97 protein-coding genes and 1 tRNA gene (2 of these 98 cut by a window edge) are annotated in these 115,343 nt (G+C 68.2%); 53 read left to right on the forward strand and 45 right to left on the reverse strand.

What is annotated here, in order from left to right; all coding sequences use genetic code 11:
- The 4 genes from AC1DRO_RS07645 to AC1DRO_RS07660 form a co-directional block, all read left to right on the forward strand.
- On the forward strand, positions 1-92 hold the end of the coding sequence (locus AC1DRO_RS07645; RefSeq protein ID WP_476950397.1) for an aldose 1-epimerase family protein. The gene continues 886 nt to the left of window position 1, outside the view; only the last 92 of its 978 coding nucleotides appear in the window; its start codon lies off the left edge, out of view; the stop codon is at positions 90-92.
- Between the two features lie 196 nt (positions 93-288).
- Positions 289-1,602 (forward strand): AI-2E family transporter, encoded by a 1,314-nt coding sequence (locus tag AC1DRO_RS07650; RefSeq protein ID WP_476950398.1) that lies wholly within the window; start codon positions 289-291, stop codon positions 1,600-1,602.
- 21 nt (positions 1,603-1,623) lie between these two features.
- The gene (ilvA, locus tag AC1DRO_RS07655) at positions 1,624-2,862 is read left to right on the forward strand and encodes a threonine ammonia-lyase (RefSeq protein ID WP_028277367.1); all 1,239 of its coding nucleotides are present in this window, start codon (positions 1,624-1,626) and stop codon (positions 2,860-2,862) included.
- A gap of 5 nt (positions 2,863-2,867) precedes the next feature.
- Positions 2,868-3,494, forward strand: coding sequence for a rhomboid family intramembrane serine protease (locus tag AC1DRO_RS07660; protein ID WP_028277368.1), 627 nt, complete (start codon positions 2,868-2,870; stop codon positions 3,492-3,494).
- 132 nt (positions 3,495-3,626) lie between these two features.
- On the opposite strand, the gene greA is transcribed toward AC1DRO_RS07660, so the two are convergent.
- Both greA and AC1DRO_RS07670 read right to left on the reverse strand, forming a co-directional pair.
- A complete protein-coding gene (gene greA / locus AC1DRO_RS07665) occupies positions 3,627-4,121 on the reverse strand; it encodes a transcription elongation factor GreA (protein ID WP_028277369.1) in 495 nt (164 codons plus the stop codon).
- Between the two features lie 229 nt (positions 4,122-4,350).
- Positions 4,351-4,803: a DUF4307 domain-containing protein gene (locus AC1DRO_RS07670; RefSeq protein ID WP_476950399.1), complete on the reverse strand. Its 453-nt coding sequence runs from the start codon at positions 4,801-4,803 to the stop codon at positions 4,351-4,353.
- Between the two features lie 117 nt (positions 4,804-4,920).
- On the opposite strand from AC1DRO_RS07670, the gene mca reads away from it, so the two are divergent.
- The 4 genes from mca (at position 4,921) to AC1DRO_RS07690 (ending at position 9,228) form a co-directional block, all read left to right on the forward strand.
- On the forward strand, positions 4,921-5,826 hold the full coding sequence (gene mca / locus AC1DRO_RS07675; RefSeq protein WP_459384182.1) for a mycothiol conjugate amidase Mca: 906 nt from the start codon (positions 4,921-4,923) through the stop codon (positions 5,824-5,826).
- Positions 5,827-5,931: 105 nt separating this feature from the next.
- Positions 5,932-6,249: a hypothetical protein gene (locus tag AC1DRO_RS07680; protein ID WP_476950400.1), complete on the forward strand. Its 318-nt coding sequence runs from the start codon at positions 5,932-5,934 to the stop codon at positions 6,247-6,249.
- Positions 6,227-8,566, forward strand: a complete 2,340-nt coding sequence (locus AC1DRO_RS07685) for a thioredoxin domain-containing protein (RefSeq protein WP_476950401.1) — start codon at positions 6,227-6,229, stop codon at positions 8,564-8,566. The genes AC1DRO_RS07680 and AC1DRO_RS07685 overlap by 23 nt, the downstream gene beginning before the upstream one ends.
- Entirely contained in the window at positions 8,563-9,228 is a 666-nt protein-coding gene (locus tag AC1DRO_RS07690; RefSeq protein WP_476950402.1) for an HAD family hydrolase, read from the forward strand. Before AC1DRO_RS07685 ends, AC1DRO_RS07690 begins: the two co-directional genes overlap by 4 nt.
- 126 nt (positions 9,229-9,354) lie before the next feature.
- Here AC1DRO_RS07690 and trhA read toward each other — a convergent pair whose 3' ends face one another.
- Entirely contained in the window at positions 9,355-10,071 is a 717-nt protein-coding gene (trhA, locus tag AC1DRO_RS07695) for a PAQR family membrane homeostasis protein TrhA (protein WP_230009209.1), read from the reverse strand.
- Positions 10,072-10,225: 154 nt separating this feature from the next.
- Between trhA and AC1DRO_RS07700 the strand changes: the two genes are divergently transcribed.
- Both AC1DRO_RS07700 and AC1DRO_RS07705 read left to right on the forward strand, forming a co-directional pair.
- Positions 10,226-10,987 carry an isoprenyl transferase gene (locus AC1DRO_RS07700; protein WP_043436292.1) on the forward strand — a complete coding sequence of 254 codons (762 nt, stop codon included), beginning with the start codon at positions 10,226-10,228 and terminating at the stop codon, positions 10,985-10,987.
- 233 nt (positions 10,988-11,220) lie between these two features.
- Positions 11,221-12,660, forward strand: coding sequence for a PhoH family protein (locus AC1DRO_RS07705; protein ID WP_028277376.1), 1,440 nt, complete (start codon positions 11,221-11,223; stop codon positions 12,658-12,660).
- Positions 12,661-13,197: 537 nt separating this feature from the next.
- Here the strand turns inward: AC1DRO_RS07705 and AC1DRO_RS07710 are convergent.
- Together AC1DRO_RS07710 and AC1DRO_RS07715 are read right to left on the reverse strand one after the other, a co-directional pair.
- A complete protein-coding gene (locus AC1DRO_RS07710) occupies positions 13,198-13,848 on the reverse strand; it encodes a GNAT family N-acetyltransferase (RefSeq protein WP_476950403.1) in 651 nt (216 codons plus the stop codon).
- A 48-nt stretch (positions 13,849-13,896) separates the two neighbouring features.
- Positions 13,897-14,724 carry a hypothetical protein gene (locus AC1DRO_RS07715; RefSeq protein ID WP_476950404.1) on the reverse strand — a complete coding sequence of 276 codons (828 nt, stop codon included), beginning with the start codon at positions 14,722-14,724 and terminating at the stop codon, positions 13,897-13,899.
- Positions 14,725-14,782: 58 nt separating this feature from the next.
- Between AC1DRO_RS07715 and AC1DRO_RS07720 the strand changes: the two genes are divergently transcribed.
- Positions 14,783-15,340, forward strand: a complete 558-nt coding sequence (locus AC1DRO_RS07720; protein ID WP_028277379.1) for a prepilin peptidase — start codon at positions 14,783-14,785, stop codon at positions 15,338-15,340.
- Between the two features lie 143 nt (positions 15,341-15,483).
- Here AC1DRO_RS07720 and AC1DRO_RS07725 read toward each other — a convergent pair whose 3' ends face one another.
- Positions 15,484-17,199 carry an MDR family MFS transporter gene (locus tag AC1DRO_RS07725; protein ID WP_476950405.1) on the reverse strand — a complete coding sequence of 572 codons (1,716 nt, stop codon included), beginning with the start codon at positions 17,197-17,199 and terminating at the stop codon, positions 15,484-15,486.
- Complete coding sequence (locus tag AC1DRO_RS07730; protein WP_476950406.1) at positions 17,196-17,912, reverse strand: TetR/AcrR family transcriptional regulator; 717 nt, start codon at positions 17,910-17,912, stop codon at positions 17,196-17,198. The genes AC1DRO_RS07725 and AC1DRO_RS07730 overlap by 4 nt, the downstream gene beginning before the upstream one ends.
- Positions 17,913-18,183: 271 nt before the next feature.
- On the opposite strand from AC1DRO_RS07730, the gene AC1DRO_RS07735 reads away from it, so the two are divergent.
- Positions 18,184-18,594 (forward strand): hypothetical protein, encoded by a 411-nt coding sequence (locus AC1DRO_RS07735; RefSeq protein ID WP_476950407.1) that lies wholly within the window; start codon positions 18,184-18,186, stop codon positions 18,592-18,594.
- On the opposite strand, the gene AC1DRO_RS07740 is transcribed toward AC1DRO_RS07735, so the two are convergent.
- From AC1DRO_RS07740 to AC1DRO_RS07750, 3 genes are all read right to left on the reverse strand, one after another.
- Positions 18,560-19,996, reverse strand: a complete 1,437-nt coding sequence (locus AC1DRO_RS07740) for a class II fumarate hydratase (RefSeq protein ID WP_476950408.1) — start codon at positions 19,994-19,996, stop codon at positions 18,560-18,562. The two genes, AC1DRO_RS07735 and AC1DRO_RS07740, sit on opposite strands and share 35 nt — an antisense overlap.
- A gap of 71 nt (positions 19,997-20,067) precedes the next feature.
- Positions 20,068-20,682 (reverse strand): carbonic anhydrase, encoded by a 615-nt coding sequence (locus AC1DRO_RS07745; protein WP_028277382.1) that lies wholly within the window; start codon positions 20,680-20,682, stop codon positions 20,068-20,070.
- A 9-nt stretch (positions 20,683-20,691) separates the two neighbouring features.
- Positions 20,692-21,426 (reverse strand): DUF4245 domain-containing protein, encoded by a 735-nt coding sequence (locus tag AC1DRO_RS07750; protein WP_476950409.1) that lies wholly within the window; start codon positions 21,424-21,426, stop codon positions 20,692-20,694.
- 195 nt (positions 21,427-21,621) lie between these two features.
- Between AC1DRO_RS07750 and glpX the strand changes: the two genes are divergently transcribed.
- Positions 21,622-22,644 carry a class II fructose-bisphosphatase gene (gene glpX, locus AC1DRO_RS07755; protein WP_028277383.1) on the forward strand — a complete coding sequence of 341 codons (1,023 nt, stop codon included), beginning with the start codon at positions 21,622-21,624 and terminating at the stop codon, positions 22,642-22,644.
- Between the two features lie 150 nt (positions 22,645-22,794).
- Positions 22,795-23,766, forward strand: coding sequence for a UDP-glucose 4-epimerase GalE (galE, locus tag AC1DRO_RS07760; RefSeq protein WP_476950410.1), 972 nt, complete (start codon positions 22,795-22,797; stop codon positions 23,764-23,766).
- 85 nt (positions 23,767-23,851) lie between these two features.
- Here the strand turns inward: galE and AC1DRO_RS07765 are convergent, their stop codons facing one another.
- From AC1DRO_RS07765 to AC1DRO_RS07785, 5 genes are all read right to left on the reverse strand, one after another.
- Positions 23,852-24,823 (reverse strand): lipid II:glycine glycyltransferase FemX, encoded by a 972-nt coding sequence (locus AC1DRO_RS07765; protein ID WP_476950411.1) that lies wholly within the window; start codon positions 24,821-24,823, stop codon positions 23,852-23,854.
- 4 nt (positions 24,824-24,827) lie between these two features.
- The gene (gene manA / locus AC1DRO_RS07770) at positions 24,828-26,117 is read right to left on the reverse strand and encodes a mannose-6-phosphate isomerase, class I (protein WP_476950412.1); all 1,290 of its coding nucleotides are present in this window, start codon (positions 26,115-26,117) and stop codon (positions 24,828-24,830) included.
- Positions 26,118-26,198: 81 nt separating this feature from the next.
- Positions 26,199-27,839, reverse strand: coding sequence for an LCP family protein (locus AC1DRO_RS07775; RefSeq protein WP_476950413.1), 1,641 nt, complete (start codon positions 27,837-27,839; stop codon positions 26,199-26,201).
- Positions 27,840-27,861: 22 nt separating this feature from the next.
- Positions 27,862-28,386, reverse strand: coding sequence for a 5-(carboxyamino)imidazole ribonucleotide mutase (gene purE / locus AC1DRO_RS07780; RefSeq protein ID WP_476950478.1), 525 nt, complete (start codon positions 28,384-28,386; stop codon positions 27,862-27,864).
- Between the two features lie 83 nt (positions 28,387-28,469).
- On the reverse strand, positions 28,470-29,618 hold the full coding sequence (locus tag AC1DRO_RS07785) for a 5-(carboxyamino)imidazole ribonucleotide synthase (protein ID WP_476950479.1): 1,149 nt from the start codon (positions 29,616-29,618) through the stop codon (positions 28,470-28,472).
- Between the two features lie 268 nt (positions 29,619-29,886).
- Between AC1DRO_RS07785 and AC1DRO_RS07790 the strand changes: the two genes are divergently transcribed.
- Positions 29,887-30,453, forward strand: a complete 567-nt coding sequence (locus AC1DRO_RS07790; protein WP_459384196.1) for a GtrA family protein — start codon at positions 29,887-29,889, stop codon at positions 30,451-30,453.
- A gap of 33 nt (positions 30,454-30,486) precedes the next feature.
- On the opposite strand, the gene AC1DRO_RS07795 is transcribed toward AC1DRO_RS07790, so the two are convergent.
- Positions 30,487-31,191, reverse strand: coding sequence for a TIGR03089 family protein (locus tag AC1DRO_RS07795; RefSeq protein WP_476950414.1), 705 nt, complete (start codon positions 31,189-31,191; stop codon positions 30,487-30,489).
- Between the two features lie 370 nt (positions 31,192-31,561).
- Between AC1DRO_RS07795 and AC1DRO_RS07800 the strand changes: the two genes are divergently transcribed.
- From AC1DRO_RS07800 to AC1DRO_RS07810, 3 genes are read left to right on the forward strand one after another with little or no spacing between them, the layout of a single operon-like run.
- Entirely contained in the window at positions 31,562-32,104 is a 543-nt protein-coding gene (locus tag AC1DRO_RS07800) for a WhiB family transcriptional regulator (protein ID WP_052355088.1), read from the forward strand.
- Positions 32,105-32,133: 29 nt separating this feature from the next.
- Positions 32,134-35,520: a glycosyltransferase family 2 protein gene (locus AC1DRO_RS07805; protein WP_476950415.1), complete on the forward strand. Its 3,387-nt coding sequence runs from the start codon at positions 32,134-32,136 to the stop codon at positions 35,518-35,520.
- The gene (locus tag AC1DRO_RS07810) at positions 35,513-37,174 is read left to right on the forward strand and encodes a DUF5719 family protein (protein ID WP_476950416.1); all 1,662 of its coding nucleotides are present in this window, start codon (positions 35,513-35,515) and stop codon (positions 37,172-37,174) included. The genes AC1DRO_RS07805 and AC1DRO_RS07810 overlap by 8 nt, the downstream gene beginning before the upstream one ends.
- A gap of 29 nt (positions 37,175-37,203) precedes the next feature.
- On the opposite strand, the gene AC1DRO_RS07815 is transcribed toward AC1DRO_RS07810, so the two are convergent.
- Entirely contained in the window at positions 37,204-37,755 is a 552-nt protein-coding gene (locus AC1DRO_RS07815) for a metallopeptidase family protein (protein ID WP_028277395.1), read from the reverse strand.
- Between the two features lie 210 nt (positions 37,756-37,965).
- On the opposite strand from AC1DRO_RS07815, the gene AC1DRO_RS07820 reads away from it, so the two are divergent.
- From AC1DRO_RS07820 to AC1DRO_RS07840, 5 genes are all read left to right on the forward strand, one after another.
- Positions 37,966-38,355, forward strand: a complete 390-nt coding sequence (locus AC1DRO_RS07820; protein WP_476950417.1) for a DUF3499 domain-containing protein — start codon at positions 37,966-37,968, stop codon at positions 38,353-38,355.
- Positions 38,356-38,448: 93 nt separating this feature from the next.
- A complete protein-coding gene (locus AC1DRO_RS07825; RefSeq protein ID WP_476950418.1) occupies positions 38,449-38,682 on the forward strand; it encodes a hypothetical protein in 234 nt (77 codons plus the stop codon).
- A 156-nt stretch (positions 38,683-38,838) separates the two neighbouring features.
- Positions 38,839-40,326, forward strand: a complete 1,488-nt coding sequence (ahcY, locus tag AC1DRO_RS07830) for an adenosylhomocysteinase (RefSeq protein ID WP_459384199.1) — start codon at positions 38,839-38,841, stop codon at positions 40,324-40,326.
- A 158-nt stretch (positions 40,327-40,484) separates the two neighbouring features.
- Positions 40,485-41,711: a L,D-transpeptidase gene (locus AC1DRO_RS07835; RefSeq protein WP_476950419.1), complete on the forward strand. Its 1,227-nt coding sequence runs from the start codon at positions 40,485-40,487 to the stop codon at positions 41,709-41,711.
- Between the two features lie 112 nt (positions 41,712-41,823).
- On the forward strand, positions 41,824-43,014 hold the full coding sequence (locus AC1DRO_RS07840; RefSeq protein ID WP_476950420.1) for a TIGR01906 family membrane protein: 1,191 nt from the start codon (positions 41,824-41,826) through the stop codon (positions 43,012-43,014).
- A gap of 21 nt (positions 43,015-43,035) precedes the next feature.
- On the opposite strand, the gene AC1DRO_RS07845 is transcribed toward AC1DRO_RS07840, so the two are convergent.
- A complete protein-coding gene (locus tag AC1DRO_RS07845) occupies positions 43,036-44,865 on the reverse strand; it encodes an AMP-dependent synthetase/ligase (protein ID WP_476950421.1) in 1,830 nt (609 codons plus the stop codon).
- A 61-nt stretch (positions 44,866-44,926) separates the two neighbouring features.
- Positions 44,927-46,684, reverse strand: a complete 1,758-nt coding sequence (locus tag AC1DRO_RS07850) for a dolichyl-phosphate-mannose--protein mannosyltransferase (protein ID WP_476950422.1) — start codon at positions 46,682-46,684, stop codon at positions 44,927-44,929.
- A gap of 57 nt (positions 46,685-46,741) precedes the next feature.
- Between AC1DRO_RS07850 and rsmI the strand changes: the two genes are divergently transcribed.
- Together rsmI and AC1DRO_RS07860 are read left to right on the forward strand one after the other, a co-directional pair.
- Positions 46,742-47,698, forward strand: coding sequence for a 16S rRNA (cytidine(1402)-2'-O)-methyltransferase (gene rsmI / locus AC1DRO_RS07855; protein WP_476950423.1), 957 nt, complete (start codon positions 46,742-46,744; stop codon positions 47,696-47,698).
- A gap of 288 nt (positions 47,699-47,986) precedes the next feature.
- Positions 47,987-49,486, forward strand: a complete 1,500-nt coding sequence (locus tag AC1DRO_RS07860; protein ID WP_243179863.1) for an NAD-dependent succinate-semialdehyde dehydrogenase — start codon at positions 47,987-47,989, stop codon at positions 49,484-49,486.
- Positions 49,487-49,495: 9 nt separating this feature from the next.
- On the opposite strand, the gene AC1DRO_RS07865 is transcribed toward AC1DRO_RS07860, so the two are convergent.
- Genes AC1DRO_RS07865 through AC1DRO_RS07875 form a run of 3 tightly spaced genes read right to left on the reverse strand, consistent with a single transcriptional unit; the run spans position 49,496 to position 54,731 of the window.
- A complete protein-coding gene (locus AC1DRO_RS07865; protein WP_476950424.1) occupies positions 49,496-52,021 on the reverse strand; it encodes a transglutaminase TgpA family protein in 2,526 nt (841 codons plus the stop codon).
- Positions 52,018-53,559: a DUF58 domain-containing protein gene (locus AC1DRO_RS07870; protein ID WP_476950425.1), complete on the reverse strand. Its 1,542-nt coding sequence runs from the start codon at positions 53,557-53,559 to the stop codon at positions 52,018-52,020. The genes AC1DRO_RS07865 and AC1DRO_RS07870 overlap by 4 nt, the downstream gene beginning before the upstream one ends.
- 14 nt (positions 53,560-53,573) lie before the next feature.
- Positions 53,574-54,731, reverse strand: coding sequence for an AAA family ATPase (locus AC1DRO_RS07875; protein WP_476950426.1), 1,158 nt, complete (start codon positions 54,729-54,731; stop codon positions 53,574-53,576).
- Between the two features lie 178 nt (positions 54,732-54,909).
- Here AC1DRO_RS07875 and AC1DRO_RS07880 point away from each other — a divergent pair, with 178 nt between their 5' ends.
- From AC1DRO_RS07880 to sufU, 16 genes are all read left to right on the forward strand, one after another.
- Complete coding sequence (locus AC1DRO_RS07880) at positions 54,910-55,797, forward strand: TatD family hydrolase (RefSeq protein WP_476950427.1); 888 nt, start codon at positions 54,910-54,912, stop codon at positions 55,795-55,797.
- Between the two features lie 304 nt (positions 55,798-56,101).
- On the forward strand, positions 56,102-57,247 hold the full coding sequence (locus tag AC1DRO_RS07885) for a ubiquitin-like domain-containing protein (protein ID WP_476950428.1): 1,146 nt from the start codon (positions 56,102-56,104) through the stop codon (positions 57,245-57,247).
- A gap of 203 nt (positions 57,248-57,450) precedes the next feature.
- Positions 57,451-58,290 carry a 16S rRNA (adenine(1518)-N(6)/adenine(1519)-N(6))-dimethyltransferase RsmA gene (gene rsmA / locus AC1DRO_RS07890; protein WP_476950480.1) on the forward strand — a complete coding sequence of 280 codons (840 nt, stop codon included), beginning with the start codon at positions 57,451-57,453 and terminating at the stop codon, positions 58,288-58,290.
- A gap of 81 nt (positions 58,291-58,371) precedes the next feature.
- Positions 58,372-59,334: a 4-(cytidine 5'-diphospho)-2-C-methyl-D-erythritol kinase gene (locus tag AC1DRO_RS07895; RefSeq protein WP_028276492.1), complete on the forward strand. Its 963-nt coding sequence runs from the start codon at positions 58,372-58,374 to the stop codon at positions 59,332-59,334.
- A 72-nt stretch (positions 59,335-59,406) separates the two neighbouring features.
- Positions 59,407-61,236, forward strand: a complete 1,830-nt coding sequence (locus tag AC1DRO_RS07900; RefSeq protein WP_476950429.1) for an ABC-F family ATP-binding cassette domain-containing protein — start codon at positions 59,407-59,409, stop codon at positions 61,234-61,236.
- A gap of 864 nt (positions 61,237-62,100) precedes the next feature.
- Positions 62,101-62,172: transfer RNA gene (locus AC1DRO_RS07905), tRNA-Gln, on the forward strand.
- A gap of 43 nt (positions 62,173-62,215) precedes the next feature.
- On the forward strand, positions 62,216-63,742 hold the full coding sequence (gene glmU, locus AC1DRO_RS07910) for a bifunctional UDP-N-acetylglucosamine diphosphorylase/glucosamine-1-phosphate N-acetyltransferase GlmU (RefSeq protein ID WP_476950430.1): 1,527 nt from the start codon (positions 62,216-62,218) through the stop codon (positions 63,740-63,742).
- Positions 63,743-63,747: 5 nt separating this feature from the next.
- Positions 63,748-64,728, forward strand: a complete 981-nt coding sequence (locus tag AC1DRO_RS07915; protein WP_018774662.1) for a ribose-phosphate diphosphokinase — start codon at positions 63,748-63,750, stop codon at positions 64,726-64,728.
- A gap of 264 nt (positions 64,729-64,992) precedes the next feature.
- Positions 64,993-65,592: a 50S ribosomal protein L25/general stress protein Ctc gene (locus AC1DRO_RS07920; protein WP_476950431.1), complete on the forward strand. Its 600-nt coding sequence runs from the start codon at positions 64,993-64,995 to the stop codon at positions 65,590-65,592.
- A gap of 156 nt (positions 65,593-65,748) precedes the next feature.
- A complete protein-coding gene (pth, locus tag AC1DRO_RS07925) occupies positions 65,749-66,336 on the forward strand; it encodes an aminoacyl-tRNA hydrolase (protein WP_028276488.1) in 588 nt (195 codons plus the stop codon).
- A gap of 238 nt (positions 66,337-66,574) precedes the next feature.
- Positions 66,575-69,319 carry a helix-turn-helix transcriptional regulator gene (locus AC1DRO_RS07930; RefSeq protein ID WP_476950432.1) on the forward strand — a complete coding sequence of 915 codons (2,745 nt, stop codon included), beginning with the start codon at positions 66,575-66,577 and terminating at the stop codon, positions 69,317-69,319.
- The gene (locus AC1DRO_RS07935; RefSeq protein WP_476950433.1) at positions 69,297-72,080 is read left to right on the forward strand and encodes a LuxR C-terminal-related transcriptional regulator; all 2,784 of its coding nucleotides are present in this window, start codon (positions 69,297-69,299) and stop codon (positions 72,078-72,080) included. The genes AC1DRO_RS07930 and AC1DRO_RS07935 overlap by 23 nt, the downstream gene beginning before the upstream one ends.
- A gap of 283 nt (positions 72,081-72,363) precedes the next feature.
- A complete protein-coding gene (locus AC1DRO_RS07940) occupies positions 72,364-75,105 on the forward strand; it encodes a LuxR C-terminal-related transcriptional regulator (RefSeq protein WP_476950434.1) in 2,742 nt (913 codons plus the stop codon).
- A 71-nt stretch (positions 75,106-75,176) separates the two neighbouring features.
- Positions 75,177-77,900 carry a helix-turn-helix transcriptional regulator gene (locus AC1DRO_RS07945; RefSeq protein WP_476950435.1) on the forward strand — a complete coding sequence of 908 codons (2,724 nt, stop codon included), beginning with the start codon at positions 75,177-75,179 and terminating at the stop codon, positions 77,898-77,900.
- Positions 77,901-79,026: 1,126 nt separating this feature from the next.
- The gene (locus AC1DRO_RS07950; RefSeq protein ID WP_476950436.1) at positions 79,027-80,334 is read left to right on the forward strand and encodes an aminotransferase class V-fold PLP-dependent enzyme; all 1,308 of its coding nucleotides are present in this window, start codon (positions 79,027-79,029) and stop codon (positions 80,332-80,334) included.
- An 11-nt stretch (positions 80,335-80,345) separates the two neighbouring features.
- Complete coding sequence (sufU, locus tag AC1DRO_RS07955; RefSeq protein WP_476950437.1) at positions 80,346-80,801, forward strand: Fe-S cluster assembly sulfur transfer protein SufU; 456 nt, start codon at positions 80,346-80,348, stop codon at positions 80,799-80,801.
- A 10-nt stretch (positions 80,802-80,811) separates the two neighbouring features.
- On the opposite strand, the gene AC1DRO_RS07960 is transcribed toward sufU, so the two are convergent.
- From AC1DRO_RS07960 to AC1DRO_RS07980, 5 genes are all read right to left on the reverse strand, one after another.
- On the reverse strand, positions 80,812-82,125 hold the full coding sequence (locus tag AC1DRO_RS07960) for a UDP-glucose dehydrogenase family protein (protein WP_476950438.1): 1,314 nt from the start codon (positions 82,123-82,125) through the stop codon (positions 80,812-80,814).
- A 28-nt stretch (positions 82,126-82,153) separates the two neighbouring features.
- Positions 82,154-82,597 (reverse strand): VanZ family protein, encoded by a 444-nt coding sequence (locus AC1DRO_RS07965; protein ID WP_476950439.1) that lies wholly within the window; start codon positions 82,595-82,597, stop codon positions 82,154-82,156.
- A gap of 96 nt (positions 82,598-82,693) precedes the next feature.
- Positions 82,694-82,915, reverse strand: a complete 222-nt coding sequence (locus AC1DRO_RS07970) for an SCO4848 family membrane protein (protein ID WP_476950440.1) — start codon at positions 82,913-82,915, stop codon at positions 82,694-82,696.
- A 4-nt stretch (positions 82,916-82,919) separates the two neighbouring features.
- Complete coding sequence (locus AC1DRO_RS07975) at positions 82,920-83,417, reverse strand: DUF2505 domain-containing protein (protein ID WP_476950441.1); 498 nt, start codon at positions 83,415-83,417, stop codon at positions 82,920-82,922.
- 47 nt (positions 83,418-83,464) lie between these two features.
- Positions 83,465-85,030: an SDR family oxidoreductase gene (locus AC1DRO_RS07980; RefSeq protein ID WP_476950442.1), complete on the reverse strand. Its 1,566-nt coding sequence runs from the start codon at positions 85,028-85,030 to the stop codon at positions 83,465-83,467.
- Positions 85,031-85,277: 247 nt separating this feature from the next.
- On the opposite strand from AC1DRO_RS07980, the gene mfd reads away from it, so the two are divergent.
- Positions 85,278-88,949, forward strand: coding sequence for a transcription-repair coupling factor (gene mfd / locus AC1DRO_RS07985; RefSeq protein WP_476950443.1), 3,672 nt, complete (start codon positions 85,278-85,280; stop codon positions 88,947-88,949).
- A 4-nt stretch (positions 88,950-88,953) separates the two neighbouring features.
- Complete coding sequence (locus tag AC1DRO_RS07990) at positions 88,954-89,784, forward strand: metal-dependent hydrolase (RefSeq protein WP_018774647.1); 831 nt, start codon at positions 88,954-88,956, stop codon at positions 89,782-89,784.
- 71 nt (positions 89,785-89,855) lie between these two features.
- Here the strand turns inward: AC1DRO_RS07990 and AC1DRO_RS07995 are convergent, their stop codons facing one another.
- The 6 genes from AC1DRO_RS07995 to nirB form a co-directional block, all read right to left on the reverse strand.
- Entirely contained in the window at positions 89,856-90,074 is a 219-nt protein-coding gene (locus tag AC1DRO_RS07995) for a hypothetical protein (RefSeq protein WP_028278362.1), read from the reverse strand.
- A 52-nt stretch (positions 90,075-90,126) separates the two neighbouring features.
- Positions 90,127-90,825: a deoxyribose-phosphate aldolase gene (deoC, locus tag AC1DRO_RS08000; protein ID WP_028278361.1), complete on the reverse strand. Its 699-nt coding sequence runs from the start codon at positions 90,823-90,825 to the stop codon at positions 90,127-90,129.
- 160 nt (positions 90,826-90,985) lie between these two features.
- Positions 90,986-91,885 (reverse strand): FAD-dependent oxidoreductase, encoded by a 900-nt coding sequence (locus AC1DRO_RS08005; protein WP_476950444.1) that lies wholly within the window; start codon positions 91,883-91,885, stop codon positions 90,986-90,988.
- 184 nt (positions 91,886-92,069) lie between these two features.
- Positions 92,070-93,224 carry a uroporphyrinogen-III synthase gene (locus tag AC1DRO_RS08010; protein ID WP_476950481.1) on the reverse strand — a complete coding sequence of 385 codons (1,155 nt, stop codon included), beginning with the start codon at positions 93,222-93,224 and terminating at the stop codon, positions 92,070-92,072.
- A 92-nt stretch (positions 93,225-93,316) separates the two neighbouring features.
- A complete protein-coding gene (gene cobA, locus AC1DRO_RS08015) occupies positions 93,317-94,351 on the reverse strand; it encodes a uroporphyrinogen-III C-methyltransferase (RefSeq protein ID WP_476950445.1) in 1,035 nt (344 codons plus the stop codon).
- Positions 94,352-94,353: 2 nt separating this feature from the next.
- Positions 94,354-97,035 carry a nitrite reductase large subunit NirB gene (gene nirB, locus AC1DRO_RS08020; RefSeq protein WP_476950446.1) on the reverse strand — a complete coding sequence of 894 codons (2,682 nt, stop codon included), beginning with the start codon at positions 97,033-97,035 and terminating at the stop codon, positions 94,354-94,356.
- A 256-nt stretch (positions 97,036-97,291) separates the two neighbouring features.
- Here nirB and nirD point away from each other — a divergent pair, with 256 nt between their 5' ends.
- Positions 97,292-97,672, forward strand: a complete 381-nt coding sequence (gene nirD / locus AC1DRO_RS08025) for a nitrite reductase small subunit NirD (RefSeq protein ID WP_476945623.1) — start codon at positions 97,292-97,294, stop codon at positions 97,670-97,672.
- Here nirD and AC1DRO_RS08030 read toward each other — a convergent pair.
- Complete coding sequence (locus AC1DRO_RS08030; RefSeq protein WP_476950447.1) at positions 97,669-99,408, reverse strand: phospho-sugar mutase; 1,740 nt, start codon at positions 99,406-99,408, stop codon at positions 97,669-97,671. The two genes, nirD and AC1DRO_RS08030, sit on opposite strands and share 4 nt — an antisense overlap.
- Positions 99,409-99,535: 127 nt before the next feature.
- On the opposite strand from AC1DRO_RS08030, the gene AC1DRO_RS08035 reads away from it, so the two are divergent.
- Entirely contained in the window at positions 99,536-100,015 is a 480-nt protein-coding gene (locus tag AC1DRO_RS08035; protein ID WP_028278356.1) for an RrF2 family transcriptional regulator, read from the forward strand.
- A gap of 51 nt (positions 100,016-100,066) precedes the next feature.
- On the opposite strand, the gene AC1DRO_RS08040 is transcribed toward AC1DRO_RS08035, so the two are convergent.
- Positions 100,067-100,885 carry a purine-nucleoside phosphorylase gene (locus tag AC1DRO_RS08040; protein WP_476950448.1) on the reverse strand — a complete coding sequence of 273 codons (819 nt, stop codon included), beginning with the start codon at positions 100,883-100,885 and terminating at the stop codon, positions 100,067-100,069.
- Between the two features lie 108 nt (positions 100,886-100,993).
- Between AC1DRO_RS08040 and AC1DRO_RS08045 the strand changes: the two genes are divergently transcribed.
- Together AC1DRO_RS08045 and AC1DRO_RS08050 are read left to right on the forward strand one after the other, a co-directional pair.
- Positions 100,994-102,409 carry an NAD(P)H-quinone dehydrogenase gene (locus AC1DRO_RS08045; RefSeq protein ID WP_476950449.1) on the forward strand — a complete coding sequence of 472 codons (1,416 nt, stop codon included), beginning with the start codon at positions 100,994-100,996 and terminating at the stop codon, positions 102,407-102,409.
- Positions 102,410-102,443: 34 nt separating this feature from the next.
- Positions 102,444-103,136 (forward strand): hypothetical protein, encoded by a 693-nt coding sequence (locus AC1DRO_RS08050; protein ID WP_476950450.1) that lies wholly within the window; start codon positions 102,444-102,446, stop codon positions 103,134-103,136.
- 29 nt (positions 103,137-103,165) lie between these two features.
- Here AC1DRO_RS08050 and AC1DRO_RS08055 read toward each other — a convergent pair whose 3' ends face one another.
- Positions 103,166-104,623 (reverse strand): benzaldehyde dehydrogenase, encoded by a 1,458-nt coding sequence (locus AC1DRO_RS08055; protein ID WP_476950451.1) that lies wholly within the window; start codon positions 104,621-104,623, stop codon positions 103,166-103,168.
- 188 nt (positions 104,624-104,811) lie between these two features.
- Here AC1DRO_RS08055 and AC1DRO_RS08060 point away from each other — a divergent pair, with 188 nt between their 5' ends.
- A complete protein-coding gene (locus AC1DRO_RS08060; protein ID WP_476950452.1) occupies positions 104,812-105,357 on the forward strand; it encodes a flavodoxin domain-containing protein in 546 nt (181 codons plus the stop codon).
- A 16-nt stretch (positions 105,358-105,373) separates the two neighbouring features.
- Here the strand turns inward: AC1DRO_RS08060 and AC1DRO_RS08065 are convergent, their stop codons facing one another.
- From AC1DRO_RS08065 to AC1DRO_RS08075, 3 genes are all read right to left on the reverse strand, one after another.
- Positions 105,374-106,066, reverse strand: a complete 693-nt coding sequence (locus AC1DRO_RS08065) for a hypothetical protein (RefSeq protein WP_476950453.1) — start codon at positions 106,064-106,066, stop codon at positions 105,374-105,376.
- A gap of 76 nt (positions 106,067-106,142) precedes the next feature.
- Positions 106,143-106,781 (reverse strand): hypothetical protein, encoded by a 639-nt coding sequence (locus AC1DRO_RS08070; protein WP_476950454.1) that lies wholly within the window; start codon positions 106,779-106,781, stop codon positions 106,143-106,145.
- Positions 106,782-106,911: 130 nt separating this feature from the next.
- A complete protein-coding gene (locus tag AC1DRO_RS08075) occupies positions 106,912-107,457 on the reverse strand; it encodes an endonuclease VII domain-containing protein (protein WP_476950455.1) in 546 nt (181 codons plus the stop codon).
- Positions 107,458-108,330: 873 nt separating this feature from the next.
- On the opposite strand from AC1DRO_RS08075, the gene AC1DRO_RS08080 reads away from it, so the two are divergent.
- The 3 genes from AC1DRO_RS08080 (at position 108,331) to AC1DRO_RS08090 (ending at position 110,202) form a co-directional block, all read left to right on the forward strand.
- On the forward strand, positions 108,331-109,092 hold the full coding sequence (locus AC1DRO_RS08080; RefSeq protein ID WP_476950456.1) for a hypothetical protein: 762 nt from the start codon (positions 108,331-108,333) through the stop codon (positions 109,090-109,092).
- A gap of 143 nt (positions 109,093-109,235) precedes the next feature.
- A complete protein-coding gene (locus AC1DRO_RS08085; RefSeq protein ID WP_476950457.1) occupies positions 109,236-109,592 on the forward strand; it encodes a helix-turn-helix domain-containing protein in 357 nt (118 codons plus the stop codon).
- A gap of 202 nt (positions 109,593-109,794) precedes the next feature.
- Positions 109,795-110,202 (forward strand): helix-turn-helix domain-containing protein, encoded by a 408-nt coding sequence (locus tag AC1DRO_RS08090; protein ID WP_476950458.1) that lies wholly within the window; start codon positions 109,795-109,797, stop codon positions 110,200-110,202.
- A 193-nt stretch (positions 110,203-110,395) separates the two neighbouring features.
- Here AC1DRO_RS08090 and AC1DRO_RS08095 read toward each other — a convergent pair whose 3' ends face one another.
- Together AC1DRO_RS08095 and AC1DRO_RS08100 are read right to left on the reverse strand one after the other, a co-directional pair.
- Positions 110,396-110,737: a hypothetical protein gene (locus AC1DRO_RS08095; RefSeq protein WP_476950459.1), complete on the reverse strand. Its 342-nt coding sequence runs from the start codon at positions 110,735-110,737 to the stop codon at positions 110,396-110,398.
- Between the two features lie 211 nt (positions 110,738-110,948).
- Positions 110,949-111,176 carry a hypothetical protein gene (locus tag AC1DRO_RS08100; RefSeq protein ID WP_476950460.1) on the reverse strand — a complete coding sequence of 76 codons (228 nt, stop codon included), beginning with the start codon at positions 111,174-111,176 and terminating at the stop codon, positions 110,949-110,951.
- 236 nt (positions 111,177-111,412) lie between these two features.
- On the opposite strand from AC1DRO_RS08100, the gene AC1DRO_RS08105 reads away from it, so the two are divergent.
- Positions 111,413-111,667 (forward strand): hypothetical protein, encoded by a 255-nt coding sequence (locus AC1DRO_RS08105; RefSeq protein ID WP_476950461.1) that lies wholly within the window; start codon positions 111,413-111,415, stop codon positions 111,665-111,667.
- On the opposite strand, the gene AC1DRO_RS08110 is transcribed toward AC1DRO_RS08105, so the two are convergent.
- The 3 genes from AC1DRO_RS08110 to AC1DRO_RS08120 form a co-directional block, all read right to left on the reverse strand.
- Positions 111,664-111,822, reverse strand: a complete 159-nt coding sequence (locus AC1DRO_RS08110) for a hypothetical protein (protein ID WP_476950462.1) — start codon at positions 111,820-111,822, stop codon at positions 111,664-111,666. The genes AC1DRO_RS08105 and AC1DRO_RS08110 overlap by 4 nt on opposite strands.
- 47 nt (positions 111,823-111,869) lie before the next feature.
- Entirely contained in the window at positions 111,870-112,127 is a 258-nt protein-coding gene (locus AC1DRO_RS08115; RefSeq protein WP_476950463.1) for a recombinase family protein, read from the reverse strand.
- Positions 112,128-112,323: 196 nt separating this feature from the next.
- Positions 112,324-112,809, reverse strand: coding sequence for a hypothetical protein (locus AC1DRO_RS08120; protein WP_476950464.1), 486 nt, complete (start codon positions 112,807-112,809; stop codon positions 112,324-112,326).
- Between the two features lie 896 nt (positions 112,810-113,705).
- Between AC1DRO_RS08120 and AC1DRO_RS08125 the strand changes: the two genes are divergently transcribed.
- A complete protein-coding gene (locus AC1DRO_RS08125; protein ID WP_476950465.1) occupies positions 113,706-114,128 on the forward strand; it encodes a YybH family protein in 423 nt (140 codons plus the stop codon).
- Between the two features lie 215 nt (positions 114,129-114,343).
- Here AC1DRO_RS08125 and AC1DRO_RS08130 read toward each other — a convergent pair whose 3' ends face one another.
- Positions 114,344-115,343, reverse strand: the 3' portion of a protein-coding gene (locus AC1DRO_RS08130; protein WP_476950466.1) for an FAD-dependent oxidoreductase. It continues 560 nt past the right edge of the window; 1,000 of the gene's 1,560 nt are visible here — the last part of the coding sequence; its start codon lies off the right edge, out of view — the gene reads right to left on this strand; the stop codon is at positions 114,344-114,346.

The raw sequence follows: 115,343 nt of genomic DNA on the forward strand, positions 1-115,343 counted from the left end.
ACAGCGGCGAGGGCCTGCGCTGGCTCGCGCCGGGGGAGCAGTTCTCCATGACCTGGGGCATCTCCGCCTCGCTGGCGGCCGCTGCCGGCTGACGCTATGGGCTGACCCCGCAGGCCGACCCGGCGGGCTGACCCCGGGAACGGCCTCCGGGCCGGCGCCTCGGCCGTCGCCCGGGGCCGTCGCCCCGTGCCGGCGCCTCGGCCGTCGCCCGGGGCCGTCGCCCCGTGCCGTTTGCTGGCTGCTGGTTTCTGGTTTCCTATTGGGCGTCGCCTACGGAATCATGGGGCTATGACGCCAGCTGAGGACGCCGCACCTGCCACAAGCCCCTCCTATTCCGCGGCCGGGACCGGCGCACGTGCCGGGGCCCGGGTACGGACCGACCGGGAGATCGACCAGGACATTCCCTACGGCGTGCGGATCGCCGCCGCCTGGGCGTGGCGCGGCGGGCTGATCCTGCTCGTGATCGGGCTGCTGGTCTGGCTGCTCAGCCACGTCAGCTTCCTCATCATCCCCGTGATGGTGGCCGCCCTCCTCTCGGGGCTCCTCAGCCCCGCAGTGCGCTGGATGGCCAACCGGCGCGTGCCCAAGGGGCTCGCCGTCGCCATCACGGTGCTCGGCTTCATCGGCCTCATCGTCGGTGCCCTGACCCTGGTCGGGCGCCAGCTCATGCAGGGCTTCGGCGAACTGTGGTCCCAGGCGCTCACGGGCGTGCAGCAGGTACAGACCTGGCTGTCGGAAGGCCCGCTGCACCTAACGGCCGCCCAGATCGACAAGTACATCGAGGACGCCACCGCTGCCCTGCAGAACAACAGCAGCAGCATCCTCAGCGGCGCTCTGACGTTCGGGAGCACCGCCGGGCACTTCGCCGCCGGCCTGGTCCTGGCGCTGTTCATCCTGATCTTCTTCCTGCTCGAAGGCGACAGGATCTGGGCCTTCCTCGTCAGGCTCATGCCCCGGAAGGCGCGCCGGGCCACGGACGGCGCGGGCCGGCGCGGCTGGACATCCATGGTCAGCTACGCACGCATCCAAATGTTCGTCGCCTTCGTGGACGCCGTGGGAATCGGCGTCGGCGCCGCCATCATCGGCGTGCCGCTCGCGCTGCCGCTGGGCGTGCTGGTCTTCCTCGGCTCGTTCATCCCGGTGGTCGGCGCGCTGTTCACCGGCGCGATCGCCGTGCTGCTGGCGCTGGTCGCCAACGGGCCCGTCAACGCCCTCATCATGCTGGCGATCGTGCTCGGCGTCCAGCAGCTCGAAAGCCACATCCTGCAGCCCCTCGTCATGGGCAAGGCCGTCTCCCTCCACCCCGTCGCCGTGATCCTGTCCGTCGCGGCCGGCTCCTACCTCGCCGGGATCCCCGGCGCCTTGTTCTCCGTTCCGATCCTTGCCGTAGCAAACTCGTCGATTCGCTACATTGCGGGCAGAACGTGGGAACATGATGAAGTGTTGGCAACCGCGGGAGCCGGGGGCGGTTCTGCCCCCGAACCCGGCGCAGACACCACCTTCACAGACGTCCACCTGCCGGGCGCAAACCCCGGCGGCGAGGGCGCCGCACCCAACAGCGGTGCTCCGGGCAGCGATGCCGGACGGGGCACCGACGCCTGATCCAAAGAAGGAGAACAGTTCGTGAATACCCTTGAGAGCCTGCCCGTCACGCTGGACGATGTCCTGGAGGCGCAGAAGCTGCTCGACGGGATTATTACGCGGACGCCCGTGGAATCATCGCGGGCCCTCGGCAGCACGGTCGGCGGCGAGGTCTTCCTCAAGTGCGAAAACCTGCAGCGCGCCGGCTCCTTCAAGGTCCGCGGCGCCTACGTGCGGATGGCCAAGCTCTCCGACGCCGAAAAGAAGCGCGGCGTCGTGGCGGCCTCTGCCGGAAACCACGCCCAGGGCGTGGCTGTCGCAGCCAAGAGCCTGGGCATCAAGGCCCGGATCTACATGCCGCTCGGCGTCGCATTGCCCAAGCTCGCCGCCACCCGCAGCCACGGCGCCGAGGTGGTGCTGCACGGCCACAACGTGGACGAGGCGCTGGCGGAAGCCAAGCGCTATGCCGATGAAAGCGGTGCCGTCTTTGTCCACCCCTTCGATGACGTAGACGTCGTCGCCGGCCAGGGGACGGTCGGGCTGGAGATCCTTGAACAGGTCCCCGACGTCGACACCATCCTGATGGGTGTCGGTGGCGGCGGACTCCTCGCGGGCGTTGCCGTCGCGGTGAAGGCGCGCGCCAAAGAACTCGGCCGCGAGATCCGCATCATCGGCGTCCAGGCTGAAAACGCCGCCGCCTATCCACCCTCGCTCGCAGCCGACGCCCTCGTCCCGCTCAAAAAGGTCTCCACCATGGCCGACGGCATCGCCGTCGGCCGGCCGGGCCAGCTGCCGTTCAGCATCATCCGCGAGCTCGTCGACGACGTCGTCACCGTCAGCGAGGACGCCCTGGCCCGGGCGCTGATCTTCCTGCTGGAGCGCGCCAAGATGGTGGTGGAACCTGCCGGGGCCGTCGGCGTCGCGGCGCTCATGGAAGGCAAGATCGAAAATCCTGGAACCGTTGCGGTGGTCCTCTCCGGCGGCAACATCGACCCCATGCTGATGCTCAAGGTCATCCAGCGCGGCCTCTCCGCCGCCGGCCGGTACATGACCGTGCGGATGATGCTGGACGACCGTCCGGGCTCGCTGGCCACGATCGCCCGCATCATCGCCGAGAACGACGCCAACGTCACGGGCCTGGACCACACCCGGGTGGGCGGCTCCATCAGCATGGGCGACGTCTCCATCACCGTCAACCTGGAAACCAAGGGCCACGAGCACTGCAGCCAGGTCCTGGCGGCGCTGCGCGCCGAGGGTTTCCAGCCGATCGTGGTGCACTAGGGGCCATGGTGATGGACTCGTTTGGGGGCGGGGAGCCGCGGGAGGGGGAGAGCACCGCGGTGCGGGCCCGCCGGGGACTGCTGGTGGTCGGCTCCTTCGTGGTGCTGCTCTACCTGATCGAGATCCTCAACACCGCACTGTTCCACTCCCTGAACCGCACTTTCGGGCTGCGGCCGCGCAGCCTGGACGGGATCCTGGACATCCTGACCTTTCCGCTGCTGCACTCCAGCCTGGCCCACCTGATGTCCAACACGCTCCCGTTGATCATCTTCGGCTTCCTCGTGTTCCTCTCCGGGCACCGGGTGTTCATCACCGCACTGGCCGCCAGCTGGCTGGCATCCGGGCTCGTGGTGTGGCTCATCGGCGGCGCCAGCGTCACCGTGGGCGCCTCCGGGCTGGTGTTCGGGCTCTTCGCGTTCCTCCTGGTCCGCGGCTTCATCAACCGGAACTGGTGGCAGATCGCCCTGTCCGTGGTGTTGTTCATGGCCTACGGCGGCATCCTGTTCGGAATCCTGCCCACCGTGGCCAGTTTCGTCTCGTGGCAGGCCCACCTGGGTGGGGCTATCGGCGGCATCACAGCCGCGCTGCTGCTGAGCACCAGGCGACCCGGGGCGCTGCCCGCGGGACGCTGACTACCCGGGTAGAGGACACCTCCGGGGAGTCCGGCCAAACCGGCCGGCCCCAGCAGCCCCCGCCAACGGGCGGAAAACACGACGCCGGCCTCCCCGCGAGGGGAGACCGGCGTCGCTGTTATGTCGCTGGTGTCAGCCGGCGTACGGCTTGGCGGAAATGATCTCCACCGTGATGTCCTTGCCGTTCGGGGCGGTGTAGCTGAGCTTGTCGCCCTCCTTGTGGCCGACGATGGCCGCGCCGAGGGGGGACTTCTCGCTGAAGACATCCAGGTCCGAGTCGCCGGCAATTTCGCGGGAGCCGAGCAGGAAGCTCTCCTCGTCGCCGGCAATCCTGGCCACGACGATCATGCCGGGCTCCACGATGCCGTCGTCGGCCGGGGCCTCCCCGACGTGGGCGTCCCGGAGGAGCGCCGTGAGCTGGCGGATGCGGGCCTCGATCTTGCCCTGCTCCTCCTTGGCAGCGTGGTAGCCGCCGTTCTCCTTGAGGTCGCCCTCCTGGCGCGCCGCTTCGATCTTCTGGACGATTTCTGCCCGGCCGGGGCCGGAAAGGTTGTCCAGCTCTGCCTTCAGGCGGTCAAAAGCTTCCTGGGTAAGCCAAGCCGCAGTTGCGCTGTTGGTGGTAGACACGGACTTCTCCTTTGGGTGGTCATACAAGCAAAGACCCCGCCACGGTGGCCACTTTTATGACGCAGTAACCAGCTCAGCGGGGGAAAGGTATTGATCCATTGTAGTCAATCCTGTGGATAAACCAAAGAGGACTGCGGCGTGGATCACACGGTGTTACAGGCGGTGTCCCAGGCGGCCTCGGACGGCTTCACTGTGCGCGGCCCGGCACTTGCCGCGGCCTGTGGTCCCGTTATTGTCCGGCGTCGGGAATCCAGCAGCTGTCCACGACGGCGGAGACCGCCTGGGATTCCGTGCGCAGCTGGGCGCGGTGGGCTGTGGTGCGTCCGCCGTCCGTGCCGGCATCGGCCGCGTTCGGTCCGATGTCCACAACCTTCCAGCCCACAATCGCGAACTTCGAGTCCATGGCCTTCACAGCGCATTTCGCCTCCGCTGCCGGGTCCTTCGTGACCTGGAAGTCGATTTCCGTGACCGTGGCGTCGGGGATGCTGTAGCCGACATCCTTGTAGCTGACGCCGCCGATGGCCGCCGACGTCGAGACCCAGGCCAGAAAGGCAATGCCCACGGCGAGGGCGGCGATCAGGATGTTGCGTTTGACCTTGCGGGAAAGCGCGCGCTTTTGGCCGCCGTAACGATTGGATAGGCTGTTAGGTGCCGGCGCGGCAGGCTGGTCCTCGGAAGTCACCAGTCCAGTTTAGTGTGGATCGGACCGGGATATTTCCGGCTGGCCGCACAGACCAAGCCGCACACCAACAGACGCACCCCAACAGGGCAGCACAGCAGAAAGAGGAGCCGTCCCACGATGACAGCATCCCCCAGCCCGTCAGCACCGCTTCGTCTGCTGGCGGTCCATGCTCATCCCGACGACGAATCCAGCAAGGGTGCCGCCACGATGGCGATGTATGCCGCCGCCGGCGTGGAAGTCCTGGTGGCCACGTGCACCGACGGCTCCCGCGGCGACATCCAGAACCCCGCGATGGAGGGGCAACCGCACCCCAAACGCGACATGGCCGGGGCACGCCGGCTGGAGATGGACGCCGCCGCGAACGTCCTCGGCATCCGGCAGCGCTGGCTCGGCTTCGTCGATTCCGGGCTGCCGGAGGGCGACCCCCTGCCGGCCCTGCCGCCCGGGTGCTTCGCCCTGCAGCCGCTGGAGCGGGCGGCCGCGCCGCTGGTCCGGCTGGTCCGGGACTTCAAGCCCCACGTGATCCTCAGCTATGACGAGAACGGCGGCTACCCGCACCCGGACCACATCATGGCGCACCGGGTGGCCGTCGAGGCCTTCGCGGCGGCCGGCGATCCTGCCCGGTATCCGGACGCCGGGGAACCCTGGGAGCCCAGCAAGCTCTACTACGACCGCGCCTTCAGCCCGGACCGTTTCCGTGCCCTCCACTCCGCGCTGGAGGAGGCCGGCCTGCAGTCCCCGTATGCCGAGCGGCTCGCTGCGTGGCTGGAAGCGGACGCCGAGGGGCATACCCCGCCGCCGCCGACACACGCCACCACAACCCAGGTCGAGTGCGGCGATTTCTTCGAAGCCCGCGACGACGCACTCCGCTCACACCGGACCCAGGTGGACCCGGAAGGATTCTTCTTCGCGGTCTCCTCGGCCATGCAGCGCAAGGTCTGGCCGTGGGAGGACTACTCCCTGATCGAATCCCGGATCCCCGTGGATCTGCCGGAAACGGACCTCTTCGCCGGGCTAAGATAGAGACGAAAGGGCTCTTCTATCCAGTGTAGAAAAGATGCTGTAGACAAAGCACTGTAGAAAAGTCACCGCAGTAAAGACACCCAGTTCCACAGAAGGTTCCCCACCGTGCATTCCTTGCTCATCGCCCTCGCAACAGCCCCGGCGCCGACCCCTACGCCGTCGCTGCGCCCGGGCCTGTCCGAGGACCAGGTCACCCCGGGTCTGCTGGGCTTCCTGCTGACAGCCTTCATCGTGGTGTTGACCGCGCTGCTGATCGTGGACATGGTGCGGCGCATCCGCCGGGTCCGCTACCGTGCCCWGGTGGAGGCCGAACGTGAGGCCGCCGGGGACGCCGGGTTCCCTGCCGACGGCACCGCCTTCCCCGCCGACGGCGCGGTTAACCGGCCGGAAGTCAACGGCGATGCGGGACCCGGAACCCGCTGACCGCGGATTCCCCGACCCGCCGTCCGGGGCCTCGAATGCCCTGGCGGCGGAACCCTCTGCGTACCTGCGCCAGCACGCCGGCAACCCCGTGCACTGGCAGCCGTTCGGTGACGCGGCCTTCGCCGCAGCTGCCGCCCGGGACGTGCCGGTGTTCCTCTCAATCGGCTACGCGGCCTGCCACTGGTGCCACGTCATGGCCCATGAATCCTTTGAGGACCGGGACACCGCCGACTACCTGAACGCCCACTTTGTCTCCATCAAAGTGGACCGCGAAGAGCGCCCTGACGTCGATGCCGTCTACATGACAGCGACGCAGGCGATCAGCGGCGAGGGCGGCTGGCCGATGTCCGTCTTCCTCCTGCCCGATGGCAGGGCCTTCCATGCCGGCACGTACTACCCGCCCCGGCCCATGCCGGGCCGGCCGTCCTTCCGGCAGGTCCTTGAAGCCGTGAACGAGGCCTGGACGGAACGCCGCGGCGCCGTCGAGGCCAACGCCGACACCCTGGCGCGCGGCATCGCGGCGTCCCAGCCGTCAGCCGCCCTGCATCTGGACGGGCCGCCCGGGGCCCTGGACGCGGCGCTCCTTGCCGAAGCCGTCACCGCCCTCTCCGGCGCCGAGGACCGGGCCCACGGCGGCTTCGGCGGCGCGCCGAAGTTCCCGCCCGCGGCCGTGCTCGAATTCCTGGTCCGTCACGCCGCAGCGCCCTCGGACAGCATGCCGCCGGCAGCCGCGCCGGACACCGCGGGCCAGGAGACCGCGGACCTGGACACAGGGGGCCAGGACTCCGCGGGCCTGGACACAGGGGGCCAGGACTCCGCGGGCCTGGAGACCGCGACGGCGGCCCGGGACATGGCCGGGCGGTGCCTGGCGGCAATGTCCCGCTCGGCGTTGTTCGACCAGCTCGACGGCGGCTTCGCCCGCTATTCGGTGACGGCGGACTGGTCCGTTCCGCACTTCGAGAAAATGCTCTACGACAACGCCCAGTTGCTGCGCGTCTATGTCCACTGGGTCCGGCTGGGCGGCACGCCGGAGTACCCGGCGGCCGAGGCCGCCGGGATTGCCGGACTTACCGCCGACTGGCTCCTGGCCCGCCTCGGGCTTGCACCTGCGACGGGCCCGGCGGCAGGACCGGCTCCAGCCCCTGCGGCAGGCCCTGCGGCGGGACCGGACACCGGGGTCGTGGCCCTGGCGTCGTCGCTGGACGCCGACACGGTCGTCGACGGCGTGCACGCCGAAGGGGCCAGCTACCTGTGGACTCCCGGCGGCCTTGAGTCGCTCCTGGGCCCGTCCGACGGCGCCGCCGTGGCGGCCCTCATGAACGTCCGAATGCCCGGAAGTGTGAGCGCCGACGGTTCGCCGCTGCATCCGGGCCGGGAGATGTCCGGTGGGGAGGCCGCGCTGTGGCAGCGGGTGCGCCCGCTGCTGGCGCAGGCACGCAGGAACCGGCCCCAGCCCGGCCGGGATGACAAAGTGGTGGCGGGCTGGAACGGACTGGCCGTCGCCGCCCTCGCCGACGCTGGCGCCGTCCTGGCACGCCAGGAGCTTGTGGCCGCGGCGGAGCGGATCGCGGACTATCTTGAGCGCGTGCACTGGCGGCCCGCGGCGGATGGCCCCGGCAGGCTCATGCGCGTCTCCCACGACGGAGTGGCGCGGGGAATCGGCGGTTTACTGGAGGACTACGCCTTGTGCGCCGAGGGGCTGTTCGCGCTCTATGCGGTTACCGGGCACACCCGCTGGTACGGGCTGGCCGAGGCCATTCTGGACGCCGCCTGCAGGCGGTTCGCGGCCGACGGCGGCCTGAGGGACGCTGCGGGGGAGTCCGCGCAGGTCACGGCCGCCCAGGGCGGCCGCGACGGCCTGGAACCGTTCGACGGCGCCACCCCCAGCGGCGCAGCCGCGCTGGCCGGTGCCCTGGTGACCCACTCGGCCCTCTCCGGCTCGTCCGAACACCGCATCATGGCGGCCAGCATCCTGGCCCTGCTGCTTCCTCCGCTTGCGGGCCAGGCACCCCGCGCCGCCGGCTGGCTGCTCGCGACCGCCCAGGCCGCCCTCGCCGGTCCCATCGAGGCCGCCGTCGCCGGACCGGACAGCCCGGAACGGGCCGTGCTGCACCGGGAGCTGCTGCTCTCGGCCAGCCCCGGGCTGGTGGTCGCGGTCCAGGACGACGGCGCCGCCCGGCCAGTACCCCTGCTGCAGGGCCGCGGCGCGGGCCCGGACGGCGCCCCACAGGTGTTCCTGTGCCGCGGCATGGTCTGCGGCCTCCCCGCGACTTCCGTCGAAGAAATGCGCGGGCAGCTGGCTAGGATGTCCTCATGACTGGTCAGGACGGCTTTGAGCTGGTGGTGTTCGATTGTGACGGTGTGCTGGTGGATTCCGAGGTGATCGCCATCCGGGTGGACCAGCGCGTGCTGGCAGACCTGGGCTGGGAGCTGGAACTCGATGACATCGTGGAACGGTTCGTCGGAAAATCCGAGGCGCACTTTGTGGCCGCCGTCGAACAACAGCTCGGGATCCGGCTGGCCGACGGCTGGGACCGCGACTACGGTCGCTGGTACCAGGAGGCGTTTGAACGTGATCTCGAGGCCGTTGACGGCGTCGAGGACGCCCTGGACCGGCTGTCCCTGCCGCACTGCGTCGCCTCCAGCGGCAGCCACGAAAAGATGCGCCGGACCTTGGGCAAGACCGGGCTGCTGCGCCGTTTTCAGGGCCGCATCTACAGCGCCACGGAGGTGGCCAACGGCAAACCCGCGCCGGACCTGTTCCTCCACGCCGCGGCGGCCCAGGGCGCCGCTCCCGGGCGGTGCGCCGTCGTCGAGGACAGCGCCTACGGCGTCCAGGCCGCCCGGGCGGCGGGAATGCACGTCTTCGCGTATGCCGGCGGTGTCACCCCGGCTTCCCGATTGGCCGGTCCCGGAACCACCGTCTTTTCCGACATGCGGCTGCTGCCCGAGCTCATTGCGGCAGGGCATCCCGGCTGAGCAGGGGGCCAACCCCTGACGCCGGAATTCCCCACCATTGAAGCCGGCGCCCGGCGTGTCGGGCCGGACTGCCGGCGAGTCCCGGCGTCGCAGTTTCAAAGGTGGGGAGAATCAGCGCAGCCGGCGTCAGCCCAGGACCGCGATGGCAATAGCGATGTAGTGCGCGGCGAAGGCAAAGACCGTCAGCGCATGGAACAGTTCATGGAAGCCGAAGTGTTCGTAGCTGAAGTTCGGCTTCTTCAGCGCATAGAACACGGCTCCCGTGATGTACAGGACCCCGCCGACGCAGATCAGCACCGCCGAAGCAGCGTTGGCGGCGAAAAAGTCCGGCAGATAAAACAGCGAGCCGCAGCCGAGGGCGATATAGATCGGCACGTAGAGCCACCGCGGGGCATTGGTCCACAGCAGGCGGAACAGCACGCCGAGGATGGCCCCGGACCAGATCACCCAGAGCAGCACTTCGGCTTGCTGCCGGTCCAGCAGGGCCCAGGCGAGCGGCGTGTAGCTTCCGGCGATCACCAGCATGATGTTCGTGTGGTCCAGCCGCTTCAGGACGATCTTCACTCGCGGTGACCAGTTCCCCCGGTGATAGACGGCACTGACGCCGAACAGCAGGACCCCGGTAACGGCATATACGGCGCAGGCCACCTTCAGGTCCGGCGGCGCCAGGATCACCAGCACCAGCCCGGCGGCCAGTGCCAGCGGGGCGGTGACGGTGTGGATCCAGCCCCGCCATTTGGGCTTGATCATCAGCAGTTCAGCCAGGCGCACCGCGGCGTCGTCCACCGGGGTTGCCCGCTTCGCCGGAGGCTCCGGCCGAGGCTCCGGACTGTTGCTTTCCATGCCGTAATAATAACCTACGCCGTAGTAAGTTACTGGTGAGTAACAAGCCGTCCGGGGCTGTCCTGTGACGAAGCTGCACCCGGCACGGCCCTCCGGCAGGTAGCCTAGGATGTGCACTGAACAAGTACCTCAAGGAAGCCAGGTGAATCTCCGGATGGAAATGCCCGGATTCCTCTACGGCTTTTACGAACGCAAGCTCCAACGCTCCCTCGATCCTGAACGGATCCCGCGCCACGTCGGCGTCATGGTCGACGGCAACCGGCGCTGGGCCCGCCAGTTCAACGCCCCCACGAGCCAAGGCCATCAGGCCGGTGCGGACAAGATCCACGAATTCCTCGGCTGGTGCCAGGAGCTGGGCATCAAGGTGGTCACCTTGTACATGCTCTCCACGGACAACATGAACCGCTCCGGCGAGGAACTCGACCTCCTGATGGGCATCATCGCCAACACCCTGGACCGGCTGGACGAGGACGCCAATATCTCGGTTCACGCCATGGGCGCCCCCGAACTGCTGCCGGACTACCTCGCCGAGCGGCTGAACAACCTGACGGCGCGCACGCCCGCGCAGGAGAGGCTGCACGTCAATGTCGCCGTCGGCTACGGCGGACGGCGGGAGATTGTCGACGCCGTCCGGGAACTGCTGCACGACGCCGTCGCCCGGGGAGCGGACATCGGACAACTGGCCGATGAACTCACCGTGGATGACATCTCGCGCTTCCTCTACACCAGGGGCCAGCCGGATCCGGACTTGGTGATCCGGACCTCCGGGGAGCAGCGGCTGTCCGGATTCCTCATGTGGCAGAGCGCGTACAGTGAGTTCTACTTCTGCGAGGCCTTGTGGCCGGCGTTCCGTAAGGTGGATTTCCTGCGCGCCCTGCGCGACTACGCCGGCAGGCAGCGCCGCTTCGGCGCCTGAGCGGTTCACGCGGAATTCACAAGACGGCAACAAGAATCGCCGAAAAATTATCGGACAAACCGGCCCCCGGAGACGTACGTTAATCCCATCGGCAGGCAATTCGCCGGCCGATCGGGGAGGCCAGTACATGGAGCGGATTTTCGCACCGGGTGTATGGGAGGCCGCGTCCGGCCTCCAGGCCGAGCCGCCTCACCAATAACAATTCCGGGCATTGCCCCGGGGCTGGAGTCGATGTGGCTATTTCTGAGCAACTGCCCGACGTCATTTCCGATCAGGGACAGAAAGCTACCTCTCGCGCCAAGCGAGCCACCTCAAAGACCGGTGCAGCGGATTCCGCGGCGGCCGGTCTTGCTGTTTCCGGGGAAGGAACAGGGAGCCGGGGCACGGCCCGCAGTTTCGTGATCGATACCTCCGTCCTGCTCTCCGATCCGCGGGCCCTCCTGCGCTTCGCCGAGCACGAGGTCATCCTGCCGATCGTTGTCATCACCGAGCTCGAAGGAAAGCGCCACGACCCGGAGCTGGGTTACTTTGCGCGCAAGGCCCTCCGGCTGCTCGATGACCTGCGGCTCGAGCACGGCGGCCTGGACCGTCCCATCCCGCTGGGCCCCGACGGCGGCACGCTCATGGTGGAGCTGAACCATATCTCCGCCGAGGTGCTGCCCGCCGGGTTCCGCGGGGTGGACAACGACAGCCGCATCCTCGCGGTGGCCAAGAACATGGCCAACGAGGGCCGCGACGTGACGGTGGTGTCCAAGGACCTGCCGATGCGCGTCAAGGCCTCGGCCATGGGGCTGCTGGCCGACGAGTACCGCAATGAGCTCGTCAAGGACTCCGGCTGGACCGGCGTTGCCGAGCTCGACGCGGGCGAGGACGAGGTTGCCACCTTGTACGGGCACGAGCCGGTATTCATCCCGGCCGCGGCCGAGATGCCGACCAACACCGGGCTGGTCCTGCTGTCCAGCCGCGGCTCGGCCCTCGGACGGGTAGGGGCGGACAAACAGGTCCGGCTCGTGAAGGGCGACCGCGACGTCTTCGGACTCCACGGCCGCTCGGCCGAGCAGCGGTTGGCAATCGACCTCCTGATGGACCCGTCGGTCGGCATCGTGTCCCTCGGCGGCCGGGCCGGCACGGGCAAGTCCGCACTGGCCCTGTGCGCCGGGCTCGAAGCCGTCCTGGAGCGCCGGGAGCACCGCAAGGTGATCGTCTTCCGGCCCCTGTACGCGGTGGGCGGCCAGGAACTCGGCTACCTGCCCGGGTCCGAAGCGGAAAAGATGAACCCGTGGGCGCAGGCGGTCTTTGACACCCTGGGCGCGCTGGTCAGCCAGGAAGTGGTGGAGGAAGTGATGGACCGGGGCATGCTTGAGGTCATGCCGCTGACGCACATCCGCGGACGCTCCCTGCACGACGCATTCGTGATCGTCGACGAGGCGCAGTCCCTGGAGAAGAATGTGCTGCTGACTGTGATGAGCCGGATCGGCCAGAACTCCAAGATCGTCCTGACGCACGACGTCGCCCAGCGGGACAACCTGCGGGTCGGACGGCACGACGGCGTGGCGGCCGTCGTCGAGACCCTGAAGGGACACCCGCTGTTCGGCCACATCACCCTCACCCGCTCGGAGCGCTCGCCGATCGCAGCCCTCGTGACGGAGCTGCTGGAGGGGGCGGAGATCTAGCCTCCCCAGGTTGGGGGCCGTGGTCCGGTTCGCCGGACCACGGCCCTTCGACGTTGTCAGGAAACCGTGGCCCAGTTCGCCGTGTCGTGGCGCTTCGCTGTTGTCGGGTTTGCCGTGGTTGGGTTGGCCGGACCGCCGCCTTTCGCCGTCGCTTAGCGCAGAGGTCCCTTCCCAAGGCTCGCAAGCTCGCCTCGGGGCCCTCGGGACGCTGCTTACGACGCATAGGGACCCCTGCGGTCGCTGAGCGACCTCCGGGGATCCGATGCGCCGCGATGCGCTCCTTTGCGAAAGACCGCGTCCCGGCACGTTTGTCGCTCACCTTGCGGAGGAGCGCGTCCCGGCTGGTGAGCGTCCCAGCTTCGCGGGGCTGCGGTGTCCCGCTGAGGAGCGCATCGCCGACCAAAGCGCAGCGAAGGTCGCCCAGCGACCGCAGCGCAGCGACGGGAGGTGTCTAAGCGACGGCGGGACGCCGCGGGCCGGCGAACCCAACCACGGCAACCCACCGACGGCGGGGGGCCGCTGCCCCGCTTGGGGCTGCTACTGGTGGATGCCCAGGTACTTCGCGAAGGCTTCGTGGCCTTCGACGCCGAGATCCCAGTCGGGGCGTTTGAAGGTGGCGGGGGTGAGGCGGACGTTTTGGACCTCCTGGGCCTTGCCGCCCCAGGCGGCGCGGGTGACGCCGTTGAGCTCGTAGCCGAGGGAGCGTGAGACGCCCAGGGACTGCTGGTTCCAGGCGGCGGCCTCGGATTCCGCCACTTCGGCGCCGAGCCAGTCGAAGGCATAGAGGGCGACGGCCGCCCGCATCTCCTTGCCGAATCCCTGGCCGTGCACGCTTTGCCGCAGCCAGGAGCCCGTGGTGACCGTCTTCAGCGCGGCGAAGTCTTTGGCCTCGACGTCCTGGCATCCGATGAACTCGCCGTCGTGCCAGATGCCCAGCAGCAGCGTCCACTCCTGCGGTGTCATGTTCCCGCGGCACCGCCAGTACCACTGCGCCATGTTCGGGCCGAGCTCCTCAGCGGGGGATTCGGCCCAGGGCCTGCTGAAGGGGCTGCGGCCCGGCTCGTGCACGCCGCTCAGGGCGGCTGAGACCGCGGCCGGAATGTCCGCGTCGCGGATGGGGTGCAGCTGAAGGCGCGGCGTGGTCAGGCTCAGGCCGAAAGGGGGCCAGTAGTCGGCGGGTTCAGTCATCGCAGGAAGCTTAGCGGGGCCGGCGGGCGGATGCGAGTCACAGCCGGGCTACTCCGCGGGTACGTCCCAGCTGATGTGGCGCCGGACGTCCGTGAGGTTCATCGATTCGGCCAGGAACAGGTCATCGAGCATGTATTCGTCGACGCCCAGGATGCGGAGCCAGTGCCCGTAACCGTCCTGCTCTGAGCCGGCCCCGGGCGCGTCCAGCCAGCGGCTCGCAACGCAGACGCCCGTGCCGGCGTCAATCCTCAGCAGCGTGCGTCCCGGACGGCACAGCGGGGCTCCAGGATCGGCGGGCCGGTAGGAGAGGTTCGGGCTGACCGTCGATTCCAGGGCCGGCCGGCCCTCGTGGTCTACCTCCGTGATGGGGCCAAGCTCGACGGCGTTGGAGTTGGGGAACTCCAACGGGACGGGGGCGTTCCCCGCAAGCTCCACCGGGTCCAGGACGGCGGCGAACCTGCCGTTGCCGAACGACGGCTCGCCATAAGCTGCCTCCGGGCGGCGGCGCACCAGCCCGTCGTCGTCGTACACCGGCGTAACCAAGTGCGGGGGCAGGAGCCAGGTCTTCCTCGTGGAGCTGATATAGAAACCGCCGCGGGAATCATTGATGCCGGTGGTGCTGCCGATGACCAGGCCGTCGGCGGTCTCCAGCCGCAAGGCACCGGGCCGGCGCAGCCACCCCCTGACGAGGTCGCCGGGGGAGGGGGCGGCCGGGGACCCCGCGGAACCCGTGAGCGGCCGGTCCAGGTACTCGAACCTCAGCGACTGCCACTTCCAGGGCGATGACCGGCACAGGTTCCGGAAGGCCGCGGCCTTCTCCGCCGGGCCGCGGGGCGCGTCCGGCCCGCGCCGGTTTGTGCTGTCCCATGCGGCCATATCCACAGTTTACGCGCGGGGACCGCCGGGCCGGACGAATATCAAGTAGCATCCGAGGGTGATCGAACGACTCGGCATCCTGGGCGCCGCCAACCCGCTGGCTTTCTGGCTTGCCCTGGCTGCGTGTGCGTATTTCTTCGTGATGGCCGTTCGGCTCACGGTCATTGACGTCCGGCACCACCTGCTCCCGGACAGGATCGTCTTTCCCTCCTATGGGATCGCCGGAGTCCTTCTGCTGGGCGCGGCGGCCAGCCAGTTGCTTCCCGGCGGGCAGGACGTGGCGGGCACGGCCGACGCCGGGGCATTCGGCATTCCGGGGCTCCGTGTCCTGGCCGGCGGGGCAGCCCTCTGGCTCTTCTACTTTCTCCTGCACGCGGTATATCCGCCGGGAATGGGATTCGGCGACGTGAAACTCGCGGGCGTCCTGGGAATGTACCTGGGATTCCTGGGCTGGGGGCACGTCATGGCGGGGACCTTTGCGGCGTTCGTCCTCGGCGGACTGTGGAGTCTCGGATTGCTCGCCGCACGGCGCGGGACGCTGCAGTCGGCCATTCCCTTCGGGCCCTTTATGCTGGCCGGCACGGCCGCCGCCATGCTGCTGCCGACGGCCGGATAGGCTGACGGCACGGCCATCCCGGCCTGCCGGCGCTGACCGGCACGGCACGCGGCAGGGGCGCCGCACCCCCAAAGGTTGCGGCGCCCCTGCTGCCATTCACCGGCTGCTGCCGGGCCGTTTCCGGACCGTCAGTTTCCGGACCGTCAGCCGCGCAGGCGGGTGAGCTCGTCGTCGTGGCTGGACCCACCGGCGTTGCTGTGGGCTGAAAGCCCTTCCGGCCCCGTGGACTCCGCGGCGTTGGCGGCGTGGCGGGTTGCCGCCCGTTCCGCCTCGAGCCGCTCGGCTTCCTCGCCGCCTACTGCTTCGCCGCGGGCCACCATGCCGGCGGTGTCCGACAGGGGGATCTGCTTGAGGGTCAGGGCCAGGATCAGGGCGATGACCAGGAACGGCAGCAGGTACCAGAAGACGGGGGCGAGCGAGTCCGCGTAGGCGTTGACAATCGCGTCCTTGAGCTGTGCCGGGAGCTGGCTGAGGACCTGGGGGTCCATCGTCCGGGTGGACTGCGACGCCTGCTCAGCTGAGGCCCCGGCGCCGGTAAAGGCATTGGTTAGGGACTCGGAGAGCCGGGTGGTGAAGATGGAGCCGAACACCGCGACGCCCAGGGACGCGCCCACCTCGCGGAAGTAGTTGTTGGTGCTCGTGGCCGTGCCGATCTGGTCCGCCGGCACCGAGTTCTGGACCACCAGGACAATCACCTGCATGATCGAGCCCAGGCCGGCACCGAAGACGAACAGCTGCACGCAGATGACCCAGATGGGCGTGGCGGCCGTGAGCGTGGTCAACCACAGCATTGCCGCGATGGTCAGGATGGCCCCGAGGATCGGGAACATCTTGTACTTGCCGGTCTTGGAAATGCGGATGCCGGAGAAGATGGCCATGCCCATGAGTCCCACCATCATGGGCAGCATCAGCAGGCCGGATTCGGCGGCGGAGGTCCCGGAGGACATCTGCAGGAAGGTCGGGACGAAGGCGATCGCCGCGAACATGCCCAGCCCGAGGGTGAAGCCGATGGCGGTGGAGTTCACGAAGATGCGGTTCTTGAACAGGCTCAACGGAATAATGGGGTCCTCGGCCCGGCGTTCCACCAGGATGAAGGCCGTCGCGGCGAGCACCAGCCCGGCTCCGAACGCCCACGTCAGCGGCGAATCCCAGCCTTCGTCCTTCTTGCCGCCGAAGTCGGTGAAGAAGATCAGGCACGTGGTGGCCGTGGAGAGCAGCAGCACGCCCAGGACGTCGATCCGCTTCTCGGCCTTCTTGTTCGGCAGCGTCAGGGTGAACCAGGCGATGGTGAACGCGGCGATGCCGATCGGGATGTTGATGTAGAAGGCCCATTCCCAGGTCAGGTGGTCCACGAAGAAACCGCCCAGCAGCGGTCCGGCGACGGCGGAGAGGCCGAAGATTGCGCCCAGCGGGCCCATGTACTTGCCGCGCTCCTTGGCCGGAACGATGTCGGCGATGATGGCCTGGGACAGGATCATCAGGCCGCCGCCGCCGAGGCCCTGGATGGCGCGGAAGACCACGAAGCCCCAGAAGTCCGTGGCGAGGGCGCACCCGACGGAGGCGAGGGTGAAGAGCCCGATGGCGATGAGGAACAGGTTCCGGCGGCCCAGGATGTCGCCGAACTTTCCATAGATGGGCATGACGATGGTGGTGGCGAGCAGGTAGGACGTGGTGATCCAGGCCTGGTGTTCCACGCCGCCGAGCTTGCCGACGATCGTGGGCATGGCGGTGGAGACGATGGTCTGGTCAAGGCTGGAGAGCAGCATGCCCGCGATGAGGGCGGAGAAGATGATCCAGATGCGTTTCTGGGTCAGCAGCAGCGGCTCGGCTGCTGGCTTGGTGCTGACGGCGGCGCTCATTGCGCTCCTTCGGAAGGGTTGGGCTGGACTGTATTTGACTCGACTCCGTCGAAGTGGACTGTGTCGAACTGGGACATGGTGAACGGCAGGGAGAAGAGCATGCGGGCTGCTGCGATGTTTTCCAGCAGCAAGTCCTTGTAGGGGCGGGCGTTGCCCTCGGAGAAGTAGTCGGCGCTGGTTTTCCTGGCGACGTTTCCGAGGAGGACCACGGCCATGCGGACTACGGGATGATCGGCAGGTACGCCTTCCCTGGCCGCGAGCAGCCGGGCGAAGTCGGCCTCGCGTTCCTCGGTGGCGCCGATGATCTTCAGCATCAGCTGGGGCTCCTTCTTGATCACCCCGATCAGCTGGCGGGTCTCTTCCTCGGAGCCGCTCATCCGCTCCGACAGATCAAGGGACAGGCGCACGAGGTCGGCGAGGAGTGAGGCCGAGATTTCCCCGGCGGGCGAACCTGCGCCGCCCGCCATGAACCGGGCCACCACCTCTTCCGGAAAGTCGTCGTCGACGTGGCCCAGGATCGCATCTTCCTTGGCAGGGAAGTAGTTGAAGAAGGTCCGGCGGGAGATGCCCGCGCGCTCGCAGACTTCCTCCACGGTGTAGCCGCTGAGGCCGCGTTCGGCGGTCAGGGAACGCGCGACGGCGGTGATCGCCGCCCGTGTTGCGGCCCGCTTGCGCTCGCGGAGGCCACCCGAAGTAATTGCACTGTTTCCCATATAGTGTATTTTTGCACTTAGTCATAAATAGTGCAAAGAGGCTGTGGGCTGTGTGGGCTGTTTGGCCTGTTGCCGGCAATAATGTCGCTGCCCGGCCGTAGCCTGCTCCTGTCCAGCCATACCGCTGGCAACAGGTGGCCCGCGAGGAGGCAGAAGCGCCGTCGGGGCCGGAAATGGGGAAGCATGACAGATTCAGCCCTGACGCACGTGTACGTCCTCCTGGACCGTTCCGGGTCGATGAGTGCCATCGCCGATGACACTGTGGGCGGGTTTGCGGCGTTCATCCGCGAACAGCGGGCAAGTGGCGGGCCGGTGCCGGCTGTCGCTGGCGCAGTTCGATGACACCTACGAGCGCGTCTACGCCTCGGTGGACATCCAGGACGTGCCGACCCTGGACCTGCAGCCGCGGGGCAGCACCGCCCTGCACGACGCCATGGTCCGGCTGATCGGCGAAGCGGGTGCGGAACTGGCGGCCCTTCCGGAGGATGAGCGCCCCGGCACCGTGCTGGTGGCCGTGCTGACGGACGGCCACGCCCAGGGTCTAAGTTCTGACCTGCGGTGCAGACATGCCGACGGCCGGCACCCTTCCAGGAAGGATGCCGGCCGTCGGCAGTTGTACTCTTCGGGGGCGGCGCCGCCCGGAGCAGTTAGGCCTTGTGCGGCGGGCGCGTCATGGACATGACGTCCAGGGCGGTGTCCAGCTGCTCTTCGGTCAGTTCGCCGCGCTCGAGGAAGCCCATGGAGACGACGGTCTCACGGATGGTCAGGCCCTCGGCCACGGCCTTTTTGGCGATCTTGGCGGCGTTCTCGTAGCCGATGAACTTGTTCAGCGGGGTCACAATCGACGGCGAGGCCTCGGCGAGGAAGCGGGCGCGCTCGACGTTGGCGGTGATGCCGTCGATCATCTTGTCGGCCATGACGCGGCTGGTGTTGGCCAGCAGGCGCACGGATTCAAGGAGGTTGGCGGCCATGACCGGGATGCCGACGTTGAGTTCGAAGGCGCCGTTGGTGCCGGACCACGCGATGGCGGTGTCATTGCCGATCACCTGGGCGCAGACCATGATGGAGGCTTCGCAGATGACGGGGTTGACCTTGCCCGGCATGATCGACGAGCCCGGCTGCAGGTCCGGGATGGCGATTTCGCCGAGGCCGGTGTTGGGGCCGGAACCCATCCAGCGCAGGTCGTTGTTGATCTTCATGAAGGAAATCGCGATGTTGCGCAGCTGGCTGGACGCTTCGATGAGGCCGTCCCGGTTGGCCTGGGCCTCGAAGTGGTCGCGGGCCTCGGTCAGGGGCAGTCCGGTGTCGGCCGCCAGCAGTTCGATCACGCGCTCCGGGAATCCCGCCGGGGTGTTGATGCCGGTGCCCACGGCGGTGCCGCCAAGCGGGACCTCGGCGACGCGGGGGAGCGAGGCGTTGATGCGCTCGATGCCGTAGCGGACCTGCGCGGCGTAGCCGCCGAACTCCTGGCCCAAAGTGACAGGGGTGGCGTCCATGAGGTGCGTGCGGCCGGACTTCACAACGTCCTTGAATTCGGTTGCCTTGCGCTCCAGCGACTCCGCCAGGTAACCGAGGGCCGGGATCAGGTCATTGATCAGCGCGGAGGTCGCGGCAACGTGGACGGACGTGGGAAAGACGTCGTTGGAGGACTGCGAGGCGTTGACGTGGTCGTTCGGGTGGACAACCTTCTCGCTGCCTGCGGACTTCAGGGCCCGCGAGGCGAGCTCGGCGAGGACCTCGTTGGTGTTCATGTTCGAGGACGTCCCGGACCCGGTCTGGAAGACGTCAATCGGGAAGTCGCCGTCGTACTTGCCGGCCGCAACCTCGTCGGCTGCGTCAGCGATCGCCTGGGCCAGCTCGCCGTCGAGCACCCCCAGTTCGGCGTTCGCCTGCGCGGCAGCTTTCTTCACCCGTGCCAGGGCTTCGATGTGGGCGCGCTCCAGCGTCTTGCCGGAGATCGGGAAGTTCTCGACTGCCCGCTGCGTCTGTGCGCGGTACAGGGCGTTCACGGGAACGCGGACTTCGCCCATCGTGTCGTGTTCAATGCGGAACTCTTCGGTGTTCAACTCATCTGTGGAAGTCATGGGGCTAGCTTATTGGGAGTAGGAGTCCCACCGAAAACCATGAGCAGGCTGCGACCGCCGGGCGCCGGGGTTTACAGCCTGCCGATGCTGGAAACGAGATCGGCCCGGCCGTCAGCCAAGCTGTAGGCGAGGCCGATCACGGCGGTGCGGCCGCTGTCGACTGCGCCCGAAATCACCCGGGAACTGTCCACCAGCCGCTGCGAGGTCTGCTTGACGTTCTCGACCACCATGTCGTTGACGTCGGTCTGATTGTTACGCAGCGAGGTCAACACGGACGGGGTGATCCGCTCCACCAGGCTGCGGATGAAACCGACCGGCATCTGGCCGGTTTCCACGGCGTTCTTGGTCGCGGTGACAGCACCACAACTGTCGTGCCCCAGGACGACGATCAGAGGGACGTCCAGTTCGCTGACGCTGTATTCCAGCGAGCCAAGCACGGCGTCGTCGATCACCTGGCCGGCGGTGCGGACCACAAAGGCGTCCCCGAGGCCGAGGTCGAAGATGATTTCGGCGGCAAGCCTGGAGTCGGCGCAACCGAAGATCACCGCGAAGGGGTGCTGGTTTTCAACCAGCGACGAGCGCCGCGACGCGTCCTGGTTGGGGTGTGATGACGTGCCGGCGACAAAACGCTTGTTGCCTTCACGGAGACGCTGCCAGGCGAGTGCGGGAGTCAGATAAGTAGCCACGTGGCCACTTTACGGTGAAGGGCTGGCCGAAGGTGAAACTGTTGCGCCTGGCGTGCTGGACGATGCCCCGGCGGGCGGATTGCTTTCGAGCGACTTCACCACGGCGGCGGCCAGGGCGGAGAACTCCTCCAGCGTCGCGGATCCGGAGAGGATGACGGTGGTGCCGCGATCAGTCAGCACCATGGATTTCTCGCCCTTGCCGGTGTCGCGCAGTTCCCAGTCGCGGCCGCCGGCGCTGCGGGTGCCGGTCACGGGAGCGTTCTTGGTCTGCTGCAGGAGCCAGGTGGGGTTGGCCGTGCGGGTCTGCACGAGGGCGATGAAGGATTCCTTGGGCGTCAGGTAGCCGACTTCCCAGGCGGGGACGCCGCTGCCGGCACCTGACTCCCAACGGGCGTAGTTGGCGCGGAATGTGTCGCCGGTATCGGCCGCCACGGGTGTGAATCCCGCCACACCCGCCGCGTTCTGCGCGGTGGCGCTGACATTGACGTTGGGCCGGTAACCGTCGGTCTTCGGAGAAGGATTCATGAGGACGATCGGCAGGAACGCGGCGATGCTCACCACCAGGGCGATGATCATGCCCATCACGGACGCGTTGGCGCGTTTGGCCGCCGCGGCGGCGATGACGGGCTTCACGGGGGGCTGTCCGGACGGGTCCGGGCCTGCCGCGGGGGAGCTGCCAGCCGGCGAACCGGGGGCGGCGGGGGAAGCGTCCTGCAATTCACTCACCCCTCTATAGTCGCGCATGTCCGGGCCGATCTCACATTCGCGGCGCAGGGACCCCTCCGACGGTGAAGTGCGTCACGCGCCGGTCATCCCATGACCTTGCGGGCCCGCCCCGACTATGATCAATATCAGACGAATCACCGCGACGGATCGATCCTGGCCGTACGGGTTCAACGACCGCCACTCGAAGAAGAGGTTCACGTGACACCAGCGCCCATGTCCCAGAAGTACTCCACGCTTTCCCCCTCGCTCGCCGTCGGGATCGATGAGCCTGACCGCAACCTCGCGCTGGAACTTGTCCGCGTCACGGAAGCCGCGGCCATCGCCGGCGGCCACTGGGTGGGTTTCGGCGACAAGAACAAGGCCGACGGCGCCGCCGTGGACGCCATGCGCTCCTTCCTGCAGACCGTGCACTTCAACGGCGTCGTTGTCATCGGTGAGGGCGAGAAGGACGAAGCCCCGATGCTGTTCAACGGCGAGCACGTCGGTGACGGCACCGGCCCCGAGTGCGACGTCGCCGTCGACCCCATCGACGGAACCAGGCTGACCGCCCTTGGCATCAACAATGCCCTGGCCGTCCTGGCCGTGGCCGAACGCGGCTCCATGTTCGATCCCTCCGCCGTGTTCTACATGGAAAAGCTCGTCACCGGCCCGGAAGCGGCCGACATGGTGGACCTGCGCCTGCCGGTCAAGCAGAACCTGCACCTGATCGCCAAGGCCAAGGGCGTCAAGGTCAACCAGCTCAACGTCATGATCCTGGACCGCGACCGGCACCGCCCCCTTGTAGAGGAAATCCGCGAAGCCGGCGCCCGCACGAAGTTCATCATGGACGGCGACGTCGCGGGGGCCATCGCCGCTGCGCGTGCCGGCACCGGAGTCGACGCCCTCATGGGCATCGGCGGAACCCCGGAAGGCATCGTCGCGGCCTGCGCCATCAAGTCCCTCGGCGGCGTCATCCAGGGCCGCCTGTGGCCCACGAGCGACGAAGAGAAGCAGAAGGCGATCGACGCCGGCCACGATCTGGAGCGCGTGCTCTCGACCAACGACCTCGTCTCCAGCGACAACTGCTACTTCGCGGCCACCGGCATCACCGACGGCGACCTCCTCAAGGGCGTCCGCTACTCCAAGGACAAGGTCCTCACCCAGTCCATCGTGATGCGCTCCAAGTCCGGTACGATCCGCTTTGTCGACGGCGAACACCAGGCCAGCAAGTGGGAAGGCTACGCCCGCAGGAGCTAGCACCTGAACGGCAACACTGAACTGCACGACAGAGCACAGCGAATCCCGGGCCGCCTCCGCGGTCCGGGATTCGTCGTCTTAAACCAGGTGCATGATGGTGTCTATTGCGGTGGGGCGGCCGGGGCCCGTGGGATTAGATAGGGTGGAGCCATGACGTGGCTCGTAACTGGCGGTGCAGGATACATCGGTTCTCATGTGGTTTCCGCTTTGCGCGGTGCCCGGATCCAGCCGGTGGTGATTGACTCCCTCTCCAGCGGGCACCGTGAGTTCGTGCCGGCCGATGTGCCGTTCATCCATGGCAGCATCCTCGACGCCGACCTCGTCGCCCGTACGCTGCGGGAGCACGCGGTGACCGGCGTGATCCACCTGGCCGGTTTCAAGTACGCCGGGGTTTCCGTCCAGGAGCCGCTGCTGACCTATGAACAGAACGTCACGGGCACCGCGCAACTGCTCAAGGCCATGGAGCTCAGCGGCGTCGACAAACTGGTGTTCTCCTCGTCCGCGGCCACCTACGGCACGCCCACCGGCGACATCGTCACCGAAGCGACGCCCACCAACCCGGAATCGCCCTACGGCGAGAGCAAACTCATCGGCGAGTGGCTGATCCGTGACCAGGGCCGGGCCCGGGGCCTGAACCACACCTCGCTGCGGTACTTCAATGTGGTCGGCTCAGGTGCGCCCGAGCTTTACGACACCAGCCCCCATAACCTTTTCCCGATCGTGCTGCGGGCGCTCACGGCCGGTAAGACGCCGCGCATCAACGGCATCGACTACAACACGCCGGACGGAACCTGCGTGCGCGACTACGTGCACGTGGCCGACCTGGCCACCTCGCATGTGGCCGCCGCCCAGGCGCTCGAGGCGGGCAAACCGCTGGAGCGGGTGTACAACCTCGGATCCGGGGACGGGCTGTCCGTGCGCCAGATCATGACGGCGATGGCCGACGTCACGGGGATCGATTTCGAACCCGAAATCGGTCCGCGGCGGGCGGGGGATCCGGACCGGATCGTGGCCGACGGCACGCTGGCTGCCCGCGATCTCGACTGGAAGATGCGGCACTCCGTGGAGCAGATGGTGGCCAGCGCCTACGACGCCCAGCGGCACGCCATCACGGCCAACTAACGCCCGCCACCAACACCGGCCACCGGGACACGGCGGCCCGGCTGGCCGGGGCGGCTCCGGGTGGCCGGTGCCGCCTGCTGGGCCCTTAGCGGTTAGCGAGGGCCCGGGACCGGGCGCGCAGCTTTTTCGCGAGCTGGGCACCCTTGCGGGCCAGCTGGTAGCTGCCGTAGCGGACCTTCCGGACGGGCAGGTCCCACGTTCCGGGATACGCGATCCCGCGGCCGCCGAACGACTTCTTGAACGCCGTGAACCCGGCCCATTTGTGGTCGGGCTGGTCCTCCGGCGCCACGCCCCAGAGATCCACGTGCTTGAGGCCCTTCGCCTGGGCGTCCGCGATCAGGGTGACAAGCAGGGGGATGCCCGCGCTGAGCTTGCGGTGGGTGTCGTCCAGGGCGGCATGGGCGTAGGTCCGGGTGTCGGCCGAATCATAGGCCAGGGCTGCGGCGATGGGGTAGCCGTCGAGCTCCGCGATGAACAGCGTCGCGGCGCCGGCCGGCATCAGCGAGAGGGCCACCTGGGTCAGGTACTCGTCGCTTTGCGGCTTAAACCCGTTGCGGGCGGCCGTCATGTGCAAGAACTCCAGGAGGACGGCGATCTCTGCCGGGTCCTGGCTGGAGCGGAAGGTCACGCCCTTCTTGTGGATGTTGCGGAACAGGTTCCGGTTGGCCGGCTTCATATCCGCCAGGACGTCCTTGAAATCCCGGTCGAGGTCCACAATCCAGCTGAGCTCGGGCTGCTGGCTGGCCGGCGCCGGCTGCAGGCCGCGGCTGCGGAGTACCGAGTCGGCCTCGGCGGCGGTGAATCCTGCGGTGACCGGCTCAACCCGGACAAACACGGCCCCGCTGCTCCGGGCGAGGTCCGTCAGGGCCGCCAGCGCGGCGTCGAACGCTGCCAGTGACTCGGCGACCGGGCCGTAGGGGGAGTACAGCAGTTTGCCGGCCGGATTGGATTCCTCGACCGCGAGGAAGCGCCACCCGGGCCCGGACTGTTCGTGGACGGTGCGTCCCAGCGATCGCTGGAACTGTGCCCACTGCGGGCTCTGCAGGAAATAATCCATGGTGTCAGGCTTCCAATGCGGTGGTGACGGCAAATGCCAGGGCGGGGCCGGTGGCGCCGGAGACGGCGTGGACGTTGACCGGTGCCTCGGCGGCGGGCAGGAAGGCACTGGCGCCCCGTTCCAGCCGCAGCTCGCCCTTGGGGGAGTCGAGGCGGACGGAGCCGTGGGTGACGATGACGACGGCGGCACCGGACTGCGCCAGCGGGACGGGCTCCGCCCCGGGCGCCAGTTCAATCCGCTGCAGCTGGAATTCCCGGAACGGCGGCCGGAAGAGTTCCTGGCCCAGCATGGTGGTCTCGGCGGGGAGCATGGGCACGGCGACGGCCTCGAACGCCACGGTCTTCAGCAGTTCCGGCACGTCGACGAATTTCGGCGTGAGCCCGCCGCGGAGCACGTTGTCCGAGGACGCCATGACCTCGATGCCGAGGCCGTGCAGGTAGGCATGGACATTGCCGGCCGGGAGGTACACGGCCTCACCGGGGGCGAGGGAGATCCGGTTCAGCAGCAGGGAGATCAGCACGCCCGGATCTCCCGGGTACCGGCCGTTCAGGCTCACCGCGGTGGACAGTTCCGCCTCGTGCCCGGCCATCGGGGCACCGGAGACGAGGGCCGCAACGATCGTCGCCGTCGCCTCGGCGACGTCCCCGCCGCCGGTGATGAGGCGTTCGAAGGCGGAGCGCAGGGCCGTGGGTTCGTCCGGCTGCGCCAGGTCCTCGAGCAGCAGCGGGACCAGCGGCGGCAGCTCCAGCCCGGCGAGCTCGAAGCACGCCGCCAGATGCTGGAAGACCGCACGGGATTCCGCGGCCGGCCGGAACCCGCAGAGGGCCTCGAACGGAGTCAGCGCGAAGATCATTTCGGGCTTGTGGTTATCGTCCTTGTAGTTGCGCTCCGTCGCGGCGGGGTCGACGCCGGCGGCTTCCTCGCGTGCGAAGCCCTCCCGGGCCTGGGCGAGCGTCGGGTGCACCTGCAGGGACAAGGGCGCCTCGGCCGCGAGGACCTTGAGCAGGAACGGCAGGCGCGGACCGAAAGCGGCCACGCTCGCGCTGCCCAGGCAATGTTCCGGATCCTCGGCGATCAGGGCGTCCAGCGGCAGCCGTCCGCCGTCGTGCGTTGCGGGTGCGTGCCGGCCGGCACCGCCGGGCGCCGGCGTCAGCGCGACGGACGGGGAGTCCGGGTGGGCGCCGATCCAAAGCTCCGCTTCGGGACCGCCGGAAGCCGGCCTGCCCAGCAGCCCGGCGATGGCCGTCGGGGAGCCCCAGGCGTAGGGCCGGAGGACGTTCTCAAGTTCGTACATGGCCTGGTCCCTGTCTGATCAGTGAAATGTCTCGTCAAAGAAATGTGGTCGCACTGCTGCGCTCAAGGCTGGTGCCCGGGGTTAGAGCGGCGCGCACTGTCCGTTGGTGGCGACGAGGTCGCGGATGGACTGTTCGTCGCCGTTGCGCTTGAACTGGTTCAGCATCTCTTCGGTGATCGGCTCGCCGTCCGGCGTGGTGGTCACGGGGGTGAAGTCCGACGGCGCGGGCGGGGGATCGGTGGCCGGGACGGGCCCGGCGGCGGAGACCGGCCCCGCGGCCGTTCCGGGCTGCAGGACCGCATCGTCAACGGCGTTGTCAGCAGCTGCGGCGCCGGCGGACGGGCTGGCCAGCAGTTTGGCCACCCGCGCGTGGATGACGTCGAAGTCCGGGGACGTGGAGAAGGCGGCGTCGAAGTCCGGCGGACCGATGGTCAGGCGGCTGACGTCCTGTCCCTTGGCCTTCATGGCCAGGTCCACGAAACTGCCGAGCTGGCCGGAGGAGATGTTCGACTCGACCACCTTGGTGCCGGCCCTGGCGATGTCCTCAAACTTGGCCAGCAGTGTTGCCGGGTCGAGCTGCTTCAGCATCGCCTGCTGCACGCACTGCTGGCGCTGGATGCGGGCATAGTCGTCCACGAATTCCCGGGACCGGCCGTACCAGAGGGCGTGGAAGCCGTCGAGCGTCTGGTCTCCGGCCGGAATCCAGCCGTCCGGCATGCCGTGGATGCCGTTGGCCTCATCCACCATCGGCCCGCTGATGGGGACCCAGCCGCCGGCCTTGATCCGGATGCCGCCCATGGCGTCGATGAGCTTGGAAAAACCGTCCATGTCCACGAGCACGTAGGCCTGGACCTTGATGCCCAGCGTTCCGGACACCGCTTCGAGGGTGGCCTGCGCCCCCGGGTCGGCCACCCCGGGATAGAGATCCTGGTGCTGGTTGGTGACCTCGGTGTTGATCGCGTTGATCAGGCATTCGTCGCCGCAGTTGTAGCCATCCGGGTACACCTGGCGCATCGGCGACTCCGCGCTGAACTGGGCGTTCTGGAGGTTGCGGGGCACGGAGATGATCGCCGTGCTGCCGGTCTTGGCATCGACGCTGATCACCGAGAGGCTGTCCGGCCGGCGTCCCGTGCGGTCCGCTCCGGCGTCGCCGCCCATCATCAGGAAGTTGTACCGGCCCTCGGACGGCTCAAGGGTGGGGCCGGAGCCGGAGAAGATGCTGCCGATGGCGTTGCGGCTGACATTGAGCAGATAGGCCGCGTAGCACAGGGATCCGCTGCTGAGGATCATGGCCAGCACGAGCGCCAGCACCACCGCGGGACGGATCCTGGGCGCCAGCATCCCGGGCCGGATCAGCCGCAAGGTGTTCAGGAACAGGGCGGCCCAGCCGATGGCCAGGCAGGCGAAGCCGAGCACCAGCAAGAGCGAAGGCACCGTGCCGGTGAGGAGGTTGATCAGCGTGGAGCGGGACACGAGCAGGAGCAGTACGGCCAGCAGGGCCAGCGCCCAGACCGTAAAGGTCACGCGCAGCGCGGCCCGGCCAAGCCGGCGGTTGCCCGCGACGGTTTGGGCGCTGCCGGGAACCAGCAGCGTCATGAGGATCAGGACGAACGCCCGCTTGGTGAGCACCGGGAACGGGGCGCCGGAGGGGTGCCGGACCGGATCGCCCAGTGCCCGCCCGGACTGCTCAGGGTGGTGTGTGGGGGCGTAGCTGCTGCTCATGCCGGGATTCCTAATGGCTGCCTTAATTGCCGCTACGCGGGGTGACGTTTCCGGCGGCGAACACTGCGCTGACCTTGTGCCGCAGGTTCGCGCCCTTCCGGGTTGCGACGTCATTCAGCTCCTGGGCGAACTCCAGGAGGTCCGCCCGGAGCTGGACTGCCAGTTCATCCGTGCCCGAGGCCAGCATGCGCACGGCCAGGAGGCCGGCGTTGCGCGCGCCGCCGATCGAGACGGTGGCGACCGGAACGCCTGCCGGCATCTGCACGATGGACAGCAGGGAATCCATGCCGTCCAGGGTCTTCAACGGCACGGGGACGCCGATCACCGGCAGGGGAGTGACCGAGGCCAGCATGCCGGGAAGATGCGCGGCGCCGCCGGCGCCGGCAATGATCAGGCGAAGACCGCGCTCGTGGGCGCTCTGGCCATAGCGGATCATCTCCGTGGGCATCCGGTGGGCCGAGACGACGTCGGCCTCGAACGGGATTCCAAACTCGGCGAGGGCTTCGGCGGCGGCTTCCATGACCGGCCAGTCCGAATCCGAGCCCATGACGAGGCCCACGAGCGGGGTGTCCGCGCGGGTGACGGCGAGGGGGGTTCCCGCTTTATTGGCTTTGGGGCTGGCTGCGGTGCTCATGCGGTCTCCTCGGAGGTTGCCGGCATTGCGCCGGCGTGGGCCCGGCCGTTCCGGATGATGTCGGCCACGGTGGTGGCCCGCTGCCGCACGGAGTCGACGTCGGCGGCTGAGGTCCCGACCAGGTTGACGTGGCCGATCTTCCGGCCGGGCCGGACGGCCTTGCCGTAGCAGTGCACCTTCGCGGCCGGCTCGCTCGCGAGGGCGGCGGGGAAGGCGGAATAGAGGTCCTGATTGGCGCCGCCGAGGAAGTTCTTCATCACCACGACGGGCCCCAGCAGGTCAGTGGCGCCCAGCGGCAGGTTCAGGATGGCCCGCAGGTGCTGCTCGAACTGGCTGGTCACCGAGCCGTCCTGGGTCCAGTGCCCGGTATTGTGCGGGCGCATGGCGAGTTCATTGATCAGGAAGCCTGCGCCCACGCCCGGGGTCTCGAAGAGTTCGACGGCCATGACACCGGTCACGCCGAGTTCGCCGGCGATCCGGACCGCGGCGTTTTCCGCGGCTGCGGCAACATCGACGGAGATGTCCAGGGCCGGGGCAATGACTTCATCGCACACCCCGTCCACCTGGATGGTGTGCACCACCGGCCAGGCCCGTGTTTCACCGTCCGGCGTCCTCGCGACCATGGCCGAGAGCTCGCGGCTGAATTCCACCTTGGCTTCGGCCAGCAGGGGGGACATGGCCTCGAACCAGCCGGCGGAGGCCGCCGCGTCCTCGGCCGAGGAAACGATGCGCACGCCCTTGCCGTCGTAGCCGCCGCGGGGCATTTTCAACACCACCGGCCAGCCGGTCTGCTCGCCGAAGGCGACGAGGTCCGCGACATTGGCGACGGAGGCCCACGTGGGGTTCGGAAGCTCGAGCCGGTCGATCGCGGCGCGCATCACCAGCTTGTCCTGGGCGTTGACCAGGGCATCCGGGCCGGGATGGACGTTCACGCCGGCACCGATCAAGGACCGCAGGTGCGCCGTGGGGACGTGTTCGTGGTCGAAGGTCAGGACGTCCAGGCCGCGGGAGAACTCGAGCAGATGCTCCAGGTCCTTGTAGTCGCCGACCGGGGCGTTAGCCACGGCAGAGACTGCGGAGACGTCCTCGCCTTCGGCGAGAACACGGAGCTCAAAGCCCAGGGCGGTCGCGGCAGGGGCCATCATGCGGGCAAGCTGGCCGCCGCCAACAACACCGATTACAGGAAAAGTCACAAGTCCCAGCCTACCGAAAACCTCACGGGAACCCGGCTTTTGGGGATTGGCAAGCGCGGGAACCGCGCCGGGACGGGGGTTTCGCACCCGCGCGCCCGGCGCCCGCCGCCGGGTGCGCAGGGAGCCGTCTGAGCGGCCGCTGCGGGCGGACTCCCGGGAAACGGCGCTAAAATGGGCGTTTGGCCCAATGGCCGACAGTTCCAGAAGGCCACGGAGGGTCATGATTACTACACTTAACGAGCGCATGCGCGGGCTTGCCTCGCTGTTCTGGCGCGAAGTGGCCAAGTTCGGTGCCGTCGGCGGCATCGCGTTCGTCATCGACAACGGACTGACGTTTTACCTGATGCACGGTCCCATGACCGACAGCGAGGCCAAGGCCCGCTTCTTCGGGGCCAGCGTGGCGACGGTCTTTTCCTGGGTTGCAAACCGTTTTTGGACGTTCCGGCACCGCCGGCAGGCCAACGTGCTGCGCGAGTTCGTGATGTTCCTCATCATCAACGGGATCGGCATCGGCATCTCCACCGGCCTGACCGCCGTCGCAAAGTACGGCATGGGAGTCACCGACAAGAACATGCTCTTCCTGGCCGGGGTGGTCGGCATCCTGGTCGCGACCGTGGTCCGGTTCTTTGCCTACCGCTTCCTGGTCTTCAACCAGGAACTCGACGCAGAGCCGGAGTTCTCGCACGACCACGAGATCATCGAACGGCACCCGCACTCCCAGCCCGTTGCCACGTCGGCCGTCAGGGAATCCGTCAACGATCCCGAACTGCCCGGCCCGCCGGCCTAAGGAACCGCCGTCCCGGAGGTCAGTGCCAGGGGATCAGCGCCCGCTGATGCGCTCGGCGTCCCGCAGTTTGCCGGTCACCTCTACCTCGGGGTGCACCAGGACCACGGAACCATCGGCCTTCCAGGTTCCCAATGACTGCGCAAGGACGGTTTCGAGGCCGTCGGCCGCCGGAACGAGCAGCCGCAGTCCGGGGTCCTGGGCCGTGGCAAAACCGTCCAGGAGCGCCCCGTGTGCATGGACTGCGCCGTCGGAGGTGCGGACGGCGAGACGTTCCGCCTCCGGATCCACGTGGGGCATGAAAATGTCGCCGTGGGAGCGGACCTCGGCGGCATAGTCGAGGACGCCGCTGGGCAGTTCACCCGTCCACCGCATGGCCAGTGCCGGCAACGACACGGCCAGGACGGCGTCGAACCCGCCCGCGGCAGCGCCCGGACCCGGGTCCGCGGTGGCCAGCAGGTCCGCCTCCGCGTCGTCGAGGACCACTTCCATGCCAAGCTGCCAGGCCGCGAGGGCCAGGATCACCGACTTCCAGTGCGCGGGCAGGTCCAGGCGCAGCCGCATGCCCGGTTCGGCGTCGAGTTCGTCCTGCAGCAGGTTGGACGTCTTCGCGACCCAGTTGTCCAGCACGCGGCCAGAGAGCTCAACCCGTTCCGCATCGGGGCCGTACCAGGTCAGCCGGGGCGCCGTGGCCTGGCCGGAGCGCAGCGCTGTCATCAGGTCGATTGCCGGAATGCTCATGCCCTCATCTTGCCACGGCTGTTGTCACGGCCAATCAGCCCCCGGCTCCGTGACGTCCGTCACCCCGGCGGCCCCCGCGTTCGGCGGGGTCCGCGCAGGGCGCGGGAAAATTTCCCGAAAATTCAATGAAAAGCCCCAAAAGTGCTCAGTACCCTGATTATTCCGCGGGTTCTCGCGGGAGAGGCGAAAAAATTCCGGGCGTGGCGTGCCTCCACTTTGTGTATCAAGTTGATTATTATCTCCGCCGTGGCTTGACTCCCGGATACTTACACGCGTGTAATTAGTTATCTAAAGCCACTGCACAAAAACCGGCACTCAACCGAGTGTCCAAGGGGGTCTTGCAGTGGCTGCAAATCAGGAGGGGGACGCCATGGGGCTAGCAGAGCGTATCCATGAAGATGCCGTAGTTGCCGGCCAGGCCACGGCGAAATACCGGTCACGCGGCGTGCCGACTGACTGGTACGTAGATCCGGCGGATCCGGACGCAGCTGACCGCTATAACGAACACACCAAGGATTCCCTGCAGGAGGCCGCCACGGCCTTCCTCGCAGCGCACGACGAGCTCCTGTCCGGCCCGGATCATGACACCGATCCCCTGGACCCGCCGATGGAGCTCCATTCGCCCGGTTCCGGTACCGCCGGGCAGCCAGTCTGGATCGGACTGCCGTCCCGGCAGGACTTCGACGACGAGGGCGAGCTCGGCTGGCAGACCGATGCCCTGTGCGCCCAGACTGATCCCGAAGCCTTCTTCCCCGAAAAGGGCGGCTCCACCCGCGACGCCAAGAAAGTCTGCGGCGCCTGCAACGTGCGTTCCCAGTGCCTCGAGTACGCCTTGTCCAACGACGAGCGCTTCGGGATCTGGGGAGGCCTCTCCGAGCGCGAGCGGCGCCGGCTTAGGAAGCGAGCAGTCTAATTCTTCAAGAAGTACGAGTCACCGCCGTCGTGGTCTCCCACGACGGCGGTGATTTTCTCCCCAGGACCCTTGCGGCGCTGGCGGCCCAAACACGGCCCGCCGACGCCGTGATCGGTGTCGACACCGGATCCCGCGACCACTCTGCCGCCCTCCTTGAACAGGAACTGGGCAAGGCCAACGTCACAGTCTTCGACCAGCCCAGGTCCGGCATGGGTGGAGCCGTCATGGCCGGGCTCAAGGCCCTCGCGCCGTGGCCTGCGGAGGGCTCCGCCGCCACGGCGCCGGGCACCGACTGGATCTGGCTGCTGCACGACGACGCCGCACCGGCACCCGAGGCCCTGGCCGAACTCCTCCGTGCAGTCGAGCGGGCGCCGTCGGTCACGGTGGCAGGCTGCAAGCAGCTGGACTGGCATGCCGAGCGGCGGCTGATCGACGTCGGACTCTCCACGAGCCGCTGGGCCGAGCGGCTGACGCTGATCGACGCCGACGAGCTCGACCAGGGCCAGTACGACGGCCGCAGCGATACCTTTGCGGTCAATTCCGCCGGCATGCTGGTCCGCCGCGACATCTGGGAGGAGCTCCGGGGCTTCGATCCGGCCCTGCCCGGAAGCGGCGACGACGTCGACTTCTGCTGGCGCAACCGCCTCGCCGGGCACCGCGTGGTGGTGGTCCCCAGCGCCCGGATGTTCCATGTCTCGCACCGTCCCCACGCCCTTGGCAACGCGACGGCCGCACGCAAGGCACAGGTGCACCTGCGGCTCAAGCACGCGGCCGGCTGGAAAGTCCCGCTGCACGCGGCCGGCGCCCTCCTGGGCAGCCTCTTCAAACTCGTCCTGAGCATTGCGGTCAAGGACCCGGGGCACGGGTTCTCCCAACTGCTGGCGACCTTTGCCGCACTGGGCCGCCCGGCGGCGGTGGTCCGCGGACGCCGCAATGCCGCGCGGACCCGCCGGATCCGGCGCTCCGTCATGAAGGGACTGCAGACGCCGCGCCGTGAGGTCTGGGCGCACCGGCGCTCCCTGATTGAGGCGCTCGGCGCCGACGACTTCGGCAGCGAATTGACGGGTGCCGGTCCGCTGGCCGAGCAGCCCACCGGGAACACCGACGACTTCGCCGCCATCGCCACCCCGGACCGCGGGTGGGTGGGCAGCGGTGCAGTGCTGGCCATACTCCTGACCCTGGCGGTCTCCCTGACAGGGTTGCTTAGCCTGTTCCGGGCCCCGGCCGTCTCCGGCGGCGCGCTGATCCCCGTCTCACTGCGCCTCTCCGAAATCTGGAACCATGCCTCCACCTGGTGGATCAGTCTGGGCGCGGGCCTTCCGGGCCACGGCGACCCCTTTGGCTACCTGCTGTGGGTGCTCGGTGTGCTCGGTGCCGGCGATGCCAACGGCGGCGTGGGCTGGTTGTTGATCCTCGCCATGCCGCTGTCTGCGCTGGGCGCGTGGTTCGCTGCCGGCGCCCTGACTGCCCGCCGGAGGCTGCGCCTTGCGGCCGCCCTGCTGTGGGCCGCGGCGCCGGCACTCCAGGTGTCCCTGAACCAGGGCCGGCTCGGCGCCTTGGTCGCGCACGTCATGATCCCGGTGGTCGTCCTGGCGCTGCTCCGCGCGACCGGCACGGCCGCGGGCCGCGGCATCCATGCCGTCCCTGCCCCGGGACAGGGACGGTCCATCCCCACGCCGGCCGCCCGTCCCGGCGTCAACGGGACGCCGTCGTGGACGGCTGCGGCCGCCGCGGGCCTCGCCCTGGCCGTAGTCACCGCCGCGGCGCCCTCGCTGCTGCTGCCGTCGATGGCCGTCGTGGCCGTCTGCGGCGTGCTGCTGGGCCGGCGCGGCCGCACGGTGTGGTGGGCGCTCCTGCCCAGCCTGGCACTGTTCCTGCCCTTCGCCTTCTCGGTCCTGGACCGGCCGCGGGCGCTCCTGGCCGACCCGGGCCTGCCGCTCGGTTTCGACGCCGCCCCACTGTGGCAACAGGCCCTGGGGCAGCCACTGAACTTCGACGCCGGCGCCGGACTCACCGGGCTCAGCGCCTTCGGCGGGTCCGCCGCCGGTTCCGCCGGGCCGGCCGGTCTGCCGTGGGCACTGCTGCTGGCCTTGCTGTTCGGGCTGCCGGTGCTGCTGCTGGCCCTGGCCGCACTCTTCATGCCGCGCCGGCTTGTGCTGGCCGGACGCACCCGGACGGCACGGGGCCTGTGGGCCGTGGCCGTCCTGATGCTGGCCGGCGGCTGGCTCGCCGGGCATGTCGCCTCCGGCGCCAGCGCCGAGGTCCTGGTCACGCCGTTCCCCGGCCCCGCCGTTTCGGCGGCCGCGTTCGCGTTCCTGGGCGCTGCCCTGATCGGAGCCGAAGGGCTCCTGGACGCCGCCGACCGGACCGCCGGTACCGGGCTGGCACGGAAGGTCCTGATCCGCGGCGCGGCCGCGGCATCCATGGTCCTGCTGCTGGCCGCGCCCCTGGCCGGGTTCACCGTGTGGACCGCACAAAACCTGCTGCAGCCTACGTCGCAGACACCAACAGAGGCACCGGCAGCCACCGCGGGACACACCGGTCTCGGGACCCCGAGGCTCGTCCAGCCTGCCCAGGCCCGCACGCTGCCCGCCACGGCGGTTGATCGCGGCGAGGGCCCGGAACAGTCCAGGACGCTCCTGATTGCCAGCAACGAGGACGGAAGCTTCGACGCAACACTCATGCGCGGAGCCGGGACTACCCTGGACGCACTCTCAACGATCGCCGCCGCCCGCGGCATCCTGGGAGCGCCGGGCCAGGAGACGGTCCGCGACGACGACGCCGTCGCCGGATCGCTCCGGAACGTCGTGGCCACCATCGTCGCCGGCGAAGGCGTGGATCCGCGGGAGGACCTCGAGCGGCTCGGCGTCGGCTTTGTCGTGCTCCGGGTTGCCGATTCAGCCTCCGAATTGACGGCCAGCCGCATGGACGCAGTCCCCGGACTTGCCGCCGTCGGCCAGACGGGGACGGGCTGGCTCTGGCGGGTCAGCCCGCTGGACCGGCCCGGCATCACGGACTCCGACGTCGCGCACCGGGTCCGGGTAGTGGACGGCAGCGGCGCCGCCACCGGACTCCTCCCTTCCGAAGAAGTCTCGGCGGCCGGCACGGTCCCGGCCGGCCCCGAGGGCCGCCTGGTGGTGCTCGCCGATCGGGCCGATCCGGGCTGGAGCGCCTGGCTTGACGGGCGCCGCCTGACCTCAACGACGTCGGGATGGTCGCAGGCCTTCACCCTGCCGGCCCAGGGCGGCCAGTTGAGCATCCGTTACGAAGCGCCGTGGGCGGTCCTGATCGGGATTGCGCAGGCCGTGATGATCGGGCTGACCGTCCTCCTCGCCGTGCCCATGCCTGCCCGCCGGTCCAACACCGGCCTGTCCAGGGACGAAGCCTCCCTGCGTAAGGAACCTCAGCATGTCTAAGGGCGACAACGAAAAAGAAACCCAAACGGAAGCCGCGACGGGTCCGTCGCCGCGGAAGGGGCGCCTGCCGCGGGCTGGAGTGATCGGCGGCATCCTCTCCGCGGTCGCCCTCGTTGCCGCGGGCGGCGGCCTGGTATCGGCGGCGTCGCTGACGCCCCAGAACCCCGCCAGCAGGCAGCTCGAGGCCCCCGTCGCCGCGGTTCCGGCCGGCAGCAGCGTCGGGGTCTGCCCGGGCCCGGCCCGGCTGCTTGAGGGCACCCCCGTGGGCACCGACCCCCAGTTCAGTCCGGAGTCCGCCACCGCGAAGACAGCCGTCAGCGCCGCCGTGCTCGGCTCAAGCGCCGGCATCATCCCCGGCAGCCGGCTCGCCCCGCTCAAAGGTGCCCCCCTCGCCGAAATCGCGCCGGGCGCCGCGCCCACAGCTTCCGCGCCCGCAGCTTCCGCGCCCCCGGCCCGCACGCCCGTGCTGGTCGCCGGCGTCGTGCCCCAGCGCGAGGTGGACAACATCAGCGTCCTCAGCGCCGATGCCCAAAACAACCACCAGGCAGCTGCCGGCGCCGTCCTGAGCTACACGGCCGAGGACGGCGACCTCCAGGGTTCCGCGGCCGCCGCGTGCCAGCAGCCCGGTAACGATCTCTGGCTGGTCGGCGCCAACACGGCGCTCGGCCGGTCGGCAGTCCTGAACCTGACCAATGCCTCCAGCACGCCGGCGACCGTGAGCCTGGACCTCTTTGGCTCCGAAGGCCCGATCCAGGCTCCCGGAAGCCGCGGCCTGCTGGTGGCGCCCGGCAGCACCCGCTCCATCATCCTGGCCGGGCTCGCGCCGGGACAGGAACGGCTCGGCGTGCGGGTCCGCAGCACCGGCGGCCCGGTGGCTGCCGTGATCCAGCAAAGCGTGCTCCGCGGCCTCACGCCCGGCGGCGTCGACTTCATCACCCCCGGCACCGCCCCGTCCGTCAGTCAGGTGGCCGCCGGTCTCGACATCCAGGATCCCGCGGCACTGGCCGCGCTCAAGGCAAAGCCAGGCTTCGCCGACGCCGGACCGGCCCTCGAAGTCGCCGTGCCTGGGGCCACCGACGCTGTGGTCGAGATCAAGCTGTATGGTCCCGACGGCCAGAAGGCGCTACCCGGGGGCGGCGTGGTGACGGCGAAGGCCGGCGCGGTCACGGAAGTTTCCCTGGCCGGGGTCCCGGCCGGGACCTACACCGTGGCGGCGAGCTCGGATGTCTCGTTCGCGGCCACTGCCCGGCTCACGCGGGGACTGCAGGCCGGGGACACGGCGGACATCGCGTTTTCCGCCGCCTCGGCCCGGCTGGGCAGCCAGCACATCGTTGCGGTGCCGCGCACGGGCGACCGGCAGCTCGTTCTCGGTGCCCCCGCCGGCCGGGCGACAGTGACCTACACGCCGATCACTGCGGACGGCAAGATCCGGACCGCGGGCACCGCCGACATTGCCGGCGGAACCACCGTGTCGATCAAGATCCCCGCTGACGTGGGCGGCTCGCCGCTCGTGGGCTATGTGGTGTCCGCCGCCGGGGATCCGGCGTACGGGGCACTTGTTCTGGCGCGGGACGGCCGGCAGGACATTTCCGCGGTGGCGCTGGCGCCGGAAGCGGCAGGACAACGGCAGGTCCCCGTCACGCTGGGCTATTAGGCCCGGGGCAGTTCGGAAGCAGGCTCGGGCTAGTACCGGCGGCGATAGACGGGGTCGAGGGACTCCGGGGGTACGCCGAGCATCTCGGCCGTGTATTCCACGACGACGTCGTGCACGAGGTCCTGGAGTTCGTCCCGGGTTCCGCACACCTGCTCCACCACCCGGCGGTACAGCGTGATGACCGGTCCGTCCTCGGCCGTGGCAGCAGTGAAAGCGCCCATCGGCGCGGGCGTGCGGTCCGCCACGAGCTGCTCCAGGCCCGGGGGGATCTCGTCAACGGCGAAGCGGACGCCGTCGAGCGGCTTGCCCCAGATGTCGTGCAGCCGCTGGGCCGAGTCCAGGACGAAGTCATCGAAGCGGTCGGAGCGGGTCCGGTAGCCGGGCAGCGTGGGGAGAATGAGCTCGCCACGAAGGCCCCGGCCGTGCCGGTTCCTGCGGCGCTGCCGGAAGGTCTTTCCCTGGACGGCGGCGGGCGACCCGGCCAGAGGCGCGCCGGCGGGGCCGGAACCGGCGCCTGTACGTCCGGCGTCGGGGTCAGCCAACCGGACCGTGAAACCCGAATCGTGGTGCGATGACTGCATATCTTGACTCTAAACCCGCGCAATGAAATACGCGATACAGCCCCGACGGCGATCCGCCGCCGCGCCGCCCCGGCCCCGCCGCGGCACAACCACTGCCGCGCCGCGGCACAACCACTGCCGCGCCGCGGCACAACCACTGCCGCGCCGCGGCACAACGACAGACGTTTCAATGCGCAGCGCCCGGTCCGAGGGGGAGTAGTCTGTGATGTCGTGGGTGCAATTCGTATTTGTTCTAGGTCTGCCTGCCGCAATTCTGCGGTGGCCACTTTGACGTACGTTTACGCCGACTCCACGGCCGTTCTGGGCCCGCTGGCGACGTACGCCGAACCGCACTGCTATGACTTGTGCGAACAGCACGCCGATTCGCTGACCGTGCCGCGCGGCTGGGAAGTCATGCGGCTGGCGATGCCCGCAACTCCGGCCGGTCCCGGCCCCGACGACCTCCTGGCCCTCGCCAACGCGGTCCGCGAGGCGGCCGCACGGCCGGCTGCGGGGGAGACGGCGAAGGGGCAGCGCACGCTGCACCCGGCGCTGGAGGCACCGGCCCCGGCCGAGGGTGCCCGGCGCGGACATCTGCGCGTCCTGCGCGAACCTTCCTAAGGCGCCAACTGGCGGTAGGGTGGAAACTGCAAAAAGCCGTCAGCCACTCAGCCACCGGCGCCCTGTTGCGGCGCCCATCAGGGAGCGTTAACCATGCCCAAGCTCAGTTCCGAACTGTTGTCTGTCCTGCGATGCCCCGTCACCGGCTCCGGCCTGGTGCAGGAAGGCGACGAGCTCGTCACCGTCACGGCAGATAGCGCCGGGAACAAGCTGCGGTACAAAATCGAGGACGGCATCCCGCTGCTGCTGCCGCCGGAACTGCTGCCCGCCGCAGCGGCGGCCCCCGCTGACCAGCACGACGCCGCCCCGCGCCACGCCGCCGAATAGCGCGCCCCGCGCCACGCCGCGGAACAGCGGCCCCAAAACGCTGCCGGGCACCCATCGGGGATGCCCGCGGCACCGAATGACTGCTTAGATCCTGCTCCAATCCAGAATCGCCCAGCTCCAGACACGCGATGCCACCGGCCACAACAAAGGACTCAGATGACTTTCGATTACAAGATTGCGGACATTTCCCTGGCCGAGGCGGGCCGCCACCAGATCCGCCTCGCCGAGCACGAGATGCCCGGACTCATGTCCCTGCGCGAGGAGTTCGGCGCCAGCCAGCCGCTCAAGGGCGCCCGGATCGCCGGATCCCTGCACATGACCGTCCAGACCGCGGTGCTGATCGAGACCCTTACCGCCCTCGGCGCCGAAGTCCGCTGGGCCTCCTGCAACATCTTCTCCACCCAGGACGAAGCCGCCGCCGCAGTGGTGGTCGGCAACGGCACCGTCGAGGACCCCCAGGGAGTCCCCGTCTTCGCCTGGAAGGGCGAGACGCTGGAGGAATACTGGTGGACCGCCCAGCAGATCCTCACCTGGCCGGGCGCCGACGCCAACCCTGAGCTGGGCCCGAACATGATCCTGGACGACGGCGGCGACGCCACCATGCTGGTGCACAAGGGTGTCGAGTTCGAGGCCGCCGGTGCTGTCCCCGCCGCCGCCGAGGACGAGTCCGAAGAAGGCCGGGTGTTCCTCGACGTGCTGCGCGCATCCCTCGAGGCCGACCCGCAGAAATGGACCCGCATCGGCGCCCTCCTGCTCGGCGTCACCGAGGAGACCACCACGGGCGTGCACCGCCTGTACCAGCTGGCGGAGCAGGGCAAGCTGCTCTTCCCGGCGATCAACGTCAACGACTCTGTCACCAAGAGCAAGTTCGACAACAAGTACGGCATCCGCCACTCCCTGCCGGACGGCATCAACCGCGCCACCGATGTCCTGATGGGCGGCAAAGTCGCCGTCGTCTGCGGTTACGGCGACGTCGGCAAGGGCGCAGCGGAGGCCTTCCGCGGCCAGGGGTCGCGCGTGATCGTCACGGAGATCGACCCCATCTGCGCGCTCCAGGCGGCCATGGACGGCTACCAGGTCGCCAAGCTGGAGTCCGTCCTCGGCGAAGGCCACATCTTCATCACCACCACGGGCAACAAGGACGTCATCATGGCCAAGCACATGGCCGAGATGCGTGACAAGGCCATCGTGGGCAACATCGGGCACTTCGACAATGAGATCGACATGGCCGGGCTGGCGCGGGTCCCCGGCATCAAGAAGGTCGAGATCAAGCCCCAGGTGCACGAGTGGGTCTTCGAAGCTGACCCGGCCACGGGCAAGGGCGGCCGCTCCATCATCGTCCTGTCCGAAGGCCGCCTGCTGAACCTCGGCAACGCCACCGGACACCCCTCGTTCGTCATGAGCAACTCTTTCGCCAACCAGACCATCGCCCAGATTGAACTGTTCACGAAGGCCGGCCAGCCCGAGGGCGAGCGGGAATACGAGAACCAGGTGTACGTCCTGCCCAAGATCCTGGACGAAAAGGTCGCCCGCCTGCACCTGGGTGCCCTCGATGTGGAGCTGACCGAGCTGTCCAAGGAACAGGCCGAGTACCTGGACGTCGACGTCGCCGGACCGTACAAGCCCGGCCACTACCGCTACTAGGAACCCCTCCCAAAGGGCCCCGGAAGAAGGTCCGGGGCCCTTTGCTGTGACCGTTTTGGGGGCGCTTTTGTAACCGGATCGTGGTCGAATCGGGCCGGGGTTCCAAGGTAATTCGCTTATGCTGGCAGGATGACGTGTGGAAACGCCCGGGTCCTGTGATGGCCCTGAAAACCTGGAGTACCGGCCGAAAGATCGCCCTGCTGGGGGTGCTCTGTGCCCTGGCAGCCGGCGGCGGAGCCTTCGCCGCGGCGGCTCCGGGGCTGGCCCAGTCCGGGATTTCCTCCGAGGCCGGATCCCCGGCCCGGACGACGCCGGGACTTGCCGTCCCGGTGGTCGCCCCCGCTGAACTGGCCGTCTCGCCCGCCGACGGCGCCAAGCAGGTCAACCCTGCGGCGCCGGTTTCCCTCAAGGTCACGAACGGCCGGATTGACCGCGTGGCCCTGACGAGCGATGACGGCGACACCGTTGACGGCACCTTGGGCACGGACGGGTCCGCCTGGACGTCCTCCGGCAACCTGACGTTCAACACGCGGTATAACTTCACGTACTCCGTGGTGGACGACGCGGGACGCGAGACCCACAGCACGCGCGCGTTCACCACCGTCTCGACCGCCAACGAGGCTGACGCCGCCATATACCCCTTGGACGGGATGAAGGTGGGTGTGGCCCAGCCCCTGCAGATCACCTTCAGCGAGCCGGTCCTGAACCGGACCGCCGTCGAAAAGGCCATCAAGATCACCTCGACGTCCGGCCAGGTGGGTGATTTCCACTGGTTCAACAACAACACTGTCAGGTACCGGCCGGAGGCCTTCTGGGCCGCGAACAGCACCATCACCATGGACATGAAGCTGTTCGGCGTCGAGCTAGGCAACGGGCAGGTCGGCAACTTCAACAAGACAGTAACGGTCCACATCGGGGACAAGAAGGTGGCCGTCGCCGATGCCAAGGCCCATACGTTCTCGGTCAGCATCAACGACAAGCCGGCCGGCCACTGGCCGGCGACCATGGGCGACACCCGGTTCCCGTCGGCACGGGGCTTCCTCGTGTTCATGGAGAAGCACCGTGTGGAGCACATGGATGCCTCCACTATTGGGCTCAAACCGGGGGACCCGGCCTACTACGGCCAGCTGGACGTCAACTACGCCACGCGCCTGACGCCCAGCGGGGAATTCATCCATCAGGCCACGGAGTCCGCGATGCCCTATATCGGCAAGACGAACCTCTCCCACGGCTGTATCGGCCTGGGCCCGGACGGCGCGAAGTGGGTGTTCGACAATATGACCACCGGCGACGTCGTCCAGGTGGTGAACACCGAGGGGGAGTACGCCAACTTCGATGACGGCTTCGGGGACTGGAACATCCCTTGGGCCCAATACGCCAACTGACGGGGTGGCACCTCGCTGAGCCCAATCCTCTGACGGTAGGCTCAGAGCCAGATAAGTTGCGCAGCCGGGCGCAGGCCGGGCAGCGCAGAAGCCTACGGAAGCGAAGCTCCACGTGACTGACAAGAGTCCCACCCCTCCCGACCGGCCGGATCCGCACCTGGATCCGTCGGACGACACCGACGAACCGGCGTTCGACTGGATGAAGCCGGCCGCCGCCGGCAAGCCCACTGCGGGCACGCCAGCGCCGTCGGCAACGCCCACCGCCAGCCAGCCGGAGAGCCGCGCCGACCGCAAGGCGGCCGAGGCCGCCGCCACGGGGCCGTCGGATACTGCCCAGTCGGATGTGGCCACGTCGAATGCTGCCCCGTCGGATGACAAGGCGCGCGGGGCAGGAGCCGGCGTATCAGCCGGCGCACGTCCTGACACCGCCCCCGAGGACGAAGTCGAACGCCGCAACGCCGAACGCCGGAATGCCGAACGCGAGCAGGCGGCCAAGGCCAAGCCCGTCCTCCCGCGGGTGCTTCAGGTGCTGCTCGCCGTGTTCTACCCGGTTATCCTGCTGGTGCTCGCCGTCCGCGCCGTGACCAGCCCTCTGTTCCTCTGGGTGGAATACAACCGTCCGGGCTTCCCCGGTGACGGCTACGGCTTCAGCACCGATGACCGCATGACGTACGGTTCCTACGCGGTGGACTACCTCAGCAACTGGTCGGGCCCCCGCTACCTCGGCGATCTTGTGGACCAAAGCGGGGAGCGGTTGTTCAAGGACGGCGAAGTCAGCCACATGGTCGACGTCAAGGCCGTGATCCTGTCCACTTTCGGCGCCGGTACCCTGCTGATCCTGCTGGGCCTGGTGGCCGTGATCTACCTCAAGCGCCGCCATAACGGGGGAGTCCGCCGCGGCCTGTTCGCCGGCTCGATCTTCACCCTTGCGCTCATCATCGGCCTCGGGACCCTTGCGGTACTCGGCTGGGAGCAGTTCTTCACCGATTTCCACCGTATTTTCTTCGCCAACGGGACCTGGACATTTACGCTTCAGGACACCCTGATCCGGCTCTTCCCGGGCCAGTTCTGGATGGACGCCGGGATCGTCATCGGAAGCCTCGTGCTGCTCGCTTCCTTGGTCACCCTCGTCCTGACCTGGCCCACGCGCCGGCGCCGCGGCCTCGGCAAGAAGGCCGCCGCCACATCCAAGGGCACCGATACTGATGCCGGCACTGGCGCCACCGCCGAGGCTGCGCCCGCGGCGGACGGCACGGCCGGCAGCGACGCAGAGGGCCCGGCGCGCACCCGGCACACCGTCTGACGACGGGCCGGTTGCCCGGGGTCAGCCGTAGATCCGGTTGATGTGCTGTTCGTAGTCCCGCACGACGGCGGCCCGCTTGAGTTTGAGCGAGGGGGTCAGGTGCCCTGATTCCACGGTGAAGTCGGCGTCCAGGATGACGAAGCTGCGGATCGACTCGGCCTTGGAGACCGTGAGGTTCGCGGCATCGATGGCTTCCTGGATCGCGGCGCGGACCGTCTGGTCCGCGGCGGCTTCGGCCGGCGCCATGACGGGCACCTTCCGGGCGGCGCACCAGTTGCGCAGTCCTTCCGGGTCCAGGTTCACCAGTGCAGAGACGAAGGGCCGGCCGTCGCCAACGATCACGGCCTGTCCGACCAGCTGGTGCTCCCGGATCTTCTCCTCGAGCGGGCCCGGGGCGACATTCTTGCCGCCGGCCGTGACCAGCAGGTCCTTCTTCCGGCCCGTGATGGTCAGGAATCCGTCCTCGTCGAGGGAACCGAGGTCGCCGGTCCGGAAGAAACCGTCCACGAAGGCCTCAGCGTTGGCGGCCTCGTTCGCGTGGTAGCCCTTGAAGACGCCAATGCCCTTGACCAGGATCTCGCCGTCGTCAGCCACCCGGACTGTGGTGCCCGGAATCGGGATGCCGACGGTGCCCACCTTGGTCCGTGTCGGGGTGTTGGCTGTGCAGGGCGCCGTGGTTTCGGTCAGGCCGTACCCTTCCAGGACGGGGATGCCCACGCCGCGGAAAAAATGGGCGTCGTTGGAGCTCAGCGGGCTCGCGCCGGAGACCGTGTACCGCAGCTGGCCGCCGAAGGCCTGCCGGAGCCTGGGATACAGGATCCGGTCGAAGACTGCGTGCCGGGCACGCAGCAGGAGCCCCGGGCCCGTGCCGTTGCCCCGGGAGGCGGCGTCGAGGGCCTTGGAGTAGTCGATCGCGGCCGCCGCTGCGGCTGTGAAGATACGTTCCTTGCCGGCGGCGTCCGCCTTCTGCGCGGCTCCGGCGTAGACCTTTTCGAAGATCCGGGGGACCACCAGCAGAAAGGTGGGTTTGAAGCTGTCCAGATCGTCCAGGAGCTCTTTGGCGCTGGCGGTGTGGCCGAGGGTGGATCCGGAGCTAAGGCAGACCACCTGCACCGCCCGGGCCAGGACGTGCGCCAGGGGCAGGAACATCAGCGTCCGGGAACGCGGCTGCATGAGGAGCTCGGGCAGGAACAGGACGATGTTCTTGGCCACCAGGGCAAAGTTGGCGTGGGTGATCTCGCAGCCCTTGGGCTTGCCGGTGGTGCCCGAGGTGTAGACCAGGGACGCGACATCCGCCAGGGACGCCGCGGTCCGGTGGCGTTCCAGCTCGGCGTCGGTCACCCCGGTGCCGGCCGCGGCCATGCTCGCCAGGTTCGGTGCGGCGCCGTCGTGCTCCATCCGCACGACGGCAACAAGCCGGTCACCGAGGACGGTGGAGGCGTCCAGGACGCCCTGGACGAGAGCGGCCCTGGCGTGGTCCTCGACGAACACCCGCCGGGCCCCCGAATCATGGAGAATCCACTCGACCTGGGACGCGGAGGAGGTCTCGTAGATCGGAACGGTGACGCCGCCGGCGAACCAGATGGCGAAGTCCACCACCGTCCACTCGTACCGGGTGGCGGACATGACCGCGACGGTCTCGCCCGGCGTGAGTCCGCCGGCGATCAGGCCCTTGGCCAGGGCAGTGACCTGCTCCAGGAAGTGCTGGACGGAGACGTCGGTCCAGCCGCCGGGGCCTTTGCGGGAGTAGAGGGCGTGCACGGGATCCTTCGCGTGCTGCTCCAGGAGCAGGTCAGTCACGTTGCTCTCCGGGTCCAGCTCCACGAGCAGTCCGGTGCTTGCTTCTCTCACAGCCGAGTCTCCATTTCCTGGTCCGCCCGGAGTTCGGCGGACATTCCCCTGCAATCCTGCCCTAGATCCAGGACGGCATCCACATCCGGATGCGCCAGTCCTGGTACGGGATCACCTCGGCCGTCCAGACCGGGTAGAAGAACGCGGACACCAGCACGGCCGCCACCACGAACAGCGCCACCAGGTAGAACCCGGACCGCCGGCGCCAGAGGGGGTCGGCGCGCTGGCCGAGCACCAGCCCCAGGCAATAGACGAGCGCCAGCACCAGGAACGGTTCAAAGGACACGGCGTAGAAGAAGAAGGTGGTGCGCTCCGGGTACATGAACCAGGGGAGATATCCTGCGGCCACTCCGGCCAGGACTGCGCCGGCGCGCCAGTCGCGGCGGCCCGCCCACCAGAACAGCAGGACACCCAGGCTCACGGCCGCGCTCCACCAGATCAACGGGTTGCCGACGGAGAGGATGGCGGTGGTGCAGTTGGTCAGCTCGCAGCCCGGGGTGCCCTGCCCGGGGGATTCATAGAAGAAGGACGTGGGCCGGCCCATGACCAGCCAGCTCCAGGCGCTGGCCTCGTAGGGGTGGTCGGCACTGAGGCCCTGGTGGAACTTGTAGGCCTCCAGGTGGTAATGCGCCAGGGACCGTACGGCGTTCGGCAGCCAGCCCCACTCGGCCGAGGGGTTGGCCTCGGCCCAATGCCTGAAGTAGGCGTCCGTGGACCGGAACCACCCGGTCCATGTGGCGCCGTAGACCAGGGCGGCCACCGGAACGATGCTCAGGAAGGCCGGGACGCCGTCCTTGAGGATGCCGCCGCTGATCCAGGCATGCACGCCGGCTATGCGCCGCGCGCTGAGGTCCCAGAAGACGGTCAGCAGGCCGAATCCGGCCAGAAAGAACAGGGCGGACCATTTCGTGCCGACCGCCAGGCCCAGGCAGACGCCCGCCGCGAGGCGCCACCACCGGATGCCGAGCCAGGGCCCGGAGGTGAGCTGCAGCGCCGAGGGCCGCCCCGTGGCGGAGGCCGCGGCCTGCCGGCCGAGCCGGGCAGCGAGCCGCCTCCGGCCGTCGTCGCGGTCCATCAGCAGGGCCCCGAACGCGGCGAGGATCCAAAACATCAGGAAGATGTCCAGCAGCGAGGTCCGGGACATGACCAGGTGGTGGCCGTCCACGGCGAGCAGGATGCCGGCCACGGCACCCAGGGTGAGCGAGCGGAAGAGCTTTTGCGCGATCAGGGCCAGCAGGAGGATGGACAGTGTCCCCGTCAGGGCCGCACCGAACCGCCAGCCGAAGGGGTTGTCCGCCCCGAACAGCCACATGCCCGCGGCGATCATCCACTTGCCGACCGGCGGGTGGACGACGTACTCCGGCGTGTTCAGCAGCACGCCGGGGTTGCCGGCGATGAACGAGTCGTTCGCCCGGTCCGGCCAGCTGCGCTCGTATCCGCTGACCAGGAATGAGTACGCGTCTTTGACATAGTACGTTTCGTCAAAGACCAGGTTGCGCGGCGTGTCCAGCCGGACGAACCGCAGGACGCCGCCCAGCGCGGCCGTCAGGACGGGAATGAGCCAGTACCAGAGCCGAAGCGACGCCGGGTAGTCCCGCCAGCTCTGGAGGCCGCCGATCAGGCGCTCACGGAGGGCCTCCGGGGTGTTGGCCTCGGCGGGGCGGCCGATCCAGCGGTGCCCTTCAAGGTTGCGGCCGGTGCTTAAGCGGCTCCGGTCCTTGCCGGCCGCCCGGCCGTCGGGACGGCCGGGACCTGTTGCCGGCGAAGCATCAGGGCCAGTCTCGGGCTGCCGCGTGGGGGTCTGGGTCACGTTGCCCATGCTACCTTTCGCAGCTGTGCCCGCAGGCCCCCGCCCCGGCGGCAGTAGGCTGGTCCTGTGGACCACGAACCCAGCCCTTCCCCCCTTCCTCCCCTCGATCCTCCCCTCGACGGCGATGACGCCGCCGCCGTTCCCGCCGCTGATTCGGCGTCTGTGTCCGCCGCTGTGTCCGCCTCCGGCGGGCCTGGCAGGATCGTCCTCGCCGCGACGCCGATCGGCAATGCGGGCGATGCCTCGGCGAGGCTCGTGGAGTTGCTCGCGACGGCGGACATCGTCGCCGCGGAGGACACCCGGAGGCTGCACCGCCTCGTGCAGAACCTCGGCGTCACCGTGGCGGGCCGGATCATCAGCTATCACGAGCACAATGAGGCAGCCAAGACGGCTGACCTGCTGGCGCAGGTCCGGTCCGGCAAGACCCTGGTGATGGTGACCGACGCCGGCATGCCCTCGGTCTCTGATCCGGGGTTCCGGCTGGTTGAAGGCGCCGTGGCGGCCGGCCTCACCGTCACCGCGGCGCCGGGACCCTCCGCCGTGCTGACCGCCCTGGCCCTGTCGGGCCTGCCGACGGACCGGTTCTGCTTCGAGGGCTTCCTGCCGCGCAAGGCCGGTGAACGTTCCTCGCGGCTGGCGGATCTCGACACCGAGCGGCGCACCATGGTGTTTTTCGAGGCACCGCACCGGCTGGAGCCCATGCTGAGGGCCCTGCGGGAGAGCTTTGGCGCCGACCGCCGGGCCGCCGTCTGCCGTGAACTCACCAAGACCTATGAAGAGGTCATCCGCGGCACCCTGCGCGAACTGCTTGAATGGGCCGAGTCCAGCGAAGTGCGCGGCGAAATTGCCGTGGTGGTGGGCGGCGCCCCGGAACGCGAACCCGGCCGTCCCGAGGATCATGTGGCTGCCGTCAACGGGCTGATAGCCCAGGGCATCCGGCTGAAGGAGGCCGTCGCCGCAGTGGCCGATGACGCGAAGGTCAGCAAGCGCGAACTCTATGCCGCGGTCCTCGCCGCGCGCTGAGCCGTGCGCTGAGCCAGGTGCTGGGTGCCGGGCGGCAGGTTCCGGCGCGCCGCCGTGCCTCCGGGGCCGGAACCGGGCTCCACGCCCACACAGAACGGTTGTGCAGCTGCACAGCATAGTTTGGATACAGTAGTGCGCGCATGCATAGACTTGCCAGTGAGCGCGGCAGTAGCGTGGCAGTAATCCAGACGCCCGTGCCTGCCTGTGGGAACGAGCGCCTACAACGAAAACTCATTCAAAAACTTGTGCCCACACTAGTTCAACCGAATTGCTGACGAGGGAGTCATTGTGACTGTAACTGCCCAGCCTATTGTTTCCGCGGACCGGGAGAGCGCCCTGCTGGCGTCCGTTCCGACGGGTCTGCTGATCAACGGCGAATGGCGTCCGGCCGTGTCCGGGAAGACCTTCGACGTCGAGGATCCCGCGACCGGGAAGGTCCTGCTCAGCATTGCCGACGCCGGTCCCGAAGACGGCAAGGCGGCCCTGGACGCGGCCGCTGCCGCGCAGGAGTCCTGGGCCAAGGTCCCGGCCCGGGAACGCGGCGAGATCCTGCGCCGCGCCTTCGAGCTGGTGACCGAACGGGCCGAGGACTTCGCGCTCCTGATGACCCTGGAGATGGGCAAGCCGCTGGCCGAGGCCCGTGGCGAGGTCACCTATGGCGCCGAGTTCCTGCGCTGGTTCTCGGAAGAGGCCGTCCGCGCGTTCGGCCGCTACTCGGTCTCCCCGGACGGCAAGTCCCGGCTGCTGGTGACCAAGAAGCCCGTGGGCCCGTGCCTTTTGATTACGCCGTGGAACTTCCCGCTGGCGATGGCCACCCGCAAGATCGCCCCCGCGGTCGCGGCCGGCTGCACGATGGTGCTCAAGTCCGCGAACCTGACCCCGCTGACCTCCCAGCTGTTCGCGGCCGTGATGGTCGAGGCCGGCCTGCCCGCCGGTGTCCTGAACGTCATCCCGACCTCCACGGCCGGCGCCACCACGGGTCCGCTGATCAAGGATCAGCGCCTGCGCAAGCTGTCCTTCACCGGTTCCACCGAGGTCGGCCGCCGGCTGCTCGCTGATGCGTCCGAGACGGTGCTCCGGACCTCGATGGAACTCGGCGGGAACGCCCCGTTCGTCGTGTTCGGGGACGCCGACATCGACGCCGCCGTCGCCGGGGCGATGCTGGCGAAGCTGCGGAACATGGGCGAGGCCTGCACGGCGGCGAACCGGTTCATCGTGCACGAGTCCGTCGCGGCCGAGTTCGCGGAGAAGTTCGCCGCGAAGATGGCGGAGATGACCACGGCCCGGGGCACCGAGGCCGAGTCCAAGGTCGGCCCGCTGATCGATGCCAAGAGCCGGGACAAGGTCCACGAACTCGTCACCGACGCCGTGAACTCCGGTGCTGTCGCCGTGACCGGCGGCTCCGCCGTCGAGGGCCCGGGCTACTTCTACAAGCCCACGATCCTCACCGGCGTGACCGAGGGCAGCCGGATCCTGTCCGAGGAAATCTTCGGACCCGTCGCCCCGATCATCACCTTTGACACCGAGGACGAGGCTGTCCGGCTCGCGAACAACACCGAATACGGGCTGGTGGCCTACGTCTTCACCCGGGACTTGAACCGGGGCATCCGGATGGGCGAACGGCTCGAGACCGGCATGCTGGGCCTGAACGCCGGCGTGGTCTCCAACGCTGCCGCCCCGTTCGGCGGCGTCAAGCAGTCCGGCCTGGGCCGCGAAGGCGGCCTCGAGGGCATCGAGGAATACCTCTACACGCAGTACATCGGCATCGCCGACCCCTACGCCGGCTAGCCACACCAGCTACCCGCGGCGCACCCGGCGGACGGAGTTGCGGATCTTCCCCCAGGATCCCGCGAACCCCCGCCGGGTGCGTAGTGCTGTCCGGGAGAGGAACCCGCGGGGCAGCCGGAGGGCGCGCCGCCAGCCGGCCATGACCGACGGCGGCAGCCAGGCCGCGCGTAGCCGGACCAGAAAGCCGGCGTTGGCGCGCAGCGAGGACTGCACCTGGGCGATCCTGGCCGCGGCGGAGTCGGCCGGATCCGCGGAGCCTGCGGCCCGCGCCGGGCCGGCCACGCCGCCCGGGCGGCCGTACTGCTCACGTTCGAAGTCCTCGGTCAGGGCCGCCGCGGCCCGCTGGCCGGGCCCGTCCGCACCGCCGGGTTCCCCGAAAACCGTCGAGGCGCGCAACCGCTCGGAGAAATTCCGCGGCGTTTCGCTCGCTCCGGGCGCCACCCCGTAGTCCGTGGCCAGATCCCGCAGTTCCGCCCAGGCCGGCAGCGCCGTCCCGGCCGTGGCGCCGGGATTGCCGCGGGCCGCCGTCCTTAGCCTGCGGCGCCGCACGCCGCTGCGCACCAGCCGCGGGGAGGCCACCAGCAGCGCCAGCAGCAGCGCCGCGGCAACACCGTACAGCGCCTGTGCCGCCTGCGCGCCGCTGGGCGCCGGCGTGCCCGCTCCGGGAAGCGGAACCGTGCCGGGGGCCGGGAACGGTGCCTGGGTGGATCCGTCACCGGGGGTCAGGGCGTCGTTGCGGTCGTTGGTGCTGGCACCGCTGCGTGCGGCGGCATCCGTGGCGTACGCCGGAACGACGCCGCGGGATGGCGTCGGCTCAAACGCGACCCAGCCGACGCCCTGGAAGTAGAGCTCCGGCCAGGCGTGGGCGTCCCGGGCATCGACCTCGAACTCCGGAAGCGGGCCCTGGCCCGAGACCGCCACCGTGGCCCCGGTGGGGCGCCCCGGCGCGTAGCCCACGGCGATCCTGCTCGGAATGCCCTCCAGCCTGGCCATCACGGCCATGGCGGAGGCGAAATGAATGCAGTAGCCGCTCTTCTGGGTCAGGAAGTCCGCCAGCACGGACAGGCCGTTGCCGTCGTAGCCGCCCTGCACGGGGGACTGCAGCGAGTAGGTGAACTCGGCGGAGCGCAAATACCTCTGGATGGCCATGGCCCGCGAATACGGCGAGTTGGCACCCGCCGTCACAGTTTTAGCCGTGCTGCGCACAACCTCCGGAACATTCGACGGTTCCCGGAGGAACAGTTCGGGGACACCGCGCACCTGCCCGGAAGCGCCCGCCAGCAGCGCTGCCGTGAGCTGCGGAGTGACGGACGAGACCACATATTGCTGGTCGCGGGAATTTGTGTCCACACCCTTGATGCTCAGCGTGGCGGGGTCCCAGCTCCAGCGCCCTGAGAGGCCGTTGACAGCTTCCGGCGCATACGGCGCGGGCAGGTACGGGCTCGTGTACTGGCCGGTGTTGACGGCCGTAATCACGCGGAGCTCGGCCGGGGCGGTCTCATGCCCGGCCTCGAGCCGGCCCGTTCCCGGCTGCCGGCTCGACTCCCGGTCATCGGGTGACCAGGCATCGCCGTCAAAGGTGTCCACCGTCACCGAGCGCAGGTACGGCGTCGTCGGCGCGTTCGTGGCGAAGGTGATCCGGCCCTCGCCGGAGGGGCTGCGCAGGCTGTTGCCCAGGCTGATCATCGGATTGAGGCCGGTGGCGCCGCCGAACGGGTTCAGCCGCGAGCCCTGCGGGAACGTGCCCTGGTCGAAACCCGGGATGACCAGCTGCAGCACCAGCGTGAGGGTCAGCGCCGCGACGGCCGTGACCGTGCCGCGCCGCAGCTGTCCGGGGTTGCGGGCGGTGTCGGCCAGGGTGCGGGTATCCGGCGTGTACCAATGGCTGCAGCCGAGGATCAACAGGTACCCGACTACGGCGCCCACGAACCCCAGCACCCCCACGCTTTGCGGCTTGACCATGGCCGGGACCACGAGGATTGCCAGGATCCCGAGCCCGCTCGTGGCCGGCAGCGCCAGCGGGAACGCCAGGGCATCGATGAGGATCACGAGCAGCCCGAGGACCGCGCAGATCAGCATGACGATTCCGGCGTTGGGGGCCACTGGGGTGCTCTCGGCCAGGACCGTTTCGCTGGCCCGCCGGAGGAACTTTCCCAGGTAGTTCCCGGTCTCCGGGGAGGGGATGAACCCGGAAATGCTGTGCTGCCGGAAGAAGATGAAGGTCACGGCCACGATCAGGGCCACCAGGCCGCCGGCGGTCACCAGCCAGGGCCGGGCACGCAGGGACCGGAGCACCGCGAGGGAGAACGCAACGGAGAGGACGGTGCTGAACACCGGGGAGTACCAGGCCCAGCCCCGCAGGACGCCGTTGAATCCGAGGGCCGCGCCCGCGACGGCCACCGCGACGGCGGTCGCCATCACCCAGGGCCGGGCGCCGGGTCCGTCCGGCCGGGACGCCGCACCGGGGGAGAGGGCCGTCGGTTCTTCTTCGCCGGCCGTGCCGGTGCCGTGGCTGCGTTGCGGGGCGAGGGTCATGGCCGGCCCCCCACGCCGCGGCGGACGTCGGCCCCGGCGGACATCCCCGGGTCTGCCTGGTCGAAGGCTGCCCAGGCGTCAGGCAGCGAGCTCTGGGCGGATACCGCCAGGGCCCGCCATCCGCCCAGCCGCAGCGCCTCCAGCACCTCGGGCACTTCGCCGGAGTCCTGTGCCCGGTCCGTGACCAGCAGCGCGAAGGCGTTCGCGCCGAACCCGGCGGCCGGGGACAGCGCCCGGGCCTCGGCCGGGGTCAGGCTGCCCAGGACCGCCAGGACAGGTCCGCGCAGCCGGTGGGCGGAAAGTTTGTCCATCAGGGTGTCGTCGAAGGCGTGCGGGGCATTCCCGGTGCCTGCACCGGCCCCGGAGCGGAATCCACCCGGCGCGGAGGATCCGGTGCTGGTTCCCGTCGCGGCCTCCTGCGGGCGGGCCTGGGGGCGGGGCGCCGTGCGGTCACGGCGCGGGTGGTTGTGGAGGTGGGTGTGGTGCGGGCCGGAAAGCTCGATGGCAGCCAGGCTTTCGGCGATGGACTGCAGCCCGGCCGTTCCGGTGTATTCCTCGGCTTCCGGGTCGGGAGCGGACGGCGAATTCCGGAAGGCCGGCGCGCCCGCGCTGTCCAGGAACCGCAGCGAGTAGTTGCGTTCCGCGAGGTGGGCCCCGATCGACATCGCCGCCGTGACAGCCCACTCGAAGGCATCAGAGGTCAGCAGGTCGTGGCCGTCCCCCTCCCCGCCGCCCGGGTGGCCGCCGGAGGAATGTGCACTGTGGCCGAACACCCCGTGGGGGTAGGCCGAGAGCCGCTGGTCCAGGATGATGGTCGCCTCGGGGGTCGTGACGGATTCCTCCTGCCGCACCATGAGGGACCCGTGGCGGGCGGTCGCGGCCCAGTGCACCCGGCGCAGCGGATCCCCGTGGCGGTATTCGCGGGTCATGACGTCGTCGTCGCTGGGATTGGCCCGGGCCCGCGTGGGTGTGACACCGTCGTGCCCGCGGGCACCGGCGAGCCCGGTCTCCGGCAGCTCGATGGCGGCGGGCGTCACGGTGAGGAGGTCGCCGTCGTCAATCGCGTGGCGGTGGAAGGAGAGCCCGAAGGGATCGCTGAATTCCGCCGTGACGGGCCCGATCAGGAACTGGCCTCGCCGGGCCGAGCGGAGGTGGTACTCATAGCGGCTGGTGCCGCCGGCTGCCGCACGGGCCGGGAACCGGAAGACAGGCGATTCGCCGAACCGGGCCGGCAAGTGTTCCTCCATGACCGCGTGGCCTGTGCCCGCCCCGGTCCGCGCGACGGCCAGCCGCACCGTGGCACGGGCGGACGTTTCAACCGGCGACGGGCTGAATTCGCGGTAGACCCGGAACCTCGGCTTCAGGACCCGGGTTCCGGCCAGGGCGAGCACCGGCAGCACCAGCAGCAGGACGGCCAGGGCCAGCAGGTCCCGGCGCCCCATGATCTGCGCGGCCAGCAGCGACACCGCACCCGCGCCGAGCAGGCCCCAGCCGCGGCTGCTGAAGAAGTGCCCGGGGAACCGATCCCTTATCGCCACGGCGGAGCCATTCCCTAGCGCGGATTGGGCACGTTGGGCGGCGGCGCGGCTGCCATGGCCGAGGCCTTCTTCCGGCCAGAGCCGCCGGTTCCGTTGGGTGAGGCCGTCACGTCCGGGGTGACGGGTATCTTGGCGATGATGGCCCGGATGACGCTTTGCGGCGTCTCACCCGCGCTGGCCGCCTTGCGGTCGAGGATGATCCGGTGGGCGAGCACCGCCTCGGCGACGCTGACGACGTCGTCCGGCAGCACAAAGTCCCGGCCCTCCAGCGCGGCGGTGGCCTTCGCCGCACGCAGGAGCTGCAGCATGGACCGCGGGCTGGCGCCGAGCCGGAGAAGCCCGCTTTCCCGCGTGGCCCGGCCCAGGGCCACGGTGTATTCCTTGATGGACCGGGACACGTACACCTGCTGCACCGTGGCAATCATGGCGGCCACTTCCGCCGCGGTGACCACTGCCGTCACACGCGCCAGCGGAGAGGAGGCCTGGTGGGTTTCGAGCATCTCCATCTCGGACTCACGGTCCGGGTAGCCCATGGAAATCCGGGCCATGAAGCGGTCCCGCTGCGCTTCCGGCAGCGGATACGTGCCCTCCATCTCAATGGGGTTCTGCGTCGCCACCACCATGAAGGGCTCATCCAGCCGGTAGGACGTGCCGTCCACCGTGACTTGGTGCTCCTCCATGCACTCCAGCAGGGCTGACTGGGTCTTGGCCGAGGCGCGGTTGATTTCGTCCCCGATGACGATATTGGCGAACACCGCGCCGTGCCGGAACTCGAAGGTCCGGGTCGCCTGGTTGTAGATGGACACGCCCGTGACGTCGGACGGGAGCAGGTCCGGGGTGAACTGGATCCGGCTGACGGAGCAGTCGATGGTGCGGCCCAGCGTCTTCGCCAGGAGCGTCTTGCCCACCCCCGGGACGTCTTCGAGGAGCAGGTGGCCCTGGGCGAGGAGGACCGTGAGCGCCAGTTTGGCCGCTTCGGCCTTGCCGTCGATGACCGTATTGATCGCCGTCAGGATCCGGGTGCTGGCTGAGTGGAAAGCGTCGGCATCCATGGCCGGCAGTTCATGCCGCGGGGGCCGCTGTCCGGCTGCGTTTGGGTCCAAGGACGCGCGGCCCGGGAGGCTCTGTCCCTGGGGGAGGATGTCGTCTACGGAAGTGCGGTGGTAATCCATCGGCAGCCTTTCAGCCCTGGTGGGTCCCGGATCTGACCGCCCGCGGCGGCCGGGGCCCCGCAGTGGCATTCACCTGTTTCCTAACGGGGAAATTACAGAGTATTAACAGACTACTAACACAACTGCCGGCCCTGACAGAGAGTTCCGGGGAAATCTGGCCTCCGGTTAGGGTGGATGAATGCCCAATCCCCTCACTCCCGTCCCCTTCCGGTCGCCTGGAAACGACGGTACCGGACGCAGCGGGTATCCGCCCGCACCGGAACCGCTTCCCGTGCCGGTCATGGACAACCACACGCATTTGGACTTTCCCGACGCGGAGCTCGAGGTGGGCATCAAGGATGCCCTCGATGCCGCCGCCGCCGTGGGCGTCCAAGGCGCCGTGCAGGTGGGCTGCGACCTCGAATCGTCCCGGTTTACGGTCAACGCGGTCGACCTCGATTCACGGCTCCTGGGCGCTGTTGCCCTCCACCCCAACGACGCCCCCGGCTACGCCCGGCGCGGCGGCCTGGAGGAGGCCCTGGCCGAGATCGAGGAGCTTGCCGCCCATCCGAGGATCCGGGCGATCGGGGAGACCGGCCTGGACTTCTTCCGGACCGAGGGCGAGGGCCTGGCCCACCAGCGCTATTCGTTCCGCCGCCATATCGACATCGCCAAACGGCTCGGACTGACGCTGCAAATCCACGACCGCGACGCCCACGACGACGTCGTCCAGGTCCTGCGCGAAGAGGGGGCCCCGGAGCGGGTGGTCTTCCACTGTTTCTCCGGCGGCGAGGCGCTCGCCCGGACCTGCAACGCGGAGGGCTGGTACATGTCCTTTGCCGGAACTGTGACATTCAAGAACGCGACGGACCTGCGGGAAGCGCTGGCTATCGCTGAGCCGAGCCGGATCCTGGTCGAGACCGACGCGCCCTTCCTCACCCCGCACCCGCATCGCGGCCGGCCCAACGCGAGCTACATGGTTCCGTACACCGTGCGGGCCATGGCCGATGTGACTGGGTCGGAGCTTTCCGGGCTGTGTGCCCAGATCGCCGCAAATACGGTGCGGGCATACGGATCCTGGGACTGAACCTTCCTGATCCAGCTCCCCGGCATAGATACCAGGTATGCACAAATTCTTGGTTCCTTTATAACGCTTCGATTACAGTGGTCAACTATTAGCCGGGGTCGGGGAAGGCCTACGGATAATTTCACTCCAGCAGGGCGTGCATTGTGGCAAACAAACCACATGCGCGCTCTCGTTTTGGGTGAGGCAGTGCACGCATGTTCCGTGACGCTCCGGACGCTGTCCGGAGCCGCCGTTGGCGCGCTCACGGGGGATGGCCACGTGCACTTTTCCCCGTGCCCGGAAGGTCCAAGAGATTCGGGCAATTGTGGTCAAGTTCTTCACATCGGACGGCAAGTTCAGCTTCGTCAAGGTTGGCACGCAGCTCGTGGTGCTGGTGGCACTGGTGCTGGGCCTCGTGGCCTTCGTCGGCAATAACAAGACGATCACACTCAACGTGGATGGCAAAGTCAGCTCCGTCCAGACCTTCGGCGGAACCGTCGGCGAAGTCGTCAAGAGTGCCAAGGTTGAACTGCAGCCATCTGACAGGGTGTCGCCTTCGGCGGACGCCCACGTGCAGGACGGGTCAGTCATCAACGTCAACCTCGCCAAGGCCGTCAAGGTCAGCCTGGACGGCGCCGAACGGACCATCTCCACCACCGCACCCACCGTCGAGGGGCTCGTGACCGAACTCGGCGTGGCCAGCGCCTCGCAGGTCTCCGTGCCCAAGGACGCCCAGCTTGCCGTCTCGGGCTCCTTCGTCTCCATCTCGACGCCTAAAAAGGTGAGCCTCGTTGCGGACGGCAAGGCGGCAGCGACCACCACGACGGCGGCCACAGTCGCCAAAGTGCTCGAGGACGCCGGGCTTTCGCTCGGGGCCAGCGACCGCGTCTCCCAGCCCGGGAACGCTCCGGTGGTCAATGACATGGTGATTAAGGTCTCCCGCGTCGACGTCAGCAAGACGGCCAACACCACCGAGCCCGTCGCCTTCGAAACGCTCACCACCGAGAGTGCTGACATGTTCAAGGGTGAGAAGAAGGTTACCCAGGCCGGCGTCGCCGGTACCACCAGCAAGAACTTCAAGCTGGTCCTCGTGGATGGCCGGGAAGCCTCCCGGACCCTGGTGTCCGAGACCGTCAGCGTCCAGCCCGTCACCGAAAAGGTCACTGTCGGCACCAAGGAAAAGCCCGAGCCCGCCGCCAACACCGGTGCGGCCGCCCCCGCCATGATGAACCAGGGCATGTGGGACAAGATCGCCCAGTGCGAATCCGGCGGCAACTGGTCCACCAACACCGGCAACGGCTACTACGGAGGCCTGCAGTTTGACGTCGGTACCTGGCTCAGCTCGGGCGGCGGCGCCTACGCCCCGAACGCCGCGGCCGCCACCAAGGCCCAGCAGATCGCCGTCGCCAACCGGGTCTACGCCCAGCGCGGACTGCAGCCCTGGGGTTGCGGCTGGGCGGCCTCCAGCTAACAGGCCCGACCGGCGGCTGACCGCCCGCCACTGAACGCCCGACTCCCGCGGCTGCCGACCACAGCCGGGGGAGTGCACAGGCCGGGTCCGGATTCCCTCCGGACCCGGCCTGCGGCGTACCGGCGCCGGGATAGGATACCTAGGTGACTGAACCGAGCCCCTCCGCCCCCGAAAGCCTGCCCGGAGCGGCGCCCGCACCGCTGATGGGTGCCTCCGATATCCGCCGGCTGGCAGAGGAAATCGGCGTGCGGCCCACGAAGACCCTCGGGCAGAACTTCGTGATCGACGGCAACACCATCCGGCGGATCGTGAACGCGGCCGACATCCGGGCCGATGAGACCGTCCTGGAAGTCGGGCCCGGACTCGGGTCGCTGACCCTTGGCCTGCTGGACGCCGCCCGCAGCGTGGTCGCCGTCGAGATCGATCCGGTCCTTGCCGGGCGCCTGCCTGCCACTGTGGCCGAGTGGCGTCCGCACGCCGTCGGGAACTTCCACCTCGTCCTGGCCGACGCCATGCGGGTCACCGAACTTCCCGTCGAGCCGACCGCGCTCGTGGCGAATCTTCCCTACAACGTGGCCGTTCCCGTGGTGCTGCACCTGCTGCAGCACTTCCCGAGCCTGCAGCACGGCCTGGTCATGGTCCAGGATGAAGTCGCCGACCGGCTCGCGGCCGGGCCCGGTTCCAAGACCTACGGCGTTCCATCCGTCAAAGCCGCCTGGTACAGCAGCATGCGCAAGGCCGGCGTGATCGGCATGAACGTCTTCTGGCCAGCGCCCAAGATCCATTCCGGACTCGTCGCCTTCACGCGCCGGGAGCCCCCCGTCACGACCGCCACCAGGGAGCAGGTCTTCGCTGTGATCGACGCCGCCTTCGCGCAGCGCCGCAAGACGCTCCGGGCCGCGCTGGCCGGCTGGGCCGGCAGCGCCGCGGAGGCCGAACGCTGCCTGCGGGCCGCCGGCGTCGACCCCACCGCACGCGGCGAAGTGATCGACATCGCGGCGTTCGCCAGAATCGCCGAAGCCCACGGACAACCGGACTCCTGAGCTCCTTGTGAGCTCTGCATGGGCGCCGCCGGGGGCTGTTGCGTGCTTGGAGCCCGGGCCGCGATGCCATAGCGTGGAGCCATGAACGCAGTGAGAGGGCGCTTTGCCGCGAGGACCGTCCGGGTGAAAGCTCCAGGCAAGGTTAACGTCTCACTGGATGTCGGACCGCTGCGGCCTGACGGCTACCACTCCGTGGCGAGCGTCTATCTGGCTGTCTCGCTCTACGAAGAAATTGCCGCCACCAGCACCGATACCGGCGAGATCACCGTCAGCATCAGTGACGCGAGCACCGTGGACCTCGACGGGGTGGACATTCCGCTCGATCACCGCAACCTGGCCTACAAAGCCGCCGCCATCATGGCCGACGTCTCGGAACACTCCACGGGTGTCCACCTGGAGATCACCAAACGTGTGCCCGTGGCTGGCGGCATGGGCGGCGGATCTGCCGACGCCGCCGCCACCCTGCTGGCCTGCGACGCGTTGTGGAACAGCGGACTGTCCCGCGATGAGCTGGCCCACCTGGCCGCCGAGCTCGGCGCCGATGTTCCCTTCGCGCTGCTGGGCGGCACCGCCGTCGGACTGGGCCTGGGTGATGACCTCTCGCCGGCCCTGGTCAAGGCCCAGACGGACTGGGTCCTGGTCAGCGCGGACTTCGGCCTGCCCACCCCTGAGGTCTACCGCACCCTGGACCGCCTGCGCGCGGCCGAGGGCCTGGCGGTGGACGAACCCGACGCCGTTGATCCCGGCGTGCTCACGGCTCTGCGCAGCGGCGATGCCGACGCCCTGAGCCGCGTCCTGGTCAACGACCTCCAGCGCGCCTCGATCGAACTGGCCCCGGGCCTGCGCGAGACCCTGGGCCGCGGCGAGGCCTGCGGCGCGATCGCAGGCATCGTCTCCGGCTCCGGACCCACCGTCGCGTTCCTCGCGCATAGCCCCGCCGCGGCCGCCGGGCTCGCCGAAGAGCTGCGGCACCACAGCCTCGACGCCATGGCGGTGCACGGGCCGGTGCACGGGGCCCGGATCATCTCCGATACGCTCCTTTAGGAGCTTTTGACGCACCGCATCCGATGACTTCACAGCTTCACTTCACCGATACACCTAAGAAAGCAGTTCCCAGTGGCACACCTGCTCGGCGGCGAGAACCTCACGGTCTCGTATGCAACCCGTACCGTCCTCGATGGCATTACCCTCGGCCTTGAAGAGGGCGACCGGATCGGGATGGTGGGCCGCAACGGTGACGGCAAGTCAACCCTGATGCGGTTGCTGGCCATGCGCTCCACCCCGGACTCCGGCCGGGTGACCAAGCGCAGCGAGGTCAACATCGGCTACCTGGACCAGAGCGACGTGCTCGACGGCGACCTTACCGTCGGCGCCGCGATCGTGGGGGACCAGGCCGACTACGAGTGGGCCCGCAATCCCCAGATCCGCGAAGTCATGGGCGGGCTGGTGTCCGACGTCGACTGGCACGCCAACGTCCACGCGCTCTCCGGCGGGCAGAAGCGGCGTGTGGCGCTGGCCAAGCTGCTGATCGAGGACCACGACGTCATCATGCTCGACGAGCCCACTAACCACCTCGACGTCGAAGGCGTCGCGTGGCTGTCCCGGCACCTGAAGACCCGCTGGCGGGCCAACCAGGGCGCCTTCCTCGTGGTCACCCACGACCGGTGGTTCCTCGACGAAGTCTGCACCAAGACCTGGGAAATCCACGACGGCATCATGGACCCGTTCGACGGCGGCTATGCCGCCTACGTCCTGGCCCGCGCCGAGCGGGACCGGTCCGCGTCCGTGATGGAAAGCAAGCGCCAGCAGCTCGTGAAGAAGGAACTCGCCTGGCTCCGGCGCGGTGCCCCGGCCCGCACCGCCAAGCCCAAGTTCCGGATCGAGGCAGCCAACGCCCTGATCGCGGACGTCCCCGAGCCGCGCGACTCGACGGCGCTGAGCAAGATGGCCACCGCCCGGCTGGGCAAGGATGTCCTGGACCTCGAGCACGTCTCGCTGGACTTCCTCGGCGGCGAGCCCGGGCAGAAGCTCTTCGACAACATCACGCTGCGCCTCGCCCCCGGGGAGCGGCTGGGCCTCGTGGGCGTCAACGGCGCCGGCAAGACCACCCTGCTCAAACTCCTCAACGGCGAGATCCAGCCCACCTCCGGGAAGGTCAAGCGCGGCAAGACGGTGGTCACCGCGGTCCTGACCCAGGAGGTCAAGGAACTCGACGACGTCTCGGATCTGCGCGTGATCGAAGTGATCGAGCGGGAAAAGCGCTCCTTCAACGTCGGCGGCAAGGAATTCACCGCCGGCCAGCTCGTGGAGCAGCTGGGCTTCACCAACGAGAAGCAGTGGACCCCGGTCAAGGACCTCTCCGGTGGCGAACGCCGGCGGTTGCAGCTCCTGCGCCTGCTCGTGGGGGAGCCGAACGTGCTGATGCTTGACGAGCCGACCAACGACCTCGACACCGACACGCTCGCCGCCGTCGAAGATGTGCTCGACGGCTGGCCCGGCACGCTCGTCGTCGTCAGCCACGACCGCTACCTACTTGAGCGCGTCACGGACCACCAGATGGCGCTCCTTGGTGACGGCAAGATCCGCGCCCTGCCGCGCGGCGTGGACCAGTACCTCGAACTGCGGGAAGGGGCTCTGGCCGGCTCCACGATCACCGGCGGCGGCAACCCCGTCACCTCCGCGGGCGGGGGATCCGCGCCCGCCGCCAGCGGCCCTTCTGAGGCCGAAAAGCGCGACGCCCGCAAGGCCAAGAACCGGATCGACCGCCAGCTGGGCAAACTCAAGCAGCAGGAAGACAAGATCCACGCCCAGATGACCGCCGGGGCCGGGGACGCCAGCAAGTTCGACCAGCTCGCCGGGCTCAACGCGAAACTCCAGGAACTGGCCGGCGAACGCGAAGCCCTTGAACTCGAATGGCTCGAGGCCCTGGAAGTGCTGGGGGAGTAGCCTCCTGCCCATCCCGGGACATGTCCAGCGTGAGCACCCGCCGCTGGACATGTCCCTCGCAGCCCTCAAAACCCACGGGACATGTCCCTTGCAGGGCTGAATTTCCGCTGGGCATGTCCCTCGCAGGGCTCAATTTCCGCTAGGCATGTCCCTCGCCGCGGGCCAGGGATGGGCATATTGGCATTATGTCCATTGCTCGGGACTAACACTGGGCATGTTCCGCATTGGAACCAGGGTCTCTGCGCACGCCCGGGAAGGCACGTTCCGCGGAGTGCGTGAATCCCGCGGCACATGTCCGGCCGCGCAGACCAACACTGGACATGTCCCTTGGAGGGCTGAATTCCCGCTGGGCATGTTCCTCGGCGCGGGCCAGGGATGGGCATATTGGCATTATGTCCACCGCTCGGAACCAACGCTGGGCATGTCCCGCTTAGGGGACGGGGTCTCTACGCACGCCCGGGAAGGCACGTTCCGCGGAGCTCGTGAATCCCGCGGCACATGTCCCGCCGCGCAGACCAACACTGGACATGTCCCTTGGAGGGCTGAATTCCCGCTGGGCATGTTCCTCGGCGCGGGCCAGGGATGGGCATATTGGCATTATGTCCACCGCTCGGAACCAACGCTGGGCATGTCCCGCTTAGGGGACGGGGTCTCGGCGCGTGCCCCGGGGAAGGCACGTTCCGCGGAGCTCGTGAATCCCGCGGCACATGTCCCGCCGCGCAGACCAAGATTGGGCATGTCCCGTGGCGCCGCCCACCCGCGCCCACCCGCGCCTGCCCGCCCCCTTCCGCGGCGCTGAGTCGCACGAGCATCAACCTTCGTGGCAGAATTGATTCTCGTGCCACAGGTCAAGCCTGGGCACGGTCCGCTCTGGTGTAATGGCAGCACCCCGGCCTTTGGAGCCGTGGAGTATAGGTTCGAGTCCTATGGGCGGAACTTGGCGAGACACACTGCGCAACCAAGCAAGGAGAGCCAATACGTGAGCCCCGAGAATACTGGCCCAGCCGCCGTGATCGTACTAGCTGCAGGGGCCGGTACCCGGATGAAATCCCGTACCCCCAAGATTCTCCATGAGATCGGCGGCCGCTCGCTGGTCGGCCACGCGCTCCGGGCGGCCCGCAGTATCAGCCCCCGCGAGCTGGCCCTGGTGGTCCGGCATGAACGCGACCTCGTGGCCGCACACGTCTCCGCCCTCGATCCGAAAGCCCTGATTGTGGACCAGGACGATGTGCCAGGCACCGGCCGCGCGGTCGAGGCGGCACTGGAAGCGCTCGACACGCTCGACCCCCAAGGACGACTGGGCGGAACGGTCGTGGTCACGTACGGCGACGTCCCGCTGCTCACCGGTGGCCTGCTCGGAGAGCTCGTCGCCGCCCACGAGGCCGAGGGCAACGCCGTCACCGTCCTCACCGCCGTGCTCGAGGACGCCACTGGCTACGGTCGCATCCTCCGCGCAGAAGACGGAACCGTCACGGGAATCCGCGAACACAAGGACGCCACCGGCGCCGAACGCGAAATCCGTGAGGTCAACTCAGGCATTTACGCCTTCGACGCCGCCGTCCTGCGCGACGCGCTGGTCGACGTCACCACGGACAACGCCCAGGGCGAAAAGTACCTCACCGATGTCCTGGCCCTGGCCCGCGCCGCGGGCGGCCGCGTCGCCGCCGTCGTCACCGAAGACCGCTGGCAGGTGGAGGGCGCCAACGACCGCGTCCAGCTCTCGGCGCTCGGCGCTGAACTCAACCGCCGCACCCTCGAAGCCTGGATGCGCGCCGGCGTGACCGTCGTGGATCCCGCCACGACGTGGATCGACGCCACGGTGACGCTCGACGAGGACGTCCGGCTCCTGCCCAACACCCAGCTGCATGGCAGCACCATGGTGGCGCGCGACGCCGTCGTCGGCCCGGACACCACGTTGACCGACGTCACGGTGGGGGAGGGCGCCACGGTGATCCGCACCCATGGCTCCGGCTCCACGATCGGGGCGCGCGCCAGCGTGGGCCCCTTCACCTACCTGCGCCCGGGCACCGTCCTGGGCGAGACCGGCAAGATCGGCGCGTTCTACGAAACCAAGAACGTCACGATCGGCCGCGGTTCGAAGCTGTCCCACCTCGGCTACGCCGGGGACGCGGAGATCGGCGAAGACACCAACATCGGCTGCGGCAACATCACGGCCAACTACGACGGCGAGAAGAAGCACCGTACGGTGATCGGTTCGGGGGTGCGCACCGGTTCGAACACCGTGTTCGTGGCCCCCGTGCGCGTGGGTGACGGCGCCTACAGCGGCGCCGGTGCGATCATCCGCAAGGACGTCCCGGCCGGCGCCCTCGCCGTCACCCTGGCCCAGCAGCGGAACTCGGACGGCTGGGTGGTGGCCAACCGCCCCGGTTCCGTTTCCGCCGGCCTGGCCGAGTCCGCCCTGGCCGAAGCCGCTGCCTCGGTGGATTCCGCCGCGGGCGCCGCCCCAACATCCTCCACTACTCCGGCACCGACAGAAGAGGGCTAGCAATCATGAGCGAAATTACGGCACACGGCGAGAAGAAGCTGGTGCTGGCCGCGGGGCGCGCGCACCCTGAGCTGGCGAAGGAGATCGCGAAGGAGCTCGGCACCGAGCTGCTGCCCCTGGATGCCTACGACTTCGCCAACGGCGAGATCTACGTGCGGGCCGGCGAGAGCGTCCGAGGCACCGACGCCTTCGTGATCCAGGCCCACCCGGCACCGTTGAACAACTGGCTCATGGAACAGCTGATCATGATCGATTCGCTCAAGCGGGCCTCCGCCAAGCGCATCACTGTGGTGTCCCCGTTCTACCCCTACGCCCGGCAGGACAAGAAGGGCCGTGGCCGCGAGCCGATCTCGGCACGCCTCGTCGCCGATCTGTACAAGACCGCCGGCGCCGACCGCATCATGAGTGTGGACCTGCACACTTCCCAGATCCAGGGCTTCTTCGACGGCCCCGTGGACCACCTGATGGCCATTCCGCTCCTGGCCGACTACATCCGCACCCGGGTCGGCTCGGACAAGGTCACTGTCGTCTCGCCGGACACCGGCCGCGTCCGCGTGGCCGAGCAGTGGGCCGAGCGCCTCGGCGGCGCGCCGCTGGCGTTCGTGCACAAGAGCCGGGACCTCACCGTGCCCAACCAGGCCGTCTCCAAGACGGTCGTGGGCCAGATTGAAGGCCGCACCTGCGTCCTGATCGACGACATGATCGATACCGGCGGAACCATCTCCGGCGCCGTCCAGGTGCTCAAGAACGCCGGCGCCAAGGATGTCATCATCGCCGCGACCCACGCCGTGTTCTCCGATCCGGCGGCCCGCCGGCTCTCCGAGTCCGGCGCCCGCGAAGTCGTGGTCACCAACACGCTGCCGATCACCGCGGACAAGCGCTTCCCGCAGCTGACCGTGCTCTCCATCGCGCCGCTGATCGCCCGCGCCATCCGTGAAGTGTTCGACGACGGCTCCGTCACCAGCCTGTTCGACGGCCAGGCCTAAGCCGGCCGGCGGAGGGCCCGGTTTCAGGAACCGGTCCCTCCGCTGGTAGCCTTGTACCGAAACCTTGGCGAGGGAGAGCGCCGGCATTCCGTATTGATGTGAATTATTCGGAACCCGGACTGCTGGTCTCCGTAATCGACTGGGTCTGAATCTCCTTCTGAAGGGCCGCCGCACGGCAGCCCGGCGTTGAAGGTCGTAAACAGACCTCCGCCCTTGCTGAACACCGTTTAGTCCCACAGCTTGAAATCCCACGAGGAGATATCCATGTCTGAGCAGAAGCTCGCAGCAGAAGTCCGCACCGAATTCGGCAAGGGCTTCGCCCGCCGCGCCCGCATGGCCAACCTGATCCCGGCCGTCATCTACGGCCACGGCGCCGAGCCGATCCACATCACCCTGCCGGCGAAGGCCACCACCCTGGCCGTCCGCACCGCCAACGCCCTGCTGACCCTGGACATCGACGGCGAGCAGCACCTGGCCCTCGTCAAGGACATCCAGCGCAACCCGATCAAGCAGATCATCGAGCACCTCGACCTGCTGACCGTCCGCACCGGCGAGAAGGTCACCGTTGACGTGCCCGTTCACCTCAGCGGCGAGCTGGCTCCGGGCAACGTCCACAACCTGGAAATGACGGTCGTTTCCGTCGAAGCCGAGGCAACCCACCTGCCGACCGCCATCGAGGTCAGCATCGAAGGCCGTAGCGCCGGCGAGCACATCCACGCTTCCGACCTCGTCCTGCCGAAGGGTTCCACCCTGCTGGCCGACCCCGAAGCACTCGTCGTCAACATCTCCGAGGCCACCGAAAACGTCGAAGAGGGCGAAGAGGGCGAAGCAGCCACACCGTCAGCCGAAGCAGCAGCCGAGTAATTCCGGCGAATTAGACGGCGGCCGGGTCCCTCAGGGGCCCGGCCGCCTTCGTCTCCGGTGCCGTAGCCCGCGCCGTACGCGCCCACTTGACCCGGCCCACCTGACCCGCCCCACTGGCCGTGTCCTACCGGCCGCGTCCCACCGAAGGACTGACCCATGACCGACACCTGGCTGATCGTAGGCCTTGGCAACCCCGGATCCGAGTACAGCCACAACCGGCACAACGTCGGGCAGATGGTCCTGGACGAACTCGCCTCGCGCGTCGGTGGTGGCTTCAAATCGCACAAATCGCGTGCCCAGGTCCTCGAAGGGCGCCTGGGCATCGGCGGACCCCGGATCGTGCTGGCCAAGCCGCTGTCATACATGAACGTCTCCGGCGGCCCGGTGTCTGCCCTGGCCCAGTTCTTCGGCATCGATCCGGCCCATGTCATTGCCGTCCATGACGAGATCGACATCCCCTTCGACACCGTGCGGCTCAAGATCGGCGGCGGCGAAGGCGGCCACAACGGACTGCGCGACATCTCCAAGGCCCTGGCCACCAAGGACTACCTGCGCGTGCGGGTGGGCGTCGGGCGTCCGCCCGGACGGATGGAGACCGCGGACTTTGTCCTGCGTGACTTTTCCGCGCCGGAGAAAAAGGAACTGCCCTTCCTCATCGACTCAGCTGCCGACGCCGTCGAAGTCCTGGTCCGGGACGGCCTCACCGCCGCCCAACAAAAGTTCCACCCCGCCAAGGCGACGTAGCCCTCCCGGACGTATACGCAGGCAAAACAGCACGGAGCCAAAATGCCACGACCGCGGGCCGGCCCGGGCCCGCGGCAGGCGGCCGGCGACTAAGTTGCATGCGGATTACGTGTTTCCTTTCCAAGCTTTCCGCATTCCAGCTATGATCTGTCTACTCTCATGTCGGGGGATAGGGATACGCTACTTCTAAGTGGGCAGTCCGGGGTTGCTGTCTGCAAAGCGGTACGAAGGAAACTACATGTCGAGGGATTCGCTGGGCTGGGGGAATGTTTCCACTACATTGGCACCCGCCGAAGAAGAACATGCTGCCGGTCAGGTCGCGAGACACGGCTGGTCCGGTTTGGCGCGGAACGCTGATGCCGAGCGCGTCCGCCAGGAACTGCTTGCCCAGGACCGGATGGGCGTCGTCATCACGGGCGACCGCGGCGTGGGCAAAACGCTTGTCGGCCGGACCGCCCTCGCGGGCTTCGGCCCCGAGGTGTACACCATCCAGCTCCGCAGTTCAGGGCCGGGGTCGGCAACGCCGTACGGCTGCCTCGCCTTCACCCTTGCGCGGCTCCCGCAGAGTTCCCTGGGCTCGCCGACCGCCATCCTGCACGGCATTACCTCGCTGATCCGCGACGACGCCGCCGGCCGCCAGTGCGTGATCCTGCTCGACAACGCCGGTGCCCTCGATGAACTCAGCACCGGGGTCCTGCTCAACCTGCTGCAGACCCGGACCGCCCGGTTGATCGCAACGGCCCAGCGCACCACTGACCTTCCGCCCGATTTCTACTGGCTCATCACTTCCGGCCAGCTCGCCGAGGTCCGGCTCGCCAACCTGACCGAGCTCGAGACGCTGGAGGTCCTGCAGTCAGCTTTGGGCCATCGGGTCTCGACCGCCCTCGCAAGCCAGCTGCACCAGCTGGTCGGCGGCAGCCCCACGCTCCTGCAGGCCGTCGTCTCCGAACAAATCGAACGCGGAAACCTTGTCCTGTCCGGATCCGTGTGGACACTGCTCGATGAGGTTGTGCTCGATGGCCGCACGGCGCTGGAGGATATTGTCCGGGCCAGGTATGCCAGGGAAACACCCGAGGCCCGGGAGGTCATCGACGTCCTCTCCTGCGCCCGGACCTTGCCCCTGTCCCGGCTCGCCAGGATGTACAGCCCCGGTGTCATCGCCGACATGGAAGAGGCCGGCCAGATCGTGGTCGACCGCGCGGACCGGCACCTCGTCACGCTGGGCGACCGCTACCTCGGCGACATTGTCCGCAACTGGCTCAGCGTGGAGCGCCGGCTGGAGCTCCGGGACAAGGTCCCCGGGCACCAGGAACATGAACTGGACGAGCTGACAGTCGAAGACCTGCTGGCCTACGCGGCGTGGACCCACGACTGCCACGCCCAGCTGGCCCCCGCGCACGCCGTGGCGGCTGCCAGTGCCGCCGTCAAGCTCTTCGACCCGAAATTTGCACTCAAATGCGCCGGCAGTCTTTCTCCCTCTGATCCTGAATGGGCCGAAGGGCAGCTCCAGAAATCGGCCGCCTACCTCCAGCTCGGCCTGCCCCTGCAGGCCATGTCCGCGCTGGACGACGTCTCCGAACGGCAGGTCCACGGCCTTGCGGCCGAGAACTTCGCCGAATTCATCGCGGCGAAGGCTGACTGCATGGCGTGGCTGGATGACCGCTCCGGCCAGGTCCCCGAACTGCTCGGGCAGGCCAGGGTCCGGCTCCAGGACCTGAGTCTGGACGAGCCGTCCCCCGCTCTTGCGGCGCTTGCCCGGGCGGGGCTCTGCCTGGACCTGTGCGAGTTCAACTATTTCTCTTTCATCGGGGATTTCGAGCCCATGATGGAGCGGCTTACCACCGCTGCCACCACGGACGTGCCCGGCGCCGATCCCGTGCACCGGCTCAGGTCGGCCATCATCCTGATGGAGGCCTGGTCCATGACCGGTCACGAACTCGACGCCCGCAAACTCATGCGGGAAATCGGCGGACAGCTGGGCGAGTGGTCCAACGTGCCGCGCATCCGGGAAAACTTCGCTTGGCGCTCTTTCAACGTGCTGCTCCTCTCGGGCCTGTGGCGCCAGGCCATCGACATGCTTAAGGACGCGAGCGGCCGGGCCGGGCACGGGCTGCATTCCGGCAGCGCCGCTACGGACCTCGCCGTCGGACTCGCCTATGTCTATGCCGGCCGCGGGTACATGGCTCTGGATCCGTTGCTGGCCGCGATCGCCCAGCTGGAGGTCCGGGCGAGCCTGCAGTCCCTGCGCCAGGCATACGCCGCCACTGCTTTTGCCTACGCCCAGACCGGCAACTCGGTTCAGGCCACGATCTACCTGGACCGGGCCCGCTCGGCTGACGGCCCGGCCCGCTTCACGGTCGGCAGTTCCACCGAGTTCTGCATGGATATGGCGTCGCGGTGGCTCGGTGACCCCGAGGCCAAGGATCGGCTGATACGGTCCGCGGAGGAGCATTTCCGGAAGGGCCGCTACACTCTGGCCGGCATCTGCATGCTCGGGGCCACCGTCAACGGCACCGTCAAGGATTTTCTTTTCATGGAGGAAATCGCCGGGCTGCGGCAGGGGCCGCTGGCCGAGCTGTCCCGGACGGTCGCCTTCGGCAGCCGGAAGAAGGACGCCGCGATCATGCTCGAAGCCGCCGGGCAGGCCGCGGGGCTCGAACTGGACGCCGTCCAGGCCCGGTGCGCCGCGCTGGCATTCGACTTCGCGAAGGGCGCCGGGCTGACCGCCAGCGCCAACGCCGCCTACAGCATGCTGGAGAGCCTCTCGGAGTCCGTGCCGGCGCTGCCTGTCATGCCGCGCAACAAGGGTCCGCTGCTGACAGACCGGGAGCGGCAAATCGCCACCCTGGCCGGGAACGGGGTCTCCAACAAGGACATCGCCCTGGAAGTGGGCATTTCCGTCAGGACCGTGGAGGGCCACTTGTACCAGGTGTTCACGAAGCTCGGCGTTTCTTCGCGAAGTGATCTGCTTGGACTCATCTAGGGGGCCGGCGGGGAACCCCGGCACGGCGCCGGCCCGCGCCTTGACCGGGAGGTCGGAAGATTTGATGTCGGCAGTGGAAGCCCTCCAGGGCGGCAGCCATGTGGCCGTGTTCGTCCTCGGCGACAGCGGGATGGGCAAATCAAGGCTCATCGACGCCGTCGTCGGGGAGCTGGGCCCGGAGGTGACGCCGGTGCCGATCCACGGCAGCGCCTCGTTGACCAAGGTGCCCTACGGTGTCCTTGGCCCCTTCATCGTCGGACTGCCGGTCCAGGAAGCAACATCGCAGCTGGCCGTGCTGAGGACCCTGTGGGCGCATCTGGAAGAGCAGAAGCGGGCCACCCAGAAGCCCCTTCTGCTGGTCGTTGACGACGCACACGATCTCGACGAGGCGACGGCCGGAATCCTCGCGGAGCTGGCGGCGGCCGGCTGGGCGAAACTGCTCGTGGGCGCGGCGGCCCGGCCCGGACTGCCGGAACCGCTCCTGCAGCTTTGGTTTGAAGGCATCGCCGAACGGCACGACCTTCGCCCGCTCACCCTCGCGCAGACCACAGAGATGCTGGAGGGCGAGCTCGGCTCGCAAGTGCTGCCAAACGTCGCCGAGATCCTCTGGGAGGCCTCCGGCGGCAACCCGATGCTCCTCAACGGGCTCCTGGACGACGCCAGGAACGACGGGACGCTGCTGCGGCGCAACGGTGTCTGGTTGTTCACCCGGCACCTGAACAGCCACGGTGACCGGCTGACCGACGTCGTGCGCCGCCAGCTGCTGCTGCGCTCGCCGGAAGAACGCCAGGCCCTGAACCTCGTGGCGCTGGCCGAACCGGTGTCCCGGGAACTGATCGAGTCGGTGGCCGGCGAAGAGGCCGTGGGATCACTGATCGACAGCGAACTGATCCGGGTCACGGACGACGGGACGGGTGAGCTGCGGCTGTGGCATACCGTGTACGGCGACACCCTGCGGAACCTGATTTCGCCGGCCAGGAGCCTGCAGCTTCGGCAGAGCCTGCTGCGCAAGATGGACAGCGAGCCGACGTCTGCCGAGGGACTGCTGCGGCAAGTGAGCTGGTCGATCGAATGCGGCGCGGAGGTCGAGGACCGTCAGCTCCTGAGGGCGGCCGTGTTGGCGAGCCGGCTTTACGAGGACGAGCTCGCCCGCAAGGCTGCCGTCCTCGTCAAGGATCCGGAACTGCAGATGGCGGCCCGCGCCGTGATAGCACGGACCCGCTACAACGCCTCCGACTACGTGGCGGCCCGGGACATCCTCGACGCCGATTTCGGGCAGGGAAACAGCATCCCCGGGCTCCTGGCCGGATCCCTCCTGTGGGCCGCAACGATGTCTGCGCTGGGGCACACGCCGGCAGAGATCATCAAGCGGGCACAGGTGCTTCGACGCGCCGCCGAACGCCTCGCCGCGGCCCGGCCGGACGACGCCGAAGCCATTCACCGTGCCACGGAAGAGCGGCTGGAGATCCTGGAAGCCATGGTCCTGGCGCTGGCGGGCGAGTACGCCGCAGCCCCGGTCGCGGCGGCGTCCGCCGAGGACGCGGCTGCCGGCACGCTACTGTCGAACACCCCGCCGTCGAACGCCCCGCCGTCGAACGCCCCGCCGTCGAATGCCCCGCCGTCGAACACCCTCGTACAGGCGTTCCGGCTCTGCCTCGACGCGGAGCGGCTCTTGGCCGGCGGCAAGGGACTGAGCGCCCTCGCCGCGATGACCCGGGCCATCGAGGCCGCCGGGGCCGATCACGATGAGCTCTACTTCCTCACCGACTTCCTCGTGGTCCGATCCGCGGCCGCCGCAATCCACTCCGGCGACTGGCAGGGGGCGGAAAGCCTCCTGACCGGCTTCGTCGCCGGATCCGGGCCCAACCTGATTTCCTTCGGCGGGGGAGTGCACGCGGCGCACGGCATCATCCTGCTCTACCAGGGCAAGGCCGCCCAGGCCCTGAACACGCTAGGTGCCGCGCTCGAAGCGCTGCGGTTGACCGACCCCCAGCAGCTGTTCGCGCTCACGGCGGCCATGGCCTTCGCGGCAGCCGCCGAAGTTGGTGCCCAGACGAAGGCGGAGCTACTCCTCGCCGACTTCGAGGCAGCACCCGCGGCCTTGCCGCGGTATATGCGCTCGCTGGCCGCGATGGCCGTGGTCTATGGAAAGGCCCGGCTCGGGAACTACCCGGGTGCTATCGCGGAACTGAAGCGGCTCGGCCGCCCGTACCCGGACGTGGACACCGCCGGGCTCGAACTCGACGCGCTGGCCTTCTGCCTGGCCCTGGGGGACACGGACTCGGCGCCGAGGCTGCTCGAACTCCGGGCCGGGCTCGAGGGCCCAAGGCCCGCCGCGATCTGCGCCTACGCCGCAGCCATCAGCACGGACAACGCCGCAGACCTCCTTGAGGCCGCGAAAACCTGTGAGGAGGCGGAACTGTGGGCCTTTGCCGCCCTCGCCTACGACGCCGCGGCGCACGCCTACCGGGCCGCGGGCGACACCCTCAGGGAGCGCATGGCCAATTCCCAGCGGAAGCGGTGCCTGGACCGGGCCGATGACCTTCCCGGTGACGAAGCGGCCAAGAACGATGACTCGCTCGGCATACTGACCCGCCGCGAGCGCGACATTGTGGCGCTGGCGGTACGCGGCCTCACTGACCGGCAGATTGCCGCAGAGCTCCAGGTGTCCGTGCGCACGGTTGAAGGCCATCTCTACCGCAGCTACGCGAAACTCAACGTCAAGGGCCGTGAGCAGCTTCCCGGTATCGGCGGGCACTAGCGGCAAGCAAGGGAGAGGCCGCGTGGGGCCGTGTCCGCCGGCCGGCCGGCCGTGGCGGGCCGCTTCCCCGGTGTCCGGGCCGCTACCGGCGCCGGACACGTGCAGCGGGATTGCAACTACTTGGTCTGGGCCTTGCGGCAGCGCCGGCCCAACTGAGTACAGCTACGTAGAGCCGGCGGAATACTCGCTAGGTAATCGAGTACTACTTACGCATCCCGAAAATACGCGTAGTCCCTACCGTTGAGGTATCACCGCTCACACTTTGATTGCGAAGGTCTCTTATATGTTCCAGCAAGACGCCGGCTTGCCTGCGGGCAGCGGCCAGACAGAAATAGTGTTTCCGGCGCAAAGAAACGGTCATGGCCGCAGTAAGGACCGACCCTTCACCCGCCAGGAGGTCGTTGCCGACATCGTTGAGACCCTGACGTCGGGTTCCGGCTGCGGCATCGTACTCGTGGGCGACCACGGGGCCGGCAAGTCCTTTATCGCCCAGCGCGCCCTGGAGCAGCTCGGCGACGAGTACCTGGTAGTCCAGGTCAGGGGCAGCTCCATATCCTCAAAGCTTCCCTACGGGGCCTTGAGCGTCCTGCTCAACGACCTCGACGCCTCCCACCTCGAGCACCCGCTGATGGTGCTGCGCGGACTGACCCAGCTGCTCCACAACAAATCCGAAGGCCGGCCAATCGTCCTCTTCGTGGACAACGCCCATGACCTCGACGAGCTCTCCAGCATGATGGTGGCCCAGTTGAGCGCCGGGTCCCATGTCACGCTGCTGGCGGCGTGCGTTGACATGCCGCACATCGGCGGGGACATCATGGGCCTGTGGAAGGATGACCTGCTCCGACGGGTGGACCTCGGACCGTTCGACTTCGCAGAGACGGCAGCAACGTTGCACCACGAATACGGCGGCCGGTTCTCCCTGACCGCTGCCCGGGCGCTTTGGAGTGCGAGCGGGGGCAACGCCTTGTTCCTCCATTCCCTGGCCCGGGAGCAGATCAAGCTGGGCACAGTGGTCCGCCAGGACGGTGTGTGGTTCCTGGGGAACGGCCCCATCGCCTTGACCGGAGAGATCCGGGACGTCGTGAAGGCGCGCCTCAACCGGCTCGGCAACGGCCAGCGCGACGTCTTTGAACTGCTGGCACTCGCCGGGGCAGTCCCGCTGCAGACCCTCATGCTCATCGCCAACCCGCAGGATATGGACGCGCTCCAGGAGCGGGCCCTGATCCGGGTCACCCACGATCATCCGCCGATGGTCAGCATCGCCAATCCGGTGACTGCCGGCATTGTCGCCAACGTGGTCCCGCCCGGGCGCAGCGCCGAACTCCGCCGCCGGCTCACGGCCGTGCTCCAGGAATCGGACACGCTGGACACCGGCGGCTCGGCCGGCGTCGCCTGGGCTCTGGACTGCGGGGAAGAGGTGAGCTCCGAGGTCGCCCTGGCCGCTGCCCGCGCCGCGAACGGTGCATCCGACCACGCGGCCGCCTTGCGATTTGTCCAGGAGGTCGAAGGAAGCGAACCCGCCGCCCTGATGGCCATCGAAACAGTCAATGCCCACGTCTCGGTGAACAACGAGGAGTCCGCACGCCGGGTTCTGGAGGCACTGGATGACGGCGCATGCGCCAAGCTTCCCCTGACCGAGTGGACCGCCTTGCAGCTGCTGCGCGTGGAACTGGACAAACGCAGCACCGCCCCGGGCGCCGACCCCGAAGCCCGGATACAGGAGTTCGCCGAGCGGCTGGCTGCCGAGCCCGCCGCGCAGAGTTCAGTTGCAGTTGCAGCCCGGGAGCGGCTGCGTCTGGCGGAGGCTGAACTCGCCGCTTTCCGTGGGCGCTACGACGAGGTCCTGGCCATAACCGACGGCGTGGACGCGGGGGACCTGGGCAGCGAACCAAGGATCCTGACCGCCAGCGTGCGCAGCGAGGCCCTGGCCGTCACCGGCAACGTCGTGTGGGCGCTCGCACTTGGAAAGCAGATCCTGGCGGCCACAGCCGGCGTGCGGCTCACGGACCATGCGGTTCGTGAGATCAGGGGCAGATTCCTCCTCCTCCTTTTGCTCTCAGGCAAGTTCAGGGAAACGTCCGTCTATCTCGAGGACACGTACAGCGGCGCAGAGCCCCAGACCAGGCTGGGCGGGATGTTTGAGATCGGCCACGGCGTCATGGACCTGCATGCCGGACACCTCGACGACGCCTTGTCCCGGCTCCAGGCAGGCCGGTGGCAGCTCCGGGCGCAGGATCCCGACGCTTTCGGCGGCCTGGCCGCCGCCGTGTGTGCCTATGCCGCCGCACTCCAGGGCGAAGAGGAACAGGCTGGCCTGCTACTGGACGATCTTGCCCAGGCCCGGCCGCCCGCGGCCTGGCTGGTGGAACGGCTCACACGCTATTTCGAACTTTCGGCCCAGGCCGAGCTCGGCCAGAGGGCAACGTCCATCCGCGCGCTCTCGGCCGAAGCGGGCAACGACGCCGAAACGTCAGCGCTGGCCCCCGCGCTACTGTTCCAGTCCGCCGCGGCCCGGCTGGGAGACCGCCAGGCGGGCCAGAAGCTCGGCAGCCTGAGCGGGAGGGTGACCGGACAATTCGCGGCCCTGTGCTCACGGCTGGCCGAAGGCATGCGCGAGGCTGACAGCGAACAGTTACTGGCAGCATCCAAGGAAGCTGAGGCATGCGGCAACACCGTGTTCGCCAGGGACGCGGTGCGGAAATCCGTCGGCTGCGCAAACGACGCCGGCAACCGCATCGCGCTGCGGATCGCCCAGCGGGCGCAGCAGTCCCTCGATGACAAGTTAGGCAGTCCGAAGAACGGGCTGCGGTCGCTCACAACCTCAACCCTGACGGCGAGGGAATGTGAAGTGGCGGTCCGGGCCGCTGCCGGTACGTCCAACCGCAAGATCGCGGAACAGATGCACGTATCCGTCCGCACCGTGGAGGGACACCTCTATCAGGTGTATTCGAAGCTGCACGTCGCCAGCCGATCGGAACTTAAAGATGTCATCTCGACTCCGGCAGACAGCGCCAGGCTCGGCTGAGCCCGGCAGACTGCAGGCGGCAGCCCGGACGGCTGTTCAAGACGGGCAGAAACTGGCAGGAAGAACCGGCGATGGAAAGCCTGGCTGAGACCTCGGCGCTGATCGAGCGCTCGGCGCTGGTCAAGGACCTGGTGCGTTGCCTGCGTGACGACACCCGATCAGGTGCGCTCATCGTCGGCGGCGCGGGCGCGGGCAAGACCGCCGTCCTCAAGGCCGCCATCCGCGAACTCGAGCCCCACCGCCACCTGATTCGGCTGACCGCCACTTCGGCTCTGGCCAGCGTTCCGTTCGGTGCCCTGGCGCCGTACTTGTCCCGGCTTCCTGACCGGGAACTCGACTCCTACGCAGCCGTCGTGGAAGCGATGGCGCGCAGCCTGAAATCCGAGGCGGACCGCCCTCTGTTTGTGGTCGACGACGCGCATTGCCTCGACCATGGGACCGTCCGGCAGTTGGCGCAGGCGGCGGCGACCGGCGCCGCGGGAATCCTCGTGGCCTGCCGTCCCGGGCCGATGATTCCGGAAGAGTTCCTCGCGCTTTGGGACGACGGGATAATTTCCAAGTTCGACCTTTACCCGCTGAGCCGGATCGGAACCCACCAACTGTGTGAGCAGGTCCTGCGGGCCGACGTCTCTCCGTGGGTCAGTGCGTTGTTCTATAAGGCGGCCGACGGCAATCCGCTCATGCTGATGTCCCTGATCCAGCATGCCCGGGCCAGCGGCGCCTTGGGCCTCCGGCACGGAGTATGGTTCCTGCTGACCAACCCCGACATGGCCCAAGTTCCGGCCGCCGACGTTGTGGACCGGCAGTTGCGCTCCATGACACCGGAGGAAAAGACCGCCGCCACGATCGTTGCCATGGCCGGACCGCTATCCCTGTCCCAGATTCTGCGGATCAGTGGTCCCAAGGCCGTCGATGCCCTGGACACCGCGGGCATCATTGCCGTCTCCACGGGACATGACCGGCTGGTACGGGCCGCCAGCCCGATCCTTGGCGAGATTATCCGCCAGCGGGTCCCGGCCGGCCGCAGTTCGGCCCTGCGTTCGAGCGTGTTGTCGCTTCCGTCGGCACGGGCCGCGGCGCCGGGAGCGGCCCTCAACCGGCTGCGCTGGTCCATGGACTGCGGCGTAGAGATCCCTCCGATCCAGCTCCTGCAGGCCGCTGTTGCCGCGAACACGGACTTGGACCCTGCGACCGCGGGCCGGGTGGCTGGCGCCATCCGGGACGCCCGGTTCCTCCCCGAGGCCCGGATCCAGCTGGCCTATTCGCACTTCATCGCGGGGCACACCGAGGCCGCTGTGGCGTGTCTGGAGTCCGCACAGCCGGTGCCCTCCGGACGGCCGTCCTACCTGGCTGCCCTCCTGGCAGCCCGGCTCGGGTCCGCAACGCCGGCCCGGCAACAGCATCCCGACGCCGGCACGCACCCCCCGGCCTTTGAACTGCCCATCGAAACAGGGCTCCTGGAATCGCGGGCCCGGGATTCACTGTCTGCGGATTTCGCGACGTGCACCGACCTTTCCGGACGCGCTCCGGCGGGACAGCCGTCGGACGTGACAGCCGCCGGGGGGCTGGCCACAGAGCTTCTGAGTCACTCATGGGACGGCAAGTTCGTGGCAGTTGGAACCGTCCTGCGCGAACTCATCGCCGCGGCCGGCGCCTATCCCGAAATCCGGGTCCCGGCAGTTTCCCTCCTCGCCGAACTCTTGACCGCCCAAGGTCAACTCCGCGCAGGGCTGCGTTTGGACGGCGAGGCATGGGGCGGTGCCCGGACCGCAAGCCTGGAACTTCCCTTGGTCTACGAGGACCTCGTGGTGCGCCACTGCCTGAATCTGATCTGGGCCGGCGACTGGGACCGGCTCGGAAATGTCCTGGACGATTACGCGGCCCGTGAGCCTGGGCGGCTGCTGTACAGCGGCGGCATGCTGCACCTCATGCGGGGATACTCGCGGTTGCGCCAGGGCAGGATGCGTGAAAGCCTGGCCGAACTTCGGCTGGGTGTCGAAGAGCTTTCTATCGCCGACCCGTTAGGTCTGTTGCCGTTTGCGCGCGCCGTCGCGGCCTATGCCGCAGGCGCCGTCGGACGCCACCATGAGGCCAGCCAGCACGTGCTCGCCTACCGGTTCTCGGTGTACCGGGAGCCGAAAACCCTTCACCTGCTGGCAGAGGCGTACTGCCGGGCGGCTGAGCCCGGAGAAGGGCCCGGAGGGAGCAGTGCCGGGGCTTTGGCGCGGCTGGCGGACGAGGCCCTGCACGAGAGCCTGCGGGGCGTTGAAACCGATATCAGGCGGCTCGCGCTCCGCGGCGGTGACACCTCAGGCGCTGAGGCCCTCGCCCTCAGCAGCGGCGCAGTCGACGGCCCGGAGGCCAGGCTGGTGGAGTCCTACGCGCGAGCGGTGTCGGCGTCGGATGCGTCCGACCTCATCGGCATCAGCGACGACGCGCTCAATGCAGGGCACGGGCTCCTTGCCCTTGAGGCCGCCCAGCAGGCCGAGCGGATCCTGGCAGACGACCCGGAGCGGTGGCGGCTTACCGCGGTCCAGCGCCGGGTCCATCACCGCTTAGTGGAAGCCGGAATGTTGTCACAATTGGAGGTCGTCCGCAGCGACTACGGCACCCCGTTGACTGCCCGTGAGACCGAAGTCCTGGAACTGGTGTCGGGCGGGGCCACGAACGCCGGGATCGCCACAGCGCTCTGTGTGTCACTTCGGACCGTGGAGGGGCACCTGTCCCGGATCTTCGCCAAGCTCGGCGTGGGCCGGCGGGCGGACCTCCTGGACCTCGGCCCGCTGCCCTCCTGACCGGCCCGGCCCCGCATGGCCTGACATTGCTGTGGCGTGCGTACAGCGCGGGTGGCCCGCGGGAACAGCGGGAGTAGCTCCAAGTAGTGCCATGGCGAGTAGGGCGTCAGAAGTCGGGTAAACGCTACTCGTGTGCAGAGTCCGTTAGGGCGATTGACTTAAGCCAGTCCCACGAACAACACCACCACGAACAACACCACCCCGAACAACACCACCCCGAACAACACCACCCCGAACAGCTCCACCCGACCAGCTCACAAAGGTCTCAAGATGAGGAACTTGAGGGCGGTCAGCAACCGCAAGCATGGCCCGAGGAAAGTGTGGTCTCAAATTCCTTGCTTGCGGATGCAGCCACTGCCACCATTAGAGGTGATCGGGCCGTAATCTTTCCCACTAACTCCTTCATTGGAATCGTGCGGTGCCTCAACCGGCAGCCGCGCGCCAAGGTCGGAGCCGGCGGCGTCAGAGCCTTCTGAGACCGAGGCTCTCCCCCCAGCCGCCGCCGGCTCCCTTAATCGGTCTACGCGCGGGTCCGCGCCATCGAGAAGCGCGACCCTGACACGGGCGCCGTCGGGCATCGCCGCACGGGGTAGCGGCGGGTGACGACGTCTTGTGTGCAAGCCTTCGCCGGCCCTGGCGTTAAGCGCCGGCATGTCGCGCAGGCCTTGCGCCGAAGCAGTGAGAGCCGGCCGATGTTCCGGCGCCCCTGTCGGCCCACGGCTCCCGCCAATGGGTCCCGGCGACGGACAGCCGCGGCCCCTGCGATCATCGCCGCGGCCCCTATCGTTCGTCGATTGCCATTTTCGGGCAGCACCAGCCCAACCCCCTGGCTGGGCGTTGCTAGCAGCTGCCCTCGGGCAATGCTCCCGTCGCGGTCCGGGTCTTGGCCGCCGAAGGGCACCGCCGCGCGAGCCGATGGCCCCTCGAGCCGGCTTCCGAGGCACGGACCTCCTCTCGCGTTCCGCGGTGAGCGCGTTCCGCGGTGTGCGGGTCCGCAGGGTGGCCGCGCGGGAGGGCTGCAGGAACGTGGGATAATTAGGTTTAATCTGTGTGACGTATTTTGCACGCTGGCCGCCTGGCCGGCGCGGTGTACGCCGCAGCGAACGCCGATCCAGGAGTCTCCGCCATGGTTGCCACCCCAGCCCATCTCCGCCGCTCTGCCGCCGTACTCGGAAACGAGGAGGTCCTGAGGATCCGCAATGACTTCCCCATTCTGCAGCAGCACGTCAACGGCAGGCCGCTCGTCTACCTGGACTCCGGTGCCACCTCGCAGAACCCGCTCAGCGTGCTCGAGGCCGAGCAGGAATTCTATGAACAGCGGAACTCCGCGGTCCACCGTGGGGCACACCACCTCGCCGTCGAGGCCACCGAGGCGTTCGAAAACGCCCGGGAAACGGTGGCGGACTTCGTCGGGGCGGAGTGGGATGAGCTGATCTGGACCTCCAACGCCACGGAGGGCCTGAACCTGCTCACCTACTCCTTCCTCAATGCGTCCCTGCCGGGCGCCGGACCCGAAGCGGCCCGGTTCGCCCTGGCCCCGGGCGACGAGCTCGTGGTCACGGAGATGGAGCACCACGCCAACCTGATCCCCTGGCAGGAGCTGGCGGCCCGGACCGGCGCCGTCGTGAAGTTCGTCCCGATCGACGACGCCGGTGCCCTTGACCTGGAGGCCGCCGCCGGCATCATCGGCCCGCGCACCCGCGTCCTGGCGTTCACGCACGCGTCAAACGTCCTCGGCACCATCAACCCGGTGGCCGCCCTGGTGGCCCTGGCCCGGTCCGCGGGGGCCCTCGTGGTGCTCGACGCCTGCCAGTCCGCACCGCACCTGCCCCTGGACGTCAAGGCGCTCGACGTCGACTTCGCGGTGTTCTCCGGCCACAAGATGCTTGCCCCCACCGGCATCGGCGCCCTCTATGGCCGCTCGGAGCTGCTCAACGCGATGCCGCCGTTCCTGACCGGCGGCTCCATGATCACCACCGTCACAATGGAACGGGCGGGTTTCCTGCCCAGCCCGCAACGCTTCGAGGCCGGCACCCAGCGCATTTCGCAGGCCGTGGCACTCGCCGCGGCGGTAAATTACCTCAGCGAAACCGGAATGGACCGCATCCACGCCTGGGAAGCCGAACTCGGCCAGCGCCTTGTGCGCGGCTTGGAGTCCATCCCCGGGATCCGGGTGCTGGGTCCGGCGGCCGGGCAGGAGCGGATTGGCCTGGCGGCATTCGACGTCGCGGGCGTCCATGCGCACGACGTCGGCCAGTTCCTGGACAGCCGCGGCATCGCCGTGCGGGTCGGCCACCACTGTGCCCAGCCCCTGCACCGCCGGCTCGGGCTGACGGCGACGACGCGCGCCAGTACGTACCTTTACAACACCACGGACGATGTGGACGCGTTCCTGAACGCGGTCGCCGATGTCCGTGCCTACTTCCAAGCCTAGGACGGACATCCATGAGTCTCGACCAGCTTTACCAGCAGATCATCCTCGAACATGCCAAGGCCCGGCACGGCAGCGGCCTGGCCGCCGCGGACGCGCCCAAGGAGGCCAGCTGCGGCCAGTCCCACCAGCTGAATCCGACCTGCGGCGACGAAATCACGGTCCGGGTGTCCGTGGCCGGCGGGAAGGTCAGCGAGCTGCGCTGGGACGGCGACGGCTGCTCGATCTCGATGGCCTCGGCGTCCGTGCTGACAGACCTCGCTGAGGGCATGACGGTCGAGGAACTCAGCACCGTCATTGACAGCTTCCGCGAGGTGCTGCGCTCGCGCGGCAAGGTGCCGGCCGACCCGGAGGTGCTGGGCGACGCCGCGGCGTTTGAGGGCGTGTCCCGTTATGCTGCCCGGGTCAAATGCGCCATGCTCTCCTGGGTGGCCACGGAGGACGCCCTCGGCCAGGCGCTGACGGCCTGACGGCAACACATCAGGGCCGGCCCAGGCCCTTATAGGTCCAGCCGGCCGCCCGCCACTTGGCAGGGTCCAGGACGTTGCGGCCGTCCAGGATGCGCGGCGCGGACACGAGCGCTTTGGCCGCGTGCGGATCCAGCTCCCGGTAGGCCTGCCACTCGGTCAGCAGCAGCACGGCATCGGCCCGGTGCAGCGTCGTCTCCAGGTCCGGTTCCAGCTGGAGTTCGGGGAAGCGCTTGGCGGCGTTGGGCAGGGCCTGGGGATCGGTGACCGTCACCACGGCGCCCTGCAGCTGCAGCTGCGCGGCGGCGCTCAACGCGGGGGAGTCCCGGACGTCGTCGCTTTCGGGCTTGAACGCCGCGCCCAGGACGGCGACCCGCTGGCCGAGCAGGGACCCGCCGCACAGTTCGCGTGTCAGCTCCACCACGCGGGTCCGGCGCCGCATGTTAATCGCATCCACTTCCCGCAGGAAGGTCAGAGCCTGGTCCGCCCCCAGCTCGCCGGCGCGGGCCATGAAGGCACGGATGTCCTTGGGCAGGCACCCGCCGCCGAATCCGATGCCTGCGTTCAGGAACTTCCGCCCGATCCGCTCGTCGAGCCCGATCGCATCGGCCAGCCGGGTGACGTCGGCGCCGGTGGCTTCGCAGACCTCGGCCATGGCGTTGATGAAGGAAATCTTGGTCGCGAGGAACGAGTTGGCTGCCGTCTTCACCAGTTCCGCCGTGGCGTAATCCGTCACCAGCCGGGGTGTTCCGACCGCGAGGGGAGTCTCGTAGACCCTGTCGAGGACGGCCACCGCGGGATGGTCTTCGTTGCCGTCCGGCGTGCCGTAGACAAACCGGTCCGGGTTCAGGGTGTCTGTCACGGCATGGCCTTCGCGCAGGAACTCGGGATTCCAGACCAGCGAGGCTCCGGGCTCTGCGTTCGCCAGCACTTCGGCCAGGCCCGCGGCGGTTCCCACGGGCACCGTGGATTTGCCGGCGACGACGTCGCCGGGGGAGACGTATTCAGCGAGCGAGGCGACGGCGGCGTCGACATAGCGCAGGTCGGCGCCGTTTTCGCCGCGTTTCTGCGGCGTTCCGACGCAGATGAAGTGGACCTCGGCGCCGCGGGCGGCCGCCATGTCGGTGGTGAACCGCAGCCGGCCCGACTCCTCAAGTTGGGACAAGAGTTCGTCGAGCACGGGCTCGTAAAAGGGGGCGTGGCCTGCTGAAAGCTGTGCCACCTTGTGTTCGTCGACGTCGATTCCGACGACGTCGTGACCCAGCTTTGCCATGCATGCGGCATGGACCGCGCCCAGATAACCGCAACCAATAACCGAGATCCGCATAGTTCCGATTTCCTCCCGTCGGCCCTGTTCACAGGGTACGTGGTGGACGTCGGGATCGCACAGCCTCACGGCGTGCCATGAACAGCCTGGCCGCGAGCGCGCCGGCCAGGGCGCCGATCGTGTTGGCGGCGACGTCGGCGACGGACGGAAAGCGCGCCGGCAGGAACGCCATCTGGCCGAGTTCGATCACGACGGCGAGGATGAACCCGGCAACGGCCCCGCCCCACCAGAGCCGCAAGCCCAGGATGATGGCGACCAGGGCGCCCAGCGGAACAAACAGGATCACGTTCGAGGAAAATTCCACCACCCCGTAGTCGAACCAGGGAGGAACGCCCCAGCTGTGCAGCTGCCGGAGCCACCGCATGAGGTAAGTGGCCGCGCCCCGGTCAACGGGCACCGGCCAGAAGGCAATCAGGCCGAGGACCGGAACACAGGCGCACAGGCCCCAGATGGCGACGCAGCGGGGTAGCAACTGGCGTCCCCTTTCAGCGGTCCACCTTTTTGCTGATTCAAGCGGGCCGGCGGCGGCAGGCGCAGTGTGCGCGTGCCGCCGCCGGTGTGCCGGATGCTAGCTGAGCAGCCCGGCCACGCCAATCGCCGCCGTCGCGGCCCCGAGCAGCATGGAGATGCTGACCAGGACCACATGGACGGTCAGGAAGCGCGTGGCCTTGCCGTTGGCGTCACGGGCACGCGGATCCTTCATGACCCGGCGCAGGAACTGCGGCCAGACAATCAGGGACCAGACGCCGGCGACGATCAGGACGACGGCGAGGACCGCGGGCAGTTCCACGGTGTCAGTGGCTTTCGAGCCAGGCCTGGGCCTGCTGGGACTGCAGGTTCAGGGCCTTGCCGACCATCGGTTCTGCGGCGTCGGCGATCTTGCCGCCAAGGAACGGCACCGAGGAGGTCACGTCGCCCTCGAGCTCGATCCGGGTGTTGCCGCCGTCGGACACGAGACGCTGGACAGCCTTCACGTCCAGCGGGGCGCCGGAGACCTTCAGGGAGATCTTGCTCTGCCGGGAGCCGTCGGCGGCGGGGGCCTCCCAGGCCTCCAGCTGGGTCACCTTCAGACTTTCGCCAACAAATTTCCGGGCAATGTCGGGCATCCGGGTGGTGGGGATGGTCCGCACGGTGGTGGTGTTGAAAGCGCCGGCGGTGTCACCGTCGATGGCGAAGGATTCCAGGGTGCCGCCGACGAGTTCGCTCGTGTGGCGCAGGAAGTCTTCATTGACGAAAACCGCGGTGACGCGGTCGACGCTGTGCGGAACGGTGGTGGATGCACTCAGGGCCATAGGGGGTCCTCCATGATGTGGAAGTGGACGTTTCGGGCTCCAACATCCTACGTGGTGTGGCGGGCTGGCTCCGATTCGAGGTTTTCCAGATCCCGGGCGGCGGCCGTGATATTCCGCGACATGGCGGGAAAGATGACGCTGTGGAACGGCAGCACTGCGAGCCAGTAGAGGCGGCCGCTCAGGCCCTTGGGGAAGAAGATGGCGCGCTGGCGGTAGCGGCTGCCCGTCCCCTCCGGCTCCACCGAAAGTTCGAGCCAGGCCCGGCCCGGGGCCCGCATTTCGGCCCGCAGCCGCAGCAACCGGCCACGGTCGATCCGCTCGACCCGCCACCAGTCCACCACCTCGCCCTCGGCCAGCAGGTGCGGGTGCCGGCGGCCGCGCAGCAGCCCCGCCCCGCCGGTGAGCTTGTCCAGCCAGCCGCGCACCTGCCAGGCCAGTGGCAGGGAGTACCAGCCGTTCCGGCCGCCGATTCCTTCGATGATGGTCCACACATATTTGGGGTCCACATCGCTTTGGAAGCTGCGCTCGTCCACGTACACGGCGTGGCCGGACCAGTCCGGGTCGCTCGGCAGGGGATCGGCGTCGACGCCGGCGCTGGCCCACGTGGTCTCCACCTGGCCGTCGCGTTCCTTGCCCAGGGCGAGGGCCACGGCCCGCCGGTAGGGGGTCAGGCCGCCCTCCGGCGCAGGGATGTACGCGTCGATGTCGTGTTCGGCGGCGACGGCGTCGTGCTGGAGTGATTCGACGAGCGGCAGGGACATGGAGAGCGGGATGGGGGTGGTCAGTGCCACCCACAGACCGGCCAGTTTGGGGGCCGGCACCGGCAGCGCCAGCACCACCCGGTGCGGCAGGCGGGCCTCGGCGGCGTATTCCTGCATCATTCCGGCGTAACTGAGCACCTGACGGCAGCCGATGTCGAAGGTCCGGTTGATGGGTCCTTCCAGCGACGCCGCCGCCACGAGGTAGTACAGGACGTCACGGACCGCGATCGCCTCGATCTTGTTGCGCACCCAGCTCGGGGCGGGCATCAGCGGCAGCGTCTCGGACAAATGCCGGATCATTTCGAACGACGCCGAGCCCGAGCCGATCACGACGCCGGCCTGGAACACCAACGCGTCCACCGGGCTGTCCAGGAACACCTTCCCCACCGCCTCGCGGGAGCGCATGTGAGTGGACAGTTCAGCCCCGGCCGGGTGCAGGCCGCCGAGGTAGACGATCCTGTCCACTCCGGCGGCGGCCGCGGCCCGGGCGGCCGTCCCGGCCATCGTCTTTTCCTTGGCCTCGAACCCGGCCCCGGCCGCCATGGAATGGACCAGGTAGTACAGGACGTCGACGCCGTCGAGCGCCGCCTGCAGGGCGTCCCCGTCGTCGAGGCTGCTGTGGATCACCTCGACGTCGTCCAGCCAGGGCACGCCGGCGATCTTGGCCGGGGTGCGGACCACGACTTTGACCCTGTGCCCGGCTTCCAGGAGCCGGGGGACAAGCCGGCCGCCGATGTAGCCGGTGGCCCCGGTGACGAGCACGGTCTTAGGGGATGCGGCCTTTGCGGTGGCTGCCTGCGGGGCTGGAACAGGAGTTCCAGCGGGTTCGGGGGTTGCGGTTGTGGCGTTCATGGTGACTCCTTGTCTGCCAGCAGTTGGCGGGTGGCCTACCAAGCCATTCGGTGCGCGGCCCGCGTTGGATGGGCCGCCCGCTCCTGAAGCCAGCCTAGCCCCGTCGGCGGCGCCCCGGGCAGGTCCCGCCGGCCGGGCCCGTCGGCGGGCCCCGAGGCTCCGCGGTAGGCTTGGAGGGCCCGGGATTCTCGCGAATTTCGGCTATTCGTGTTGCCTGCACCCCGTGATCCCATCAGGAGCAACAGCTATGAGCCTCAACGGCCCCTCTCTCACCGGTTTGCGCCGTGTCCTCGCCGAAGACCGGAACTACGCCCGGATCCAGGCCGAGGCCGCCCGCGGGTTCGCGGCCCGCAGCGAGGATTACCAGATCAGTGCCCCGGCCGGAATGCGGTCCACGCTGCTCGCGGAAATGGCGGACGGACTCGCGGCCCTGGCGGGAAACGAAACCGGCTCTGCAGGGGCTGGCCGGGGAGTGCCCGTGGTCCTGGCCGTCACCGCGACCGGCCGCGAGGCCGAGGACCTGACCGAGGCCTTGCGCGCCTTCCTGCCGGCCGAGACGATCGCGGAGTTCCCCAGCTGGGAGACGCTGCCGCATGAGCGGCTCTCCCCGCGCTCGGACACCGTGGGCCGGCGGCTGTCTGTGCTGCGGCGGCTCGCGCACCCCGAATCGGCCACCGCCGGTGCGCTGCGCGTGGTGGTGGCCCCCGTCCGCGCCGTCGTGCAGCCGATCGTCGCCGGCCTCGGCGAACTGGTTCCGGTGACCTTGAAAGTCGGCCAGGAGGCCCCCTTCAGCGGTGTCGTCAAGAGCCTGGCCGACGCCGCGTACGCCCGGGTGGACATGGTGACCCGCCGCGGCGAATTCGCCGTCCGCGGCGGCATGCTGGACGTCTTCCCGCCCACCGAGGACCACCCCATCCGGGTCGAGTTCTTTGGTGACGAGGTGGACCAGATGCGCTGGTTCGCCGTCGCCGACCAGCGCTCGCTGACCGCACCCGGCCTGCACCATCCCACCGAACTCCATGCCCCGCCGTGCCGCGAAATCCTGATCACACCCTCCGTCATGTCCCGCGCCGCCACCCTGAAGTCCCAGCTCCCGGCCGCCGCGGACATGCTGGAGAAAATCGCCGGCGGCATCGCCGTCGAGGGCATGGAATCGCTGGCCCCCGTGCTGGTGGACGCCATGGTGCCGTTCCTGGACCAGCTCCCGGCGGGTTCCATCGCGGTGGTGATCGAGCCGGAGAAGGTCCGCACCCGGGCCCACGACCTCGCCGCCACGAACGAGGAATTCCTCGAGGCCGCCTGGTCCACGGCGTCCGACGGCGGCACCGCACCCCTCGATTTAACTTCCGCGGCATCCGTTGCCCTGCACTCGGCCAGCTTCCGTTCGCTGACCGAAACCCGCACCGCCGCCCTCGAGCACGGCGTCTCCTGGTGGTCCATCACATCACTGGCCAGCGACGAGGAGCTGCTGCCCGACGTCGACGTGCTGAACCTGCACGCCCGGGAACCCCGCGGCTACCAGGGCGACGTGGCGGAAATGATGGACTTCATCGGCTCCCGCGTCCGGGACCAGTGGCGGATCGTCGTGGTCACCGAGGGCCCGGGCCCGGCGCAGCGCCTCGCCGAACTCTTCCACGACAACGACATCCCGTGCGCGCGGGTGGACACGCTCGAGGCCGATCCGCAGGCCGGGCTGATCGAGGTGACCACCGCCGCCGTCGGCCGCGGTTTTGTCCTGGATCCGCTCAAGCTGGCGCTGCTGACCGAGGCCGACCTGCTGGGCCGGACCTCGGCCGGTTCCACGAAGGACATGCGCCGGATGCCGTCCAAGCGGCGGAATGCCGTGGATCCGCTGCAGCTCGTGGCCGGGGACTCTGTGGTGCACGAACAGCACGGCATCGGACGGTTCGTGGAACTGATCCAGCGCAAGGTTGCCGGTGGCGGCGAGGGCATGCGCGAATACCTGGTTCTGGAGTACGCCCCGTCCAAGCGCGGGGCCCCGGGCGACCGGCTCTTCGTGCCCACCGACCAGCTGGACCAGGTCACCCGGTACGTGGGCGGCGACACTCCGGCGCTGAGCAAGATGGGCGGCGCGGACTGGGCGAGCACAAAGTCCAAGGCCCGCAAGGCGGTCAAGGAGATCGCCGGCGAGCTGATCCGGCTGTACTCGGCCCGGATGGCCTCCCGCGGCTACGCCTTCGGCCCGGACACCCCGTGGCAGCGGGAACTGGAGGAGGCCTTCCCATACGTGGAGACCCCGGACCAGCTGACCACCATCAACGAGGTCAAGGCCGACATGGAGCGGGAGATCCCGATGGACCGGTTGATCTCGGGCGACGTCGGCTACGGCAAGACAGAGATCGCTGTCCGGGCCGCGTTTAAGGCGGTCCAGGACGGCAAGCAGGTCGCCGTGCTGGTGCCCACCACGCTGCTCGCCCAGCAGCACTACGAGACGTTCACCGAACGGTTTTCCGGCTTCCCCCTCGTCGTCAAGCCGCTGTCCCGCTTCCAGACCGGCAAGGAGGCCAAGGAAACCGCCGACGGCGTCAAGGCCGGTTCCGTGGACGTCGTGATCGGCACGCACCGGCTGCTGTCCAAGGACTTCGGCTTCAAGGACCTCGGCCTGGTGATCGTGGACGAGGAGCAGCGTTTCGGCGTCGAACACAAGGAAGCGCTGAAGAAGATGCGCACCAACGTCGACGTCCTGGCCATGAGCGCCACCCCGATTCCGCGCACCCTGGAAATGTCCCTGACCGGCATCCGCGAAACCTCCACCCTGGCCACCCCGCCGGAGGAACGGCACCCCGTTCTGACGTACGTGGGCCCGTACACGGACAAGCAGACTTCCGCCGCGATCCGCCGTGAGCTGATGCGCGAAGGCCAGGTGTTCTTCGTCCACAACCGGGTGTCTACGATCGACCGCACCGCGGCGAAGATCCGCGAACTTGTCCCGGAGGCCCGGGTGGAGGTGGCGCACGGGCAGATGTCCGAGAGCCGGCTGGAACAGATCATCGTGGACTTCTGGGAAAAGCGCTTCGACGTCCTGGTTTGCACCACCATCATCGAGACCGGCCTGGACATCTCCAACGCCAACACCCTGATCGTGGACGGCGCGGACAAGTACGGCCTCTCCCAGCTGCACCAGCTGCGCGGACGTGTAGGACGAGGCCGTGAACGCGCCTACGCCTACTTCCTCTACCCTTCGGAAAAGCCGCTGGGCGAGGTGGCGCTGGAACGGCTCAAGGCCGTCGCGACGCACAACGAGCTCGGCGCCGGCATGCAGTTGGCCATGAAGGACCTGGAGATCCGCGGCGCCGGCAACTTGCTCGGCGGCGAGCAGTCCGGCCACATCCAGGGCGTCGGCTTCGACCTCTACATCCGGCTGGTCGGCGAGGCCGTGGCCGAATACCGGGGCGAGGCGGAGGAGAAGGCCGCCGAAATGAAGATCGAACTGCCGGTCAACGCGCACCTGCCGCACGACTACGTGCCGGGCGAACGGCTGCGCCTGGAGGCTTACCGCAAACTCGCCAGCGCCATCACCTACGAGGCGATCGAGGAGGTCCTCGCGGAACTCGTGGACCGCTACGGCGAACTGCCACTGCCGGCCACCAACCTGATCGAGGTCGCCCGGTTCCGGGTGGGCGCCCGCGAGGCCGGATTGTCCGACGTCGCGCTGCAGGGCAACTTCATCAAGTTCTCCCCGGCGCAGCTGCCCGAGTCCAAGCTCATGCGCCTGACCCGGATGTACCCGGGCGCGCAGGCGAAGCCGGCCCTGGACGCCGTGCTCGTACCGAAACCTAAGACCGCCAGGATCGGCGGCCGGGACCTGCAGGACGCCGAGATCCTGGAGTGGGCCAACGGCGTGATCCGCAACATCTTCTCCGACGCCCCTGTCTCTGCCACACCGGCGGTGAAATAAAAGAATGATGGGAGGACATCACGCCGCGTCGGGAGCCGCGGCGTGGGTAGCCATTGCCTCGACCGGCCCGTATGCGCTCGGCTGGTACCCGCTGGATCCCACCGGAATCGTGATCGGCGCGATGGCGACGGCGGGGACCGCGCTGGTCTGCGACTGGGACCACCGCGCCAGCACGGTGGCGCACGCGCTGCCGCCGCTGTCCAACCTGGTGGCGCGCGGCATTGAGAACGCCAGCGGGGGCCACCGGCAGGGCACTCATTCGGTGCTGGGCGCGGCGTTCTTCGTGCTGCTGGCCACGATCGCCGGGCAGTGGCAGGTGCAGACCCAGTGGGGTCTGCTGTCCGTCGGGGCTGGCCTGTTGTGCATGTTCATGATCAACATCGCCGCGAAGGCACTGAAACTCTTCCCGAAATTCGGCTGGATCAGCAACTGGATCGTCGGGCTGCTCATGGCCGGACTCGTGACGTGGTTCGCGCCGCACCAGTGGACCTGGCTGCCGGTTTCGATGCTTACCGGGGTGCTGGTGCACATTGTGGGGGACATGATCACCACCGGGGGAGTGCCGCTGCTCTGGCCCCTGGTGATCAAGCCGCCCAAGGTCCTGCGGAAATTGCCGCTGCTGAAGAACATCTGGAGGGCCAACGGGGCGTTCTCCATTCCGCTGCTGGGCCGGGCGGGTTCGCGGCGGGAATGGTTCGTCCTGATCCCGGTGAGCGGCTACGCCATGGTGGGGATGTTTGGCGCCGGCCTGGCGGTGGCCAAAGCGCACTTCCCCGCGGCCCTGGCGCTCGGCACGGGGCTGGTCAAAGGCCTGTTCGCGCTGGTGCCCGGCTAGGACTGCCACCGGTTAAATGACAGAAGCTCCGGATAAACCGGAGCTTCTGTCATTTACGGGTCAGGAGTGGCCTAGTTTTCGCCGGCCGAATCCGAGCGGCCCAGCAGGGTCTGCGGGATCCAGAACGCGGCGGCGAAGAGAATCAGGCAGACGGCCATTGGCCAGGTGTTTTCCAGCGTCAGGAAGGACAGCGAGTAGATCGCACCGAGGAACAGGACCATCATCGCGGCAAAGATGACGATGGTCGAGCCGAGGCTGTTCTCGGTCTGCGGGGTGGTGTTGCTGGACATTCGTTCCTCCTCGGCCCCGGGGGGCTCAAAACTGTGGGCGGTGCCGGCACGGTCAGTACGCGGACGAACCCTGTTCACCCTTGACGATCGCGATACCGGAGCTGGCGCCAATACGTGTTGCACCTGCAGCAATCATAGCCTGAGCATCGGCCAGGGAACGCACGCCGCCGGAGGCCTTGACACCCAGGTCCGGGCCGACGGTGCGGCGCATGAGAGCGACGTCCTCGGCAGTGGCCCCGCCGCCGTTAAAACCCGTGGAGGTCTTCACGAAGTCCGCCCCGGCTTCCACCGCGGCCTCGCAGGCGAGCACCTTCTGGTCATCGCCCAGCAGCGCCGTTTCGATGATGACCTTCAGGATGGCTCCGCCCTCGTGCACGGCGGCCGCGACGGCGGCGATGTCGTCCACCAGCGCGCCCTTGTCATTGGCACGGGCCGCGGCGATGTTGATGACCATGTCCACTTCTTCGGCACCGTCCAGGACCGCGCCGCGGGCCTCGAAGGCCTTGACGTCGCTCGGCGTGGCGCCCAGCGGGAATCCCACCACGGAGCACGTCAGGACGCCGGATCCCTTGAGCGCTTTCTTGACGGTCTTGACCCAGACCGGGTTCACGCAGACCGACTTGAAGTGGTACTCCGCCGCCTCGGCGCAGACCTTGAGGATCTCCGCCTCGCTGGCCTCCGGTTTGAGCAGGGTGTGGTCGATGTAGGAGGCGATGTTGGGCGTTCCCCCGGTGGCGGCTTCTTGGCTCATGGTGGTCCCTTTCGTGGCGGGCCTGGGACGCGGCGGTCCCTTCCCGGGCCTTGTGGGCCTGCGGGCCCTGGCGGCGCCGCGTGGTGCGCGGCTTATCAGGGAACCATCTTGCCATAGGAATGTGCACGGCGGATGCCCCCGGCCGGGCCTCCCGGGCACGTCAGGCGGCGGCCGCCAGGGGCCGGCCCATGGCGGCCTGAAGCAACTGGGAAGCGCACACCGACGCCGCGGAACCGGAGGCCACGAGCAGCCCCAGCCGGACGCCGTCGTAGGCTGCCGCGTCACCGATCGCCCAGATGCCCGGCACGGAGGTGCGGAAGTCCTGGCCGATGACGATCCCGCCGCCGGCAGCGGTGGCGAGCCCGGCCGTGGCGGCCAGCTCGTCGCGGGCGATGCGCTCCTCGGCGAGGATCACGAGGTCACCGTTCATGCTGGAGCCGTCCTCGAAGACGATGCCCGACGCAGGCAGGGCGGACCCGGCGGCGGTGGGAACCACGGCGGCGGGACGCACGGTCGTGCGGACCGGGCGGACGCCGCGGGACCGGAGCACGGCCTCCGCCTGGCCGGCGGCCGAACCCGTGCCGACCAGGATGCCCAGGGGGCGGCGGCCCAGGACCCGGGTGACGTCCTTGACGGCCTCGCCCAGCCCGGCGGCGTCGTCGATCGTGGAATAGCTCAGGCAGCGGGCGGCACCTTCCACCGGTGCCTCGGCGGGGGCGGACCCGGTGGCGACGACGAGCTCGTCGTAGTCGAACTCCATGCCGTCGGCGGTGGTCACGCGGCGGTTTTCCGCGTCGACATAGCTGGCCGGCTGGCCGAAGCGAACGGATACCTGGGGCAGGACGGCGAGCTCCAGCAATTCCTCGGGGGCGTCGTCCCGGTTGCTGAGGACCGTGATGGCGCCGGCGAACGGGGTCCGGGTGAGCTGCCGGACGAGCGCCTGGGCGGCCCGGCCGGCGCCGGCGATGACGATCCTGGGCCGGGCGGCCGTGGTGGAGGCGGCAGCCGAAGCGCCTGTCAGGGAAGAAGTGGAGATGGGAGACATTTCCGGAGCGGACATGTGCTGGCCCTTTCGCTGGGTGGCCATCGTGTGGCCGGTGTGCTTGATGAACCCCAGCGTAGGCGTCCGATTTTTCCGGGGTGTTTCCCGGGTGTTGCCGCTTCTGCCCTGCCCGTTCGCCAGTATTTACCGGCCGGTAATGCCGTGGGTCACACCGTCGCGAAGGCCGGCACTCCGCGTTGGGTTAGACCCTGATCCGGTAGCCGCGTTTCACCACGGTTTCCACCAGCCGGGTGTCCGGCAGCGCGGACCGCAGCCGGCTGACGGTCATGTCCAGGGCATGCACGGAACCGCGCAGCTCCAGCAGGTCCGAGAGCGCCTCGCGGGAGAGCACAGCCCCGCCGGCGCCGATGAGCGCGCGCAGCAGCAACAGCGGTGCGGGCGCCATCTCGACCGGCTCGCCGTTGATGCGCAGCGAGCGGCCGCGCAGCTCCACCCTGCCGGAAACGGTGTCGAGCCGGCGGACGTGGTTGAGCGCGAGGTGCTCGCAGACCAGCCGGATCAGGGCGCCCATCCGGAACCGTTCCGGGATCAGCGGGTGCAGCCCGGCATCGAGCAGCGGCTGCGCCGTGATGGGCCCGACGACGGCGGTCGCCACAGTGGTCTTCAGGCTCTCCACGAGCTGTTTGTAAACGCCCATCTCGTGGGCCGTGCTCCACATGGCGTCCACGGCAGGCGCGCTGGTGAAGGTCAGGACATCCAGGTTGCCGCTGCACACGGCTTCGATCAGCTTGGGCAGCCGGTCGGCGCCGTCGGGCTTGACCCAGCGGTACGGGGTGACCGTCAGGACGGTGGCGCCGGACATGCGCAGGCGCTCGAGCTGGCGGACATCGGTGTAGCCGTGCAGCTGCACCGCGACTGTCTTGCCGCGCACACCCTCGGCCAGGAGCATGTCCACGAGCGTGGACGTGGTTTCGTCGCTGCTGATTCCGACGTCGGCGAGCCCGGCGGCGCGCACGGCGCCGCGGGCTTTGGGCCCGCGGACGAACATCCGGGTGGCGGAGAGGGTCTCCAACAGCTGGTCGCCAATGCCAAACGTGTCCGCGGCCTCGCACCAGCGGCGCATGCCGTAGGCGGTGGTCGCGATGCAAAGATCGGGCCGGGCGGCGATGATCGCCCGGGTGTCCTCGATCAGGCTCTGGTCCTCCCGGACCGGGGCGATTTTCAGTGCCGGGGCGTGAAGCACCTCGGCACCGCGGCGTTCCAGGGCCTCAATGAGGTCCTGCGAACGGCGGTGCGAGGTGACGCCGATCCGGAAGCCGTCCAGGGGGAGGTCCCGGTCGGTCGCGTCCTCGGCGGGTTCCGGCGCGGGGGCGCCGGCGGGGCCGCCGGCGGTCAGTGCGGAGGCTAGGACGGGGTTCAAGGGGGACAACGGTGCGCCGGGCTCCGGGAGGGCTGCGGCGACGGCGTTCAATGCGCTCATGGGAATCCTTACGCCTCCATCAGTGATGCGGCCAGACGGTCGAGCTCTGCCGTGGCCCCGGCACAGCCCCGGTTGGCTTCGGCCACCCGGACAACGTCCCCGATCACCAGGACGGCGGGGTTGCTGCAGCCAGCGGCTGCGGAGGTGATGGTGCCCAGCTCGGCGATCGTGGTGCGCTGGCCGGGGCGGTAGCCGCGTTCGACGACAGCCATCGGCATGTCGGCCCGCATTCCGGCCCGGCGGAGTCCGGCTGCGAGGTGGTGCAGGGTGCCGATGCCCATCAGGACCACAATGGTTCCGCCGAGCCCGGCGAGGTGCGTCAGTTCGTTCTCGGTCAGCGGGGCATGGCCGGAGACCACGGTGAACATGTGGCTGACTTCGCGGTGCGTGACCGGGATGCCGGCGGCGGCCGGAACCGAGATGGCGCTGGTGACTCCGGAGATGACGCGGACCGGAACCCCGGCCGCGACGCAGGACGCGACTTCCTCGCCGCCGCGGCCGAACACATAGGGGTCCCCGCCCTTGAGGCGGACCACGTTGTTGCCGGCCAGCGCGCTTTCCACCATGAGCTTTTCGATGTCGGCCTGGCTGACCTTGTGGTGGCCGGGCTTCTTGCCCACATCCACGAGCTCAGCCGAGGTCAGGGACGGCAGGTCCTGGTACGGGGCGAGCCGGTCGTAGAAGACGACGTCGGCATCGCGCAGGGCGGCGACGGCGGCGACCGTGAGCAGCTCGGTGGTCCCGGGTCCGCCGCCGACTAACGTGACGTGGCCCGCCGGGCCGGCCGGGGGCTCGGCCGCGACCGGGATGCCGGTGGCGCGGCACCGGCCCAGGAGGGCCTCCCAGCCCGGCTGGCCGTCGTCGACCGCCGCCACCAGGAACGGGCGCTCGGGCAGCGGGCCGTCAATGCCGGTGCCCTGCGGGGTGCTGAGGCGGAGCACGACGGCGCCGGCCGCCTCATAGCGCCGCACGGCCTGACGTGCGGCGTGGTCCGCGCCCGTGACCAGGACTTCGCGTCCGGTGAGGTCAATGGTGAGCTGCATGGCTATACCTCGTTCTCGTCAGGCTGTCCCGGGGTGGTGGCTCGGACCGGAATGGAAGCCCCGATCAGGACCGGCTGCTGCCCGGCCCGCGCCTTCTCCTCCGCAGTCGCGGGGCGCATCTGGCCGCGCTCGTCGGAGACGAAGGTGATCGAATCGTCTTTCTGGTCCGGGGCGTTGACGAAGGAGCGGAAGCGGCGCAGGCGCTCGGGATCCTTCAGGGTGTCGGCCCATTCGTCGACGTACGTGTCAACGTGCTTGGCCATGGCGGCTTCGAGGTCCGCGGCAATGCCCAGAGTGTCGTGCACCACCACGTCCTCGACGTGCTTGATGCCGCCGTCGAGCTCTTCCTGCCAGCGCGCGGTGCGCTGCAGCCGGTCGGCCGTGCGGATGTAGTACATGAAGTAGCGGTCGATGTACCTGATCAGGGTTTCGTCGTCGAGGTCCTTGGCCAGCAGCTGGGCGTGCGCCGGGGTGGCGCCGCCGTTGCCGCCGACGTACAGGTTCCAGCCGTCGGCGGTGGCGATGACGCCGACGTCCTTGCCCCGGGCTTCCGCACATTCGCGGGCGCAGCCGGAGACGCCCATCTTCAGTTTGTGCGGGCTGCGGAGGCCGCGGTAGCGCAGCTCGAGCGCGATGGCCATGGCCACCGAATCCTGGACCCCGAAGCGGCACCAGGTGGAGCCGACGCAGGACTTCACCGTGCGCAGGCTCTTGCCGTAGGCCTGGCCGGATTCGAAGCCGGCATCGACCAGGACCTTCCAGATTTCGGGCAGCTGCTCCAGCCGGGCGCCGAACATGTCGATCCGCTGCCCGCCGGTGATCTTGGTGTAGAGGCCGTACTGCTCGGCGACAGCGGCGATCACGCCGAGTTTCTTCGGGGTGATCTCGCCGCCGGCGATCCGCGGGACCACCGAGTAGGTGCCGTCCTTCTGCATGTTGGCCAGGGCGCGGTCGTTGGTGTCCTGCAGGGTGCCGCGGCCGGCGTCCAGGACGTAGGCGCTGTTCTGGCTGGCGAGGATGTTGGCGATGGTCGGCTTGCAGATATCGCAGCCGGCGCCGGTGCCGTACTTGGCCATGATCTCCTCGAAGGAGGTCAGCTCCAGGACCCGGATGGCGTCGAAGAGTTCCTGGCGGGAGAGCTCGATGTGTTCGCACAGGGCCTTGGAGACCTCGACGCCGGACTTGGTCAGTTCGGTTTCGAGCAGCTTCTTGAGCATCGGCACGCAGGAACCGCAGCTGGTGCCGGCGCGGGTGCAGCCCTTGAGCTCGCCGAGTTCCCGGACCGGCGCGTTGCCGTCGCAGGCCCCGCAGCCGTTGACGGTGTCACGGATGGTTCCGGCCGAGACGTTGTTGCAGGAACACAGGATGGCGTCATCCGGCAGTTCCGTCTCCGGGGCGTCGCCGCCGCCGGCCGCGGTGAGGTAGGCGCCGGGTTCGGCGGCCAGTTCGCGGCCCAGCATGGGGCGCAGGGAGGTGTAGGGCGAGGCGTCGCCGACGAAGATGCCGCCGAGCAGGGTCTTGGCATCGTCGGTGGTGACGATCTTCTGGTAGACGCCGCGGGCGGGGTCGGCGTAGACGATCTCGAGCGCGTGTTCGGTGCGGGCGAAAGCGTCACCGAAGCTGGCGACGTCGACGCCGGAGAGCTTGAGCTTGGTGGCGGTGTCGAAGCCGGGGAAGGTCGCGTCGCCGCCGTGCAGCCGGTCGGCGACGATTTCGGCCATCGTGTTGGCCGGGGCCACGAGGCCCAGGCACATGCCGCCGAAGTTGGCGACCTCGCCGATTGCCCAGATGCCGGGAACCTCCGTTGAGCAGTCGTCGGAGATGACGACGCCGCCGCGCTGGCCGAGCTGGAACTGCTGCGGTGCGCCCTCTGCGGCCCGGAACAGCTCGTCGCGGGGCCGCACGCCGATCGCGACGATCACGATGTCGGCGTCGATGATCCGGCCGTCGGCCATGAGGACGCCGGTGACCTGGCCGTCGTCGTCGGAGAGGACCTCGGAGGGGAACACCCCGCCGTGGACGGTGAAGCCCTTGGCCTCGATCAGCCGGCCGAGCGCCTGCCCGGCACCCTCGTCCAGCTGGGTGTTCATGAGCCACGGCGAGCCGTTGATGACGATCGGAGTGGCGCCGAGCTGTTCGGTGCCGGCGGCTGATTCCAGACCCAGCAGACCGCCGCCGATGGTGACCGCGTTGACCTTCCGGCCCAGCTTCGCGGTGAGGTCCGCGATGGCCTTGTTGATGGACCAGACGTCCTCAAGGGTGCGGTACACATGGGTGAGTTCGGCGCCCGGGATGGGCAGACGGGCAGCGTCCGAGCCCGTCGCGACCACCAGCTCGTCATACGGATAGACGGTTCCCGCCGCGGTCTGGACGGACTTGCCGGCGGCGTCGATGCTGGTGACGCGCTCGCCGGTCTTGAGGTTCAGGGCCGTGTGGTCCCACATGGAAGCGCTGCCCAGGGTGAGGTCGACGTCGCTGTCGGTGAGTGCCTTGCTCAGCGCGACGCGGTCATAGGGGAGGTGGGCTTCCTCGGTGAGGACGGTAACGTGCCAGCCATCGAGTCCGCGGGCGTGCATGGCATCGGCGAACCGGTGCGCCGCGGGGCCGCCGCCGGCCACCACAATACGGCGCGGGGCGGCGCTGGTTGCGCCCTGGTTCGGGTGGCTTGAGGGGTGTCCGGTCACGGTGGGCCTTTCGCATGGGCCGCAGACGGTGCTCTGCAGCTTGTCGTCCCAGACTAGGCAACCGTAATTTCGCTTCAGTTTCCCTTATGTTTCGTGATCTTAACTTCTGCATCACGAATGCATTTCCCGCCGTGTGAGCTCTCTTTTACGCGCCGGACACATCCGGCGCGTCCGGATGAAACACCGCGCGCCTAGCTTGAATATGTGGCCGCAGCAGCGGTTGAGCCCATAAGGGATGTATCAGAGAGGGGCCGGGATGACCGCCGTACTTGAAACCGCCGTACACGACGTTGAGGACCAAATTACTGGAGCCGCAGCCGGCTGGCACCGGGTGTGCGCCGTGGCGGACCTGGAACCCGCCTGGGGCGAGGCGGCACTGATTGCGGGCCGCCAGGTGGCCGTGTTCCGCACCCTGTCCGGTGAGGTTTTCGCCGTCGCGCAGGAGGACCCGGCCACCGGGGCGAACGTCATGGCACGCGGCATCACCGGGTCCCGCGGGGACCGGCCCACGGTGGCATCGCCGTTGCACAAGGAGGTCTACGACCTCGGCACCGGAGAATGCCTCGGCAGCCCGGAACTCCGCCTCGCTACCTTCGGTACCCGGATTGTGGGCGGGTACATTGAGGTGCAGCTCTAGAGGCCCAGTGCCTCGCGGACGTCCGCAAGGACGCCGTCCAGGGCCGTGCGGGCCTCGTCCCGGGCTGCCGGAAGCTCGGCGGCCGAGCCGACACTGCGGATGACTTCCAGGTAGCACTTGAGCTTCGGTTCCGTGCCGCTGGGACGGATGATCACACGGCTGAGGTCCCGGGTCAGGTACAGCAGGCCCTCGGTGGGCGGGAGGAGTTCGCTGCCCTCGGCAAGGTCCGTGACGGCCTCGACGCCGGAACCGCCGAACGATTCCGGCGGGCTCACGCGCAGCCGGTTCATCATCGCGTCCAGCAGGCCGAGGTCCGCCACCCGGATGCTGAGCTGGTCGCTCGCGTGCAGCCCGTGCACCAGGTACAGCTCGTCCAGGGTGTCAAAGATCGTCTTGCCCCCGGCCTTTGCGGCCGCCGCGAGTTCGGCAATGAGGACCGCGGCCGAAATGCCGTCCTTGTCGCGCACCAGCGACGGGGCAACACAGTAGCCCAGCGCCTCCTCGTAGCCGTAGACCAGCCCCGGCACCCGGGCAATCCACTTGAAACCAGTCAGGGTTTCCTCGTGCGCGTAGCCTGCCGCGGCCGCGATCCGCGCCAGCAGCCGGGAGGACACGATCGAGTTGGCGAACACGCCGGCCGGTGCTTCGCCACTGGCGGCCTGCCGCGCCACGACGTGGGCACCGAGCAATGCGCCTACCTCGTCGCCGCGCAGCATGCGCCACGCGCCGGTATCAGGATCCTTCGCCGCCACCGCTGCCCGGTCGGCGTCGGGATCGTTGGCGATCACGATGTCGGCGTCCTCCCGCGTCGCCGCCTCGAGGGCAAGATCCAGCGCCCCGGGCTCCTCCGGGTTCGGGAAGTTCACCGTGGGGAAGTCCGGATCTGGCTGCGCCTGCTCGGTGACGAGCGTGACATCGTCGAATCCGGCGGCGTTCAGCACCGCGACGGCCGTTTCCCCGCCCACACCGTGCATGGGGGTCAGGACGATCTTCAGCCCGCGGGCCGGGAAGTGCGCAGGGACTGCCAGGGCCGCGACGGCGCGCTGGTAGTCGGCCGCGATCGAGGGCTCCAACACGGTCCACCCGTCCGCGGCCAGAACGATCGAGTCCAGGGCGCCGACGGCGTCGATCTTCGCCGCTATCAGGGCGTCGTAGGGTGCCACGATCTGGGCGCCGCGCCCGCTTTCCTCCACCGCGTGACGGCCGAGGTACACCTTGTAGCCGTTGTCCTGCGGCGGGTTGTGGCTGGCGGTAACCATGACGCCGCCGTCGCAGTCCAGCGCCCGCACCGCGTAGGCGAGCAGCGGAGTGGGCAGCGCTGCCGGCATCAGGAAGGTCTCAACCCCCGCCGCGGTGAGGATCGCCGCTGTTTCCTCGGCGAAAATGTCGGAGTTGTAACGGGCGTCATAGCCGACGACGGCGCGCGGCCGGGTGCCGGGGGAGGCTTGCCCGACCGCGTTGGTGAGGAAGGCGGTGAAGCCGGCGGCGGCGCGGCGGACCACCACGCGGTTCATCCGGTTCGGACCCGGGCCGAGGGCTGCCCGCAGTCCAGCGGTGCCGAACTGCAGGGTGCCGCTGAAGCTGTCGGCCAGTTCCTGGCGGGCCGCGGCGACGCCCCCGTCGGTGAGGCGGACCAGTTCGGAGAGGGCGGCGGCGGTGGCGGGGTCCGGGTCCTGGCTTGCCCAATCGCGGGCATCGCTCAGGAGGCGGGCGAGTTCGGCATCAGAAGACGTCATGGAACCAAACTATCGCCAATCGTGGGCGATTCCTGCCCAGACAATCGAGAGTTCGGGTTTCAGTTCGATCTCGCGGCCTTTCGCGGGACCTTGACACCCAAATTTCCGGACACGTAACGTCTGGAATATGAAGATGGGCCGTGGTGTCGAATGGGCCGTGCACAGTTGCGTCAACATGGCCTGGACACCGCCCGGTGAGCCGGTGAACAGCGCCCGGCTGGCGGAGTTCTACAAACTCCCGGCGGCCTATCTCAACAAGCAGTTTCAGTCGCTGGTCCGGGCCGGCGTCCTGGACTCGGTGTCGGGTCCCCGCGGCGGCTTTCTCTTGGCACGCCGGCCCGAAAACATCACCGTGCTGGACATCGTGCTGGCGCTCGAGGGCCAGGACCCGGCGTTCCGGTGCGAGGCGATCCTCGGAAATGTTCCGGAACCGGACCGGCAGGAGAACTTCGCGCGGACGTGCCTGATTTCCCAGACCATGCGCCAGGCCGAACTCGCCTGGCGGCAGGCGCTGGCGCGCCAGAGCATCGCCGGGATCGCGGACTCGATGGAGCGGCGGTTCCCGGCGGACAAGGCAAAGGTCCTGGACTACCTGGCTGCGGAATAACCGCGGCCGGGTGTTCCAGGACCTGTTGCGGGGCCTAGCCCAGAACCAGGATCAGAGCTTGGCGATGATGTCTGCCAGCAGCTTGGAAATCCGCGGGCCGGCGGCCTCGCCGGCCTCAAGGACTTCCCCGTGGCTGAGCGGCACGGGGCTGATCCCGGCGGCGAGGTTGGTCACCAGCGAGATGCCGAAGACCTCCATGCCGGCGTGACGGCCGGCGATCGCCTCAAGCGCCGTGGACATGCCCACCAGGTCGGCGCCGATCCGTTTGGCGTACTGCACCTCGGCGGGCGTCTCATAGTGCGGGCCGGTGAACTGGGCGTAGACGCCCTCGTCCAGCGACGGGTCCACCTCGCGGGCCAGCCCGCGGATCCGGGAGGAGTACAGGTCCGTCAGGTCCACGAACGTTGCCCCTTCCAGCGGTGAGGTAGCGGTGAGGTTGATGTGGTCGCTGATGAGCACCGGCGTGCCGGGCGTCCAGTTCTCGTTGAGCCCGCCGCAGCCGTTGGTCAGCACGAGGGTCTTGCAGCCGGCCGCGGCGGCAGTGCGCACGCCGTGCACCACGGCGCGGACGCCCTTGCCCTCGTAGTAGTGGGTGCGTGCACCCAGGACCAGGGCCCGCTTGCCCTCTTTGGTCAGGACCGAGCGGATGGTGCCCACATGCCCCACCACGGACGGTGCGGAGAAGCCGGGGATTTCGCCGGCGGACAAAGTGGCGGTGGTCTCGCCGATGAGCTCGGCGGCGTCGCCCCAGCCCGATCCGAGGACCAGCGCGACGTCATGGGAATCGACACCCGTCTCTTCGGCGATGTAGGCGGCGGCGTCTCGCGCGGCGTCGAAGGGGTCCGCGTTCAGGAATTCTGTATAGCTCACTGGTACAAGCTATCGCGTGCCGGGCCCGCTGCCCAGCATGCGCGGCCGGACCAGCGTGCGGCCCGGATTCTTGGTGGCTCCGGTTCGGATGGTGGACAATGGTTGATTGTGACTACGCATCCTGACTTCAGCTCACCCCGTATCGCAATTCTCGGCGGAGGGCCTGGCGGCTACGAGGCCGCCATGGTCGCCGCCTCGCTGGGGGCGCAGGTCACCATCATCGAACGTGCCGGCCTCGGCGGATCCGCGGTGCTGACCGACGTCGTGCCCTCCAAAACCCTGATTGCGACGGCGGACCTGATGACCCGCGTCGGCGAGGCCGGCGAGCTCGGCGTTAAGTTCGACCTCGACGGCGGCGACTGCAGCCCGACGATGCGCGCTGACCTCAAGCACATCAACGACCGCCTGCTGCGGCTGGCCCGGAAGCAGTCGGAGGACATCCAGTCCGGGCTGGAACACCAGAACGTCCGCATCCTGATCGGTTCCGGCCGGTTGCTGGACAACCACACCATCGAGGTCCTGACCGCCGACGGTACCGAAACGGTGGAAGCCGACACCATCCTGCTCGCGGTCGGAGCCCACCCGCGCGAGCTGCCCACCGCCCGCCCGGACGGTGAGCGCATCCTCAACTGGGCCCAGATCTACAACATGGACGTGCTCCCCGAAGAGCTGATCGTGGTGGGTTCCGGCGTCACGGGCGCCGAATTCGCCTCGGCCTACAACGGCCTGGGTTCCAAGGTCACCCTGATTTCCAGCCGCGACCGCGTGCTGCCGGGCTCGGACACCGACGCCGCCGAGGTCCTCGAGGGCGTCTTCGAACGCCGCGGGCTCAAGGTCCTCTCCCGCGCCCGCGCCGAGACCGTCGAGCGCACGGACGACGGCGTCGTGGTCACCCTCGGCGACGGTTCGAAAGTGACCGGCAGCCACTGCCTGGTCTGCGTCGGCTCCATCCCCAACACGGCCGGCATCGGCCTGGAGGAAGCCGGCGTCGCGCTGACCGAGAGCGGCCACATCAAGGTCGACGGCGTCTCGCGCACCACTGCGCCGAACATCTACGCCGCGGGCGACTGCACCGGAGTCCTGGCCTTGGCCTCCGTGGCCGCGATGCAGGGCCGGATCGCGATCGCGCACTTCCTGGGCGACAGTGTCATGCCCCTTAAGCTGCATCAGGTGGCGTCCAACATCTTCACCTCGCCCGAGATTGCGAACGTGGGCGTCTCCGAGGCCGAGATTGATTCGGGCAAGTACCAGGCCGACGTCATCAAACTGTCCCTGCGCAGCAACGCGCGCGCCAAGATGCGCAACCACCGCGATGGTTTCATCAAGATCTTCGCCCGCAAGGGCTCCGGCACCGTGATCGGCGGGGTGGTGGTGGGCCCGAACGCCTCCGAGCTCATCTTCGCGATCTCGATCGCCGTGACCCAGAAACTGCACGTCGATGACATCGCCAGCACCTTCACCGTGTACCCGTCCCTGAGCGGCTCGATCTCCGAAGCGGCCCGGCGGCTCCACGTCCACATGTAACAGTTCACATGTAGCAAAACCGGAGGCCGGAGCCATGCAGAGTCCCCGTTCGCTTGTTGAGCCGATGGAACATAACTGTGCGCTGCCCCCGGGTCCAGAGGAACGCTTTGCCGGCTACGCCGTCATGGGCGTTCCGTTCAGCTCCGGTTACGTCCTGGCTTTTCGGCATTTTCCGGTATCGTCCGTCGGCCCTGGCTACATTTCGGTCTGGATCCGCGACCCCGCCGGCGTCTGGACGATTCACAGCACCACCGACCCCGGGACCTCCTGCCCCCGCTACTTCGGCAGCGCCATCGGCTCGGCGTCCACTCGCCGGGTCTCCATCCGGTGGCGTGACGGCTATTCCTTTAGCGTGGAAGTCGGAGCCGGCGTGGACCTGAACTGGGATTTGACGCTGGCGGCGACGCCGGTGACCCGGCTTATGTCCGCGGTGTCCGGCGCCGTTCCGGAGCGGCTGTGGCGCAGCCGGACGTTCCTGCGCGCCATGGGGGCCGTTGCCGGCCCGGTGCTGGGGGCGGGGCACCTCGGGCTGACGGGCGCGGCGCCCAACGGCCAAACGTTCTTGGCGCGCCCGCGGCAGATGTGGTTTGTCCGCGAAAGCAAAGCGCAGCTGCAGGGGCACAGCCTGGGACAGACGTCGGCACTGCCGGTCCAGGACCGGCTCGGGGAATTCTGGGTCCCGCAGCGCGGCATCTTCATGACCGGCTCGGTCTTGTTCGAGCCCTAAGTACGGGGGAACTCCCGCATTTACCCGGCCTAAAACGGGTACGGCGCGATGTCCGGCCGCACGGTCAGCCACTGGATTTCCGTGAAGGATTCGATGTTGGCGTGATGGCCGCCGATCCGCGAGCCGTTGCCCGAGTTCTTGACCCCGCCGAAGGGCGAGTTGGCCTCGTCGGACACTGTCTGTTCGTTGATATGGATCTTTCCGGAGTCGAGCCGGTCGGCGATCGTCATGGCCATCCCGACGTCGCCGAGGATTCCTATCGAAAGCCCGTATTCATTGTCGTTGGCCAGGGCAACGGCCTCGTCCACGGTGGAGAACTTCATCACCGGGGCGACGGGGCCGAAGATCTCGTCCTTCCACGCCGGGCTGGCGAGGTCGAGGTCGGCGAGCACGGTGGGCTGGTAGAACCGGCCGTCATGGCTGCCGCCGGCGGCCAGACGCGCGCCGCCCTGCACCGCGTCCTGAACGATCGTGTCCACCCGGTGGAGCTGCTTCTCGTCGATCACCGGGCCAAGCGCCACTGTTCCGCTCTTTGGGTCGCCTACCGGTAGATGGCGGGCCTTTTCCGCCAGGGCGCTGACGTAGTCCTCGTAGATGTCCTCGTGCACTATATGCCGCCCGCACGCCATGCAGATCTGACCCTGGTGCATGAAGGAGCCAAACGCGGCGGCGGAGACAGCTTTGGGGAGGTCGACGCCGGGCAGCACGATCATTGCGTTGTTCCCACCGAGTTCCAGGTGGGCACGCTTGAGCAGCCGGCCGGCCGCCTCGCCCACTTTGCGCCCTGCCGCCGTCGACCCCGTGAAGGCGATGACGCTGACCTCCGGTGCCTCTACGACGGCCGAGCCGATCTCGGCGCCGCCGGGCAGCAGGGAGAGCAGGCCGGGCGGAAGACCCGCCTCCTCGAACACCCGGACCAAGGTGACGCCACCACAGACCGCAGTGCGCGGGTCCGGTTTGAGCAGGACGGCGTTGCCAAGGGCCAGCGCCGGGGCGACTGCGCGGATGGAGAGGATCAGCGGGAAGTTGAAGGGTGCAATCACCGAAACGACGCCGACGGGCCGGCGCCGGGCGAAGGACCAGCGGCTCTCGTTTGAGGTCAGCACGTCGCCAGCCGGGAGCGAGGGCAGGGCGGAGGCGTCGTAGCATTCGTTGGCCGCGATGTGGGTTTCCAGCCCCGCTTTGGGCGGGATGCCGCCGGATTCGCGGACGATCCAGGCCTGGATTTCCGCCGAGTGTTCCTCCCAGAGTTGTCCCGCGCGGCGGAGCACGGCGGCGCGGTCTTCCGGGTTGCGGGCGGCCCAGTCCTTCTGCGCTTTCGCGGCTACCGCGGCGGCCTCGCGGACGTCCTCCGCGGAGGCCACGCCATAGCGGCCCAGCGTTTCTCCGGTGGCTGGTTCGACGGCGTCACCGGTCCCGCCGCGCCCGGGCCGCCAGCCGCTGAGGTAGATCCTGCCGTCCCAGAGGGCGGAGTCGAGCAGGGACATGTTGCGTCCTTTCATCGAGGGTTCTGCTTGTGTACCGGCCGGTCGAATCAGAACCGGACCGGGCCTTCGTCCATCTCATGTCGGTAGGCCGCCGCCGTCAAGAGTGCGGGCGTCAAGAGGGCCGTGCGTTGCCGCCCGCGGGACCTTCGGCCGTAGTGCGTCACAGCCGGGCGAGGTCAACTTGGCACATGGCCAAAATCTATGTCCCCTACGGAACCGTTGAAGGACAAACAGCAAAAATCGCGGATTACATCGGCGACGTGATCCGGGCGCTTGGGCACGAAGCAGAGACAGCGGACCTCAAACTTTCCGGAGATACCCTTCCGGGCGGCTACGACGGCGTGATCGTGGCGGCCTCGGTGCACGTCGGAAAGCACGAGGGGTACGTCACGGACTTCGTGAAGAAGAACCGCGGTGAGCTCGAGCGTTTGCCTTCCGCCCTCGTCTCAGTGAGCATGGCCGCGCAGGGGGACGAGCAGACCGCGGAGGGCTACGTGGAGAAGTTCGAGCAGGACACGGGGTGGCGGCCCGCGCACGTCGGACTGTTCGCCGGCGCCCTGCTCTATACCCACTACGGGTTCATCAAGAAGCACGTCATGAAGAAGATCGCCAAGGACAAAGGATCCCTCGACACGGACACGTCCCGTGACTACGTGTACACCGAGTGGGACGGAGTCAGGCGTTTCACGGAGGACTTCCTGGCCCGGCTCGCCGAGCCGCCCGCCCAGCTGTAGGGCTCAGTCGTAGAGCTCAGGAGTAGGCATACGGCGGAACCGTGTTGCCGGGGGTGAAGGGTTTGAACCACTGCTCGAAATCCAGACTTGCAGCGTCGTCCTCGAGAACGTCAAGGTTGTCGGAGTACAGCGCGTCACTGTCGGCATCCTCCAACAGGACTTCCTCGACGTCGGCCCGCCAGTCCTCCGGAAGGTCCAGTTCGTAGATGTCCTCGGTGATTTCCGCCTGATCGAGCAGGCATCGGACGGCTAGTTCCGCTGCAAGGCAGCCGGGGGCGGTCCAGCCCCGGACCAGCGACGCGGTGACGTCGGCCGCGACCACGATGAACTTCTGGGTGAACTTCGCGTCGTAGCTGGCGGCGAACTGTGGCGGCAGCGAGGACAGGACGGAGGTGCCGGCGATGCCAGCGGGCGTGAGAACATCCAGCGTGCTGAGCGTTCCGAGATCGCGGAACAACTGGTCGATCAGAATGCTGGACGAGTTCCACAGGAGTCCGGCCAGCAGACGGGTCTGGCCTACGGCTTTGCGCCGGTCTTCGGAGGAGACGGAGGCCATCTCGGCCAGGTCTTCGGGATCAAACTGGAGCCGTTGCTCGGCCGTCATGTCGTCCGGGTGCGGATCGAGCCCGAGCAGTTCCAGGCTCAGCCCGGTCAGCTTCCCGGCGTCGGCCAGCAGTTCTTCGGTGATGTCGTCGTCGTCGGCGCTCATGCCCCCGATGCTACCCGCCGTTTGCCCGTGGCCCGATTTGCGTTACGCGGCCGGGTTTGGCGGCGGTGCGGCAGCCTTAGGCGGCCGCCGGGTGGATGGTTCCCGACGTCGAACCCGCCCTGGCCATCCGGACGGACAGCAGATAGGCGATCCCGCAGGCCAGGGGAACCAGGCTGGCGGCGATCAGCGATCCGACCGCACCCGACCTTCCGATGATCGTGATCAACAGTGGCAACACCCCCAAGCCCACCAACAGCCAGCCGGCCAGTGCGGTGACTTTCAGGCCGAGGATTGCGGCCGGGAACGCCAGCGCGAGAACGCTGACGGCGATGAGGGGCCCGTTGTCGTTGAGGAAGGCGCTCAGGGCAGCGGGGTCGAAGGCGAGCCACACGCACGCAGCAATGAAGGCCGAGGCGAGGGCGAGCAGCAGGGGAGCGGTTGCCGCCGGCCAGAACCAGGCCGAGACCGCGAGGATGAGCATCGGCACCACCCAGGCGAGCGTGATCAGCGTTCCGGTTGTTCCGCCCGGGTCCTGCATCGCGAAGCCGCCGATGAAGATTCCTCCGATGACGGTGAACGCCGCCATGACAGCCGCTCCGGTGCGCGTCAGCGCGGCCGCCCGCCGCTGCGGATCCTTTTCGCGGGACATGACAACACCCGTCACGACGGCGAACACAATGATCGCGCCGAGCGCCAAAATGACCGGGACGTTCATGGGATGCCTCCTGCGGATGAACGGAACCTACGTTCATTGCATCCCCACCCCTCTTACGTGCCAAGGGGAGAAAGGCCCGCTTCGGAGCCGGGGGGCTGCTTGCACTGAACTCCGGCCTAGCGGAAATTCGTCAGGCACTATGCAGCGGTTCAGAAGATTCCTGCCGTGAGGTGCCAACTGTCGGCGGGGCGGCCGACTGTGATTTCGACTGGAGATATGCCAAGACGTGGGGTACGCCTTCGACCAGGTATTTGAAGCCTGCTTCCAGCCGCTCGGGCTTGTGATCCAACAGACCGAGGGCAAGGTTGCAAGCGCCGCAGATAAGCCCGCGTATGCAGCTGCCGCACGTCTTGTACTTGTCGTCGCAGCAGCGGTGGTCGTGGTCCACGTTTAGCGACTCGCGGCCAAAGTCCGGGGGTTCCTTGCATAGCCAGCAGACGCCGCCTTGGGCGGCGAGTATGGCATCGTACTGTTCCCGGGTGACGCCGAACTTCCGCAAACGGGAAGCATCGTTTGCGCACCTTAGGCAACGGCCCGTAAGTCCATCGCCGGCACTGGTGTTGTCCTTTCCGAAATCCTTTTCGGGCAGCCATTCTCGACAACTCGTGCACCGCTTGTTGCCATCGTCGTCTCGCTCCAAAGACGCGAACTTGTAGCGGGGGACGACGACCTGCATGGCGCCCGTGTCGTTGTATTGGGCAGCGTGGGATTTACATAACGGGGTCGGATCATCCTGGTAGATGTCCTTCCGGCCGCATTCCGTGCCGTCGGGGCGGGGCCCCCGCACCGTGTGCCATTTGGTGACCTCCGCCTGATGGGGGTCAGCTCGCCGCGCTGGAGCTGGCTGTAGTGCGTGCGGCAGAACCGCCCACCGCGGGTGTGCGCCTTACGTCCGCAGCCGTAGTCGAGGGCGGCGCAGTCGTTCCAGTCGTCCCCTTTCGGCGGAAACTGCCACATCGCTCCGTCTCGCTCATGCTGCGTTGCATGTCCTTTGCAGAGCGGTCCTGGTGGAAGATCTAGCTGTGTCACTTGTCGGTCGCAGGGTTCGCCGCCGCGCCCCGGCCCGGGCGCAAGTCAGGCCTCGGCCTATTCCCCAGGACTGGAGAGGCCTGAACTCCTCACCCCGGTTCATCTGGAGGGCGTGCGAATTGCAGTACTTGCCGCCTTTGTTCCGGGTTCGAAGCTCGCACCCGTCATCGGGGAGGGCGCTGCACAGGTTCCATCCTTCGGCGTCTTTTTTCGTCTCCATGCCGGAACTGTAATCGGCACCACCGACGAAATCAGACCCAGCAAGCGGATTGTCGGGCCTTCCACCTTCCCTGCGATTGTTTCTGAGAACGTCTGGCGAGGCGTCTGTGCTGTGCTGAGCGACCAGTCCCGCAGGCGGTCCCAGTCCAACAAGGCCGTCCACCTGCTAGCGGGCATAGCCCAGTGCCATTGCGGCGGATATGTCCGGTCTGCGACGGTGACTTCCCGTAGCGGCGAGAAGCACCGCATCTACCGCTGCGGCGTGCGTGGCCCTGGCCACGTCAGCAAGAGGATGGAGTACGTGGACAAGGTAGTCAACGCTGCGATCGTCGCAGTTCGGGCCGCACACGACCGGAGCAAGACTGAGGACAGCGGTTCGGGACCTGAGGCGGAGCGGCTAGGGCTGGAGGCTACGGCCCTGCGGAAGCGGCAGGAAGAGGCGGGCATGCAGGCCGCCCTGGGCCAGATACCGATGCACATGCTGGGAACCATCAACTCGGTTATAGAGAAGGAGCTGGCTGGCGTCACCGCCGCCATGGCACGGCTGGAGGAGGCGGCGGCGCGTCAGCCGCCGACGGAAGATGAAATACTTCCGGTCTCGGAGGATTCCCCATACGCGGTGGAGTGGGCGGGCATCCACATTGATGACCGGAGGGACTACCTCCGAAGCATCTGCAATGTCGTACTTCTTCCGCACGGTAAGGGCTCCACCAAGATATTCAGTCCAGACACCGTCCAGACTGTGGTTAAGGCCCCAGGAGAGGGGCCGGGACCAATGGACGTTCGTGCCATCGGAAAACTTGCGGCGGTAAGCGCTTCGCTTGCCACCGCTGGGTCGGGAGCCTTTGTTAGTTTCCATGTCGGCAATGAAGTCGTCAGTTACCGGATACCTGATGCTCTTTTGAGGGCAACCAAATCGGAGGAAGACCTTCTCGACAGCCTGATACCGCTGGACGATGGCGGCGCCGCACGCCTACAGATAGCCCGCGACAAACGTGGTGTCCGTGGCACCGAGGAGGGCCTAAAAGCCCTCCCGTGGCTCTCAGTGACACCCCAGCCCTGATACCCCCTGTATGCGCTCCGGGGCGGGCGTTTAGACTGCGACGATGATCCCTCGTGGGTAGACTCGGCAAAGCCCCCGGCATAAACCGGTGGCTCACTGGCCAACGAGCCGGGGGCAGACCTGCCCGAGCAGACGGAGGAATCATGACGGTGGAGTTTGGGCCTGAGGCGCTGCTGGCACAGCTCGGTCGGCTGGCCAAGCAGCGGCGCGAGGAAATCGGGTTCGGTAGGCCGGCCTTCGCTAAAGAGGCCGGGCTGGGTTCGGACAAAACCATTACGCAGTTTGAGTTCGGTCGCGTTCTGCCCTGGGGCACGAATCAGCGGAAGCTGGAGAAGGCCCTCGGGTGGCGTTCGGGGGCGATCGACGACGTAATGCGCAGGGTGAACCGGAAGGCCTCCACCATCACCATGGAGGATCTCCTGCCCCCTGACGACCCGAAGGGTCTGGCCGCGGCAACGAATGAGGAACTGCTGGAGGAGTTGCGGCGCCGCATGGCATGAAACGCACGCCCCAAGCGTGCCTGGTGGCCGTTCCGATAACCCCCGCCGGTAGCACCTAGGAGGGCCTCAAAGCCCTCCTGTGGGCTTTACACCCCTTGTATGGCAACGCTTGCACCAGCTAGGACCACGATCTGCCACATCAATAAGGGATTTTGATCCAATATGGATTGACATCACTTCCTTTTCGAGGGAACCTAATCCCATGGAAGATCAGGAAACACTCGAGGCAATCGGCAAGCTCATTGCCGCAGCCCGCAAAGACAAGTACCCGTCCCGCCGGCAGCTCGCACTCGCCGCCGGGATCGACGTCAAAACGATCATGTCCGCGGAGGGGGGCAAAAAGGTGCCGCACCCGAACTCCCAACGCCGCATCGAGCAGGCCCTCGGCTGGCGCAAGGGTTCCATCGAGGACCTCTGGGAACGCCGCACAGACATAGGTCCCGACGCGGTTACTCTCGCTGAGATGGAGCGCGGGGCCGACGCGCACCTGCTACCGACGGAAACCGACACACCGCATGTCAGCCCGGCGTCCCGGTTGACCGACGAGGAACTCCTTGCCGAATTATCAATTCGGTTCTGGGGCTACAAGGTGCAGGCGGCACAACGGTAAGAGCGGTCAGCCTGCCACGCTCACCGAGTCGGCTGTGAGCAAGCCTGAGCAACCCATGGTGAGCAACGGCGACACCGCCTCGGACATGGCTAAGGGCAGGCCTGAGCCTGCCCGTCTGTGGCGCCGGCTGCTGCCCCGCCGCTAGCTGCCAGCTACTTCCCCGCCGAACGTGCCTTGATGCGCGAATAGGAGGCTAACCTACGGCTCTGCAGGCAGCCTGGATGCGCTGTTCTGCCGTCCTGTATTCGCTTTGGAGGCGGCTTGCCCCATCAACATCCCTGTCGGCTACCAAGACTTTGAGGTAGTCGGCAACGATTTTCACATCGTTCTTCAAGGCATCCGGAGACTTGGAGGCGAGGTCGGAATACTGCCCGGTGATCTTGTTCCGCGATTCCTGGGACATCCCCGCTCCGACGGAAAACTGTGGAGCCAGGGCCTTGAATTCCTTGCACTTATCGGCGGCGCTCATCGGTGCAGAGCACCCTCCCAGGAAAACCGCGCCGGTAAAGATCATGACAAGTGCGCGTGCCTTCATATTTCCCCCAAGTTATTCAACAGCGAACGTTCAGCGTCAGCGTAGCCAAAAGGTCAGGGACACCCCCTATAGCGGCCTGGGTCGCCCCAGGAGCGCCCAAAAGCGCTCCCCGGCGGTAGGGTGCCACCCGCCTCCCGATAGTCCCTTCAGGCCTTTCCTGGGAACAAATAAACCCCCATGCCAAGCGGCACGAGGGGCTTAATGATGGGGCCTACTCGGCTCCGTGACGCTCCATGTATTCCTCAAACGTTTCCTCCGGCTCAACAGAGCCGGCGATCAAGTCGGCCCGGTGGGAAGGGCGCGTACTGTCATCGCTCATGGCAGCCGCCAGCACTGCCTCATATTCATCCAGGTTGTTACAAAGGTGGGTTTCCGGCAGGGCGCCAGACAGCTTAAGGGAAATAAGTCCTGCACGGGGTGCATCGGTAATTCTGGCCATCAAAGGTCCTTTCAATTAGAAGATAAATGTGAAGAATTTCACTCCTTCTATTTTACCAGACCTATTGACCGGCCCCGCAAAGAATGATATGGGTTCGCCTTTGAAATTGCCTATTTCCTGACCGTTACACGCACCGCCGTTGACCTGACCAGCATTGCCGGCTTACTGTCCGCACTTTGCGTTATAGGCTCATGCCAAATCGTTCACTTGTGGGGGAAGTGCGAGCAATGTCGAGGTTGAAATACAACGCGATTTGGATCGCGGTGATGGTCGCGCTCTTTGCCGCCTCCAACACCCTTTTGCAGATCGGTAAAGACGGGACCACAGAGCATTGGGTTTGCTTAGGCGATGCCTTTCACTGCATGGCCCCGTCAGATGTCACGCCGGGTGCGTGGTGGGCTGGAACGTTTGGGACGATCCTCATGATGGTTGCCGTGGTATGCATCTGGCCGTGGTGCTACTACCAGCCCAAACGTCAGCCAACCAGTTAGTCCCTGGTCTGCAGCACGGCCAGCACCTGCCGTGCTGCGTCCAGATGATGCACCACCACGCCCACGGCGTTACGCGCCGTGCAGTGCGCCTGTTCAGCGTCACACTCCAGCGTGAGCCGGCCATCTGCCACCAGCTCCCCTAGTCGGTCCTGCACGTCCAGCAGTAGACGGTAAATGTCGTCTGCGGTAGCGGTTTGTCCACTTAGTTGCCCCCTGCTTCCATGTTGGAGGCGGTGAATCCCTCCAAGGATTCCCGCGCCATGCTGTCCAATACGGCTTTCACGGTGGAGGGGTACCACTTGGCGCCCCCCTGGCTTGTGGCCACGCCATCCTCATTCAGACCGGCGGCGATCTTGGCCATGCTGGCACCGCCGGCACGTTCCGCCCTGATCCGTTCCACGGTCTCCGCCGGGAGCTGGCGCTTGCGCCCAAGGTGCTTGGTCTCCCCGAGCTTGGCCATTGCATCTCGCGAAGCGGACCGAGGCCGCCGTCGTTCTGAAGTTTCGACCGAGTCTACTATTCCTCCACCGCCGGGCCTGCGTAAGGTCAACACGCCACCGGGCGCTGAGCTGTGCTTCAGGGATATCTGGGATAGCAGATTTAAACGCAAAAGCGCCCGCGGCAACTGGGCCGGGGCGCCCTGCGTTGGTCGGTTGTTAGGGCGCCAGCAGCTGGCAGACGTCCGTTTCCGTGCCGTTGCCGGAGAACCTCGTCCTTTCAGTGCCATCGGCATTGAGCGTCCAGTGCATGGTGCCCGTCGTGAGGAACAGCCCTGCAGGATGCCCGTTGGCTTCGGGGACGATGATGGTGTTCCTACCCGTCGCGGTGACGTCAAAGCTGCCGTCTGGCAGAGTCGTGACTTTGGTCAGTCCGGTGATGACGTAGGTCACCGTTTTGAAGGTAGGAGCGGGGCCCGTGAGGGTGATCCTCAGGTTGGGACCGGTAAAGAACGTGCGGTTTCCTGGCAGGACGATGGTCCCTCCCTTGCCCGAGAGCTGAGCCTGGAGGTTGAACGTCGGGCAGGCGATCGGGAAAGGCGTTGGGTCGACCGGTGTGGGAGTGGCGGCGGCAAAGGCCGGGCCGGCACTTGCGGAGAGTGCAGCGGCGGCTGCGAGGGTGATGGGTGCGAGCCAGCGTTTCATGAAGGTACTCCTTTGTAGCTTACGAAAGTCCCCCAGCGGTACGGGACGAGTCCCTGACTGCAAAGCCCTTGCAGGTTATCGCGGCCCTCCCGCTCCAACGCGGGTATCCACTACTTGGTTATCGGGCGTCCGCTACCTGTTTATGGAGCTAGGCCAGCCCGACTGGCAGCATCGCGGCTCCCGCAGGATCGGGCGCGAATGAACTGCATGTAGCGAAAGTGGCCTTAGAAAAACCAGCGGTACGGGCGACCCCGTGGCGCGCCACGAGTCACGCACTGTGCTGTGCATGATGAATGTTCGGGCTTCCCGGTATGTGTTCATCCCTGTGTGGTTTGGAAAGGCCGCTTAGCCTTAGCGGAGCGGAGCTAGCCAGAGCCCTCACGGTTGGTCGGGGGCTCTCCTCGATGATGGCCGGCCCAGCTTGGCGTTCTCTTCGGGTGCGCCGGTCTTCCTTCAGGGCTCCGTGCGGGCGATCGGGGAATATGGCCTCTACCTCCTGGCGTCAAGCAAAGGCATAATGTCGCCATGTGGATCCCCGCCCTATTTCTAATCTTGGTCGTCATCGGGATACTGGTCACTTATTGGCAACTCACCCTGACAGGACTCTTCATCTGGGCGCTTGTGGCCTGGAAGAGGCACCACACAGCCGACACACGGTCGAGCTACCCCCGGAAGCCCGTCCAGACCCGGCCTGTGGCCAAGCAGGTCCAGACCCGCCCCAGACCCAAGCCTGTGCAGACCCGGCCTGAGCCCACGCACAGGTCCAAGCCTGCCCGCGAGATGCCAGCGCCCACATACCTGCCCAGGTGGACCGCGAACCGCCGGCTGGAAGCTGGCCGCGAGCATGCCCAGTGGCAGAAGAAGTTCGACAGCGCAGCGCAGTGAAGGTGGGACCAATGCAGCTTGACGAGGTCATCGACCAGTTTCATCAAGCGGTAAATGACTTTGCTAAAGGCGACCCGGAACCCGCCAAGGCCATTTTCTCCCACAGCGGAGATGTCTCCCTTGCTAATCCTTGGGGCCCTCCGGTGGTGGGCTGGGAGCGAGTATCAGGGGCGCTCGATTCAGCGGCGGCACGGTTCCAAGATGGACGCGTCACGGCTTTTGATGCCCTCACCAAGCACGTCACTACCGATCTCGCCTGCTTCCTGGACATAGAACACTGGCAGGCCAAGGTCGGAGGAGGCGACAAAATCTCGCCATTTGATCTGCGGGTAACGAGCATTTATCGCCTTGAAGGCGACACGTGGGCACTCGTTCATCGCCACGCAGACCCGATCACCACACCGCAGGCCCCGGACGCCGTCTTACGAAAATGACGCCCGGGAATCACGCGATCCGAGTCCACCCCGGGTTGCAGTCGAGCATGACCGGCCTGACCAGCGGCCGTGCGCTCGACGCCGAGCCCCCATTGTCCCAGGCGTGTCCCGGTCGAGGGTGCGACAAGCCCCCCCATGCATCTTGAGGAAGACCATCGGGGCGCCCCCGTCGGCGCAAGCCTTGAGGTGAAGCTGCGCCGTCGCCGAGCTAGTACTCAGGCAGCCGCCCCCTGAAAGTGGGCCTCGATGATGCCCTTGATGTCCTCGTGGCAGCCACCGCAGCCCGTGCCGGCGCGGGTGGACGCCGATACCTCGGGCACCGTTCCGCAGCCCTCGGACACGGCAGTGGCAATGGCCGTTCCGCTGACGCCGGCGCACCGGCAGACCGTCCGGGCGGGGTCGGCGGCACCTGGGGAAGCGACCTGGTCCGGCCCGTCCAGGCGCAGCAGCAGCGACCGGTCCGCCGGCAGTTCCGCGCCGCGTTCGAAGAGCTGCACCAGCTCGGCCGAGGTTCGCGGCATGCCCACGGCCACGAGCCCTTCCAGCACGCCGGCGCGGGTGGTCATCTTGACGTAGCGGCCGTGCTCGGGATCGGCCCACTGGGCGATCTGCAGCCGGGCCCGGCCGTTCACGGCCCCGGCGCTCAAGGCTTCCTCGTCCCAGGGGTCTGCGGACACGTCCCCGGCCACGGCCAGGTTCATGCCGCGGGCCTTGAGCACGATCACGCCCGGGAGTTCCGCCGGAAGTGCCGGCAAGGCTTCCGCCTCGGCAGGAGCCCCGGATGCCAGCAGGGTCAGGTAGTCGGCGAGCCATTCGGCCTGCCGCCAGCCCGGGCCGACCAGCCCGGAGGGACCCCTCGCAGTCCGGCACTGAACGCACTCGGAGTCCGGACAGCGGACCTCGGCGCAGTCGCCGATCGCGAAGATGTGGGGCTCGTGGTGGGCGCGGAGCTTGTGGTCCACCAGGATCCCGGCCCCGGTGGAGAGCCCGCAGCCCTCCGCAAGTTCGGTCCGCGGCCGGACACCACAGGAGAGGACCAGGAGGTCGCCGTCGATCGCGGAGCCGTCATCCAGCAACAAGGCGGAGAAGCCGCCGTCGGGCGCGTTGTGTTCGACGCCGACCGAGCGGGCGTTGCCGGTCACCCGCACGCCGCAGTTCCGCAGGGACGCCGCGAGCACGGCGCCGCCGCCGCGGTCGATGTTCCGGCCCAAAGGA

Source organism: Arthrobacter sp. P4_F11 (assembly GCF_056401395.1).

What these genes read in the sequence shown, in the direction of transcription:
- AC1DRO_RS07880 (WP_476950427.1), top strand. Translation starts at nt 54,910, where the DNA reads ATGCCCAATCCCCTCACTCCCGTCCCCTTCCGGTCGCCTGGAAACGAC.
- AC1DRO_RS07800 (WP_052355088.1), top strand. Translation starts at nt 31,562, where the DNA reads ATGGGGCTAGCAGAGCGTATCCATGAAGATGCCGTAGTTGCCGGCCAG.
- ahcY (WP_459384199.1), top strand. Translation starts at nt 38,839, where the DNA reads ATGACTTTCGATTACAAGATTGCGGACATTTCCCTGGCCGAGGCGGGC.
- purE (WP_476950478.1), bottom strand. Translation starts at nt 28,386, where the DNA reads ATGGGCTCGGATTCGGACTGGCCGGTCATGGAAGCCGCCGCCGAAGCC.
- AC1DRO_RS07990 (WP_018774647.1), top strand. Translation starts at nt 88,954, where the DNA reads ATGATGGGAGGACATCACGCCGCGTCGGGAGCCGCGGCGTGGGTAGCC.
- galE (WP_476950410.1), top strand. Translation starts at nt 22,795, where the DNA reads ATGACGTGGCTCGTAACTGGCGGTGCAGGATACATCGGTTCTCATGTG.
- AC1DRO_RS07715 (WP_476950404.1), bottom strand. Translation starts at nt 14,724, where the DNA reads ATGGCCGCATGGGACAGCACAAACCGGCGCGGGCCGGACGCGCCCCGC.
- AC1DRO_RS07875 (WP_476950426.1), bottom strand. Translation starts at nt 54,731, where the DNA reads ATGGATTACCACCGCACTTCCGTAGACGACATCCTCCCCCAGGGACAG.
- mfd (WP_476950443.1), top strand. Translation starts at nt 85,278, where the DNA reads ATGAGCCTCAACGGCCCCTCTCTCACCGGTTTGCGCCGTGTCCTCGCC.
- AC1DRO_RS08090 (WP_476950458.1), top strand. Translation starts at nt 109,795, where the DNA reads ATGGAAGATCAGGAAACACTCGAGGCAATCGGCAAGCTCATTGCCGCA.
- AC1DRO_RS08120 (WP_476950464.1), bottom strand. Translation starts at nt 112,809, where the DNA reads ATGAAACGCTGGCTCGCACCCATCACCCTCGCAGCCGCCGCTGCACTC.
- AC1DRO_RS07740 (WP_476950408.1), bottom strand. Translation starts at nt 19,996, where the DNA reads ATGACTTCCACAGATGAGTTGAACACCGAAGAGTTCCGCATTGAACAC.
- AC1DRO_RS07930 (WP_476950432.1), top strand. Translation starts at nt 66,575, where the DNA reads ATGTCGAGGGATTCGCTGGGCTGGGGGAATGTTTCCACTACATTGGCA.
- AC1DRO_RS07785 (WP_476950479.1), bottom strand. Translation starts at nt 29,618, where the DNA reads ATGATGGCCCCTGCCGCGACCGCCCTGGGCTTTGAGCTCCGTGTTCTC.
- AC1DRO_RS07975 (WP_476950441.1), bottom strand. Translation starts at nt 83,417, where the DNA reads ATGGCCCTGAGTGCATCCACCACCGTTCCGCACAGCGTCGACCGCGTC.
- manA (WP_476950412.1), bottom strand. Translation starts at nt 26,117, where the DNA reads ATGTACGAACTTGAGAACGTCCTCCGGCCCTACGCCTGGGGCTCCCCG.
- trhA (WP_230009209.1), bottom strand. Translation starts at nt 10,071, where the DNA reads ATGGAAAGCAACAGTCCGGAGCCTCGGCCGGAGCCTCCGGCGAAGCGG.
- AC1DRO_RS07950 (WP_476950436.1), top strand. Translation starts at nt 79,027, where the DNA reads ATGGTTGCCACCCCAGCCCATCTCCGCCGCTCTGCCGCCGTACTCGGA.
- AC1DRO_RS07815 (WP_028277395.1), bottom strand. Translation starts at nt 37,755, where the DNA reads ATGCAGTCATCGCACCACGATTCGGGTTTCACGGTCCGGTTGGCTGAC.
- AC1DRO_RS07775 (WP_476950413.1), bottom strand. Translation starts at nt 27,839, where the DNA reads ATGAGCAGCAGCTACGCCCCCACACACCACCCTGAGCAGTCCGGGCGG.
- AC1DRO_RS08115 (WP_476950463.1), bottom strand. Translation starts at nt 112,127, where the DNA reads ATGGCCAAGCTCGGGGAGACCAAGCACCTTGGGCGCAAGCGCCAGCTC.
- glpX (WP_028277383.1), top strand. Translation starts at nt 21,622, where the DNA reads ATGTCCCAGAAGTACTCCACGCTTTCCCCCTCGCTCGCCGTCGGGATC.
- AC1DRO_RS07725 (WP_476950405.1), bottom strand. Translation starts at nt 17,199, where the DNA reads ATGAGCGCCGCCGTCAGCACCAAGCCAGCAGCCGAGCCGCTGCTGCTG.
- AC1DRO_RS07980 (WP_476950442.1), bottom strand. Translation starts at nt 85,030, where the DNA reads ATGAACGCCACAACCGCAACCCCCGAACCCGCTGGAACTCCTGTTCCA.
- AC1DRO_RS08085 (WP_476950457.1), top strand. Translation starts at nt 109,236, where the DNA reads ATGACGGTGGAGTTTGGGCCTGAGGCGCTGCTGGCACAGCTCGGTCGG.
- AC1DRO_RS08065 (WP_476950453.1), bottom strand. Translation starts at nt 106,066, where the DNA reads ATGAGCGCCGACGACGACGACATCACCGAAGAACTGCTGGCCGACGCC.
- AC1DRO_RS08100 (WP_476950460.1), bottom strand. Translation starts at nt 111,176, where the DNA reads ATGGCCAGAATTACCGATGCACCCCGTGCAGGACTTATTTCCCTTAAG.
- sufU (WP_476950437.1), top strand. Translation starts at nt 80,346, where the DNA reads ATGAGTCTCGACCAGCTTTACCAGCAGATCATCCTCGAACATGCCAAG.
- AC1DRO_RS07850 (WP_476950422.1), bottom strand. Translation starts at nt 46,684, where the DNA reads ATGGGCAACGTGACCCAGACCCCCACGCGGCAGCCCGAGACTGGCCCT.
- AC1DRO_RS07940 (WP_476950434.1), top strand. Translation starts at nt 72,364, where the DNA reads ATGTTCCAGCAAGACGCCGGCTTGCCTGCGGGCAGCGGCCAGACAGAA.
- AC1DRO_RS07825 (WP_476950418.1), top strand. Translation starts at nt 38,449, where the DNA reads ATGCCCAAGCTCAGTTCCGAACTGTTGTCTGTCCTGCGATGCCCCGTC.
- AC1DRO_RS07690 (WP_476950402.1), top strand. Translation starts at nt 8,563, where the DNA reads ATGACTGGTCAGGACGGCTTTGAGCTGGTGGTGTTCGATTGTGACGGT.
- AC1DRO_RS08055 (WP_476950451.1), bottom strand. Translation starts at nt 104,623, where the DNA reads ATGTCCCTGCTCGACTCCGCCCTCTGGGACGGCAGGATCTACCTCAGC.
- AC1DRO_RS07995 (WP_028278362.1), bottom strand. Translation starts at nt 90,074, where the DNA reads ATGTCCAGCAACACCACCCCGCAGACCGAGAACAGCCTCGGCTCGACC.
- AC1DRO_RS07920 (WP_476950431.1), top strand. Translation starts at nt 64,993, where the DNA reads ATGTCTGAGCAGAAGCTCGCAGCAGAAGTCCGCACCGAATTCGGCAAG.
- AC1DRO_RS07945 (WP_476950435.1), top strand. Translation starts at nt 75,177, where the DNA reads ATGGAAAGCCTGGCTGAGACCTCGGCGCTGATCGAGCGCTCGGCGCTG.
- deoC (WP_028278361.1), bottom strand. Translation starts at nt 90,825, where the DNA reads ATGAGCCAAGAAGCCGCCACCGGGGGAACGCCCAACATCGCCTCCTAC.
- AC1DRO_RS08005 (WP_476950444.1), bottom strand. Translation starts at nt 91,885, where the DNA reads ATGTCCGCTCCGGAAATGTCTCCCATCTCCACTTCTTCCCTGACAGGC.
- AC1DRO_RS08070 (WP_476950454.1), bottom strand. Translation starts at nt 106,781, where the DNA reads ATGAACGTCCCGGTCATTTTGGCGCTCGGCGCGATCATTGTGTTCGCC.
- pth (WP_028276488.1), top strand. Translation starts at nt 65,749, where the DNA reads ATGACCGACACCTGGCTGATCGTAGGCCTTGGCAACCCCGGATCCGAG.
- AC1DRO_RS07835 (WP_476950419.1), top strand. Translation starts at nt 40,485, where the DNA reads ATGGCCCTGAAAACCTGGAGTACCGGCCGAAAGATCGCCCTGCTGGGG.
- AC1DRO_RS07795 (WP_476950414.1), bottom strand. Translation starts at nt 31,191, where the DNA reads ATGAGCATTCCGGCAATCGACCTGATGACAGCGCTGCGCTCCGGCCAG.
- AC1DRO_RS07660 (WP_028277368.1), top strand. Translation starts at nt 2,868, where the DNA reads ATGGTGATGGACTCGTTTGGGGGCGGGGAGCCGCGGGAGGGGGAGAGC.
- AC1DRO_RS08050 (WP_476950450.1), top strand. Translation starts at nt 102,444, where the DNA reads ATGCAGAGTCCCCGTTCGCTTGTTGAGCCGATGGAACATAACTGTGCG.
- AC1DRO_RS07650 (WP_476950398.1), top strand. Translation starts at nt 289, where the DNA reads ATGACGCCAGCTGAGGACGCCGCACCTGCCACAAGCCCCTCCTATTCC.
- AC1DRO_RS08035 (WP_028278356.1), top strand. Translation starts at nt 99,536, where the DNA reads ATGAAGATGGGCCGTGGTGTCGAATGGGCCGTGCACAGTTGCGTCAAC.
- AC1DRO_RS08060 (WP_476950452.1), top strand. Translation starts at nt 104,812, where the DNA reads ATGGCCAAAATCTATGTCCCCTACGGAACCGTTGAAGGACAAACAGCA.
- AC1DRO_RS07700 (WP_043436292.1), top strand. Translation starts at nt 10,226, where the DNA reads ATGGAAATGCCCGGATTCCTCTACGGCTTTTACGAACGCAAGCTCCAA.
- AC1DRO_RS08125 (WP_476950465.1), top strand. Translation starts at nt 113,706, where the DNA reads ATGCAGCTTGACGAGGTCATCGACCAGTTTCATCAAGCGGTAAATGAC.
- AC1DRO_RS07865 (WP_476950424.1), bottom strand. Translation starts at nt 52,021, where the DNA reads ATGACCCTCGCCCCGCAACGCAGCCACGGCACCGGCACGGCCGGCGAA.
- AC1DRO_RS07810 (WP_476950416.1), top strand. Translation starts at nt 35,513, where the DNA reads ATGTCTAAGGGCGACAACGAAAAAGAAACCCAAACGGAAGCCGCGACG.
- AC1DRO_RS07895 (WP_028276492.1), top strand. Translation starts at nt 58,372, where the DNA reads ATGAACGCAGTGAGAGGGCGCTTTGCCGCGAGGACCGTCCGGGTGAAA.
- cobA (WP_476950445.1), bottom strand. Translation starts at nt 94,351, where the DNA reads ATGCAGCTCACCATTGACCTCACCGGACGCGAAGTCCTGGTCACGGGC.
- AC1DRO_RS07730 (WP_476950406.1), bottom strand. Translation starts at nt 17,912, where the DNA reads ATGGGAAACAGTGCAATTACTTCGGGTGGCCTCCGCGAGCGCAAGCGG.
- AC1DRO_RS07790 (WP_459384196.1), top strand. Translation starts at nt 29,887, where the DNA reads ATGATTACTACACTTAACGAGCGCATGCGCGGGCTTGCCTCGCTGTTC.
- mca (WP_459384182.1), top strand. Translation starts at nt 4,921, where the DNA reads ATGACAGCATCCCCCAGCCCGTCAGCACCGCTTCGTCTGCTGGCGGTC.
- AC1DRO_RS08075 (WP_476950455.1), bottom strand. Translation starts at nt 107,457, where the DNA reads ATGCAGGTCGTCGTCCCCCGCTACAAGTTCGCGTCTTTGGAGCGAGAC.
- AC1DRO_RS07685 (WP_476950401.1), top strand. Translation starts at nt 6,227, where the DNA reads ATGCGGGACCCGGAACCCGCTGACCGCGGATTCCCCGACCCGCCGTCC.
- AC1DRO_RS07710 (WP_476950403.1), bottom strand. Translation starts at nt 13,848, where the DNA reads ATGACTGAACCCGCCGACTACTGGCCCCCTTTCGGCCTGAGCCTGACC.
- rsmA (WP_476950480.1), top strand. Translation starts at nt 57,451, where the DNA reads ATGGGTGCCTCCGATATCCGCCGGCTGGCAGAGGAAATCGGCGTGCGG.
- AC1DRO_RS07750 (WP_476950409.1), bottom strand. Translation starts at nt 21,426, where the DNA reads ATGCGCGACTATAGAGGGGTGAGTGAATTGCAGGACGCTTCCCCCGCC.
- nirD (WP_476945623.1), top strand. Translation starts at nt 97,292, where the DNA reads ATGACCGCCGTACTTGAAACCGCCGTACACGACGTTGAGGACCAAATT.
- AC1DRO_RS08030 (WP_476950447.1), bottom strand. Translation starts at nt 99,408, where the DNA reads ATGACGTCTTCTGATGCCGAACTCGCCCGCCTCCTGAGCGATGCCCGC.
- AC1DRO_RS07960 (WP_476950438.1), bottom strand. Translation starts at nt 82,125, where the DNA reads ATGCGGATCTCGGTTATTGGTTGCGGTTATCTGGGCGCGGTCCATGCC.
- AC1DRO_RS07915 (WP_018774662.1), top strand. Translation starts at nt 63,748, where the DNA reads ATGAGCGAAATTACGGCACACGGCGAGAAGAAGCTGGTGCTGGCCGCG.
- AC1DRO_RS07765 (WP_476950411.1), bottom strand. Translation starts at nt 24,823, where the DNA reads ATGGATTATTTCCTGCAGAGCCCGCAGTGGGCACAGTTCCAGCGATCG.
- AC1DRO_RS08095 (WP_476950459.1), bottom strand. Translation starts at nt 110,737, where the DNA reads ATGAAGGCACGCGCACTTGTCATGATCTTTACCGGCGCGGTTTTCCTG.